The following is a 115,343-nucleotide window of genomic DNA, read 5'->3' as shown; positions in this document are numbered from 1 at the left end:
GGGAATTATGTTTTTTTGCTGTGCCGCGATTTTAATCCCAGTGCTTGGCGTCGCAGCTGTGGCTAAATCAAAGGGTCTAGCGAATTTAGTCGAGCGCGTAGATCCTGTGTTTGCGCTGATTTTCACAGTCGCATTGTATCTGACTATCGGACCGCTTTTTGCGATACCGCGTGCTGCAAATATGCCATTTGATATCGTCGTGCGCGAAAATGTCGCCGAAACATCGGTGCAAATGTGGCTTTTGATATATTCGGCTGCGTATTTTGCGCTAAATTTTGTTTTATGCTTAAATCCATCAAAACTCGTCGATTTGCTCGGACGCTACCTTACGCCTGTGCTTTTGATTTTGATTTTAGGGCTTTTCGTATCGTCGTTTTTGACCCCTATGGGCGAATTTGTCGCTCCAAACGAAGCGTATAGAGATCACGCAGTCGCAAGTGGTTTCGTCGATGGATACCAGACTATGGACGCTTTGGCTTCACTAGCCTTTGGTATCATTATCGCAAATGCGATGAGAGCGCGCGGTGTTAGTGATGAAGGGCATATCGTCGTATCCATGATAAAAGCAGGTATGTTTGCGGGCGCGCTTTTAGCCGTGATTTATCTGATGATTTCATATCTTGGTGCGAGTGCGGCTAGCCTTTTCCCTGATGTAACAAACGGCGCACAATACCTTAGCAAAATCAGCCACTATCTTTTTGGCAGTGTCGGTACAGCCTTGCTAGGGCTTGCATTTTTCCTAGCCTGCCTTACTACGACTTTGGGTTTGATTAGCTCATGTAGCCAGTATTTTGAAAATTTGGTCAAAGGCAAAATTCCATACAAAGCGTGGGTTGTGATACTTTGCCTCGTATCATTTGGCGTGGCAAATTTCGGACTTACAACGATTATTAGCGCAAGTATCCCTGTGCTAATCGCGATTTATCCAGCTGCGATTATGCTTATAATTTTATCGCTAATCGATCCGCTAATCGATACAAGCAAGTTAGTTTATAGGGCTTGCGTGTATGCGAGCTTCGCTGTGGGTATCGTAAATGGACTAGATGTTTTGAAAATCAAAATTCCAGGTATCACTAACTGGGTTAGTAGCTTTCCATTTTATGATGCTATGCTTGGCTGGATTGTGCCTAGCGTAGTAGCTTTTGTGATTAGTTTTTTGATACATATCCTTACGAAAAAATCATTTTAACCAAATTTAGGCTTGCGCGCGTTCGCAAGCCTTTTAAATTTTGCCTTAAATTTAATCAAAATTCTTACAAAAATATAAAATTTAATCAAATTCTTTAAAAAATTCTTAGAATTTAATCTAAAAAATAATAAAATACCCAGTCATTTCATAATTAGGATTGAACATGGAGAAATTAAACGGTTCGCAGATGATTATCGAGGCGCTTCATCAAGAGGGCGTTGAGGTAGTATTTGGATATCCTGGTGGCGCTGCGCTAAACATATATGATGAAACATATAAACAAACATATTTCAAACATATCCTGGTGCGCCACGAACAAGCTGCGACTATGGCGGCTGACGGATATGCGCGTGCTAGTGGCAAAGTAGGCGTAGCTATCGTAACAAGCGGTCCTGGTTTTACAAATGCAATCACAGGCCTTGCCACTGCGTATGCAGATTCTATCCCAATCGTGCTAATTAGCGGACAGGTTGCTGGTTCGCTTATCGGAACTGACGCATTTCAAGAGATTGATGCGGTTGGAATTTCAAGACCATGTGTCAAACACAATTTCCTAGTAAAAACCGTTGAAGAGCTTCCAATGGTGCTAAAACAAGCATTTTATATCGCGCGCTCTGGCAGACCGGGCCCTGTGCATATCGATGTGCCAAAAGATGTTACGGCTAAACTTGGCGAGTTTATCTATCCAGACGAGATAAAAATGCAAACATATCGCCCGACTTACAAAGGCAACGCAAAACAGATAAAAAAAGTAGCAGAGCTAATAATGGCGGCCAAACGACCGATAATTTATATTGGCGGTGGCGTGATTTTAAGCGAGGCTAGCGAGGAAGTAAGACAGCTAGCGCATATCACACAAATCCCAGTAGTAGAAACCCTAATGGCACTTGGCGCGATGAGAAGCGATGATGAGTTAAATTTAGGCTTAGTGGGAATGCATGGAAGCTACGCAGCCAATATGGCGCTTAGCGAAACTGACCTTATAATCTGCCTTGGAGCGAGATTTGACGATAGAGTAACTGGAAAACTCGAAGAATTTGCCAAAAACGCAAAAATTATCCATGTCGATATCGACCCAAGCTCGATTTCAAAAATCGTAAATGCGCATTTCCCAATCGTAGGCGATGTAAAATCAGTCCTAGCAGAGCTAAATCCTAGATTAAAGGACGAAGCAGAGCCTGCAAGCTACGCCAAATGGCGCGAACAAATCAAAATTTATAAAGAAATTCACCCGCTAAAATACACAGATAGCGATGAGGTTTTAAAACCACAATGGGTAGTGGAAAAAACTGGCGAGATCGCAAGCGATGATGCAATTATCGTCACAGATGTCGGACAGCATCAAATGTGGGTAGCGCAGTTTTATCCATTTAAGCGCCCTCGCACGCTTCTTACAAGCGGTGGGCTTGGCACTATGGGATATGGCTTGCCTGCTGCAATGGGAGCGAAAGCCTTTGCTGGCGAGAAAAGGCAGGTTATAAATTTCACAGGAGATGGCTCAATTTTGATGAATATCCAAGAGCTAATGACGCTTAGCGAAAATAATCTTGGTGTCGTAAATATCATACTTAATAACAACTTTTTGGGTATGGTTAGACAGTGGCAAAGTATGTTTTATGGTGCGAGATTTTCATCGACAGATCTTAGCAAACAGCCAGATTTCGTAAAACTCGTAGAGAGCTTTGGCGGGCTTGGATTTAGCGTTAGCACAAAAGCTGAGTTTGAAAGCGCGCTAAAAACTGCGCTTGAAAGCAATAAGGTTTGCTTTATCGAGGTTAAGGTCGATCGCTTCGAAAATGTTTTCCCAATGGTGCCAGCAGGTGGCGCGCTATATAATATGATATTTGAATAGGATTTGATTATGAATAGTATAAAAAGAATTATTTCAGTCATAGTTTTGGACGAACACGGCGTGCTTTCTCGTATTTCTGGGCTTTTTGCAGGGCGCGGATATAATATCAACTCCCTAACCGTCGCACCTATCCCAAATACAAATTTATCTAGGCTTACGATTGTAACCTTGGGCGATGAGCGCATTATCGAGCAGATAACCAAGCAACTTCACAAGCTAATCCCGATTTATAAAGTAATCGAGGAGGCAAATTTTGTCGAAAAAGAGATGGTTTTAATAAAAATCGCATTAAACGAAAATTTAGCCGGACTTGACGCTTTGCTAAAAGCGTATAACGGCTCTATCGCAAACAGCGACGAAAACCATATCGTGCTTATGGCGTGCGATGACGCTGATAGAATCGAGAGTTTTTTAAAGACCGTGAAAAAATACAACCCAATCGATATCGTCAGAAGCGGTAGCGTCGCACTTGATATGTAGGAGAATATATGAAACTTTCTGAGATTGTTAAAATTTTAAGGATGGATTTTGCTAGTTTGGGAATCGAAGATGCCGAAATCGCAGCGATAAATTCATTGCAAAATGCAAGTGGGAGCGAGCTTAGCTACTGCGATAGCGAAAAAAATGAAAAATTTATCGCCGATAGTAAGGCGTGCGCGATTTTGGTAAAAAAGGGCGTAGAGGTTCCAAAAAACATAATCAAAGTCGAGTGTGTCAATCCGCACCTAGCCTTTGCTATACTGAGCAAATATTTCGCAAAACCGCTTATTAGGGAGCCTCGCCCAAGCGCGATTGCTAAAAGTGCGCAAATCGCAAAGGGCATTTATATCGGCTCAAATACCCAAATCGGCGAGAGAGTTGTAATCTGCGCTGGTGCGTATATCGGCGATGATGTCGTTATCGGCGATGATTGTGTGATACACCCAGGGGTCGTGATTTACAACGACACGATTATAGGGGCTCGCTGCCATATCCTAGCAAACGCAGTTATCGGCTCGGACGGCTTTGGCTATGCGCACAGAAGCGACGGCACGCATGTTAAAATTTATCACAATGGAAATGTTGTGCTCGAAGATGAGGTCGAAATCGGCGCAAATACCACGATAGATAGGGCGGTTTTTGGCTCTACGATAATTTCATCTTGCACCAAAATCGACAATCTAGTCCAAATCGGACACAACTGCGAGCTAGGTCAAAACTGCCTAATCGTCTCACAAGTGGGACTTGCAGGATCAACTATACTTGGTAGAAATGTCGTCCTAGGCGGTCAAGCAGGCAGTGGCGGACATGTCAGAGTAGGGGATTTCGTCCAAGTCGCAGCCAGAGGCGGGATTAGCAAAGACCTGCCAGCTGGTAAAAATTTCGCCGGCCACCCGATAATGGAGCTAAAAGAGTGGTTTAAACTCCAAGCCAAGATTGCGCGATTTTTCAAAGATAAATAAGGATTAAAAATGACGCTAGAAGAGTTAAATGATACAATCGCTAGAATTTTGCTAGAAAGCCCCGAGCTTAGGGATTGTGAAGTGGAAGTCGTGGGCGAGAAAAAACACGAAATTTTCGCAATATATGTCGATGAAAACGCCAGAAAAATAGTCGTAGAAATCTAAATTTAGCCCAAAAATGGGCTAAATTTCACTTCAAATTTTTTATTAATTCCTCAATTTCTCTGCTTTGTCCTAGTCTATACAGCGCAAAATCATATTTTATCGGATCGTGCGGGTCGAACTCGCGCAGTTTTACGCTAAGAGCGCTAACAGCGCGAAAATCATAAACCTTTCTATCTATTAAGCCCAAGGCTAGTGAAACCTTGTGCGTGTGTGTATCGAGCGGTATGAGTAGTTTGGACGGACTTATGCGCGAAAACAGCCCCAAATCTATATCGCTTTTGCGCACCATCCAACGCAAAAACAGATTGTAGCGTTTATACGGCGAGGTCGGTTTAGTGGTGAAATTTTTGCCGAAGAAAAACTCATATCCAGCCGAGCGATACTCTGAAAGCTCGTAAATTTGGGCTATGAGCGCATTTATGCCGTTTATGATTTCGCCATTTTTCATACCATTTAAAATGATTTTTTCTATATCGCACTCGCAAAGCCTGCGAAGCGCGAGAAAAATCTCCGCCACATCACTCTGGCTTTGAAAGCGGTATTTTTTGCCTTGTAAAGCTGATTTTATCGTCTTTTCATCGCTTCCAAGCAAATCAAAATTTAGCGAATTTAAAAATTTCACTATCTGCCCTGCGTTGCCATAGGCAAAAAGTGCGCAAATTAGCGCGATTACGGGTGCGTGCGGAGTGTGAGCGAGAGGTTTTAGCACTTGCAGTGGATCTGGGGCGCTAAAAAGATTTTCATCAGTATTACTACGCGCCGAATAATACTCCAAAAGCGCCTTCATTTCGACACTGCTGAGGTTTTTTGAAATTTTATTTTGCATAGTAAGATAGCGTTGTAGCGCCAAATTTTTTGGATTTTAAAAGGCTAAATTTGGCGATATTTGCCTCAAATTTCACCTCACTTGCGTGCTCGATTATCACAAATTTCACCCTCTCGCACTCGCAAATTTCGCAGATTAAGCCCACTACGCGCTCGTAAATTCCAGCAAAACCCTCTCTGATATCAAATGGCGGATCAAGGTAGATAAAAATTTTTTCGTTGTCTAAATTCGCCAAAATTTGTGGCAAAAGCGCGAAACAATCGCCGTTTAGGGCATTTTTTTCCACGCCAAAAAGGGCGAAGTTGCGCCTTGTGATTTCGTAAGCTTTGCGATCTTTTTCGATAGCAAAAACCTCTTTTGCGCCGTTGCTAAGGGCTTCGAGCGCCATGCCGCCGCTTCCGCCAAAGCCCTCGATGAAGCAGCTGCCTTCTAATTCATACCTAAATGAGTCGAAAAACGAGCCCTTTACGATTGATTTCGTGCTGCGCGTAGTGCCTAGGCTTGGGAGTTCCAAGCTTTTTCCTTTGTAAATTCCGCTTGAAATTTTGCCTCTAAATTTCGCCACTTTGTTTCCTTAAAATTTCTAAAATTCGCGCCTTAAATTCATCAAATACTGCGCCGATTTGCGCTTCTAAATCCAAATTTTGCGAAAACTCAAATTTATTATAGCTAGCTTGCACGATCTCGCTCGCGCTAAAATTTTTAAGCGCCAAAACAAGCTGTTCTTTGCCAAACGGCAATTCTAAATCGCCGTTTTTGGCGATGATAAAGAGGGGTTTGGCACTTGCTCTGGCAGTGTCTGTCACGACAAAATCGGCTTCGCCTAAATTTTGCACGACAAAATTTGCCAAAAACATTTCGAGGCTTTTTTGCATAATCTCGCATTCACAATCGATAAAAATTCTCATTAAAATCCTTTTAAAAACTCGATAAATTTGAACTTTTCGCCAAATTCGTGGCGCAGGTGGTTAAACTGGGCTAGGGCGTTTTGATAGCCGTTTTGACCCAAATTTTGCGCAAATTGCTCCAAAATTTGTGTCGCGCCAAATTCGATTAAGGCTTTTTCAAAACTCATAAATCTGCCAATTTTCGCGCCAGTATTCTCAAAAGCGCGCGTTAAAATTTCAAAATCTACATTGTAAGTAATGTCGCTTACCCCGTAAAATTCGGCTAAATTTTGAATTTCAAAAAAATTATAGACTTGGTGATTTTTGTAAATTCTAAGCGAAATTTCCCCGCTCGCGCCCATTTTGCCGTAATCAAATGCCAAAAAGGCGAATTTTTGCGCATTAATGCTACTGGCAAATTCCTCGTATCCAAGCGGAATTTCTGCGCCCCCAGCGCTAAATTTTAAAATTTCATTATCGCAAATTTCGCGCCAAATTTGTTTAAAATCCTCGATATAAAGCATTTTGCCATCTTTTACGACCTCGCATTTGAAGGTGTCAAAAAGCTCGTTTGCGATAAAAATCGCTTCGCTAAATTTCGCTTCTTTTAGCGAAGCGAAATGTTTTAGCGTGATTTCATCGCCAAATTTTTTAGCGAAATTTTCGCTTTGGATTTGGCGCAGCCTCTGGTGTGGCTCGATGATGACAAACTCAAATTTCGCCAAAGAATTTGGGTCGAAAGTAAAAAGCGCTTGCGCTATATCAGCGAGCAAAAACCCCTCATTTGCGCCGATTTCGACGAGTGAAATTTTGCCGGCAAAATTCGCACTAAGGCGCAAAATTTCGCGCCCTAAGCAAATCCCAAAAAAGCTTCCCACGCTAACAGCGGTGTAAAAATCGCCCTCTTTGCCGATTTTAACGCCATTTGCGTAGTAGCTATCATTTAGCCACGCCTCGAAAAAATCGCTAAATTTCAATCTTGAAGCTCTTCAAGAGTCTTGCGCAAAATTTCAAATCCTGCTTTTATCTCTTTTTTCTTTATGTTTAATGGCGGTAAAAATCTTAGCGTTTTGCTACCTGATTTTAGCACCAAAAGTCCGTTTCTTAGGCACTCGGCAAAAAGTATGCTTAGATTTGTGCTGTCCTTTAAAACCAAGCCTTGCATTAGTCCAAGCCCTGTGTGAGATTCGAAGAAATTTGGGAAATCCTTGACGATTTTTTCTAAATTTTCTACAAATTCATCGGTAGTTTTTTTGAGCTCGCCACTTTCGTAAAGGTATTCGAGCTCGCGCAAAACGGCGTTTGCGGTCGATGTGGCTAGGTGGTTGCCGCCAAATGTGCTTCCATGCTCGCCAGGGGCAAAGATATTTTCCCTAGCCACGCACGCACCGATTGGCACGCCACCTGCTAGCCCTTTGGCAAAGGTGATAATGTCAGGCTCGATACCATAAATCTTGCTTGCGACAAACTCGCCCGAGCGATAGACGCCACATTGGACCTCGTCGGTGATTAGAAGTAGGTTTTTTTCTTTTAAAATTTTGGCTAGTTTTTGGACTGATTTTTTATCCAGCGGGCAAATTCCGCCCTCACCCTGGATTAGTTCTATCATTACAGCGACTGTTTTATCGCTGATATTTGCGATGATTTCATCGATTCCGTCGTAAAATTTAAACCCCTCAATGTATGGAGCGAAAATTTCAGGGTGAAATTTATCCTGTCCTGTGGCACTCAAAGTAGCCATTGTGCGCCCATGGAAGGAATTTTTTAGAGTTAAAATTTCATATTTTTTGCTCTCAAATTTAGTCGCGCCGTATTTGCGCGCCATTTTTATGGCTGCTTCGTTCGCTTCTGCCCCAGAGTTGCAAAACACAGCGTATGTTTGATAGCCCAAAAGATTGCTGATTTTCTTGGCTAGCACCTCTTGTGGCAGGACTCTATAAATGTTCGAGCTATGGATTATCATCGCGCTTTGCGTGTTTATGGCCTCTATCACCACAGGGCTTGCATGCCCTAGGCTACACACCCCAATTCCAGCGGCGAAATCAATGTATTTCTCGCCGTTGCTATCCCATAGCTTCGCGCCTTTACCCCTAGTAAAAGCGACATCGACCCTAGAAAAATTACTCATTAAATACTTCATTTGTTATACTCCACTTTTGGCAAATGCCAACCCCTATAATACGCAAACATTCTAACTACAATCCCAGCGAAAAATAGTGCCAAAATCGTGTAAATATTCGCCAAGTCAAGCCAGTCTAAGATAAAATAAACCAGCCCGACACCCATACTTATCGTCCCATAAAGCCCCGTGCGCAAAAACCACGGCACCTCGTTTAATAGCACATCGCGCAAAATTCCGCCCCCAACGCCATTAAAAAAGGCGATAAGTATTGCCCCAAAAACATTTAATCCATACTCGATCGAAACCATAGCCCCGACAATCGAGAAGCAAATCACATCGATTGCGTCGGAGAAAATAAATATAAATCTGCCTTGCAGTTTTTTGGTCTGGGCTGCGAAAATATGCGAGGCGATAAGCACCGCAATGACGATGATTACTGGCATATAGTGCGTGAAGGAATACAGTGGTCTGCCCACCGTGATATCGCGCACAATCCCGCCACCAAGGGCGGTCAAAAACGCAGCCAAAAAAATCCCCAGCCAGTCGCAATCCCTTTTAACCGCGAATAAAAATCCGCTCAAAGAGGCCGAGGCAATGCCGATGTATTCGATATATAAAATGATATTATGCTGTGTCATTGGCGTGGATAAATTCTAAAATTTAGTGAAATTTGGGCTAAAATTTGCATTAAATTTCGCCCTTGTTTTGGAAAAACCACAAAAATGCCGCCACTAACCCAGAGGCTCGCACGATTTTTTCGTCATACATAAATTTTTTAGCTTCATCTAACGGCAAAAAATACAGCTCGATATTCTCGCCATCGACCCCGCCACCTGCGCCTTTTTTCATACTCTCATCAATCTCGCCGTAAAATAAAATTTGGCGATTTGCGCCAAAACCAAGCGCGCTGTAAAAGCTCGTGATAAACTCTAAATTTTTAAGCTCATATCCGGTTTCTTCGTAAATTTCCTCGATTGCGGTTTGTTCCTCGCTAATGCCTTTGTCTAAAATCCCAGCGCACAGCTCGTAGGTAAAGCCCTTTTCATCGCAGTTTATTAAATTTTCGTCTTGGTAAAACCACACGCTTGGGCGAAACTGCTTAACGAGCAAAAATGCCTTTTTTTCGCTGTGATATAGCAGGATTGAGACGCTATCATGCACCTTGACGCAGTCCCATGCGCGCATCTCGCCGTTTAATTCGAAATTTAGCCTAAATGGCTTAATGAAATTAGAGTGTTCGAGTTTTGAAATTTTAAAATTTTTTATATCAATATCCATGTCGCAAGTCCTAAAAAGCTAAAAAATCCCACTATATCAGTAACCGTGGTCAGCAAAACCGAGCTTCCCACAGCTGGATCAATTCCAAAACGGCGCAAGGCAATCGGAATAATCGCGCCAAAAAATCCAGCCAAGGTTAAATTTATCACCATTGACATCGCAATCACGACGCCAAGAAGCTTCATGCCAAACCATACCCACGCCACAACTCCCATTGCCACGGCAAAAATCGAGCCATTTACTAGCGAAATGGTAACTTCGCGCGTGATTACCGAGCGGATATCGCGCGCCTCGATTTCGCCGAGGGCTAGGCGACGCACCGTAACGGTGAGAGCCTGTGTGCCTGTGTTGCCACCCATGGAGGCCACGATTGGCATAAGCACGGCAAGGGCGACGAGCTGCTCGATTGTAGCGTCAAAAAGTCCGATGATAATCGAGCTGATAATCGCCGTGCATAAATTCACGCCCAGCCACGATGCACGCGCCTTTCCAGCTGAAAATGCAGTATCTTCCTCCTCAGCCTCATCATCGACACCGGCAAGGTTGTAAATTTGCTCTGTGGCGCGCTCTTGAATCAAATCATGCACATCATCGGCTGTGATTCGCCCAATCAGCACGCCGTTTGCGTCCAAAACAGGGATTACATTTAGGTCAAATTCCTCGAAATCCTTGATGACATCTTCGATTTTATCGGTATCAGTGGCGAAATGCACCTTTGCGTCTGCGTTAAATTTTTGCGAAATTTCTTTTAGCGTGAGCGAAAAATCGTATAAAATCAAATCCGAGGTCGAAAACGCGCTTAGCATGTGCCCCTTATCATCTAAAACAAAGAGCTGAAAAACATTTTCGATATCGCCGTTTTGGCGCATTACCCTTAGCATATCGACAGCTTCGCCTAGGGTTTGGTTTTCGCGTGCGCTAAAAACCTCGGTTTGCATATACGCGCCAGCTTCGTCATCGTCGTATTTGTTAATCGTCAAAATATCGTGGCGATCGTCCTCATCAAGCCCGTAAAAAAGCTCCTTTGCCTTATCCTCGTCGATTTCTTCGATACTTTGGAGTAGTTCGGCTTGATCATCACTTTCTAGCTCCTCGATAGCTTCGACGATTTTTTCGCTAGGAAGGGTTTCGATGATGTCTTCGAGCATGTGATCTGGCATTTCAAGCGCAGCGTCAGCGAGATCCTCGGGGTCGAGTTTTTCTAGGAATTCGACATATTTTTCCTCGTCATGTTTTTTAAGCGCCTTTAAGTGATCTGCAAGGTCCGCTGGGCTTAGCTCTTCTTCTATCGTATCGCCGATATGCGCCTCTAAAAGAGCCTCGGCCTCTTCGTAATCTGTCAAAAATTCTTTATCTTTTGCTTCCATTTTTGCCTCTAATTTATGCTAACTAAATTTTCATAAGGTTCAAATTTCGCTGGGTTTTTCGAGCCGTCTTTAACCGCGTCAAATTTAGCGTTCATATCCTTTACCAACGCCTTAAATCTGCGCTCTTCCTCGCTTACGAAATTTGATTTTGTGATTTTTATGGTTTTTAGGGGATCGACTGGCTGGTTGTTGCGATACAGACCCAAATGCAAATGCGGTCCCGAGCTTAGCCCAGTAGAGCCTACATAGGCGATTAATTGGCCTTGTTTTACGCTCATACCGACTTTTAGCCCTTTGGCAAATCCGCTTAAATGCGCATACAGCGTAACCAAACCTCCGCCGTGGTTGATTTCGACGGTGTTTCCATAGCCGTTTTTGCGCCCTACGAAGGTTACTTTGCCATTGCCTGCGGCATTTACTTTTGTCCCTTTTGGCGCAGCATAATCCACGCCTAGGTGCGCGCGGTATCGTTTAAGCACCGGGTGGAAGCGTTTGGGTGTAAAACGAGATGAAATTCTAGTATAAACAAGAGGTGTAGTTAAAACGAAATGCTCGACTTTTTTGCCGGTTTCGTTGTAGTATTTGTCCTCGAAATAATAAAGCGATTTTGGCTTTTTGGCTTCTTCAATTGTGCCGGCTAGGATTTTAACCCCGCCAAATGGGCGTCCAAGGCGAGTTTTTTGCTCGTATAAAATCGTAAGGCGATCGCCTTTTTGCAGTTTTTTGAAATTTACCTCGTTTTTAAAAACGCTCGAAAATTCGTTTGCTAGCGCGATATTTCCAGTAGCCTTTAAGATATCGTTTGAGGGCGATGAAGTAATCTCAATGCTTAAAGCATAAGAGTGCTGCTCATAAACAATCGGCGTGTAGATAAATTTGTAAATTCCCTTTTTGTCGCGGTAAATTTGGATTTGAAGTTCGTCGTTTATGGGGATTAGGACTTGGACGATTTTGCCAAGCGGGTCTTTTAGCATCATGCACTCGACATCTGCGCGCACTTCGGCGGCTAATTCTTGGTCCTCTTTGTCTAAATCATAATATGTCGAGAGCGGAATAGAGAAATTTTCCATAAATTGTAGCAAGCTCACGCCTGAGGGCCATTTAAATTTTTCCACACTCGAAGAACTGGCAAATGAAAGGCTAAAAAGTAAAAAAATCAGTGCAAAAATTCTCATCATAAACCGCTTTAAAATTGAAATTAAAACCTCAATTCTAGCCAAATTTGGTTTATATTTGGCAAATATCCCTTGCCGTTTGTTGTAAATTCTTATGTATAATTGGCGAAAATTTTATTTTAGGAGTTAAATTTGAAACGAATTTTACTTGCTTTGGGGCTATTTTTATCATCTGTTTTTGGGGCTGAGTTTTACATGCCACCTTACGAAACGCTGATTTTTGATGTGCAAAATGGCGAAGCCGTAATCGCTGATAATCCCGCTATCATGGTAGGAAGCGCTGGGATTGTAATGCATGATTTCGGCAACGGCGAAAACGCTATCATCGCGCGCGCAGTAGTCAGCGAAAAATCCGGCGCAAAGGCAAAAATCAGATTTGAAGTCTTTGGTATGTTGGAGCAAAAAGCCCTGCCACTACCAAAAATTTTGCCAGCCAATGGCGATAAGGTGATTTTAAATTACCTTTATGACCGCGCCCTAATCGTGGCTCCAAATGCCGAAATTTACGCACAAATCGTGCAGGCTTTCCCAAATATCGAGTTTATTCACCCTGACCTTGGCGGAGCGTATTTGAGGCTAAATTCCAAACCAAACCCGAGCCGTGATGATTTCCGCAAAATTTGCGCGAAAAACAGCACTGGGTTAATTTTTATCGCAATGAACGAAAAAAGCGTATTCGCAGACTGCGGCAGCTTCAAACCACTTCGCACTTATGAAAGTGGCAAGGTCGCTTACTACACGCTTCCGTTTTATTCACGCGTAGGGGATATCAAAACCGTGTTTTGGGATTTTACAAATGGTCCGATTAGCGACTACGACAGACACTACTCATATCTTTTGGGCTTAGATGATGAATAATTCTGATATAGAATTTTTTACAAATTTACTAGGCGAGCAAAACGCCTATTTCGACGAAGCGCATAAAATCGCCTACTGCTACGACGCGACTAGAAGGCGTTTTAAGCCAGACGCTGTGCTTTTCCCGCGTGATGAGAGCGATGTGAGCGAGATTTTAAAATACTGTAACGCTCACAATCTGCCAATTATCCCGCGCGGGGCTGGAAGTGGCTTTACGGGCGGTGCGTTAGCGCAAGATGGCGGGATAATTCTAGGCTTTGAAAAGCACATGAATAAAATTTTAGAGATTGATTTGCAAAATTTAGTCGCCGTCGTTCAGCCCGGCGTGATAAACAAAGATTTGCAAAATGCAGTCGCAAAAATGGGGCTGTTTTACCCGCCAGATCCTGCGAGTGAGGCATACAGCACGCTTGGTGGCAATGTCGCTGAAAACTCAGGCGGTATGAGAGCGGCGAAATACGGCATTACCAAAGACTATGTCATGGCTCTACGCGCTGTGCTTCCTAGTGGCGAAATCATACGCGCTGGCAAACGCACGATAAAAGATGTCGCAGGGTATAATATCGCTGGAATTTTAATCGCTAGTGAGGGCTCTCTTGCCGTGATTACCGAAATCACGCTAAAACTCATCGCAATGCCAAAATTTAAAAAGACCGCAATGGGAATTTTCCCAAGTGTCAAAAACGCAATGGACGCCGTGTATAAGACAATGGCAAGTGGCGTAACGCCCGTGGCAATGGAGTTTTTGGACAATCTGTGTATAAAGGCTGTCGAGCAGAAATTTCACAAAGGCTTGCCAACAAGCGCTGGTGCGATACTAATCTGCGATGTCGATGGCAATATCGAAGATAGCCTAGAAGCCGATTTGCGCGTGATAAAAGATAGTTTTATGGCAAATGGTGCTAGCGAATTTCGCGTAGCAAAGGACGAGCGAGAGAGTGCGGATATTTGGTTTGCGCGCAGAAACTGCTCGCAATCAATCACTTGCTACGGCTCTTTGAAGCTAAACGAAGATATCACCGTGCCACGCTCGAATTTACCTGCGCTTTTGGATAAAATCGCTGAAATTTCGGCTAAATACGGGCTTGTGACGCCTTGTTTTGGACACACTGGCGATGGCAATGTCCATACAAATGTCATGGCTGATAAAAGCAATGTCGAAGAGGTCAAAAAGGCTCACCTAGCTATCGAGGAGATTTTCGCAGCGACTGTGGAGCTTGGTGGCACGCTTAGTGGGGAGCACGGGATTGGCATTTCGAAGGCTCCGTATATGAAAATGGCATTTAACGAGGCTGAAATGGAGCTTTTCCGCGCGATTAAAAAGGCTTTTGATCCAAACAATATCCTAAATCCAAACAAAATGGGGCTGTAAAATTTAGCTTATTTGTGGTGGGCAAGTATGCCCACCCTACGATACTTAGCGAGTTCAAATTTGATTGTAGAATTTGAGAATTTGGGGGTATGGAAGCGTTTAGCGTGGTAGAAAAACCAAAAATTATGGCGATGAATAAATTTATTAATTTATTTAGTTTTATCATCGCTACTGCCTTTATTGTTGTTTTTAAATTTTATATTTTTCAAATTTAATTTATTTTTTGGTTTATCAAATTTAACTTTTTCGCCTTTTGGATTTTTGGGTTTTTTGCGTTGTGGTTCGTTTGGAGTAAATTTCTCAGGTCGCAAAGCATAGATTATTACAGCAAAAGTAGAAATCCAGCTAAAAATGCAAAGATAAATTAAATAGCCGTCTGATTTATAGATTGTAAATTTTATAAGAAAAAAGCAAACAGCAAAACACAAAGCAAGAAAAGCAATATCTATTTTTAAAATTCTAGAATTATCACATTTTTTATACATTAAAATAGATTGTTTAATAATTTTGGCACTAAAAAATATTATAGGCATTCCGATAACATATAAAACAATCCAAGAAATTGCTGGATATTGAATGGCAAGGTAAATTACAAAATCTACAATTCTATATTGAAATTCTCGCCAAAAAGCATTACTAAATTCACTCATTATTTTTACCAATAGTATTATTTTTTATTGTATTGCCAAGTTCGTAATTTGCCCCTTGAAAAATACCATGCCTAACAACACTCCCAGCACCGTAGGGTGGGTATCCTTGCCTACTAAATTTTACATTTTTATCAAATTTTATCATTATTTCAAATTCGGCGCAGTATTTCTAGCTTGCGGAGCGAAATTTGGCTAAATTTCAAATTTCACTCTTCGTTAGGGGCGAAATTTTCGAAAATTTCTCTATGCAAAATTTCCTCCAAAATCACCGTCGCATACGAGCCTTTTGGCAGATAAAAGCTAAATCCAAACTGCGCCTTTTCCTCGTCGTAGCTGTGCGAGATATCCTCTATATAGCTCCACGCATAGCGATACGAGCCGTTTGTTTGCGCCAAATGCGCCTCAGCCTCGGCGAAAATCTCGCTCTCAAATCTATTTGCCACGCCACTTGCGCGCAGTTTTTGCGCCCCAGCGATGAGCCCAGCACTCGTGATATCGCGGCGCACAAACCGCTCTACCTCCGCGCCTAAATCCTCGCAGGTAAAAAACGCCCCGTGCGGGAAATGCCCCAAAATCTCGCCGGGAAGTAGCTTGTAAAATTGCGCCTGAGTGGCGATAGATTTGGCAAGGTCTTTGTCAAATCCGTAAATTTTGGCAAACTCGCTCACACTAAATTCGCTAGCAAATTTTGAAATTTCGACCCTTTTGGCTAGCCAAGCGTTAAATAGCTCGCTTTGATACGCGCTGATTAGGAAGTCGCGCATTTTAGGATTTTTAATGCGCTTTTCGCCACGCAGTATCGCTAGACCCGTCTTAGCATTGTCGCCAAATTTACCAAAGCGCTGAAAGCCAAAATAGTTCGCAAATCCCTGCGCGCTGAGTGTTTCAAGAGCTTCACGCAGTTTTAAAGCGTCAGTTGGCAAGACCTTTTTTAGGCGGATAAAAAAATTATTTCCCTTTAAATGTCCGATTTTTAGCTTGTTTTTGTGGCGATTAAGGCTTAAAATTTTGATTTTTTCGTGCGAAAAACTCTCTAAATTTTGCGCGAATTTGAAAGGAAATGTAACAAACTGGCTAGTTAAGCCCTCTTTGTCTTTAAGCCCTGCATAGCCGAAATCGCGCATCTTAACGCCTAAATGTTCGCTTAAAATCTGCAAGGCTTCCCAGGTGGTAAGGTCCTTTTTTTGCAGATGTATCATCGCATGCTCGCCATCGCCGCTAGGCTCATACAATGGGACTTCGCGCACGACGAAATCGGCAGAGTTTTTGCTAAAATGCGCGTTTATGGGCGCGTGGTTTAAGGTATATAAAAATTTCATATTAATTTCACTTTTTGGCTAAAATAAAAGCGATTATTATATAAAATTGCGCCTAAAAATCTAATTATTAGCCAAATTTTAGTAGAATTTTGGGCGCAAAAAGGAGCAGTTATGTTGGAGATCAGGCTTTTCAGATTTGACCCTAAAATCGATGTTTTAAGCTATTTTAAGCCATATATTTTTGAGCGCGAAAATTTCGCTAGCGTGGGTGAGCTTTTGGGCGAGATAAAAGCGGGCGATCCGTATTTTAGCTATGAGGGCGTGAGTTTTGTCAAAATAAATGGCGTGGTCGCAAGCGTGGAAGAGCCATTTGGTGGGATTCTGGCGCGCTTTGGCAGGATTTTATACATTGCGCCACTTAGCCAGAAAGAGGCGCGAAAGGATTTGGAGTGCGGATTTGAGAGTTTTTACTCTAAATTTCAGAGTTTTTCTGCTATCGCTAATGGCGATACTTTCGAGTTTTACAAGGAATTAGCGCCATATTTTTACAGCTCAAATTTAAGGAAGTTTAGCGAGGTTTTTTTGGGGAACAGCGCCTTTGTTTTCGCAAATTTTCTGCTCGAAAATTTTCCAGAAAAAAAGGGCGAAATTTTGGATTTTATCCGCCCGCAGCTCGTCTATTTCACGCCGTGTAATGCCCTAAATTTGGACTATGATTGCGATTTGATTTATGATAGGCTTTGCGAGCTTTGTGGGATTGATCCAGCGCGCGTGGATAAAATTTATAGCGCACAAAGTCTAGCTGAGATAGACGCAAACACTGCCCCGCACCGCTATAATGGCTTTAAAATCGCTGTTTGGGGCGATGAGGGCGCGCGGGATTTGGTGCGCAGATTTGGCGGAGATGTCGTGAGATTTGAGCGCGAAAACGAGGCGTTAAGGGCTGAAATTTACGGCGTCGAAAAGGAGTGTGCGCTAAGGGTGGCTGGGGAAATTCTCTTTGACGCGTTTGATAGCGGGGCTGATTTTTTGCTGGTAAATTCCAAAAAAGCACTTGGCTTTATTGATGGTAAAAGTGCCGAAATCTGCGCACTAATGGGGCGCGAGCTAATTGATTTTTACCTGCTTAGCACGGACGAGTTTATCGCCCTTGCCCAGGGCGAAAAACCAAAAACTTTGGCGTCGCATAAACTAAAAGTCGCGTTGGTGTAGAGCGGTTTGTGAATATGAAATTTCAAATGATATTTGGCGGAATAATATTATTAATTCTTGGAATATTTTCATCGCTTGGTTTTAAAACTCATACAAAAATGAGTGGTTGGAGTGAGCCGTCTGATGAACTATCTGCATTTTATTTGGTTACTGGTTTTCTTTTTATATGTTTGGGTATTTTTTACAAATCAAAACGACAATTTAACAACAAAAATTTTAATTTTATTTCGCCAAAAACCAAAAAACAACCCAAAAAACCAAAAGGCGAAAAAGTCAAATTTGATAAACCAAAAAATAAGTTAAATTTGAAAAATGTAAAATTTAAAAATCAAAAAGGTGGTATTGATGAAATGGATTAAATTTAAGGCGCAAATTCGCGCCTTAAATTTCGCCTATGAAACGACCTTGATCTCGATATCCTCGCCGTTGGCGTCGATTAGGATTGCATTTCCTTCTTTTAGCTCGTCGTTTAAAATCATATCGGCGATCTTATCCTCGACCAAATCATAAAGTGCGCGTCTTAGCGGTCTGGCGCCGTATTCTGCGTCAAATCCAGCCCCGGCAATGAGCTTTTTGGCATTTTCGCTTAGAGTTGCGCTGATACCGCGCTCTTCGAGCAAATGCGCTAGCTCTTTAAACATAATCCCCACGATATCGATGAGATTGTCCTCGCTAAGGGCGTTGAAAATCACAATGTCATCGAGCCTGTTGATAAATTCAGGTCTGAAATAGTTTTTCAGCTCGTCTTTTACGGCGTTTTCGCGCTCATTTTCGCCCAGACTCATAATCTTATCCGAGCCGATATTGCTCGTAAGGATTATAATGGTGTTTTTAAAATCCACGACCACGCCTTTATTATCGGTCGCGCGCCCATCATCTAAAATTCCAAGTAGGATATTAAAGACATCTTTGTGTGCTTTTTCGATTTCGTCGAAAAGTAGCACGCTATATGGACGGCGGCGCACAGCCTCACTTAGCTGACCACCCTCATCGTATCCTACATATCCAGGAGGCGCACCAAGCAAGCGTGAGACGCTGTGTTTTTCCATATATTCGCTCATATCAAATCTAATCATCGCTCGCTCATCGTCGAATAAAAATTTCGCTAGCGTTTTGGCGCTCTCTGTTTTGCCCACGCCAGTAGGCCCTAAAAACAAAAAGCTTCCAATCGGGCGATTTGCGCTAGCAAGGCCAGCCTTGTTTCGCTTCACAGCGCGCGCTATGGCGTGAAGCGCGGCGTCTTGACCCACGACGCTTTGTTTTAGGTGAGATTCGATATTTAGGTATTTTTCGCGCTCTGATGAGAGCATTTTGCTGACACTAATTCCTGTCCATTTGCTAAGGATTCCTGCGACCATTTCCTCATCGACGCGGTTTTTTAGCAAAACTCCGCTTTCCTTCATATCCTCCCACTTGGCTTCTAACTCTTTGACTTTGGCGTTTGCGGCTGGGATTTTGCCGTATTCGATCTCAGCAGCCTTGCTTAAATCCCCTTTGCTTCTAGCGTTTGCGGCTTCGATTTTTAGGCTATCTATTGATTTTTTGGCTTCGCTTATGCCGTTAAATACAGCCTTTTCGTTTTCAAATTTAGCCAAAAGCGAATTTTTGGTTTCGTTTAAATTCTCAATCTCTTTGTCGATTTGATTTAGCCTTTTGTCGTTTTTGGCGTCGTTTTCCATTTTTAGGGCTTCTTTTTCGACTTGAAGGGTTAGGATTTCCCTTTTTGCCTTGGCTAGTTCGTAAGGCTCGCTTTCGATTTGCATTTTTAGCTCAGCGGCGGCCTCGTCGATCAAATCAATCGCCTTATCAGGCAAAAATCTATCGCTGATATAGCGGTGGCTAAGCTTGGTGGCAGCGACTAGCGCGCTATCTGTGATTGTAACATTGTGATGAACCTCTAATCGCTCTTTTATGCCACGAAGTATCGCCGTAGCCTCGCTCACGGTCGGTTCAGCCACGATGACAGGCTGGAAACGGCGTTGCAAGGCGGCGTCTTTTTCAAAATATTTGCGGTATTCTTTGAGCGTAGTCGCGCCGATAGTGTGTAGCTCGCCTCGCGCCAAAGCGGGTTTTAGGATATTTGCAGCGTCCATACTGCCTTCACTTGCCCCAGCTCCCACGATAGTGTGAATTTCATCGATGAAAAGTATCACATCGCCAGCTTTTTTAACCTCGTCGATGACGGCTTTTAAGCGGTCTTCGAACTCGCCTCTGTATTTCGCGCCGGCAATGAGCGCGCTCATATCAAGCGCCATTACGCGTTTATTTTGCAGGCTAAGCGGGACATCTTTTTGCGCGATTAACTGCGCCAAACCCTCGACAATGGCGGTTTTACCCACACCTGGTTCGCCAAGAAGTATTGGGTTGTTTTTCGTTTTGCGGATTAGTATTTGCATCATGCGAGTGATAACTTCATCGCGCCCGATAATGGGATCTAACTCGCCATTTATCGCTTTTTGGGTCAAATTTAGCGCAAATTTGCTAAGCGCTTCTAGGGTGTCATCGCCTGTTTTGGTGGTGATATTTTTGCCCGCTCTTAGCATTTCTAGCTCTTTTTTTATCTCGCTAAGATCGGCAAATTTAGCCAAAATTTCTTTTAGCGGAGATTTGTCTAAATTCGCCACTAACCAAGTATCAATAGCGATAAATTTATCCCCAAGGCTTGTCATTAGGCCTTTTGCGCTCTCTAATGAATTTACTACTTCGCGCGAAATTTTGATATTATCGCGCGTAACATTTGAGCTAGTTGGCAGGGTTTGTAGCGCGCTTTTTATCTCTAACTCAACCGCGCTTTTGCTGATGTCAAATTTGTTAAAAATTTGATTTAGCACAGAGCTTGAATCCACGCACAATGCCCACAAAATGTGCAAATTCGCAACCTCGCCATTTTTGGAGTGGATAGCTAGGGAGAGCGAACTTTCGAGTAGTGAGTGCATTTTGTCAGTTAAAATTTCAAGTGTTTCGTTCATAAAAACTCCTTAAAGTTGATTTTGTCTGTATTATATATATTTAGTCTAATAATGTCAAGGTTTTTTAGTAAATAAATTTAATCTTTCAAATTTTTCGCTCTGAATTTTAAAATTTTATCGCTAAAAATGGCTTAAATTTAACTAATATTTAGCGAAATTTTTATAGAATTCCGCCTATTTCAAATTAAGGACAAATTTTTGCAACAAAAACATCTCTTTTTTGGCTTTGGTTTTGTATTTTCACTACTTTTTGGTCTGTTTTTTGTAGGAAATTTGGAGGCGAAAGAGGCAAATTCGACCAAAAAACCTGACAGCGAAAAAACAAGGCTTGAAGCGCTGGCAAAGCTTACTAAAACCCTAGCAATCGTGGAAAATAATTATGTCGAGCAGATGAGTTTTTCGGAGCTTGTGGATAAGACGATTTCGGGATTAATGGGAAATTTAGACGCCCATTCTAGCTTTATGGATCAAAAAGCTTACAATGATACTAAGGTACAAACTCAGGGCGAATTCGGCGGTTTGGGCATTCAGGTCGGTATGAAAGACGGCGCACTAACGATAATTTCGCCGATTGAGGGCACACCGGCTGATAAAAAAGGGCTTAAAGCAAATGATGTGATTTTGCGAATCGACGGAAATGCGACACTTGGGATTACAATCGATGAAGCTGTAAGCAAAATGCGTGGCAAACCAAAAACCAAAATCACGCTCACAATCGTTCGCAAAGGCGAGAGTAAGCCCTTTGATGTGGAGATTGTGCGCGATATAATCAAGGTCGAGTCTGCGTATTCGAAAATGATAGATGATGAGAAAATTTTGTATTTGCGTGTAACAAATTTCGACCAGCATGTCACCGCTGACACGGCTAAATTTATAAAAGAACACCCTGAGGCAAAGGGGATAATCCTTGATTTGCGAAACAATCCTGGCGGACTTTTGGAGCAGGCAATTGGACTTGTGAATTTATTCGTGGATAAGGGCTTAATCGTATCGCAAAAAGGTCGCAACAAAGCCGATACCGAGGAGCATAACGCAGATCCTAAGAAAAAGGTAACCGACCTGCCACTCGTCGTGCTAGTAAATGGCGGAAGTGCGAGTGCAAGCGAGATCGTAAGCGGGTCGTTGCAGGATCTAAAACGCGCTGTAATCGTGGGCGAGAATACTTTCGGCAAGGGTAGCGTGCAAGTGATTTTGCCTATCGAAAACAAAGAAGCCTTGCGACTAACAATCGCGCGGTATTACCTTTCTAGTGGTCGCACAATCCAAGCTGTGGGCGTTACGCCTGATTTGATTGTAGCAGCTGGCAAGGTGCCTCAAAAGAGCGAAAATGAATTTTCAGTCAAAGAAGCCGACCTGAAAAAACACCTAGAAAGCGAGCTTGCAAAGGTCGAAGAGCCGAAAAAAGAAGAAGAAAAAAAAGAGAAAAAAGATGAGAAGAATTTCATCTCAAAAGAGCAGATTAACGACGATATTCAGCTAAAAACCGCAATTGATGCGATTAAAATTTTAAGACTAAGCAAAGGAGAGTAGCATGGCAAGCAAAAAAGAGCTTATTTACGAGGGCAAAGGCAAAAAAATGTGGTCAGTCGAGGGCAATGATGATTTGCTAATTAGCGAATTCAAAGATTCCCTAACTGCATTTAACGGCGTGAAAAAGGCAGAAGAGGCTGGAAAAGGTGCGCTTAATTGCAAAATTTCAACTCAAATTTTTCATTTATTAGAGAAAAACGGCATCAAAACTGCGCTAGTTGAGACGCTAAATGAAACCGAGCAATTAGTCAAAAAATGCAAAATTTTCCCACTTGAAATCATCGCGCGAAATGTCGCTACTGGCTCACTTACAAAACGCCTTGGTATCAAAGAGGGCACGATTTTGCCATTTACTTTGGTCGAGTTTTGCTACAAAGACGATGATTTGGGCGATCCGATCCTAAACGACGAACACGCCATAATCCTAGGTGCGGTAAAAGATCAAGCCGAGCTTGACGAGCTTAAAGTAATCGCAAAGAAAATAAATGAAATTTTGGTTAAATTTTTCGATGAGAGAAATTTGCGCCTAATCGACTTTAAAATCGAACTTGGCAAAGATAGCAAAGGCGAAATTTTGCTAGCTGATGAGATTAGCCCTGATAGCTGCCGTTTTTGGGATAAGGATACGAACCAAAAACTAGACAAAGATGTATTCCGCCAAGGGCTCGGTGATGTAAAAGTCGCTTATGAGGAAGTTTTAAAAAGAATTTTAGGATAAAAAATGAAAGTAATCGTAAATGTAAAATTGAAAAATGGCGTTTTAGATCCGCAAGGCAAGGCCGTCAAACACGCCCTAACTTCGCTTGGTTTTAGCGGTGTAAATTCTGTAAGCGTGGCTAAACAAATCGAGCTTGACATGCAAGGCGAGAACAAAGAGGCGATTTATAAAAATGTAGAGCAAATGTGCGAGGACCTGCTAGCCAACACCGTTATCGAAGATTACGAGATTGTGCTATGAAGGTAGCGGTTATCAATTTCCCAGGCACGAACTGCGAACGCGACACAAAATATGCTTTTGAGCGTCTTGGTTGCGATGTAGAAGTGATTTGGCATAAGGATACTACGCTAAATGCCGATTTGGTCGTGCTTCCTGGCGGTTTTAGCCATGGTGATTATCTAAGAACGGCTGCGATTGCGAAATTTAGCCCTATCATGGAGGCTGTGCGCGCTCACGCCAAAAAGGGCGGGTATTTGCTCGGTATTTGCAATGGATTTCAAATGCTTTTGGAGCTCAAACTCTTAGAGGGCGCGATGAACCGCAACATAAATTTGAGCTTTATCTCTAAATATCACTATCTAAAAGTCATTAGTAATGACAATAAATTTCTTGCTTGTTGCAAAAATGGCGAGCTTTTAAATATCCCTATCGCGCACGGCGAGGGAAATTACTATGTGGATAGCGAAAATTTGAAAAAAATGTATGATAATGACCAAATTTTGCTTAAATACTGCGACGAAAATGGCAATGATTTAAACCCAAATGGCTCGGTTGATAGCATAGCTGGAATTTGCGATAAAAGCAAAAAAATCTTTGGTCTCATGCCACACCCTGAGCGCGCTATCGAGGAAATTCTCGGTGGAACGGACGGCGAAAAAATGCTAAAAGGGCTAGTTTGTTAAGAATAGTTTTAGCCCTTTTTGGTATTTGCGCACTTAGCCTAGCTGCGCCAGAAGTTAGCATAGATTCGCTCGATGATTTGAGCAAATACGCTCCGAAAAAATCGGAGCAAACCAGTTCTACTGAGGGCGCACAGCGTGATAACTCTCGCGTAATGATGAAAATGAATAAAAACGAGGTTATGAATAAAAACCTTAGCCTTGATGATTTAAGGGCGCTTGCGCCGACAAATGAGGTGGATTTGGATATTTCAGATGAGAAAATCTACGAGGATATCAAACCCAAAGAACTCACTCTCAAAGTCGATGGAGCGCCTAAAAAAGCCTATTATAATGAAATTTTTAGGATAAATTTCAGCGTGTATTTAGGTCAAAAAGTAACCGTTACGCCAAAACTAGCGATCGATCGCACGGAGAATTTAATCTGGCTAAACGAGGATAATCTCTCGTGGATACAGGGCGATGAGATGTTTGAAACGACGCTGTATTTTAGCGCAAACGGCGAGGGTGCGAAGATAAATGACATTATTCTAACCTTAGAGCGAAATGGCGAATTTTTTGAAAAAAGCTCGATTAAACCGCGCAATCCTGAGTTTATCAAGCTAGAAAAAAGGGAAAATTTCGTCCATATTTCAGCCGATGATTTGAAACTGAAAAACTACAAAACCGCCAAATTTGACGATAATTCAAATTTACTCACCCTAGATTTAAGCGTGCGAAACGGCGCGCTTGCCTCATTTAGCGTGGATAATCCCTCTATCATAAAACAAGGCGTGGATTCTGTGCGTGGCGGATACGCTAGCCAGAGTGGGTATTATTTCGCTGTAATTGATAAAAATGTGAAAAATTTCGATTTTAGTTATTTTAATCTGCAAACGAAAAAATTCGAAAATTTCGGTATTGAGCTAAATCCACAGGCCGAGGATCTTAGCACGCAAATCGGGCTCAATCCGAAAGAATCAAAATTTGAAGCTTACAAACAAATCGCCATTTACACCCTCGCAGCGGTGCTTTTGGTGATGTTTTTGCTCAGCAAAAATATCACTCCGCTGATTTTTGCGGTGATTATTTTGGCGCTAAATTTGTATTATCAAAACCCTTATGGAAACGGCAAAATAGCCAAAAATACCGCCGTGCATATCCTGCCGATACCGACATCTACGGTGTTTTATGTCACCAAAGAGCCTCAAAAGGTCGAAATTTTGGGCGAAAACAAGGGATTTTATAAAATCATGCTAAGTGGTAGCAAAATCGGCTGGATCAAAAAGGACGAAATTGTCAAGGATTAAGGCGCTTTTTTACTCGTTTTGGTTCATCACTACGGTAATGGTCGTAATCGTGCTGATGTGGGCGAAAAACAGCTCGCACCGCACATTTCGCCGTATGTGGGGCAGATGGCAAAGATACGCTGTGGGTTATGATATCGAAATCATCGGCTCGCCAGACCCGCAAGTGGGGCTTTTTATCGCAAATCATCAAAGCATTATGGATATCGTGGTCTTGGAAGAAACGCACCCCGCAAACATCTGCTGGATAGCCAAAAAAGAGATTGGCGAACTGCCGATAATCGGCAAAATTTTAACCCTGCCAAAGATGATTGCCGTCGATCGCAAAAACCCTCGCGAGCTCGTGCGAATCGTGCATGAAGTAGATGATCGTATAAAAAATGGCCGCGCTATCGTGATGTTTCCAGAAGGCACCAGACATCGTGGCACGAAAATGCTCAAATTTCAAAACGGCGCAAAAATGATAGCAAACAAACTAGGCCTTAAAGTCCAGCCTATCGTGCTTATCGGCACTGGGGCGATTGCGGATTCTAAGGAATTTCGTGTGCGAAGCGGACATGTGAAAATCATCTACCTAGACCCTGTCGATACGAGTGATAACGCATGGCTAGAAAATACCCGCACCAAAATGCAAGCCATCATCGACGAGCACGAAAATTCAGAGCAAAATTCAGAGCAAAATTCGGCTAGTAATAGTAGCGAGCAGTGTTAAATTTGTCTAAATTTGGGGAAATTTTGAAAATTTTAATTCTGTTTTTTTCATTTTTACTTTTTGGCTGTGCTAGTGAAAACACCCTCTCTCTCATCGCTGTTGGGGACAATCTAATCCACTCCAAGCTAATCGAGGGCGCGCATGATAAAACCGCCAAAAGCCACGATTTTAAGCCGTATTATCGCTTTATCAAAGATGAAATCAAAGACAAAGATATCAAAATCATAAACCAAGAAACAATCCTAATCGAAGATAAAAAAAAGCTCTCAGGCTACCCAAATTTCGGCTCTCCGCTCGAAGTAGGCGAGGCCGTGAGGGACGCTGGGTTTAATCTAATCGCCCATGCTACAAACCATGCGCTCGATAAGGGCGAAGAAGGCATACTAGATAGCGCGAAATTTTGGTCTGGCTTCGAGGATATCGCGTATATCGGTATTTCGCCAGATCAAAATAGCAGTAAAATCGTTAAAATTTTGAAAAAAAACAATGTTAGCGTCGCGTTTTTGAACTACACTTATGGGCTAAACGGCCACACAATGCCAAAAGGCAAAGGGTATTTGGTGGATTTGCTAAGCGACGAGGAAAAAATTTTAAGCGACTTAGAACTTGCGAAAAAACACGCCGATTTTGTGGTGGTTTTGCCACATTGGGGTGTGGAATACACACACAAACCAACCGCCACGCAGAAAAAGCAGGCGCAGTTTTTGGCAAACTCTGGCGCAGATCTCATCATCGGCACACACCCGCATGTAATCCAGCCATTAGAACTCATCACCACAGATGATAACAGAAGTGTGCCGTGCTTTTATTCGCTAGGGAATTTTATCTCTAATCAAGACGAAAGTGCGCGCATGCTAGGCGCCATGGCTGATATCGTAATCGAAAAAGAGGGCAACGCGACAAAGATAAAAAGTCTGCGCGCAGTCCCGCTAATCACGCATATTAGCCCATACTCGCACGATTTTTCGGTGCATTTGCTCGCTCGCTACCCAGATATGCTAGCGATGACGCACAGGCTTAGGCGTGTTGGGGACTTTAAAACCGAAAATCTTAAAACGCTTTGGAACAGCGTTTTTCCTGAGTTTGAAATTAAATAAATTTGATTAAAAGGGGAGAGTGTGGAATTTGAAATTTGGCAAATTTTGATTTTAGTTGCCGCGGCGTTTGCTGGTGGATTTATCGACGCGATCGCAGGCGGAGGCGGGCTGATATGCCTGCCTGCACTGCTTGCAGTGGGTATCCCGCCACACCTCGCCCTTGGTACAAACAAGCTTCAAGGCACATTTGGCACATTTTCTGCGACGCTAAATTTCACGCTCAAAGGACTCGTCGATCCGCGCAAAATCGCCCTAGCGATACTTTGCACGCTCATTGGCGCATTTATTGGCACGCGTGTGGTGCTTTTAATCGACGCGAAATTTCTAAACTACATTATCCCGGTTTTGCTTTTAGCACTTTTTATCTACACTGTGCTAAGCCCAAATTTAGGCGAGAGCGAGCGCGCAGCAAAGATGAGCAAAAATTTATTTTATGTTTTGTTTGGTCTGCTTTTGGGATTTTATGACGGATTTTTCGGACCTGGGGCTGGATCGTTCTGGACTTTTGCGCTAGTTGGCGTGCTAGGACTTCACATGAAAACTGCCGTCGCGCAGACAAAAATTTTAAATTTCGTCTCAAATATCGTATCACTAGGCGTTTTTATCATCGGCGGACAGGTGCTGTGGATGATAGGTATCATCATGGGTTGCGCGCAGATAGTAGGCGGCTGGATGGGGTCAAATTTGGTCGTGAAAAAGGATGTGAAATTCGTGCGCACGATACTGCTTTTCGTTGTTGCATGCACGATTTTAAAGCTACTTTATGGGCTGATTTTTGGCTAAAATTTGGTAGTTTTATAAAAAAACTTAAATTTATTGGCTCATAAGTTAAAAGTGGCTAGAATTTTTTAATTTTTTTTTGAAAGGAAGCTGTATGAAGGTAATTTCGACAAAAAAAGCCCCAGGTGCCATTGGGCCGTATTCACAAGCAATCGTCGCAAATGGATTTGTTTTCACTTCTGGTCAGATTGCGCTCACGCCAGATGGCGAGTTCGCTGGCGGCGATGTGAGAGCGCAAACTACGCAGGTTATGGCTAATTTAAAAGCGATTTTGAAAAAGGCTGGAAGCGACTTTGACCACGCGATTAAAACCACGATTTTTTTGGCTGATATGGGCGATTTCGCGGCGGTAAATGAGGTGTATGGCGAGTATTTCAAAGACACTAAACCAGCCCGCTCAACCGTTCAGGTCGCAAAACTCCCAAAAGACGCTCTTGTAGAAATCGAAGTCATCGCAAGTGTGAAATAATTCACAAAATTTTACTAAAAATTTTACAAATCATAGGAAAAAATTCCTATGATTTTTTAAATTTAGCCCAAAATTTGGGCGCGAAACTAAAAATCTCACTCGCTTCTGGCGTCGCTGATTTCATATCCGAAATTTATCGTTTTTGTCTCGCCGTTATTTAGCCTGAATTTCCAGCTTGCTCGGCCCTCAGTGTCGATATTATCAGCTTTTGTGCCACTTTTATCAGTGATTTTGACTTTCTCGTCCGCGCTTAGTGGCATTTTAGCGAGTAGTTCGATATCCCAAGCCCTTGCGCTGGTGTTTTTCACCTCGTAATTCCAGCTAGAAATCGTGGTTTTTTTGGTGCCAAAAAAGTTTTCTTTGGTGTTTTTCTCATCGATTTTTTTGGTGACTTTGATTAGGCGATTTTGTCCTAAAAACACGCTAGTATCCACACCCGCAGGTATTTCCTCGCGCCAGTCCTGGCCTGCATTTACTCTGTCGATTTCGATTGTCGTAAGGGCGTGGTTGAGTGGTTTTTCAAGCTTTGTTTTGGCCTGCAAAAACGCTAAATTTTGGCTGTATGCGTCGATAAAAATGCTAAATTTCGCCTCTAAAATTTGCTTGTCAAAGTCGATTTTCGCGCTCTCATTTGGCGCAATGCTTAAATTTTCAATCGTGTATGAGTTCGATAGTGTGAGCTGGGCGTTTGTCGCCTGCACGGTGTGGTTGCTCATCGCAGCCCTTGGCGCGGCACTTAGCATGGCTTTTTGCATATACACGCCATCTGCTTCGTATGTTTGCCCACCGATATATTGCGCCTGAAACGGCCTTGGGGCGAGCAGGGCAGAATATGCATATGGATAAATCGTCACACTAAGCGCGTCAAGAGCCGAATTTAGCGGGTTTTTCACGCGGATTGATTGCGTGATAGTAAGCTTTTGCTTCTCTGTATCGGCGCTGATTTTCGCGCTCGCTCCCTCGTTTAAAAACACCGCGTATCGCAACGCAACGCTCTTTGGCGCGCACGCAAAGCTTAAATTCGCATGCCTCATTTGCGCGCTAGGTGTGCGTGCGATTTGCTCGTTTAGCGCGCTCTCATCGGCTTGAAGCTTAGCTATATTTTCAAAATCTCTTAGCGTGCCCATGTAAAATTCATCCGCATTTCCGCTGCCAGAACTAGCCAAACTTTTGCTAAATTCAATCTTAGCCTGGATTGCCTTTTTTTGCGCTACTACCTTTGCAAGGGCTTCTTCTAGGCGTTTTCTCTCATCGCTTTTTATCTCATAAATCCCGCTGTCCCCTAGGTTTTCTAGCTCGCACTCGCTTTTGATTTCAAGCAGACCTAAATCGAGCGTGGCGGGGATTTCTACGCTAAATTTCGCAGAGTCCGGGCTAAAAGTTTGGGTCAAAAAACTATCGTTTTGATAAATTTCGATGAAATTTTGCTTTGGTTTTTCTAGCTCGTTTGCGCCACAGAGCGCGCACGATACGATTAGTGGCAGGGTTAGGCTTTTCATTGCATCTCCTTAAAAATTTTCAAAATATTAGTAATTTAAAGTAAATGGTAGTTTAAAAGTGTAAAATGAAAGCTTTATAAAATTTTTAGGGGTGAAATATGCTAGAAGCGCAAGACTGGGAGTTTTTGAAGGGAAATTTTTGCGATAAATTTGATTTTGAGGGCGATGATTTGGGCTTGATTTACAAAAACGCGTATAAAAAGCGCCTAAGAGCGGGGCAGATAATCTATGCTAGCGAGGATTGTTTGGGCTATGTTTTGCTTCGTAGCGGGCTTTTGCGCGCATTTATCGGCACTGGGGGCAAGGAGCTGACCGTTTTTAGCATACAAAACGGCGAGAGCTGTATGATCTGCGATACTTGCAAATTCGCCCTTGCCCAAAACCGCCTTAGCGTCGAGGCTAGAAGCGAGTGTGAGCTTATCGTAATCCCGCCAAGCATTTTCAAAATCCTAAAAGAACGCTACCCTGCTGTGCTAAATTTCGCCCTAGAAATCGTAGCCAAACGCTTTTCGCAAGTCATAATGGCAAGCGAGCAGGCGATTTTCGCGCCACTTAGCGAGCGCATAATGGGCTTTTTGCGCGAAAATTTGGGCGCGAACGGCGAAGTGTGCGCGACGCACGAAGATATAGCCAATCATATCGGAAGTGCCAGAGAGGCGGTATCGCGCGTGCTAAAAGAGATGGAAAAATCAGGCAAAATCGCCCTTAGCAGGGGCAAGGTCGTGGTGATTGAGATTTGAAATTTTTAAATTTTGCGTTTTGTTTAAATTTTGGTTTGCAAAATACTGCGCCGAAATTTTTTGAAATTTTAAAATTTTTAGAATTTGGCTAAATTTTAAAATTTAGCCAAATTTTGCGTTAAAACAGCCCCTTTAAAATCCCCTTGACAGCCTCTTTTGCCTTGTCTTCACGGCTTTTTTCTTTGGCGTTGTTTTGCGTGTCAGTGTTTTGCCCTGATTTAGACCCCTTATCGCCTAAGAGTTTGTCGATACCTTTGCTGATTTCTTTGTTTAATTTTTCCTTCAAATACGCAGAATCGACGCTATATTTTGGGTTTTGCGTAGTGCCGGTGATTTGGACGCTAATATCCGTTTTTTCGATATTTGCCTTAACTGGGATATTGATTTGCTTGCTTTGGGTGTCAAATTTGCCCCCGCTCACATTTAGCTTGCTTTTTTGCGCGCTCATATTTGTGTTAAAAGTGATTAAATTTTGCACGATTGTGCCGTCCAAGGTTACATTATTATAAACTTCGCCGGCTAAATCGCGACCTAAAATTTTGCTTACGACGCCCATAAAATCGCTACTTTTGAGGCGTCCTTGATTTATGAGGGAGTTGAATTTGCCCTTTTTGGCCTTTGTGTTGTAGCTAAAATCCATGTCCCCAATGCCGTCGTAAATGTGGCGCACACCAAGCATATCGGTCAGGTCTTTGACTGCGAATTTCGTGAGTTTGACGCTGACATCATCGTTTATCATTTTGCCGTTCATCGCCCCGCCAAGGATATTTGACGCAAACGAAACGGCGAAATTTTTAGGCTTGTAATCAATTTTGCCGTTTCCATTAAATTTGCCAAACAGCTCAATGCCAGTTAGAAACTTCATCTTGCTTAAATTTGGCACATTTACGCCATAATCGGCGTTTAGAGTGCTAGTTTTGAGATTATAAGTGCCAGTTATTTTGTCGAAATTCGCCAAATCTGAGCCGAGTTTGGCGGTAAAATTCGCAAGCGAGTTTTTGATATTTGCACCCAAATTTAGGCTAAATTTCGTATCGCTTGGGAAAGATTTGCCACTAAGTTTGTCAAGGTATTTTTTATAAAGCACGCCATTAGCGATATTTGCGCTAAGTTCGCCGTTTATTCCAGAATCTAGATTTAGCTTGGCTTCGCCGTTTATCGCGCCATTTCCGATAGCTTCCATGCCCAAAAACGAGGTTATAACTGCCAAATTTAGCGATTTTGCGCGCACGCTTAGCGCGCTAAGGTTGCCACTAGCTATCAAATTTCCGCCAAGCGCGTCGAGATTTAGGGCTAGGTTAGCTAGTTTGCCCGATTTTAGCGTGATATCAGCCACGCCCTTGCCAGAGCCTGAAAATTTCTGCCCTGTGATGTGAGAGAGTTTGGCAAAGTCGCTAATAGCGAAATTTACGCTTGCTTTGCCGTCTTTGCTAGGCGCATTATACGCGCCATTTATCACGGCTTTAAGGCCATTTTTAAAGGCGTTTATGTTTGTGTTTTTTAGCGTGAAATCCTTAAAATCGCTGATTAGCTCGCCACTAGCGAGTAAATCGCCAGAGGTTTCGTAGTTTATGATTTTGGCTAAATTTTTAAGCTCAGGCACGCTTAGGGTAAAATCGCTTTGAAGGGTGCGTTTTTGCATATCAAAAACGCTATTTTTCGCGCTTAAATTTGCTAAATTTGAGCTGATTTCGCTCGTAGCTTTGGCGATACCCTCGCTCACGCTGATATCGGAGTTTAGCGCGATTTTAACGCCACTTGGGATAGTTATGTTTAAATCTTTTAGCGCCTTTTCATTTAACAATAAATTTTGCGATTTTATGGTTGCACTGCCCTCTGGTGCGCCGTTTGTGGCGATGATATTGGAGTTAATGGCGACATTTCCGCTGGCGTAAAGTGGCTGACCTGCCACGGCTAAAATTTTGGCGACATTTAAATTTGGCGCTACGATTTGCAGGTCTGTGGGCATGAAATCTGTGAGATTAGCTAGGAATTTCACATCGCTATCAAACGCCCGTCCTGCGCCGTTTGCGCTGATTTTTTGCATATTTCCTAGCACGCGACCATTTAGCGAAACCGCCTCGCCGTCAAGTGCTACGCCAAAGCTTTTTAGATCTTTTGCGTTTAGCTCGTAGTTTGTGTCGAAGCTTTTGGAAAAAATGTCGTATTTGCCCACCAAATGCGCCGAAATTTCGCCATTAATTAGCGCCGTAATGTCGAAATCGTCGCAGTTAAGGTCGAATTTATCTAGCTTAATATCAAAGCCTGTTTTTTGCGAGAGGTAACGCTCGATATGTGGCTTAGTGATAGAGTTGCCAAAATCGCTCCAAAGTAGCGCGAAAACCCCGCCGAAAATCAATCCGATAAAAACCAAAATTCCTATGATATATTTCATAATTTTCCCTTTAAAATTTTTCTTCGATTTTATCGCATTAGATTAAAATTTTATGCCAAAAATTTTGATAAAATAGGGCAAAATTTACTAAATTTCAAGGATTTTTCATGCTACCGCTAAAACAAGTGGAAAATAAAAAAAATAAAAGATTAAATCAAATTTTTGAATTCATCAAATCTCGCCCCGCAAAAACGCAAGAATTAGCCCAAATTTTCGGTGTCAATGCAAAGACGATAGGTAGAGATATGGAGATTTTAAAGGGTTATGGCGTGGTAAAAGAGGGGTGGAGCTGGAAATACGACCCTAGCGCGCAAATGCTGGATTTAAGCGACGAGGAGAGGCTTGTGCTAAGCCTGATAGCAAGTCTGTGCGAAAACATATCCTCTGACTTTTATTTCAAAAATAGCGAGCTGATTTCTGGGCTACTTGGGGGCATGGACGAGCAGATTTTGGCGTTTTTTGGCAACGAAAAGCTGGATAAAAAATCAATAGAAAAATTTAGCCTTGTCCAAAAAGCGATAAAAAACAAAAATATCATTAAATGCACTTACGGCAAGCATGAATTCAAAGCAAAACCCCTAAAAATCGCGTTTTTGGAAGGGTTTTGGTATTTGTTTGTGTTCGACTGCGGCGAAGGGGATAGGTTTAAGAAATTTCACTTCAAAGATATCGAAAATATAAAAATCACGCCCGAGGTTTTCAAAACATCCGCACAGGTGCAAAAGCGCATAAAACAGGCGCGCTCGGTGTGGTTCGAGTTAGAAGACAAGTATAGGGCGAGGCTGTGGATAGATGAAGTGATCGCGAAGTATTTTAGGCGCAAGCCATATATCAACTGCGATTTTACAAAGGAGTGCGAGGACGGCTCGATCGAGATTGAGTTTGGGTTTAGCAATCCTATGGAGGTCAAACCGCTGATTTATCGGTTTTTACCACATATCAAGGTTGTCGAACCAGCCTGGCTAAATGATGAGATAAAGGTGGAAATCGCGGGGTATCTAGGCGAGATAAGCTAGTCTTGCAAACTTTGCTTATCGTGCGATTTACAAATAATTAGCTTCAAGCCTATCGTTTATGCCATCTAGTCTGTGCTCTAAATCGATTATTGTATTTTCTAAAACCGCTATTTTCTCTTCTAAATTTGATATTTTTTTCTCCAAATTTCGCTCGTTGTCTTGCATATCGATTATTGTGTCTTTTACAAATTCTATATCGTTTTTTAAATCCGATACTCTTTCTTTTAAACTATCATCGTAGTATGGCGAATAATCAGTAATTTTTCTATCGCCAACTTTGAAATCTTTGATTATTTGTATAGCTTCTTCTTCGTCCTTGACACTAAATGTGCCAAAATGAGCACCTGCCGGTCTGAAAAGTCCAAAACTAATCTTGTTGTCTTGCGTATCGACAAGGCAAGCCATTCCGCGGCTATCATTAACAAACGCATTTGAGCCTTGTTTTCTTTTTAAAGCACCGATTTCTAGCGGGAATTTGTCTAAATTTAGCATATTTTCTATCCTTTCTTTTAAATTTCGATTGGATTTTACTCAAAATTTCAGACACTTTTGTGTCAAATTTAGCCACGAAAATTTTTAAATTTGACAAATTTTCGGTGATTTTATCACTATGCGTGCGCTCCTAAAATGCTATAATCGCGCCAAATTCGTAAAATTTAGAAAAAAAGGAGAGAATATGCAAAGCATAAAAAGCCGTATGATTCGCATAGTAATCGGCGCGATAATCATGGTAGTCGGGGCGTTTTATCACAGCTGGTGGGGCGCAGTGGGACTAATCCCGTTTGTCGTGGGTGTGAGTGGATTTTGCCCTGCGTGCTATTTTTTGAATCGTTGCAAACTGCCACAAAAATAAAATTTAAAAGTAGGGCAAGCTTGCCCTACAAATTAATTCGAAGTATTTGAATCGCTTGAAGTGTTGTTGATATAGGCGTTTGTGCTGATTTTGTTCCACTCGCGGCCGATTTTTAAAAACGCTCTTTGGCTATCCAAAATCTCTTTGAAAAGCGGATCTTTCGCGCTTTCTTCATCTAAAATTTCATTTGTCGCGCTTCTTAGCTTCTCGACTACATCGGCTGGGAAATTGCGGACTTGCACATTTGGAAACTGCGCTTTAAGCTCTGCCCAAATTTTAGAATTCTCGTAAAAGCCCTTGTTTTGGAAGTTTTCGCCAGCCATACGAGCTGCTGCTTCGATGATAGCTTGCAAATCAGCAGGAAGTTTCTCAAAAGCCTTTAAATTTACCAAAATTTGGCAATCCCCAGCTGGTTCTTGCCAGCCTGTGTAGTAGTAGTTCGCCACTTTGTGGAAGCCAAGAGGCATATCATACACCGGGCTTACCCACTCCACAGCGTCGATTGTGCCCATTTCTAGCGCCATAAATAGCTCGCCAGTTGGGACAGTGTTTATTGTAGCGCCTAGTTTGCTCATTACCTCGCCACCAAAGCCAGGAATTCTAAATTTAATGCCTTGCAAATCGGCTAACGAGTTGATCTCTTTTTTAAACCAACCGCCCATTTGCATGCCGGTTGAGCCCATTAGAAATGTTTTCATGCCATACGCGCTAAACATTTTGTCATTTAGCTCTTTTCCGCCACCATAATAATACCAAGCGTGTTGCTCATCAGTAGTCATACCAAATGGCACGGCAGTCCATAGCATGGTCTTTGCGTCCTTGCCTTTGTAATAATACAGCGAAGTATAGCCTAAATCATACTGACCGCTTTTGACGAAATCAAAAACACCAAAGCTGGCTTTGTGTTTTGACGGAGTGTCGATACGAATCTCTAAGCGTCCGCCACTTAGCTCTTCGGCGTATTTTTTAAACTCATTAGCCGCGTCGCCAAGGACAGGCATAGTGCTCTCCCAGGTGCTAGCTAGGCGCAAGCGATATTTTTTCTCCGCTGCAAAAGCGTGGGTTGAAAAAAGCATTACAAATGCTAAAACTAAAAATTTTTTCATAAAAATCTCCCTTCAATAAATTTTTAAAATTTTAATTAAATAATTCAGGTTTGTTTGCGCGCAAAAACTCAACCACAGCGATTGGCTCGTCTGCACCCTGCGCGTCTGAGTTTTGCAAAACAGCGTCGATATTTTCGATATAGGCTTGCGCGGCGGCTTGGAGTTTGTCGCGCTTGACGCCAGCGTAGATTAGCATGGCTTCGAGTGTGATATTTAGCTCGTAGATTAAATCATCGTTGCTTAAATTTTCGTTTTCAGATTTCATTGTCTGCCTTTTGGGTTTTTAAATTTATAAGTTGTTCGATTTGGGACTTTATCGCTTCGTATGAATTCGCGTCCTTAAAGCCGATGAAAATCCCGCCACTAGCGTTCGCGTGTCCGCCACCGCCAAGTAAATTTTTCGCCATTGCGCTCACATCGACTTTGCCATTTGCACGGAAACTTAGCGTTTTTTTCGAGGTTACATCGATGAAAAAGTCCATATCGGGGTTGCGCGTCAAAAAGTCATTTCCGATGACACTGACATTGCCGATATTATAGGTTAAAATGCCCTTAAAGCCCTCGTATTGGATACTAAATCTCTCTTTTTGCGCGCCAAGAAGAGTTACGACATAATCTGAGATTAGGTTGCTTAGTGTGTCATTTCGCTCGGCGTTAAAAAAGCTTTTTTTGATAGCGTGAAGCGCGTCATCTAGGGCGATGTGAGGCTCATTTAAATTTTGAAATTCAAAAATTTTATTTAGCAAGAAATTTATATACTCTCTGCTTTGCTCTTCGAACATGATTTTGTTGATCTCTTTTGCATTTGAAACCATACCAAGGCAAACCTTGCCAAGCTCAAATTCGTTCTCATCTTTTAGCCAGATATCGACTGCATTTACGACTTTGACAAATTTCGCTAGCTCCTCGTCCTCGCCAAAAATCGCGCTGAAAAAATCATAGGTGATTTTGGTAGCGCAACGAGAATTATCCAGCAGATACCAAGGGTGCTTCTGCGCGCACTCTGCGCCACTTTGGTGATGATCGAGCAAGAAAATTTTGGCGTTTTTTTGCGCTAATTGTGTTTGAAATTTCTCACACTGAGCGGGGAGTAAATTTAGATCAGTTATCAAAACAAGTGATTTTGCATTTGGGTTAGTTTGCAAATTTTCATCGATTTTGCCCAAAATTTGGTCAAATTTTTCGACGATTTCTTTGCCATAATTTGCGTTAAAAAATTCCACGCCACTAAGGTAGTGCGCGACTACTAGCTGGGCAGAGTATCCGTCTAAATCGGTGTGGCTTAGGTGGTAAATTTTCATTAACGCTCTTTTTTGATAATGTCTTGCAAGGTAACATTTTGCATATACTCATCGACTTTGTCTTGAAGCTCGTTAAACATGAGATTTACGCGACACAAAGCCCGTCCGTTTGGGCAGCCTTTGGTGCCTTCTTGTGTGCAATCAAAAATCGAAGCTTTGCGTTTTTCGGCACTTGTGATGATTTCAAGCAGGGTGATTTCGCTAGGTTTTTTGGCTAGGCTAAATCCGCCTTTGGCGCCTTTAAATGAGTTTAAAAGCTTGCTTCTAGCTAGGCTTTGCAAAATTTTGGCTAAAAAACTGCGTGAAATTTGAAGTTTTTCAGATATCGTATCGACATCCACAGACTCGCTATTTTGATTTTGAGCTATGCAAATCATCGCAAGTAGGGCGTATTCTGACGCTTTTGTAAAGAGCATTTTCTCTCCTTTTTTGATAAATCCGACTATTTTACCCAAAAAAAGCAAAAATTTAGGTAAATTTAGTATAATTACCACTTATTTTATTTCACCGATCAGGAGGTCATTATGGCTTTAGACACGGCTCAAAAAGCACAAATAGTTGCGAAATTCGCTAGAAAAGAGAAAGATACAGGTTCAGCAGAGGTGCAAATCGCGCTACTTTCTGCAAAAATTGCATATCTTACAGATCATATCAAAGCAAATCCAAAAGATTTCTCATCTCGCCTTGGACTACTTAAAATCGTAGGCCAAAGAAAAAGAATGATGAAATATCTAAAAAACAAAGATTACGCTACATATTCAAAACTAGTTGCAGAACTTGGTTTAAGAGATAAATAATTTCAGTTTTTATTTTGTCTTAAAGCGCGTCTAGCCCCGCTAGATGCGCTTTTTTTATAATTAAAAATTTAAAATTTTTAAGTGATAATCATCAATTTATAACGCACAAAACACAGCGATATTCAAATTTTAAAAGCCTATACCTAAAATTTAGTAATCTTATGCGAAAAATTTTCGTGTGCTGTGCTTTGTATGGGACATACAAGTTGAAATTTTTTATTATAAAAAAAATTAAACATCGCAAAGATAAATTTTGCATTATAAAATTTTATAAATTCGGTGATAAAAATTTTTCAGTTTTGACGACTTTATTTGTTATATTTACTCGTAGTAAAAAACAATAAAAATTTTCATAAATTTCCCCAAAAATTCCCAAATTTTACCCCATTTTAAGTGGGGGGGGGTAAAATATTAACTTTATTTTTTTATAAAAGGCGGAAAATGATTGATAGCGTGGTTGCAAGCGAGCTGTTTATAAACGAGGATATTTTGACATTTTGGGCAGGCAGAAACAAAGAAATCTGCGATATGTGCGTGGCAAACGAAAATTTCGATCGTATCAAACGCTACAATATTTCGCTATCAAATCTCAAAGTCGATACTTTTAGAGCCGGGCATGTGCTTTTTGGCGATGTGGGCGATATATTTTTGAAATTCAGTGCGGGACGCATTAGGTTTTACGGCGACAAGGCTCCGAGGCTGTATCAGGGCGTGTGCCATACCAAAACAAGAATCGGGCGAAAAGATGTGGAGTTTCACTTCGTCTATGCCTCGGCTTACGACGCTAGCGACAATCTCATCGAGGTTTTGCACATCGCAAACGACAAAGAGACTATGTTTTGCCTCGTCGATATCATGCTAAATGGCCAAGATTTCAGCGTCGATGAATACCATGCGCCGACTAAAATCGACCTTGACGCTGACCACACTAGAAGGGTTGCGAGCGTAGATGTGCGAAATCAGCAGTGGAACATAAACACCGCCAAAACAGCCGAAAAAGCCAAAGACGAAAATTTAGATAGTGAGCTTATGAAACGCTCTAAATTCGAGGTTGCAGGGCAGATTTCGACCCTGCTAGAAAAGCACAAAGAGACGCTGAAAAATATCACAAATAGAAGTGGCGAGAATTTTTACGATTTGTATGCGAAATTTGGCGTTTATGACGATTTTTTGAAAATCGAGAGCTACAAAAGTGCGCTTGGCGATATCCAAACAATCCTAAATAAAATTTATAAAATCAAATTTGACAGGCTTTTGGACTGAAATTTGGGTCAAATTTGGCTTTTTGTTTGAAATTTGCGTGAAATTTTACGATAAATTTTACGATAAATTTTATGATAAATTTTGCGCAAAATTTCAAGTAAAATTTGTGCTTGAATTTTTGATTTTTTTTTGTCATTGTGAGCGGGCGACAGCGAAAAATTTGCCTGATTTGTCATTGCGAGCTTTCCTAGAAAGCGAAGCAATCCAGTAAAATTTAGAGAGAATTTTAAAATTATAAAAATTGATTTAAATTTCCCTGGATTGCTTCGGCGATACTCGCCTCGCAATGACAAATCAGAGGTCGCTGAATTTTGATTGCAATGCCACACGCACCCTTAAAATAGCTTCTTGTGGCAAAAAAACAATAAAAATTTCCAAATTTCGCGCTCAAATTCTTTGTAAATTCCCCAAATTTTACTCAATTTTAAAAGGGGGGGGTGTAAAATATAAGCTTTATTTTGTTAAAAATTTAAGGAATCATGGTGAAAATGTCTTTTAATATCACAAGTGGTTTTAGCTTTGAAAAATTTATAATGACACCTAGTCAAGAATTTATTATAAATTATTTTAAAAATCAGTTTTTATTAGAAATAGAAAATCCTATAAATTTATTATCAAGTCCATATTTTAGAGATTTTATGCGAAAAGCTTTTGATAATAATTTACAATATTTTATGGTTTATTGCAGAGAAATTCCACTTGAATTTATAAAAGAAATTTTTTCCGAACTAAAAGGAAAAAACGGAGTAGAATTTGATAAAAAATTCGATTCTTTGCGAGCCGAATTATATGCTATGGATTATTTCATTAAAGCTGGTTTTGAGCTTATAAAAAGAGATAAACGAGAAAATGGCGATTGTGATATCTTTGTGCAAAAAGATAAGAAAAAATACAACATAGAAGTTAAAGCAAAAGAGAGCGATGATGTGAAATTGCGTAGATTAAGCGATATTTATAATGGATATTCTTGTTTCCGTCAATATTCGTTTTTACGCGGCGAGCTTTTAAATCTAAAATTTTTATACGAAAATCCATATAAATGTTGGGATAACATAAAAGATGAAGTTAGATTATCGTTAAATGAGCTGAAAAAAAGTGGCAAATTTGAAGGCATATTTATAAAAGCTATATTTGATAAAGTAGAAAGAAAAGAAAAATATCGAGATGATAAAGTTTGGGATGAGTGTGTAAGCGACTGTTGTATGGCAGAATGGAACGAAAACAATAAGGAATTTATTAAAAATAAAATCAGGGATTTGTTTATTGGTGGCGATAAAGGCAATGAAAAACACATAACAAAATTAATAAAAAAATCAAAAAATTTTGAAAACTACATAGGGTTTTTATACTGGGTTTTGCCGTATAAAATTTACCCTGATTTTGGGGTGATAAAAGAAGCATTTTGTGAAATAATTGCGGAGTTAAATATAGATTTTGATTTATATGTGTGTTTAAATCATGATAGATTTGAGAAAAATTTCATTTTTAAAGCGAGTTCAAATAATGTGGTTTGATGATAATAAAAAATATAATGTTGTAAAAAAATATCGAAATGGTTATTCGCTGGTTACTCTAAATGGTAAATATGGTGTCGTTGATTATAGTGGGAGCATAAAAATTCCTTGTATTTATGACCGTATTTATCAGCCAGAATTTGAAATTATTTATGAAGTCATCAAAGATAATAAACGTGGCGTGGTTAATGAAAAGGGCAAAGAGATAATTCCTTGTATTTATGATAAATTATATGCTATGACCTCATATACCGATGACCTTGATAAAAAGTTAAAAGAGGAGCTGAAAAAGGAGTTAGATGAGAAGTTGGAAAAGTGGTTTATTCCTTATGAGGTGGTTAAAGATTATAAACATGGTGTGATATGCTTAATTGAGATAGAAAAAGGTTCTTATTATATTACTAAGGAAATAATTCCTTGTATTTATGATGACATCACCACAATTAGATTATCTTTGCGATGTAATGAGCAGTATTGTAAGGAAGATGAATATTTTAAAGTTATAAAAAATGAAAAATATGGTTTAATGGACAAATATGGTAAGGAAATAATTCCTTGTGCAATGTTAGATTATTATGATGTTATAGATATTTTTGATGATAAAATTTACAAAGTTAAAAAAAATGATAAATATGTTTTAATAGATAAAACTGGCAAAGAAATAATCTCTTGTGATTGGAGAGATTGTTGGATTTATAAATTTAGTGATGAATATTATATAATTAACAAAGGCTATAATAAATATGGTTTAATAGACGCAACTTTATTTAATGAAATAATTCCTTGTATTTATGAAATAGAATTGGGCGATAAGAATTTATCTTTTTGGCATCAAAATATCGATGATGGTGAAAATAAAATATTACTTTTTGATTTTGATAAAAACAAAACACCTGCTGTTTCCTTGGATATTTTTAACGACGATAACTGTGCGATATTAAAAATTATAGGTGCGAGAAAAGCAATAATTGCTAAAAATGGTAATTTTACGATGGTAGAAGGCCATATAGAAAAATTTGGATTTTTTTATATAGCACGGTATTATCATATTAGAGAACATAAGACTAAGTCTCGCGACTGGACCAGCGAAACAATACGTCTTTGGGTTGTTAGAAATGGAGTATGTGTTAAAGAAATAAATAGGGAATACAAATATTCCAAAGTAGGAGATAATATTGTAGTAATTGACCGAAGTGTTTTTTTTAGTAATGGAATACAAATGGATAATGTTGATATAAAATGGCTTAGAGATGAACATTATTTAATTTGTGACGAAAAAAGAAAAATCGGCATAATTGATAAAAATGCAGAAATTATTATTCCAATAATTTATGAAAAAATTGAAATTTTTGATGATGAATACTATGTGGCTAGCAAGTATTTAGATAGAACTTATAAGTGTGTTTTGATAGATAAAACTGGCAATGAGATAATCTCTTGTGATTGCAACTGGATTTATGAATACAACGATGAATATTATAAGATTGAAAACAATAAAAAATTTGGCTTGATTAATAAAAATGGCAAAGAAATAATTGATTGCATTTATGATGATATTGAAACATTTAGTAACGAGTGTTATAAAATTAAAAAAGGCAATAAATACGGGATTATAGATAAAACCGGCAAAGAGTTAATACTTTGTGATGAAATAGGAAGTGTAGAAAGCGGAGGATTTGCCAAAGCTACAAAAAATGAAAAAGTAGGCTTTATAGATGAAAGTGGTAATGGATTTTTTACATTTCTTATCGATAGAAATAAGACTTATATGAAAGATGATCGGATATGGATAAGAAAAAATAATGATATTTTTTACGCAAAAAATAATAAAGCTATATGGAGATATGCAAATAGTAACGAAAACGGTATTTTTCTTGTAGAAAGATTTGACAAAGAAATAAAAAAATTTGTTGATATCAATGGAAATATTTTTATCGATGATTTAGTGGTCTTTAATGAGAATTCTAAATTTGGTATCAAAGACCTAAATACTGGCGAAGTTATCGTAAAAGCGGTTTTTCGTGTCAAACCAAAGATAATTAAATTTATAGCCAATAATATTATACAAATCAATGTAAATGACATAGAAATGCTAGTCGATAACGAAGGTAATATATTAAAGGTGTTGCAGAAATGAATATGGGGATTTCTGTTTATTAAGTCGGAATTTGAAAAATTTCCAAAATTTATTTAAATTTCACTGGATTGCTTCGGCGATACTCGCCTCGCAATGACAGCAAATTTAGCGTAAGTAATTTCAGGCTCACAGATTGCTTCGTCGCTTTGCTCGCAATGACAAATCAAAAAATTTTCAAAATTTCACGCTCAAATTCCGCAAATTTCACGCCAAATTTCACTCGCCAGAGAAATCCTCTGCTACCATTGCGGCTAGGCGGAGTTTTTCATTATCGAAATGCGTGTAAATGCGCGAGGTATTCAGGCTTGCATGCCCTAGGGCTTCTTGGACTAGCACCAAATCTTTTTCGCGCTTGTAAAGCATGGTCGCAAAGGTGTGGCGTAGCATGTGCGCGCCGTTTTTTTTCTTGCGAATTCCTACGCTTAAAAGCAGTTTTTCTACGATTCTGCTGATATAAGCCTGCGTGAGCGCCGAGCCTTTTTTGTTGGTAAAGACATAATCATCTTTGTTTGCAAAATTCGTTTCCAATGCGTCCAAATCGCCCTGGATAAGGCGCTTTTTTATCATTACGACGCGGTATTTATTTCCCTTGCCTCGTATCCGCAATACATACAAATCTCCGTCCTCGCTGATATCCTTGCGGCGCAGGTTTATCGCCTCTCCGACGCGGATTCCTGTGTAGATAATCACCTTTAAAATCAATCTATTTCTATGGGTAAATTTCTTAAAATCCGCGTTATTTATCGCGCCGATAAATTTTGAAATTTCATCTTCGCTTAAAAACTCAGGCAGTTTCACGCCACGATTTCCGCTCACGCCACCCCAGCTTTTAAGCTCTATTCCGTAGTTGTGCGAGGCGCCATTAGTTTCGTTTTGGCGGTCGATGAAGCCAAAAAAGTTTATCACGGCGATTCGGTAGTTTTTTTTGCTCGCATCGCTAAGCCCTCCCGTGATAGAGGCCAAAACCTCGCTTAAAAGCTCTTCGTCGATATTTTTCATGCTTTCTAGCTCATAGGATAAAAGCGCGTTATAGAGCTTAAAAAGCGGGTTGAAATATGTATTAATGCCCGTTAGTCCCGCGTTTCTAGCGTCTTTGGCTAGGGTTGAGAGAACTTCGATATTTGGGACATTTTTGGCTAGTGCCATTATGGTTTTGCTAAACAGCTCCTCGTTTTTAAGCTCTTTGTTTGAAAGCGAGCTTAGCTTATACCTGACGAATTTAGCCATCCAAAAAAGTAGCGAAGAGGCGAAATTTTCTTTGGCGTCTAGGGGTTGTTTCATTTCTCGTCCTTAAATATCACAAACGGCAACATTAGTGTGTTTTTGATGAGATTATATGGGGTTTTTAAAACATCTGTGGTGACGGCTGTGGAGTAGGTCGGCTTGCTCATAGTGCCTCGAATTTCGATGATAGTCGAGATTGTCTTATCCTCGCCCAAAATTATTTGATTTAAAAGCGGGATTTTCGAGATTATCGAGCTTGCGTCTTTGAGATATTTTAGCTCTAAATCAATATTTAGCGCGCCTGATTTTAGATTTACTTCGCCGTTTCCTGCGATATCTGCGCTCGTGCCCTCAAACTGCATTGCGTTTAGATAAATTTTATCCTCGCTACGGCGGAAGTAAATTTTGCCGTTTTTCACGCTAAATCCGCGGTCATTAAAATCCGGCGTTTTAAAAGCCAGAAGCGAAGGGACGGAGTTTAGGAAGCTAAGGAGTTTTTGATAGACGATATAATCTTTCAAAAATGTATTTTCGACCAAAATCTCCCCTCGATAGTTTCTCGGATCGATTCCGCTGGCTTTGAGCGTGAAATTTCCGCTATCGAAGCTTTGCGAGCCGATGATTTGATTCAGTTCCCTGCCACTGATATTTTGTGCGAAAATTTGAAATAGGCTTTTTTTGAAAATTAGCTTAAAATCGCCTTGCTTGAATTTCGCATTTAGGCTCATATCCTTGCCAGAAAGCGAGCCTGAATACGACACCAAGTCGATAGTTTTGTTCATATCAGTTAAAATCACAGATGAATTTGTGCCAGAAAAGTTAAATTTCGAGCGCGCAGAATTCGAACCTGAGTTAAATTCACTGGTTTGGACGCTAGTATTTATCATGATATCGAGGTCTTTGAGCGTGATATTTGTGCCAGCCTTGCCACTACTAAAACTTAGTTTGCCATTGCCCGTAGCGCCATTTAGCGAGTTTCCTGCGACCTTTAAATTTAGGCTATCGCTATTGTAATACCTGCCATTTTTTTCTATCAAACCAAAGTCAAATTTCAAATTTTTGCTAGTGATTGTGAAATTTGAAAAATCAGCCGTGCTAATGTGCGCATCACCGCCCGTGATTCCGATAGTTTTGAGGGTTTTGGAAAAATTTATTAGATCTTTTATCTGGGCCACATTTATGTCGATTTTATCGCCAAATCTCATATCCGCACCTAAAAACTGCGAGTGCAAAATCGGCGCAACCCCGCTAAAATCGAGCGTGAGATTGTCTTTGACATTTGAGAATTTTAAAATTTCATTATCCCCAGCCGTGATATTAAAGCTTTTTATCTCTCCGCTAAATTTAGCCTTTCGCGTGGTAAAATCGATAGTCCCGTCAGCCGTGGCGTTGAAAATTTCATTGCTTAGATTTGAGTTTTTGATATCAAGCTTTTTCTCCGTGATATGCACGCTAGCGTGGCTGCTTTTAAATTTCGCTTTTGAAATCATAATTTCGCCGTTTTTTAGGCTCACATTTGCATCTACGATTGCATTTTCTTTTACAGGGTTTATGTCGATTAGCACTCGTGCGTCGATTTGCTCGGCCTTGCTGACATACACTGGCTCATTTATGCCATAAAACGCCAAAATATCAATCAAATCCTTGCCGATATTTTCTTTGGTGCGTAAATCAAGCGCGACAATCGGCTCTCCGCTAAAAATTTGCTTGATTTTCACCCCAGAGCCATCAAGGCTAATGCCATTAAAGGTCGGATTGCCGATAGCTATATCTAGCGTGCCGTTTTCTAGCGTGATATCAGCACAATCAGCCAAAACTGGCGAAACTGTGCTAGCGAAGCTCACATTTAAATCCTGCGCGCTGGCTCTTGCGAAAATGCGCTTCTCATCGGCGTGGGGATCATCTAAATCAATGGCGATTTTTAGGGTGTCGATGTAGTATTTCTGCGCTACGACCAGCCCATAAATCCACTCTTTGGCGTGAGGATTGAGGCCTGTGAGCACGCCAAGCTCGTCCATAAAGCGTTTTAGGCTCGTGGCGTGGGCGTTTGAAATCTCTAAATTTAAATTTGAGCCTATATTTAGCGCAGAAATTTCGCCTGAGATTTCATGCGAAGCAAATGTGCCGTTAAAATCATAAATGCTAGATTTGAAATTTGCGCTAGCCTCGCCTTTAAGCGTGGCATTGAAGTCTTTGAGCGAGATTTCATTTACGCTTACTTTTAGTCCGTTGCTAAGCTGGCTAAGGCCTGCGTTTATGCGAAAATAGCGAGTGTCGATAAAAAATATATCATTGTGGTATAAAACCTCGATTTTATCCTCGCCAATGCGCAAATTTTGGATATTAATTTCCTCGAAAAATTTCATCGCAAGGGTAAATTTCTTGCTATATTCGATGAGTTTTTCGTTTTTTTCCCTAAGCTCGGCTGGGGTTTTTGGCGTAGGATTTGCGTCTGAGAGCTCTTTTTTGTTGATTTGCAGATCTTTTACGCGCAAGATTAGATTGTTTTCAAGCTTTAAAAAAAATCCCTCGATTTTGACGAATTTATTCTCAAATTTATCGATTTTTACCCCTGTTTTTATAAAGATAATTCCACTCATAAAAAGTAAAAGCAAAATGGTAAAAAATCCGTAGATTATCTTTCGTATCACACGCTCTCCAAACTTTTGGCTAAATAAATTTGTGCGTATAATATAAAATTTAGGCAAAATTTGGGCTTATTTTCGTATAATTTCGCAAAATTTGATTAAGGAAAATTATGCAATCTTTGGGCAGGCTTATCCGTTTTTTATCTTTTGTAGTTGAAATTTTACTAATTTTCGTAGCAGTTATTTTCTGGGATTTTCACCAAAGCGCGCAAAACCCAAAAATCGTCGCAGTAGGGCAAGGAAGCGCGGTAAAAATTTTATCATCGCTGGGGACTGGGGCGAGATTTGGCAAGACTCACGCTAGACTTCTCTCGCTTTATGGTGGCGCAAAAACCGGTGAATTGGAGCTTAGCGCGGAAAATTTACCAAAATATAGATTTTTATACGAGCTAGCTCACGCAAAGCCTGTGATGAACGAAATCAAGCTAATTCCTGGCGAGACCACGATAGTATTTTTGCAAAATTTAGCCAAATCCCGTGCGTTAAGTTTTGAAATTTTAGAGAGCGAATACAACGCAACTGCGCCGTTTTATGAGGGATTTTTGGTGCCTGAAACCTATAAAATTAATAAAAACGAAAACGAAAAAAATATCATTAAAATTTTAAGCGCGAGTGCGAATAAATTTCACGCCGAATTTAGAGAAAAACACTGCGCCGATTGCAACGATACAGCCTATAAAGAGGCGCTAATCAAGGCTTCGATTATCCAAAAAGAGGCCGCAAACGCTGATGAAATGCCAATCGTAGCCTCAGTGATTGAAAACCGCCTAAAAATCGGCATGCGACTTCAAATGGACGGCACGCTAAATTACGGGCCCTATTCGCACACTAGGGTTACGCCAGCGCGTATCCGCACCGATACTAGCCATTACAACACATACTTAAATGACGGCCTGCCACACGAGCCTGTGTGTGTGGTCTCGCCAAACGCGATAAAAGCGGTCTTTGCGCCAGCAAGCACTGAATTTTTATATTTCATGCGAAATAAAAAAACAGGCTTGCATGATTTTGCTAAATCGCAGGCCGAGCACGAGCGCAATGTCAGAGCCGCACGAAATGCAAAATAACAAAAAGGAGAGATTATGGCGATTTACTACACTTACACGGACGAATCCCCAGCCATAGCCACACACTCGCTACTACCGATAATCGAAGCGTTTTTACGCTCGGAAAATATCGAGGTGAAAATGGCTGATATTTCGCTTGCTAGCAGGGTTTTGGCGAATTTTAGCGAGTATCTAAGCGAGGAGCAAAAAACTAGCGATGATTTGGCGTTTTTGGCAAATTTGACCAAAAATAGTGACGCAAATATCATAAAACTACCAAATATTTCAGCCTCGCTTCCACAGCTTAAAGCCTGCATTAGCGAGCTTCAAGCGGGGGGTTATGCTTTGCCAAACTACCCTGATAACGCACAAAGCGACGAGGAAAAATCTATCAAAGCCCGCTATGCAAAGGTGCTAGGAAGCGCGGTAAATCCAGTCCTTCGTGAGGGCAACTCAGACAGACGCGCCGCAAAAAGCGTCAAAGACTACGCTAGGGCAAATCCTGTGTGGAGTGCCCAGTGGAGCGGGAGCGAGCAAACCTGCGTGGCGAGCATGAGCGGGGGCGATTTTTACGCTTCTGAGAAATCGAAAATTTTCGCTAATGGTGCAAATTTAAGCATAAATTTCATTTGCGCTAGTGGAGAGAAAACCTGCCTAAAAACCCTGAAAATCGAAGCTGGCGAGGTCGTAGATAGCGCGTTTATGAGCGTGAGCGAGCTTGATAATTTTATCGCTGTTAGCGCGCAAAAAGCCAAAGAAAGCGGGCTTGTGTATAGCGCGCATTTGAAGGCTACGATGATGAAGGTAAGCGATCCTGTGATTTTCGGACGATTTGTGAGCGTGCTATTTGGGGGAGTTTTCGCTGAATTTGAAGACGAGTTTAAAAGTCTTGGCATAAATGCAAACGACGGGCTAAAAGCGGTTTTTGAGAAAATAAAAAATTCGCCAAATTTCGCCCAAATAAAGGCTAAATTTGACGAAGCGTTTGCAAATTTGCCCGAAATTTATCATATCGACGAAAATACGACAAATTTCGATATGCCAAATTTGGTAATAATAGACGCCTCAATGCCTGCGATGATACGAAACGGCGGGAAGCTACGCACCAAAGGCGGGCAAATGCGCGAAGCAATGGCGGCTATCCCTGATAGAAGCTACGCTAAAATTTATGAGGCGATGATTGAGGATTTGAGGGCACATGGGTTTTTGGACCCTGCTAAAATCGGAGCCGTGGCAAATGTGGGATTAATGGCGCAAAAAGCCGAAGAATACGGCTCGCACGATAAGACCTTTATCATGGAAAATGACGGGCGTATCGAGGTTGAGAACGAAAATGGCGAAGTGGTTTTTGCGTATGATTTGCAAAAAGGCGATATTTTTCGCATGACGCAAACCAAAGAAAAAGCGATTAAAAACTGGGTAAATTTGGCGTTTTCGCGCGCTAAAATCAGTGGCGAGAAGCTGATTTTTTGGCTAGATGAGGCTAGGGCGCACGATAGAAATATAAAAGAAATTTTGTTAAACGAAATCGCTCAAAATGCCGAATTTAAGGGCGCAAATTTTGAAATTTTAGATCCGTATGAAGCTGTAATCAAGACAAACGAGATTATTCGAAGCGGGCAAAATGTCATAAGCGCGACGGGAAATATTTTGCGCGATTATTTGACCGATTTATACCCGATTTTGGAGCTTGGAAGTAGCGCGAAAATGCTCTCAATCGTGCCACTTTTGGAGGGTGGAGCGATGTTTGAGACGGGTGCTGGTGGGACTGCGCCGGATTTGGTGGCTATGATGAGGGAACAAAATCACCTTAGTTGGGATAGTTTGGGCGAGTTTATGGCGCTGTGTGAGGCACTGGAATTTGTAGCGCAAAAAGAGCAAAACAAAAAAGCAAAAACCCTAGCAAATACGCTAAATGAGGCTATTTTTAGGTATTTAAATGAAGCAAAATCCCCAAGCCGCGAAGTAGGGCAAAATGATATTCGCGCAAGCCACTATTTTTTGGCTAAATTTTGGGCGGAAGAATTGGCAAAATTCGAGCCAAAATTCGAGCAAATTTATGCAAAATTTAGCGAAAACGAGGCGGAAATTTTAGATGAATTAAACGCGGGGCAGGGCAAAGGCGTGGATTTTGGCGGATATTTTATGCTAGAATTTGACAAAATGCAAAAAATCATGCGCCCAAGCAAAATTTTAAACAAAATCATAGAGGAAATTTAATGAAAATAGCAATAATCGGAGCTGGAAATATCGGCGCAAATGTCGCAAACAATGTGATTGTAAATGAAAATTTAGCCAAATCTATCAGCGAAATCGCGCTTGTGGATATCGCAGAAAATATCGCGCGTGGTAAGGCGCTGGATTTGGCGCATTTAGCGAGCCTTTGCGAGTGCGATGTGAAAGTGCGCGCTGGAAGCGAGCCGGAGCTTTTAGAGGGCGCAGATATCGTCGTAATCACGGCTGGGCTTACGCGAAAAGCGGGGCAAAGCAGGGAAGATTTGCTTAAATCAAATGCCAAAATCGTGAGCGAGTGCGCGAGGAACACAGCTAAATTCGCCCCTAATGCGATAATCATCATCGTAACAAATCCGCTTGATTTAATGGTTTTGTGCGCGCAAAAAGCAAGCAATTTTGCACCTAGTCGCGTTATCGGCATGGCTGGCGAGCTAGATAGCGCGAGGCTGAAATTTGAGATTGCGAAATTTAGCAGGGATAAAATTTCGGCTCTAAATGCCCCAGTGGTAGGCACTCACAACGATGAAATGGTGATTTTAAAGGACGAGATAAACGCTAAAATTTCAGCCACTGATTTAAACACTGCCTCGCAAAATACCCTAAATAGTGGCAAAAGCGTCGTTAGCCTGCTTGGCACTTCGGCGTATTTTGCCCCTGCTGGCGGTATCGTAAAAATCATAAAAAGCATAATCGCAGATGATAACAAAACCCTAATTTGCTCTGTGGTAGATGAAAATGGCGTGCCATTTGGCAGGTTTGTGAGTATCGGCAAAAACGGCGCAACACCCCTAGAATTCGAGTATCCGTTGGAATTTAAGAAAAAATACAACAAAATGGGGCAAAGCATAAGAGAACTTGAATTTTAAATTCGCGGCAAATTTGCAAAAACGCAAATTTGCCTAAATTTCAAAACGCCCTAACTATCATTTTGCGATACTCGCTAAGCTTCTTTTCATCGCTGTTTTGCATAAATTCTTTAATGTAAGCTAGCAAATTTTCCTTTTCGCGCGGAATTTCGCATTTGACATGAAAGAGATTTGAGCCGTGCTCGTTCATAAAAATCGTATCATTATCCAAGCAACGGATAAATTCGTAAATCTCTTCTAGCTTTTCCATTTCGCTCGATTGCGTGTAAAGCCCCTTTTGCATAGCGCGGTAAAGTGGCGTGCCGGGCACCACGGTGAGCATTGAGGTATTTATCATGCTAGGGTGCAAGCCAGAGTAGAGTTTGGCGGTGAGTCTGGCGTTAGCTAGTCCGTAGTCGTGCCCGCCAGCGCCGTTTAGGAAATTTACGACATATTTAAATCCCGCAGCGTCAAGCTTTTCTAAAACCTCCCTTGCTTGTGCGCTCGTGTAGCCTTTGTTTGTTTTTTTGAGCACGATATCATCGCCGGATTCGACGCCGATGTATGGGTTGGCAAACCCTGCGGCGGCTAAATTTCGAATCTGCTCGGCGCTTTTGTCGTGGAAATTATCGATTCTAGCGTATCCGCCGATACTTTCCACGCTTGGGACATATTTGTGAAGCAATTCGGCGACTCTCATTAGCGTATCGTAACTAGCCGCAAAGCCGTCTGCGCCTTGCAAAAATATCCGTTTTGGTGCGCCAAAAACGCTTGGGATTTCTTTGATATCAGCTTCGATTTCACTTAGGGGCGAAGTTTGAAATTTTTGATCCTTAAAATATGTGCAAAACAGGCAGTGGTTGTGTGAGCAACCAATCGTAGTCTGCAAATACCCGTCTGCGCTCTCGTATGGTGGGCGGGTTATTCCACTTGCAAAATTCATTTTCTCTCCTTTATAAACTTCCGCTAATCGACACTCTGTTTAAATTTTTCTCGCCGATAGTTTTGATTGCAAAGTCGAGTTTGCTTAGCATTTTTTCTTTGTGAGTGTTAAGCATGCCGTCAATTCTCACGCTATCAAACGGGTGCAATGCCCAAAAATATGTGCCTTCAAGCTCCAAATTTGCGATAAACTCGCGCTCTTCTTCTAAAATTTCCTTTTCGCTAGCTGGGATAAATTCGCCGTTTAAAATTTGCTCATTTAGCCTCGTATCTTTAAACGCGCTCATTGTGTTTAGTAAAATTTTACTTGGTTTGATTTCGTTTTCTAACCTCGCCATTGCCCGTGCAGACTCGCTTGCCATGCCATGCCCAGCCGTGCCAAGCATAAGCAAATCACAATGTGAAATGCCGATTTTATTTAGCCTTAGGCACTGAGTTTTGCTATCATCTGCGTCGTAACCTTTGCCTAAATTTCGCATTACGGCGTTAAGACCGCTTTCTATGCCGATGTATAAATCATCTACGCCAGCCTCTTTTAGCGCGATTAATTCCTCGTCGCTTTTGGCGGCGATGTTATCGATCCTAGCATACATTGTGATAGTTTTGATATTTGGCAAATATTTTTTGATTAGCTCGATTCGTGCTAAAAGTTTTTTCGTTCCTAGCGCAAATGGATCGCCACCTACTAGGTAAATGCGCGTCGCTTCCCTCGCGTATGAGCCGTGAAATTTGACGATTTCGGCTAAAAATTCCTCGACCTGCGCAAGGCTTAGCATACGAAATTTCACATTTGCATACATATTGCAATACGAGCAAGAGTTGTGCGAGCAACCCTCTGTAATGGGGAGCAAAAGGGTGTTTGCCTCCACTGGTGGGCGGTAGATTGTGCCGTTGTAGTTCATTTTTTCTCCTTATTTTTAAAATTCGATATTTTTATGATTTTCGAAATGTAAATTTAAAAAAAGTAAAATTTGAAAATTTATAAAATTTGGGTTACAACTCTTTGATTATATAGCTAGCTAGCTCTTTTATCGCCTCTTCGTTTCTGCGATAATATGTCCATTTGCCGTGTCTTTCGCAGAGCAAAAGCCCAGCTCTTTGGAGCATATCGAGGTAGTTTGACACAGTAGAGGGCGACAGACCTGCCTTTTCTTGGATACTGCTGACGCACACGCCACCTTTTAGATCGACTACTTCGCCAAGCGAACTACCTTGTGGCGGGAAATTCGCGTCTGGGTTTTTGAGCCAGTTAAGGATATTTAGTCTAGTTTCGTTGTTTAGTGCTTTGCAAATTTCAATTACATCAATTTTCATTTTTTACCTTTTTTAAAATCGCGAGATTTTATCATACATTTCGATAATTGTCAATATATCAAAATATCTCAAATTTTAAAATTTTATTCTTCTGGGTTGATTTCGACTATTTTATTTAGGACATATTGTTCTAAATCTCGTTTGGCGATATCGTTTTTAAGGGCTTCGTTGTAGATTTTTTCGACAGGTTTGGAGTATTTTTCGTATGGAAAATACAAAAAGTGATTTGCCCAAGCTTTTTGGATTAAATTTTTAGTGATTTCCTTGCGTCCCCATGCCTTAAAGCAGTCAAATCCGATAAAGACAGCAGAGGTCAGCAAAATAGTAAAAAGTATGGAAAAGTGAAAGTCGATTTTGGTAAAAAGCAGGTGAGTAATGCCTATGGCAAACATCACGAAAACAAAGGCAAATGTCCCAAAAATCGCATACGAGCGACCATAATTAAATCTGAAATTTAGCTTAGCGGGATCTACTAGCATACCGTCGTTAAACTCAGCGTTTGCCTCCAATAAATCGCGGAAAAGCACAGGTTTATCCGAGATATGAAACATAATATTTAAAATTTTGTCTTTGCAGTTTTTATTCATCTTTTTTCCTTGTCAAATTTGGCGCCATTATATCTGAATTTTAATTTTTATAAGATAAAATCACCTTTTAAATTTAAGGAGAGCGTAATGTTTGAGATAGCTAATATGAATAACGATGATTTTGTCTATATCAATGGTGAAATCGTGCGCGCCAAAGACGCTGCGATAAGCCCATTTGACCGCGGTTTCATGCTAGGGGACGGCATTTATGAGGCTGCACCTGTGGTAAATGGCAAAATTTGCGATAAAGCCGATTTCTGGGAGAGATTTGAAAATTCTGTCGCACAAATCGAGCTTAAAATCCCATATACTCACGAAGAATACGAGGCGTTTTTAAACGAAGTCATCGCCAAAAACGCTGTCAAAGAGGGCGTGGTTTATACGCAAATCACTCGTGGTGCGGCGTTTAGAGACTTCGACTATACTAATACGAAGCCGACCGTGTTTGCTTATGCTTTTTCGAAAGTGATTTTCGATAATCCCCTTGGCACCAAAGGTATCGAAATCGTAAGCCTGCCTGAGATTCGCTGGCATAGACGCGATATCAAATCAATCTCGCTTCTAGCGCAGTGTATCTCAAAGCACCTAGCGCACAAGGCTGGGGCTTTCGAGTGCTTTTTGGTAGAAGACGGCTTGGTGACTGAGTGTTCGAGTTCGAGCGCGTTTATCATAAAAGACGGCGTTTTGATTACCAGGCCGCTATCGCACGACATTTTGCCGGGCATTAGACGCAAGGTGATTTTGGGCTTTGCGGGCGAGCTTGGGCTAAAAGTCGAGCAAAGGGCGTTTAGTATGGAGGAAGTCTATGGTGCGGACGAGGTTTTTATCAGCGCAGCTTCTTTGATGGCGATCCCTGTCATCAAAGCCGACGGCAAGCCGATAAATGGCGGCAAAATCGGCAAATTTACCCCGCTAATTCGCGAGCGCTACGCCAAACACCTAAAAGAACAAGCTGGGCTTTTATAATTTTGCTTTGAAATTTTGCTCGAATTTGCTCTGAATTCGGGCAAAATTTGGAAAATTTAATCAAATTTTTAAAATTCAAAATTTTAAAATTTCGCTTCGCAACCCAGAAATACTGCGCCTGGAATTTTGCTTTTTGATTTTGTTTGATTTTGCGTTAAATTTGTGGCAAAATTTGATTATAAATTTTAAAAAATTTTATTAATTTTCAAATTTACATACGCTTTTTATCTTATCATTTATAGCTTCTGAAATTGTGTTATCAATGGTAATATTTATTTTTTTTAATTTTTCTCTATTTTCTAAAAACCAATTTCTACTTACAATGTAATCATATAAATATCTGTTTTTAGTCTTATCACAAAAATTTTCTATTTCTAAATGCCTATTTGTAGATATTTGCCAATATAAAATTTGCTGTGCTAATTCCTGCAATCTCCTATTTATAGAGTATTCGGCAGATTCTGTGGCGTTAGTTTTTATATAAAATTTTTGATAATTTTTAAAATAAAAACTATCCATATATTTTATGTAATCATATAACTTAATAAGTCGTTCGTGTTTCTCGGTGTCTTTAAACATTTCTGCTGTATCTAAAAATGTTAAATCTGTTTTGTAATCATTTGAATTATTGGTAGAATTTTTTGTATCTGTTTTTTCTTGGTTTGGTAAATTGTAAAATATCATTTTTTTGTCAAAATAATTTTTTGGATTTTTAGCCCAATATGCAGAGAAATTTGACACAAAAGCCATAGATAAATTATTAAAAGCCGAATATCTAATCTCTTGAAATTCTTTGTCTTTGGCTTCATATTTAACCAAATTTTCTATACTTTGCCAAGCTTTTTCATTAAATTCCATAACTTCGCTAAAAGAATATTTTCCATTGCCATACAAAATTACATTTTTTGTAGAATTAATAATTAAAAGTCTAAATCTAAATACATACCAATCCAAATATTTCTCGGCATCATCGTCTGGCAAATTTGCTTTCCATTTTTCTACAAAATAATCTTGTGCCTTTAAAATAGGCTTCATTATAAAGCTTTTTTCATCAATAAACGGGAGTTTTGTAAGATAATTTCCATAAACTAACATAAAATTTGCAGGTATTAGCCACTCTTTGGCTTTTGGATATGGTTGGTCTTTATACAGCCAAGTATTTCTTTGCGATATATACATACCGATATGACCGATAATCAAAGCAATTAAAACAATAGCCAATATTTTTTTAAATTTGCTAGATTTTTTATTATGGAGTTTCGGTTCGTTTTGATTTTCCGAATTTTCTTTTAACTTTTCCAAATTTAATCCTTTTTATAAAATTCTTTTGCAAATTCATTTTAGGTCGTATCGTTTAGACACGATACGAAATTCCGTTTTTAAATTCACAAATTTAAACTCAAATTTGATAGTTTGAATTTAAAATTATAAACAAGTCCCAAGTCTTGTAGGGTGGGTATCCTTGCCGCCATAAAGATTAAAAACAATAAATCTAATGCAAAATTTCACAAAATTTGATTATAAATTTTAAAAAATTCATTTTCTTCGTAAAATTTCACCACGGCTTTGTCGATTTTGACTATGCGCGAAAGGTAGGCGTAAAGACCTTCTTTGCGCGTGTAGAGGATTTTTAAGCCATTTAGGCTCGTGGCGCGTGAGAGCGCGACATAGAGTTGGCCGTTGGCAAAAATCCTATCGATATCGCAGGCTAGGTTTTCGATACTCATGCCTTGGGATTTGTGGATTGTGATCGCGTAGGCGAGTTTTAGCGGGAATTGATAATACCGCGCGATTAAAAAATCGCTCGCCTCGTCCTCGTCCGCTCTAATCTCGCTGTAATCATACCCCGCGCGCTCGACTCGCACGAAGGCGCCTGATTTTTTGCGCACTACGATAGATTCGATTTCGCCAAAGCCGTTTAGCTCGATATTTTCTACCACGCCACTTTCGCCGTTGTAAAACTCGCCTGATTTATTCATCGTAAAAAGCACTTTTGCGCCGACTTTTAGGCGCAGGGATTGGCTTAAATTTAGCGAATTTAGCCATTTTGAAATTTTATTATCATCGTAAGAGTTTTCGTGGATTTCGCACAGCCCCTCGCATAGATACAGCCTCGAATCTAGCGCGGCTAGCCTAGCTTCGTTTATCGCATCAACCTCGGCATTTCGCCCAGAGATTATGGTCGCATTATCGTCTAAACTCTCACGCGGAGTGATTAAATTCTCCAAAAATTTTGCTAAATTTTCGCTAATTTTGCCAAGCCTGATTTGCGATAAAATTTCATACAAACTCTCATCGTCCGTGCGCTTAGAACCTAGCATTTCTATGTAGAAAAACTTCATTTGCTCCCATGCGTGCGTGCCAAAGGCATACTCGCTCATACGCAAAAGTGAGCCTTGTTTGCTAGCACTTAGCTCGTCTTTTTTGACGACTGGCGGGAGCTGATAAAAATCGCCCGTTACTAGCAAATGGCCACTAAATTTGGACTTTACGAGGCGGTATTCGATCATCTCAAAGACATCGGCGCCGACCATTGAAATCTCATCAAGCACGATTAAATCAGTAATTGCGAGAATTTTGTTGAGTTCAGTTATTTTGGCTTTTTGCGAGCGGTCTAATTTTTTGAGCTCTTTAAAATTTTTACTAATGCCAAATTTAAAAAAACTATGCAAGGTTACACCGCCGATTTCTACGGCACTAATGCCGGTTGAGCCTAGCACGATGACGATTTTGCCGTGAGTGCGAAACTCTTCGATGACGCCTTTGACGACATAGCTTTTGCCTACACCGCCACCGCCTGTGATAAATACATTTTGTGATTTGAGCTTTTGTGATACGAAATTAATCAAATTTTATCCTGTTTTTTGGCAAAATTATAGCCAAAAATTTTTAAAGGTAGCAGTTTTGAGAAGGCAAATTTTAATATTTATAACATTTATGTGGATTTTGGCTGGTTGTGCCTCGCACACGCCACAAAAATCCAAATTTATCCCTGAAAATCCAGAGGTTTTGGCATTGGAATTTGAGCAAAGTGCGGAAATTTTGCCGCCTGTGAGCGCCGAAAGTAGGGCAAGTGGGGAGAATTTTAAGGAAAGGTATTTTCGTGTTTGGGACGCTGAAAAAATCACCGCTAGCCCAAAGGACGCATTTTGGGGGCTAAACTACGCTAAGGGCAGGCATTTTGATTTGCAAGGAAATATCTACCCACAAGCCGTGTATGATGCCATGCACGAAAATGCGAACAAAAAAGCCCTTGGTAGCGTAAATACCCCAGCAATCACCATAAAAAACACGCTTTTGCGAAATATCCCAAGCGATATGCCGATTTTCGGCGATCCTAGCGAGCCGGGCGAGGGCGAGCCTTTTGATTATGCGGCAAATTCGGCTCTTGGCGTGGGATACCCGCTTTTTATCTCGCATTTTAGCAAAGACGGCGTCTGGGCGTTCGTGCAAAATGACGGCGTGTGGGGCTGGGTGAAGGCTAGCGATATCCAAGAAATGGGGATAAACGGCGCTAGCGCGTATAAAAATTCGAAATTTATAGCGATTTTGCAGGATAATGCGCCGATTTTTGACGAGAATAGGCGCGAAATTTTTAGAGCGCGCACGGGGACGATTTTGCCGTATGATTTCGCTGGTGGTGGGCTATATGGTGGCAAGATGATTAGCAAAGAGGGCGTAAGAGCGTATTTTGTGGAGGATAAATTTGCCAGAATTTGGCCAGCTGAGCTAAATAGCGAAAACGCAAGACTAATCAGCGCAAGCTTGATAGGGCAAAAATATGGCTGGGGCGGATACAAACTACTGCGCGATTGCTCGCTACTGACAAAGGATTTTTTGGCAAATTTTGGGCTTTGGCTCCCAAGGAATTCAAAGGCGCAATCAAAGCGCGGAAGGACATTTTCGCTAGCAAATTTGAGTGCGAGCGAGAAGCTAAATTTGATCAAAACACACGCCAAACCTTATGCGAGCGTGATTTATATGCCAGGGCATGTAATGCTCTATGTAGGCGAGATAGAGGGCGCACCAGCCGTGCTTCACAATGTCTGGGGGCTAAGGCGTATGAATAAAGAGCGCGCGGTGATTGGCAAAACGGCGATTACCTCGCTAAGCATAGGCGAGGATAGGGCTGATATCGCAGAAGATAGATTGCTAATCTCGCGTATTAGCGCATTTAGCGTGCTTAGCGAAGATGAGGGGCTAAGCATACGAGAACTTTTTGGACTAGAAAAATGAGATCGAAACTTTACAACGACAATCTTTTAATCGAAGCCCAAACCCATATTGATAGACTTCATCTAAATATCGCGTGGGAGCGGTTTTGTGAATTTTACAAAAAGGCTGGCGCGATACGCAAAAACGATGAGTATTTGCTAGGGCTTTTTGGGGCGTGTTTGGGATATCTGCCTGATGAGGGTATGAAATTTATGGACTATGGCGCGCATATCATAGATGAGGGCAAGGTCATAGGGATAATCGAAATTTTAAACGAAGCAAACCCTGATAAAAATTTGGTTATTCCAAGGGCGTTTGCTAGGCTTGGCGAGCACGAGGAGGCTAGATATCTCATCATCACGGATAAAAAAATTTTGAGATTTTACCTAGATTACGAAGCGCAGTGGCAGAGCTTTTATTTTGAAGATTTGGATTTTTTGGAATTTTGCAAATTTTACGCACTGCTAAATTACAACGCCCTAAAATCCGGTATCCCAGTGACGATGAGGGAGCGCACGGCGTATCGCGAACAAGACATTTCTAGCAAACTTTACCGAAATTTTAAAATTTTTCGTATGTCGCTTTTCGAGGATATGTGTATCCAAAACGAGAGCTTAAATCATCTTTTGCTAAGCGAGGCGTTAAATAAGCTTTGCGATAGGATAATTTTCGCGATTTATGCTTCGCATAACGAGCTTTTGCCAAGTGGAGCGCTAGAAAGCGTGCAAACATACGACGAGCTTAAAAGCCTTTTTGCACTTATTCACACGGGGGACGATGAGCGTGGCGTGGTGAAATTTAATGGCGATTTGTTTGCGCCTGATTTGCTTTTAGATAATCTTAAAATTAGCGATTTGGCATTGGAGTTAAATTTGATTTCCAAATACGATTACAAACTCGATGTTACGCCAGATATGCTCTCATACATACTATCGCAAATTTACAATTTCGAAGAAATTTTTCAAAAGAACTGAATTTTAAAATTTAAAATTTCTTGCAGAATAAATTCTGCAAGAAATTAGTATTAGATTAAGGCAGGAGCTACTAAGAAGCCTAACGCTACTGATAGCGCGACCATGATAGTTCCTGGGATGAAGAAGCTGTGATTGAATACATATTTTCCAACTCTTGTTGTGCCTGTATCGTCCATAGCGATAGCACCCAAAGTCGTAGGATATGTAGGTAATACGAAAAGACCTGATACAGCAGCAAAAGAAGCAACCAAAACCCAAACTTGTCCAGCTGTTTCTGGGCTAGTCATACCAAGTGCTAATGCAACTGCTGGCATCATAACTTTTGTAGTTGCAGCTTGTGAATATAGCAAGCAGCTTAGGAAATATAAAACGATAGCTAGAACAAATGGATAGTTGCTAACGATATTTTTCGCTACATCTTTGAAAAGATCGATGTGACCATTAACAAATGTAGTTCCAAGCCATGCGATACCTACGACGCAGATACAAGCGCTCATACCGCTTTGGAAAGTGTTTGCTTGTAATAGTTTGCCTGTATCGACTTTGCATAAAACTGTGATAAAAAAGCCGATTGTAAGCATAAAGCTAATAATAGCAGCGTCGCGAGATAGGATTGGTTTTTCGACCAAACCAACGCTTTTTGAGATAGCAAGAGCGTAAGCAACGACAATCAAAACACCGATAGCAAAAATTGCAACTGAGCGTTTTGCAAATGGTTTTGGCTCAGCGTATTCTGTAACTTTAACCTCTGAAACTAAACCTTTTGCTAGTCTTTCTTGATAGATTGGATCTGATGAAAGGTCTAGTTTGAAAAATGTATTTACAAGAACCGCTGTAATAATCATAGCAACAAATGTTGTTGAAATACAAATGAAAAGTAGTTTTGGATAGCTTACACCTAGTGGCTCAACAACACCTGTCATAGCTACGAACGCAGCTGAAATAGGTGAAGCTGTAATAGCGACTTGGCTTGATACAACTGAAAGCGCTAGTGGTGCGCTTGGTTTGATGTTTTGACCCTTAGCAACTTCTACGATAACTGGAATCATAGAAAACGCAGTGTGACCAGTACCAGCTAGGATTGTTAGCATATAAGTAACAGCCGGAGCTAGGATATTGATTTGTTTTGGGTGTTTGCGCAAAATTCTAGACGCAATCTGAACCAAATAATCCAAACCACCTGCAACTTGCATAGCAGCAATCGCTGAAATAACTGATGCGATGATCAAAATAACATCTACTGGAATATCTTTGAATTCCACCTTCATACCGATAATCGCCATAACGACGATACCTAAACCGCCGGCGTATCCGACGCCCATGCCGCCTAAGCGAACGCCTAGGTAAATACCAGCTAGCAATACGGCTAGTTGGACAAATAGCATAATATCCATGCAAGACTCCTTTGAAAATTCACACTCTAAATTTAGGGTAGGTCAAAATTTGACCTACCACGATAAAATTTATTTACCTGTTTTTTTCATGCCAGGATTTAGCATGTTTTTAGGATCTAAAATTTTATCGATTTCTTCTTTTGTTAAATAACCGCGCTCTAAGCAGATATCGCCGACTGCTTTACCAGTTTGGAGAGCCTCTTTTGCGATACTTGCTGATTTTTCATAACCTAAAATTGGGTTAAATGCAGTTACGATACCGACTGAGTTTAGCACTGATTTTAAGCAAGCTTCTGGATTTGCAGTTAGTTTTTTGATAGCTTTGTCGCTTAGTGTTTTAACTGCGTTTTCCAAGATTACGATTGAGTTGAATAGATTATAAGCAATGCCTGGTTCGAAAGCGTTTAGTTCGAAATCGCCTCTTTCAGAGCATAGCATGATAGATACATCATTGCCGATGACTTCGTAGCATGCCTCGCCTACAACTTCGCAAATTACAGGATTTACCTTACCTGGCATGATTGAGCTACCTGGTTGCATTTGTGGTAGGTTGATTTCGCCTAGACCGCATCTTGGGCCTGAATTCATTAGGCGTAAGTCGTTGATGATTTTGCTGATTCTTACAGCAGCTGTTTTTAGTGCGCCAGATACATGCACGAAATCGCCTGTATCTTGTGTAGCTGCGATGAAATCCTCAGCTGGTTTGAACTCAACGCCAGTGATTTGGCTTAGGTGTTTTTCTACTACAAATTTATAATCTGGGTGGCAGTTGATACCTGTGCCGATCGCAGTTGCGCCCATATTTAAAAAGCTCATTGACTCTCTTGCAGCTTTGATTTTTGCTATATCGCTTTTAATGTAGCTTGCAAAAGCGTGGAAGGTGTTGCCAAGTGTAGTTGGGACAGCGTCTTCAAGCTCTGTTCTACCCATTTTGATGATATCTTTGAAAGCCTCAGCTTTTTTCTCTAATTCGCCTTTTAGCTCTTCCATAGCAGCTAGCAAATCTGTAAGTTTAGCGTAAGCTGCGACTTTGATTGAGCTAGGGTATGTATCGTTTGTGCTTTGGCCTAGGTTTGTGTGATCGTTTGGATGAATGAATTGATATTCGCCTTTGGCATGACCTTGAATTTCAAGAGCGACATTTGTCAAAACCTCATTGACATTCATATTTGTGCTAGTTCCTGCGCCACCTTGGATCATATCTACTACGAATTGATCTGCGAATTCGCCTGCGATAACCTTGTCGCAAGCTGCTACAAGTGCATCAGCAATCTCTGGTTTTAAAACGCCCAATTCTTTGTTTGAAAGTGCTGCTGCTTTTTTGATTTGTGCAAATGCTTTTACAAAAAATGGATAATCGCCAAGTTTGCGACCTGTCATTTTGAAGTTGTCCAAAGCTCTGAAAGTCTGAACGCCATAGTATTTGTCGTTAGGAATTTCAAGCTCACCTATAAAATCGTGTTCTTTTCTAGTTTCCATCACTAGTCCTTTCTGAAAGAATTTGTGTGATTGTATAACCAAATACCTAAAAACAATCTTAAATTTTCGTTAAAATGTTACTTTAAATTCAAAATTTTATAATTATTCGTTTTATTTTAAGATTTTATTAAATTTGGCGATTTTTTCGCTTGATATGAAGTATGTAAATTACAGAAAGAAGTAGGACAAATCCCAATAAAAGAAGCGTGATTATATGCAATTTTTCCTTAATTAATTCTTGATTTTCGCCGATAAAATATCCAAGTAGCATTAAAATCAACACCCAAATCCCAGCACCAAGTGCTGTAAATGTGCAAAATCGCGCTAAATTCATCTTTGCAAGACCTGCCGGCAGGCTGATGTATTGGCGGATACCTGGGATTAGTCTGCAATTAAATGTAGAAATTTCGCCGTGTTTGTTGAAAAATGCTTCAAATTTGGCGAATTTTTCGTTTGTTACGCCGATAAATTTGCCAAATTTATCGATAAATTTGCGCCCGAAAAAATAGCACAAATAGTAGTTAAACACAGCCCCAGCCACGCTCCCAGCTAACCCGCATGCAAATGCTATGGCAAAGCTCATTTCGCCCTTGCTAGCGAGGTATCCTGCTGGAATCATCACGACTTCGCTTGGAAATGGGAAAAAACTGCTTTCTAAAAACATCATCGCAAAAATGCCGAAATATCCCCATGCTGCGACGAATTCTACGATAAAATTTACGATTGATGTAAGCACGAATTTCCCTTAAATTTGAAATTTAGAATTTGCGCGAAACTTAAATTTTATTAAATTTCGCGCATTAAATTAAAATTTTTATTTTGCGTATTCTACTGTCTGTTTGCTAAATAGCTCGTTTGCGATATCATCGATTTTTTTGTTTAGTTTGCTTGGCGCAATTTGAGCTTTTATCATCTCTTTTACTTTGTCGAATTCCACAGGAGCAGCCTCTTTTAAATCCTCTTTGTAGATGACATGATAGCCAAATTGAGTTTTCACAGGAGTTTTGCTAATCTCGCCTTTATTTAGCGCCCACGCAGCCTCTTCGAACTCGCTTACCATCATACCTTTGCCAAATGAGCCCAAATCGCCGCCGTTTTCTTTGGCGCTTGGATCTGTTGAAATTTCTTTGGCAAGTTTGTTAAATTCGGCTTTTAATTTGTCTTTGCTGACTTTTTCTAGCTTAGCGATAGCGTCTTTTGCCTCTTTTTCATCTTTTAGCAAAATGTGGCTAGCTACGACGCTTTCTGGTTGCATGAAGCTGTCTTTGTTGTCATCATAGATTTTTTTGGCCTCTTCGTCGGTTACTTTGACATCTTTTGTTTGCTCTTGTTGCCACAAAGCAAAGGCGATTTCATCTTTTGCAAGTTCGACTTGTTTTTTGTATTCTTCGCCATTTACGATACCGCTTTTTTTGGCCTCGGCAATCATAAGTTTAAATTTAATCATTTGATCGATTAGTTGTTTTTTGTCCTCATCGCTTGGGGTAGCGTGTGGGTTTTGAGCGAAAACTGGTGCGATATCCTCGTCTGTAACCGTGATATCTGTGCCTTTGACACTAGCTAGCACGCCAGCATTTAGCGAAAGCGCCATAGCGGCGACGAAACTGATTGATAAGAATTTTTTCATTTTTTTCCTTTTTTGAAAATTTTTGCGCGCATTATAAAAAAAGATTGTAAATATATGCGTAATATGATAAAAAATGCGAAATTTAGCCTACGAATTCGTAGGCTAAATTTGGATTAAAACGACGGAACAATCGCGCCTTTGTATTTTTCCTCGATAAATTTTTTCACACTTTCGCTTTGAAGTGCGCTATCAAGAGCTTTGATTTTTGGTAGGTTTTCATTGCCTTCTTTGACGACGACGATGTTTGTGTATGGGTTGCCGACTGCTTTTTCGATGAAAAGCGAGTCTTTAACTGGGTTTAAATCCGCGTTGAAAGCGAAATTTGAGTTGATTACAGCGATATCGACATCATCAAGTGTGCGAGGCAAATTTGGACCTTCAAGCTCTAAAATTTGGATATTTTTAGGATTTTTGGTTACATCTAGGGCTGTGCGGAGCTCTACATCTTTATTAACCTCGATTAACCCTGCATCCGCAAGCACATCAAGTGCGCGAGATTCGTTTGTAGGGTCGTTTGGCACAGCTACTTTGGCGCCGTCTTTTAGGTCTTTTAGATCTGTGATTTTTTTGCTATAAATTCCCATCGGTTCTAAATGCACGCCAACTGTTGTTTTGAGTTTTGTGCCATTTTTGGCGTTAAATTCCACTAAATATGGCTCGTGTTGGAAATAGTTCGCATCCACGCTGCCGTCATCTGTGGCTAAATTTGGAGTAACATAGTCGTTGAAAACTTTGACTTCGAGCTCGTATCCAGCGGCTTTTAGCTCTGGTGCGATATGCTCTAAAATTTCAGCATGTGGCACAGGAGTAGCTGCGACAACTAATTTTTCTGCCAAGGCAAAACTTACAACGCTTGCACTAAGAAGTGTAGTTAGAAATAATTTTTTCATTTCTTTCCTTTGATGAGAATTTAAAAAGGGCGATTTTATCATAAAATTTGGGCGCAAAACACAACAATTATTAAATTTATATGTAAATTTGTATTTGAAATTTCACTTCTAAATAATAATTTTTATTAAGTAGAGTTTAATGAGCTTTTGGTTATCATAAATTTTGAATTTTTGATAAAGGAGAGAGTATGAGACAATACGAAACATACAAATGCGACAAATGTGGCTGTGAAGTCGAAGTGCAAAAAGTAGGTGAGGGCGCAGTTTTGACATGCTGTGGAGAGCCGATGAAATGTATCACTGAGGATTTGACGCAGGTGAATTTGATGAAGGCGTTTGCTGGCGAATCACAAGCTAGAAACAAATACGATCTTTACGGCGATTTAGCCAAAGAAGCTGGTTTTCACGCTATCGCGCGCCACTTTTACGAAGCGGCTGAAAATGAAAAATGGCACGCAAGAGCCGAGCTAAAAGCTCACCACGCAGCAGCTGGGATTCCACTAGATAAAATGGATAAAAACCTAATCGACGCCGCGGCTGGCGAGAGATACGAGCATGAGAGCATGTATCCTGCGTTTGCTCAAATCGCGACAGAAGAGGGTAAAAAAGAGGTCGCAAGGCTATTTAACGCTATCGGCAAGGTCGAAGTCGAGCATGAGCGCGAATACAACGAGCTTCAAAAAATCTTGCTTGAAGAGGGATTTTTCGAGAGTTTTGATGAGGAAGTTTGGGTTTGCGAAGTTTGCGGTCATGTCCATCGTGGCAAAAAAGCCCCAGGTGCATGCCCACTATGCAAGGCTCCAAAAGAGTATTTCAAAAAACAAAGACTAGTTTAACCCCTAAAATTCTGACGCTTCTTTGGCGTCAGAATTACCAAATTTTACTCAAAATTTCACTATAATTCGCCCTAAATTTTACAAAAGGAAATTTATGCAAAAACTGCTTTTTTGTGCGATTTTTGGTGCAGTATTAGCGCAGGCAAACTTCCTTGATGAGGACATTAGGCTCTGCGATGAGGGTAGGGCTAGCAGTTGCGATTTTCTTATCAACTACTACAAAAGCGCCGAGCAAGAAAAGCACCGCAAAGCTTATGAAATCATCGCCAAACTATGTCTAAATGGCGATGATAGCAAGTGTGAAATCATCCGCTCTGAGGAATTTTTTGGCGGTGATCGCAAGCGTTATGCCGAAATTTTGGAGAAAAGTTGCGATGATAAAAACATCAAAAGTTGCCTGTTTTTATTAGAGGATTATCCGATGTGGTCGGACCCCGCACCAAGGGTGCAAAGCGTGTATGATAGGCTGTGCAAATTCGGTGCGCTGCAAGATTGCGATAAACAAAACCTCGATTTTAGCGATGTTAGGGACTTGCGCAAAGCTCACGATATCGCAAGAGCTGCAAGAAAGCTAGAAACGCTTCCAAAAGAGCTGAAAAAATCTGCCCAAAACAAGCTTGACGCCGCAAAATTTGATGATATGATTGGGGCTGAAAATTTCGCTAGCGAGGAAAATTTGGCGCGAGTAAAGCAAAAATGCAAGGAGAAAAACAGCTCTTATTGCGCACTTTTGGGCTATTTTTATGAGGTGCGCGCCAAGGCTAGCACTGATAGCGATGATGATTTTTACGAGTTTAACGACGCTTCGATGAAATTCTACAAAAAAGCCTGCGAGTATGGGGAGTGGAACGATTGGGATACGGGGCATTATTGCAGGGGATACGGCGGGGCTATATTTTATCGCCGTATGCGTGCAGGAGAGTGAAAGCTAGGCAAAATTCGGCGAAATTTTGATTTTGCCAAATTTTGTTTTTTAAATTTTGCAAAATTCTAAAATTCCGCTTATGCAACTTTAAAATACTGTGCCGAAATTTTGCTTTTTATTTTGAAAGGAAAATTTTGCTTTCAACTCTCATTGCGAGGCGATGAAATCTCCGTGGTAATCTAGGGAATACCAAAAATTTTAAAATATAAAATTTAATTAGAATTTCAAATTTTTGATTATTAAGCCAAAATTTGCATTTTAAATTTCAAAATTCTTTGGAATTTTACTAGATTGCTTCGTCGCTTTGCTCATCGCAATGACATTTTGGGCGAAATTTCGGCACAGTATCAGAGATTGCACTCAGCGAATTTTGCATAAAATTTCAGACGCAGTATCTGCAAAAAAACAAAATTTGCCAAATTTTACTCTCTTGTAAAAACTCTGATATTATCCGCAAATCCGCTATCTTGCACTATTTTAAGATTTTCATTTAGTTTGGATACGACCAAATCGTGGTGAGATTGCACGACATAGCGAGCCTCTTGCGGGCAGAGTTTTTTCCAAATTTCATAGCGTTCGTTGCAAGATTTCCAGCTAAGCTCGCCGTCGCAAGTTTGGATTAAAACTTCCGTTTTGTAACCTGCGGTTTTGAATTTTTTAAGCGTGTAAATTGGTGTATCAGCTGTGCGAAAAGTCCCCTCAATAGCGATATTATAGCGTTCTACGATTGCTTTATTTATGATTATTTCTGTAAGTTTTGCGCAAAACTCGGCTGTTCGTTCTGCCATTTTTTGGCTATCAAGGGCGCAAATTTGGGCGTAGTAGGGGTGGTATTTGCGAAACTCATCGCCGTTTATGACAACGCCATTTTCGCCTAGCTCGTTAAGGGCTAGGCGGAGCATATTTGCCTTACCAGCTCCTGGCTGACCGCCTAAAACATAGGCTTTTGGGGCTTCGTTGCCAGCTTTTGCGAGTGGATTTTTATCCAAAATCACCTCAGCCCATACATTTTGGCTCGCTCTTTGGGCGAAAAATTCGGCGTTTTCGTTGATTTTGGCTATGTCGCAGAGCAAATTTTGGCTAATTTCTTTATCTTTATAGGCTTGCAAAGTCGCAAAATTCGTGGTTGTGCCGCCGTCTATGGATTTTATGAGCCTTGCAAGATTTGGCATTTGAGTTGCGATATTTCTAAGCACATTTTTTATCTCATCATCGCTCATATCGTATTTTGAAAGAAACATTGTGCGAGCGACTTTTTCATCTGCGTAAAATTTGTGATAATCAAAGTTTTTATCTTGCGTAGGTCTGATTAAAATATCGAATTTAGCGAATTTCTCTTCTAATTCGTCAAAGAAGTTTTGCAAATTTTGCCCGTAAATTTCTCGCAATTTTTCTGCAAAAAATTCCAAAAACAAGCCGTGAGTATTAAATGAAACTTCCCGCCCCATTAGCTTCATATCGTATTCTTCGCGGATTTGCTCGATTTTTTCAGCCGTTTTTTCAAAATCAATGCTTTCATGTTCGCTCATTAAAATTTGATGATAAATTTCGCCCATTTTTTTGCTATCACTTCTCATTTTCTCGTCCCTATCTGCGGGGAATAAATGCCCAACACAAGCGTATTCGAGTAAAACATCTCTTTGCATTAACGAAGCCATTTTTTAATCCTTTAAGTTTTGATAAATGCGATTTTATCGCTATTTGGTAAAATTTTGAGCTTGAAGCTCTTTGATTTTTTCTATCTCTTTTGGCGAGTAACCTGCCTTTAAACGGGCGTTTTCGTTTATCGCGCGAGTGGTTTTAAAGGCCTTTGGGTAGTGGCGCATAACGATTTCGAAAAAACACTCCGAACTAACTCCCAGCCTAGCGCACTCGAATTTAAACCACTTATCGCCTTTGCTCACATGCGAAACTTCCTCGCGCAAAATCATCTCCAAAAGCGGTCGCAATGGCCTTTTATCCGGCATTTCATCAATGTGCGAAAGCAGATAAAAGTTCGCATCTAGCCCGCCAGCCTCCAAGTGCCTAGGCACCACTGCCATGCGCTCAATTAGCGAGTGCTGAGTTTTTTTCAGCGCCTCAAATAGCCCGTCATGCACGCTAAAATCGCCGTAAGAAAAACCCGTTTTTTCTAGCTCGGCATTTACGAGCGAAAAGTGCCTCACCTCATCTTCTGCCACTTCTAGCCAATCAGCGTAAAATTCGCGTGGCAGTCCCGCGAAACGATAACACGCATCGAGCGCTAAATCAATCGCGCTGTATTCGATATGCGCCACAGAGTGCAGAAATAGGGCGTTTTTATCGACATTTTGCTTTTTTAAATTTTTGTTTTGGATTTTTATATCTTTGACCTGCGAAATTTGGGCGAATTTCGCATAGCTAGGATTTTCGAGCGGTTTTGGCTCAAAATTTGGCTCAAATTCTACTTCGTTTTTGCAAAATTTTGCGTAAAATTTTGCAAATTTTTCTATTTTTTGGCTAGGACTGCCAGCGTTTAAAATTTCCCAAATTTCTGTGTGAAAACTCATTTTAACCCCTAAATTTACGCCATACCAGCTTCGACTAAAAAACAGCTTGGTTGATAGTTTATTTTGCGAATTTTATCAAATTTCGCGTAGCTTAGATAGAGCTCATTTCGCGCCCTAGTCACCGCTACATAAAATAGTCGTCGCTCCTCATCTAGGCTGCCACCCATGCCCATTAGCTTCAAATTCGGAAAGCGGTTTTGCGCCAAATCCACCAAAAACACGCTATCAAACTCCAAACCCTTGCTAGCATGCACGCTTAGCAGATTTACGCCCTCGCCCTCGCTCATTTCCTTTGCGCCAAGTGTGATGAAGTTATAAAAACTCCCCGCATCCTTGTATTTGCTCGCAATCCCGCCTAAAATCGCTACTTTGTTGTAAATTTTCTCATTTTCGTTCGTTTTGCGATCAAGATCGATTTTGCCGTTTTTGAGCGTGGCTCTGTGAGTGGCGATATTACCTGCGATTATGGCAAAAAGCTTGGAAGTTTTTATCAAATTCACTAGCTCGCCAGCGCCGAAATTCGGGCTAAATTTGCTAAATAGCGTGTAAAGCTCGTGCAAAATCACAGCCGCGCTCTCGTTTAGTTTGTTGTATTTTAGCACCGGATTTTTGGCGAAATTTTCGCTAAATCCAAGCGTGCTAAACCGCTCCAAACTCGCCTGCAAATCCATATCGTCAAAAAGTCCTAGCTGATAATTTCGCTTTTTTTGCTCGTAAATTTTCGCACTCATATCAGGGCGCAAAAAGCCATCTTTGATATTTCCGCCACCAAGCGTGATTAGCGCATCGAAAATTTCCTTGCTAGTGGCATTTCCCACGCCTTTGGCATACTCTAAAATCCCAAGAAATGCCATCATATCCTTTGGGTTTATCAGCGCGCCGAAAATATCCATAAACGCCTTTATTTCGCGACTTTCGAAAAAGCTCGTGCTGCCTTTGCGTTTCGCGCCGATTCCTAGCTCTTTGAGTGCGACTTCGATCCCGTCAGCCGAAGAGTTGTTGCGAAAAATCACCGCAAAACTCTCAGGCGCGCGCCCGCTTTGCTTGATTTGCTGTGCGATATGGCCGTATTGCGACATAATCTCATCATAAACATGCAGTTTTGGCGCGCTAAATTTGCCTGTGCGCCCCACGACTAGCTTTTTGTCATACAGGCGTGGATTGTTTGAAATGACCTTGTTTGCAAGGGCTAAAATTTGGCTAGATGAGCGGTAATTTATGTTTAGCGTGTAAATTTTCGCGTCGCTAAAACGGGTGCCAAAAGAGCCGATTATATCGATATTCGCGCCGTTAAAGGCGTAAATACTCTGATCGAAATCGCCCACGCAAAAAAGGCTTTTTGTCCTAAATGCGTCGATTAGTGAGCCTTGAAGTGAGTTTGTGTCTTGATACTCATCGACTAAAATTTCATCATAGTATAGTGGCGCGCCCTTGCGCAGTTCGTGGCGCATTTTAAGCAGTATGTCGTTAAAATCGGCGTAGTTAAAGCGGGCTTTTTCTTCCTCAAATTCACGCAAAATATCCTCGTAAATTTCGCTGAATTCAGCCTGATCTTCGAAATTTCTAGCAAACCACGAGCCAAAACTCTCGCCTGTTTGTTTGTTTTGAAAGAGCGAGTATATGTCGTATAAATACGCACCGCCATACGGCCTAGTATCGCTGATATGGTAAAATTTGCGATTTTCTACGATACTTTTTAAAAGCGTTTTTAACTCGCTTGGCTGTTTTAAAATCACACCCTTGCCAAGCTCGCGCAAAAGTGCGTAAGATACCGCGTGGAAGGTGCCTGCGGTGATTTTGGCGGTGATTTTTTTGTCAAAATAGCGATTTAGCCTCGCAATCATTTCGCTAGCTGCCTTGTTTGTGAAGGTTAGAAGCAAAATTTTGCTTGGATTTACGCCAAGGTGCAGTAAATGCGCAATGCGCGCTACAATGGTGCTAGTCTTGCCTGTGCCTGCGCTTGCGATTACGAGATTGTGGCCAAAGGGCGCAGTCGCGGCGGAGTATTGTTCTTGGTTTAAATTTGATATTGCGTTCAAAATTTTCCTTTAAAATCGTGGATTATAGCCTAAATTTATTATAAAAAAATTAGCCCTGTGCCTAAAATTTGGCGCAAATTTGGGCGCTAAATTTAACCAAAATTTGCAAAATTTAAAATTTAACCAAAATTTGCAAAATTTAAAATTTAACCAAAATTTGCGAATTTTAAAATTTAGCCCAAATTTAGCGCGCGAAATTTAGCCCAAACTCACGCGCCCATTTCTTTTAGTTTTTTTATCCGTGATTGCAGGCTAGGGTGCGTGGCGAAAAGCCCAGAAAATGCGGGCAAGAAAAACATGTGCGCGCAGGCTCTGGCGTTTGTGTTTTTGATATGAAAATTTGCGAAATTTCTTAGTGGATTTGCGCGAAAATTTCGCATTTCATCTGTGTTTATGCTACCCCTTTGGCGCGTTTTTGAGGAAAAATACCTGTTTAAATTCGGCTTTTCTTCATCTTTTGGAGCTTTAAAATCCTTTTTGCCGATTCCGTCGTGATAGGCTTTATTGAATTTTTGTATCATAAAAAGCTTATCAAGCGCCTTTTTGATCCCCAAAGGATTGCGCGTGTATTTGGCTGCGCTAGCGTCTGCTAAAAACTCTTTTTGCCTAGAAATCGCGCTTTGGATAAGCTCGGCAAAAACCTTACCCAAAAGCCCAAGTAGCCAAAATATTACGCCTACAAGTATGACTATGGCGATCCCGCTTCCTTTGGAGTTTCTGCTACTTCTACCCCTGCCAAATGCCCTTAAAATCTCATATCCTATGAAGCTAAGTGTGCCAAGTGCGCCAATGACGCTAATTAGCCTGATATTTAGCTCGATATCATCGTGAAATGCGTGCGAAAACTCATGCGCGATTACCCCTTGCATTTCGTCGCGGTTAAATGTCCTCATCGCCCCAGCCGTGACAAAAATCGCGATTTTTTCGCTATCTTTGCCAAAATTCTCCCCGCTTGCCATGGCATTTACGCCATTTTCGTTTTTCATAATAAAAACCCGTGGCATGCCCACACGCGAGGCAATCGCCATTTCTTCGATTATGTTAAGCAGAATTTTTTCGGAATTTTTGGCAGTGTGGGGGTGAATTTCTGTGGCGTCAAGCCCTCTTGCTAGGCTAGAAATGTCTGCCGTCTCAAAATAGCGTTTTTTGATATAGCTAAATACAATCACGCAGACTAAAAGCGCGGATAAAAGTAGTGGCAGGGCGTAATCCGCGCCCTCGCCAAGGGAAAAATTTTTGTAATTTAAAAAATCAAAAAATAGCGCGTATGAGAGCCAAAAAACCTGCACCAAAACGCTTGCAAAGACGAAATTTAGCCACGCAACCTTGCTTTTGGCTAGTTTTTGGTGTTCGTTTATGCTGTGAGATAGCGAGGCTGTTTTGCCAAGGAAAATGCGCGTTATGGCAAACAAAACCGCGCTACACGCCAAAACGCATAGATAATACCCGGCCTTTGGCGTATAAAAAATCTCATTTGCGCTTAAAAAATGGCAAAATTTTTCAGGTAGGTAAAAAATCGCTAAATTTAGCGCAGACAACGCCTCCACAAAATTTCTCGCTTAAAACTCGATTTTTGGGGCTTTTTGGATATTTTCCTCTTTGAATTCAAGCAGGGCTAAATCTTTGTGAAATTTAGGGAAAAATCCGACTAAAATATTGTTTGGAAAGCTTTGTTTGTAGGTGTTAAAGTCCGTAACCGCGTCATTGTAAGACTGCCTAGCAAAGCCGATTTTATTCTCAGTAGAGGTGATTTCCTCGCTTAGATGTAGCATATTTTCGCTAGCTTTTAGCTCAGGATAGGCTTCGACCTGGATATTTAGCCCATTTAGCGCGCTTTTTAGCTCATTTTCTGCGCTTGCTAAATTTCGCATATCGCTATCATTTAAGCCGTTTTGTTTGATACTTTCTAGTGCGCTAGTTGCGCGGTTTCTGGCATTTACGATATTTTCTAGGGTCCCTCTTTCATGCGCCATGTATTTTTTGACAACTTCGATTAAATTTGGGATTAGATCATATCTGCGTTTTAGCTGGACATCGATTTGCGCAAAGGCGTTTTTGGCTTCGTTTAAAAGTGCGACAAGTTTGTTGTAAATACCAATGAGAAAAATTCCGACAAGAATTAAAATAGCTAAAATTACTAGCAAAATACTCATTTTTTATCCTTTTGTTAAATTTGGCTAAATTTCACGCTAAATTTGGAATTTAGCGTGAAATTTGATTATTTGTTTGCTGCGATTTGCGTAACCAAATCGTAGGTTACTGGGATTTTTTTGTATTGCGGCAAAGATGTAGAAAGCCCGTCGATAATCGCGCCAAAATCGTTAAACAAATAGCTTGCAAGAGCTGCTGGGACGGGGTTGATTTCGTTTAGATAGATTTCGTTATTAAACACGAAAAAGTCGCATCTGATGATCGAGCCCTCAAATCCGCTGTTGTAAATTTTAGCAAACGCATCTTTCATCTTATCTGCGATTGAAATGCCCACGGTTTGCTCTGTCACTGTGTTTGGTTGGGTAGTGTCGATGTATTTGCGACCAAAGTCTAGGAAGTCTTTTTTCACGGCTTGACTGATTTTTGAAAATACAATCTCATTGCCTATTTTGCAGCCTGCTAGGCTGTATTCTTTGACATCTTTGACGAAAGGCTCGACGATGACCTCTCTATCTAGGCTAAACACCTTATCTATGATTTTATCGAGCTCCATATCGCTATTTACGATACTAGCGCCGATACTGCTACCTAGGTGGGCTGGTTTTATGATGACAGGGTAGTTAAAAGACGGCAAACTCGTGCGCTTTAAAACCGCGTAATTAATCGCCTTAACCCCTGCATTTTTGGCTAAATTTTTGGTTAAAATTTTATTATGGCTTACCGCACTTGCCTCCAATCTAGGGCCGATTTGTGGAATTTCGTAAAATTCTAAAAGTGAAGCTAGCTTGCCGTCGCAACCATCACCGCCGTGGATTGTGTTGATACACACATCGATTTCTAATCTGTTTTTTGAAAACATACCGCTTGTGTAAAATCCGCCATAAGAGAGGGTTAGCTCTTTGACCTTGCTGCCATAAGAAGTTTGAGATGAAAAACCGCCCTCAGCAGCGTCTGTGTTGGCAGAATGAGATCTAGCAAAATTTCTAGCAAAGTAGCTTGCTACCATATTTCCCTCTTCGATTTCGAAAAATCTGCGGTTAGCGTCGCAGTAGATAAAGACTAAATTTTTGCCTTTTAGTGCGTTTTTTACAGCGATTGCTGTGAGGATACTGACATCGTGCTCGTAGCTTTGTCCGCCAAAAATGATACCATATTTCATAATAACTCCTTTGGACTCTTTAAAGTGTAATTTAACTCTCGATTTTATAAAATTTATGCTTTATATTCTCTTTTTGTGTGAAAAATTTGAGTAAATTTATAAATTTTATAGATATAATATTTTTATGAAATTTATGGGCTTTGTGAAATTTAGCGCATTTTTGGGCGCTTTTTTGTTTGTGTTGTTTTTGATTTTGGATTTTTTATTTCCCCTAAATTTGGCTGGATTAAATAAAGAAAAGTCGTTAGTTTTGTATTCGAGCGAGGGGGAAATTTTAAATATGCAAATTAGCAGTGATGAGATTTGGAGGTTTTACGCCAGCAGCGATGAAATCCCGCAGCGTCTAAAACAGAGCGTAGTGCATTTCGAGGACAGGTATTTTTACTATCATTTTGGTGTAAATCCATTTTCGATAGCACGGGCATTTACGCATAATATTTCGCAAAATTTTACGCATAAAAATGCAAATATAGCCAGAGTAGGTGCAAGCACCATTACAATGCAGGTTGCGCGTATGATGAACCCCAAAGAGCGCAGTTACAAAAACAAATTTATCGAAATTTTTAACGCCTTTCAACTCGAATTTCACTACACCAAAGATGAAATTTTGACAATGTATTTCAATCTAGCCCCTTATGGTGGCAATATCGAGGGTGTGGCGAGTGCTAGCTATTTTTATTTTGGCAAAAGCCTAGGTGAGCTTAGCAACGCTCAAATCGCGCTTCTTGCGGTGGTGCCAAAAAACCCGAACAAAAACCGCCTAGACCGCGCGAATTTGGATTTAAATTCGCTAAAAAACAGGCTTATTTCTAGTCTTTATAAGGCAGGAATTTTATCGCTTAGCGAATTTGAACGAGCTAGTAGCGAGAAATTCACCCCCACAAGGCACCCTGCGCCAAATTTCGCCCCACACTATGCAATGCGCGCCTTTAAAAATGCGAAAAATTTGGGCGTGGTAGGGCGCGCTGGCGCGAGTGAGGCTGTGGGTGCGCGTATGGGCGAAACAGCGAGCAAAACAGCTGGCGTGGCAGAGGGTGTGAGCGAAACAGCTACCGAAACAGCTACCAAAACAAAACGCGCGCGCGCAACTTCTGTGGGGGCAAGTTCTGTGGCGGCAGGTTCTGTGGGGGCAAGTCAAAGCGCGCACTTGGCGCAAAATGGCGCGATAAAGCCCGCAAACACAGACAATCACGCCGTTCGCGCAGGCGAAACAAAGCACTCGGCACAAAACGGCGCAATCTGGCAAAACAAAGCAGAGCGCATAGCGCAAAACGACGCAAATTTAATCCACTCAAATTTAAACAAAACCTATCAACTCACCCTTGAAAATTTCCTTAAATCAAGGATAAATGACCTAGCCAAATTTGGCGTCAAAAACGGCTCGGCTATCTTAATCGACAACGAAAAAATGGCGGTTGTGGCATACGCAGGCTCGCACGATTTTGGCGGATTTTTGGGGCAAAATGACGGCATAGTCTGGGCGAAAAATGTAGGCTCCACGCTAAAACCATTTATCTACGCAAGAGCCCTTGAAGAGGGGCTTATCACGCCACGCCGTGAGCTAATCGACGCTCCGATTAGCTTCAAAAACTACTCCCCACGCAATTACAATCTAGGCTTTATGGGGGTTATTAGCGCAAATGACGCACTCGGATATAGCCTAAATATCCCGGCTTTGAAGCTTTTACTATCCCTTGGCGATGACGGGCTTTATGAGCTTTTGCTTCGTGCAAATCTCGCGCCGTATTCCAAAGAGCATTATGGGCTTGGGCTCGGGCTTGGCGGAATTAGCATAAATTTGCTAAATCTCACTCATCTTTACAGCGTTTTTGCAAACTCTGGCGAGCTAAAACCGCTAGAACTAGCAGGGGCAAAAATTGGTCAGAGCGCGCAGATACTAAGCCCGCAAAGTGCGTATATCATCACGCAAATGCTAAAAAACGCCCCACGAAGCTATCTTGGCTCTGTGTGGCAAAATACCAAAAACATGCCAGCTCTGATGTTTAAAACCGGCACGAGTGCCGATGGGCGCGACCTTTATACGATTGGCGTAACGCCAAAATTTAGCCTTGGGGTTTGGTTTGGCAATTTTAACGGCGAAAAAACGAGCGATATAAGTGGCGGGCTTAGTGCTGCGCGCGTGGTTTTTGATATGTTTTCTTACCTTTCAAACGCAGGCGCGATAAATGCCGAATTTGCTCGTCCTAGTGGCGTGAGCGAAAGGGAAATTTGCGCTGATTTTTTCGTAGAAAAAGAGTGTAAAAAAATGGTGCGAGATTTGGTGATAGAGGGTGTAACTTTGCGCGATGAGTGCGAATTTTACCGCCCTAGCGAGCTTTTTTATCTTTTGCAAAACGGCATAATCGACGCAAACATGACCAAAAACGGCAGGTGCAAGGATAAATTTGCTAGCATTGCACCCGCCCTTAGCGATATAGATGGCAAAATTTACGAAGTGGGCGATAGTGGAGAGATAAATCTTAGCGCCTCTTGCACTGCTGTTTTTGGCGAAGAAATCTTTATCAGCGTAAATAATAGCCCATACGAGGCGAAAAAAAATGGCGAGAATTTTATGCTAAATTTGAGCCCGGGCGAATATGAGCTTTCGTGTTTGGACGAAAACGCGAATTTTAGCGTGGCGAAATTTAGGGTAAAAAATAGATAAAATAAAAAATAAAAAATTACCAAAATATAAAAATTTCACAATATAATTACGCGAAATTCTTAGGGGAAAATCATGGAAAAAATTTTAATCAAATTTGGGCTTTGTAGCGCACTTTGCGCTGGGTGGCTCTTTGGCGTGGAAACACAGATTAATGATGAGAGCTTGGTTTTTAGTGGTGCAAAAATCGCGCCTTTTGGCATAAGCGAGGAGCAAATCGCAAAATGTGCGCCAGGGATTACTGGCGTATATGAGTATAAAAATAGCGACGAAATAGAGTTTTATCCAAAGACTAAGCTAAATGCTAGCACTCGCTATAACTGCGAGATTGGCGGGGAGAAATTTAGCTTTACGACGGCTGAGTTTAGCGCGAGCGAGCTTAAAATACTGCGCCCGGGACTTGCAAAGATTAGCTTTAACGATAGCGTGAGCGAGGAGGGGGCAAAGGCTGGAATTCGCGTGTATTCGTTGCAAAATTTAGCCAAAAACGATATTAGCTTTACCATTAGTGCGCAAAATGATAGAAGTTTTTTGATTTCTTATGATGCTAAGCACCCAAATATCGTCATAGAAGCAGGCTTAGTAAAATCAAAAAACGGCGTAGTTTTGGCTGCCCCAAAAATCCTAAAAGCAGATGAGGAACCATTTAACGATAGCATAAATGCGTCAAACCTAGACGATGTCAAAATCCGCGAAATTAGCTTTAATGACGGCTCGTTTGGAGCGAGGCTGTATTTCCCGCACTATGTCGATGACGCGAATTTAGCCAAATTTATCCGCGTTAATGGCGTGGGTAAATTTAGCCTTGGCGAGGCTAGATACAGATACTACGAAGATGAGCAAAAATACCCGCAAATCAGTGATAAATACTACTATCATGTAGATATCAAAAGCGCTGAGTTTGCGCCAAATAAAAGCTATGAATTGCGCCTTTTAAAGGGCTTTGGCGATGATTCTAGAATAGTTAGAGATGAAATAAAGCTAAATTTCAAAACTGGTGATAGGAAGCCTTTCGTGCAGTTTAGCGATATGAAAAAATTCGTCCCTAAAAACGCAAATATCGCGATAAAAAGCTCGAATTTAAATGAAATTAGCATTAGCGTTTCAAAAATCAGCGATGAGAATTTTAGATATTTTCTAAATTTCGAAAGCAATTATCCGCACTCGTTAGCTAGCGAGGTTGTGAATAAAAAATTTGACATTGGCGGGGCGAAAAACGAGATTAGCGAGCATAAAATCGCTATGGATTTTAAGGGCTTTGAGGACGGCGTGTATGTGGTAAATGCGCGTTACAAAGAGGGCGCTATAATGCGAACTATCACGCGCACAGCCTATATCAGCGATATTTCAGCCCAGGTTAGCATGGCGGATAGTGGCGCGCTAATCTATACTTCGCGCCTAAGTGATGCGAAGGCTTTGTCGCACGCTATTGTTAAAATTTACAATGACAAAAACGAGCTGATTTTAGAAAAACGCACGAATAGTGACGGGATTTTGCTTGTAAATGACACTAAATTTTTGGATAAAAATCCTAAATCTATCGAGATTACAGACGGCAAAGAGCGCGGATTTGTGATATTTGACGAGGCTGTTTCTAGCACGGAAGCAACTAAAAGCGACGCGCGAGCAATGGTGTATTTCGCTAGCGAGCTAGTAAGCCCAAATGAGGCACTAATCGGCTCTGTGGTGCTCAAAAAGAGCGATTTTACGCCGATTAAAAACACTCCGATAAAATACAAAATCACAGATCCTTATGGCGTGAATATCATCACTCGCGCCCTAAAAACAGACTCTTATGGCGCACTAAATTTCAAAGAGAATTTGGGCGAAAAAAGCGGAAGTTATACCTTTGAGCTGATTTACGAGGATAAAATCATCGAAACCAAGAAATTTAGCGTCGAAAATTTCATACCAAACCGCGTGAAAAACGAAATTTTAACGAGCAAAGATGAAATTTACAAAGATGAGTTAATAATCGCAAATTTGATTTCAAACTACCTTGTGGGCGCACCAGCTGCGAGCTTAGCTGGCAAACTCGAAGTGAAATCTTACGAAAAAGAGCTTAAAATCAGCGGTTTTGAAGGATACGGCTTCACAAATGCAAGACTTAAAAAAGATGGCACATTGGAGGTAAAAAGCGAGGAATTTAGGCTAGATAATAACGGCAAAAAAGATCTCGTAATCGCTCCAAAGGCGCAGAGCGTATCAAATGCGGCAAATTTGATGATGAATTTTAGCGTCCAAGACGGGGGCAAAAATGTCAGCGCATATAAAATGCTAAGCTACTATCCATACGACAAAATTCTAGGAATTCGCGCTAGCAAGGACTTCATAAGCAGTGGTGAGGAGGTAAAATTCGACCTTGCATTGCTAGATAGCCTTAGCAAAAAAGAGCAAAAAGGCAAGGTGGATTTAGAAATTTATCGCCAAGATTTCACTTACATTTACGACGGCGAGAGATATGTCGAGCAAGAGAGCTTTTCGCTTGTGGATAGCGTTAGCGCGCAGGGCTTACAGGTAGGGTATAAATTCGAAAATGGCGGTTCGTATATCGTAGTGGCGAACGACTACGCAAGCGGGGCAAGTGCGAGCGTGAGAGTCGATGTGAGCGGATATGGATACTATGGCAGGCTAAATGCCAAAGATGTCAATACTGCCCGTATAAATTTAGAAAAATCAAAGCTCAAACCCGGCGAAATGATTAAAGGCGTGATTACTTCGCCTATCGAAAACGGCGTGCTAAATGTGGCTTTGATAGGAGAGGGCATCTATGATTATAAAATCACGCAAATTCGCGGAAACAGCGCAAGTTTCGAGCTAAGAGTGCCAGAGAATTTCACTGGCGGACACATTAGCGCTAGCATTTCACGCTCTGCCTCGGGCGCTGCTATGCCGCTTCGCACTTACGCTAATGTAGCTGTAAGCCTCGATGTGAGCGAGAAAAAACTCCCTCTTAGCCTGCAAAGCAAGTCTGAGTATAAAAACGGCGAAAAAGCTATAATCGTGGCAAAATCTGCGCCAAATTCTAAAATAACGCTTTACGCTGTGGATTTAGGGATACTAGACGCGATAAATCAAAAAGAGCTAAATGCGTTTTTATATTTTGATAAGCCGATATATTTCAGGCACCGATATTTCGATATTTTCGATGATTTGAGTGTGTATAGCGCAAACGGCAAAGAACTAAGCTTTGGTGGCGATGAAATGCTAAAAAGCGCGAAGCGAAATTTAAGCCCAGTGCAAAACAAAAAAGATAAAAAATTTGTCAAAATGTATGAGGGTATCGCAAACGGCGCAGGCGAGGCTAGATTCGAGGTAGATTTGCCAAAACACTTTAACTCTATGATTCGCCTAAGCGCGCTAGCCCTTGATGATGAAGAAAAAATCGGCTGGGCAAATTCTCAAATCAGCGTCAAAGATGATATCGTCATCAAACCGGCCGATCTTACATACATGGTCAAAGGCGATGATATAAATATCCCACTAACGCTCATAAATACGACAAATTCGCCAAAATCGCTAAATTTAAAGGCGAGTTTTAACGACGCAGTTCAAATTTCGCTTAGTGATGCAAATATCACGCTAGGCGCGCTAGAAGCAAAGAATTTGAAATTTAGAGCAAATGCGTTAGAGCTTGGCGAGGGCGTGGTGAGCTTGGAAGCGAGCGAAGAAAATGGGGCGAAATTTGAGTATGAGTTGAAATTTGATGTCATTTCGCAGTTTCCGCGCTCGAAATTTAGCGCCAGTGCTTATAGCGACGCGCCGATGAATTTTAGTCTGCCAGCTTCGTATAAAGATGTCTTTACATACATAGGCACTAGACCTAGCACTTATACGGTGGCAAGGGAGTTGGAGCGATATCCGTATGGTTGCACAGAGCAACTAAGCTCAAAAATTTTAGCCTATGATTTCTTCTTTAAACGCGACCACGACGAGGCGATGAAGGGGGCTGTTTTAGAGCATGCTACGAAAATTTTATCAAGGCTTAAAAATAATGGCGAATTTGGGTATTGGAGCGCGCATGGCGAGACGAACGCATTTGCGTCGCTGTATGCTAGCGATGTGCTTTTGGATATGGACGCGAAATACAAAATCCTAACCCCAAAACAAAAAGAGCTGATTTTAAGGGCGCTAAAATCGTCGTATTCTAGCGAGCCTAGCTTGCGATTGTATGCGGATTTCGTGCTAGATAGGGTTGGCGCATTAAGCGATGATGAGCTAAATTTCATCTATGATAAAAAACTCTACGAAGCTAGCCCGCTAGCGACATTTTCTATGCTTGCGATTTTGCAAAAACACAAAATGAGCGCGGAATTTAGTAAAATTTATAGTTCAAATTATAAATTTGATTATGCTAATAAAGATGCTAGTAAAATTTTTGCTAGCGAGGTTAGGGACGCTGGATTTGCTCTGTATGCCCTAGGAAGCGTCGGTATAAAAGATAGTGTCTTAGATACTTTGGCGCAAAATTTAAGCCAAAATTTACAAGACATTTATAGCACGCAAGAAAGAGCATTTGTGCTAAGGGCGCTGGAAGCGTATTTTGGCGAAGATGATAAGGGCGTGGGCGCAGATATCGTCGCAAACGGACTTACACAAAGTATCCAAACTCCGTCAAATTCAGTAATTACGCTAAATTCTAACGACAGAGAGATCAAAATTTCGCCAAAAAATGGCGAGAAAATTTTTGCTAATTTGCTTAGCTTTGGTTACGAGCCAGTAGCACTTAAACATAGCCCACTTAGTATAAACAACCACACAGGAAATCTACACGGAATCAAACAGCTAGAAATCGTGCGTGAATTTGTCGATGAGGCTGGTAATGCGGTTTCGCTTGATAATCTAAAAGTAGGGCAGAGAATTTATTCTAAGATAAATTTCCGCTCAAATTTTTACATTAGAAATTTTGTGATTGATGAGGCGGCAAGCACCTGCTTTGAGATCGTCAATGAGCGCATAAATCCGGGATTTATAAGGCCTGAGAATTTGCAGGATAAAACTAGCTTTGAGCATAAAGAGATAATGTTTGATAGGGTGCTAAGCTTCCCGGTTGGTGGGGCGTATTACAAAGATACGAAAAACGGCAATGACTATACCGGCGTATTTTACACACCGCTTAATGTAGTGTATTCTGGTATGTGTGCCTTGCCGGCTGTGAGTATCACCGATATGCAAAACGAAAGCGTAATGGATTATGATTTACCAGTGCTAAATTTCAAAATAAAATAAATCTAACCTTAAATTTTAACTTACTTGTAGAAAATTTAACTACAAGTAAGTTCTTCCTTAACAAATTTTAAACAAAAAAACTATATAATTACGGATTAACGCTATAAGCGTAAAGGAGAACATAATGATTGATTTAGCAAAAGTAGCCGATAGGCTAGAACAAGTCGCTAAACTACCCAAGATAAAAGAGGGCGATAGTATCACTAAACGCCTTGCTGAGCGCGGTTTTTCACGCCGTGATTTTATGAAATGGGCAGGCGCAATGACTGCGGCGATTGGGTTACCTAGCGTATTTGCACCACAAGTTGCACGGGCGGCAGAACTCGCCGATCGCTTACCTGTGATCTGGCTTCACATGGCAGAATGCACAGGTTGTAGCGAAAGCTTACTTAGAATTGATACTCCAACTATCGATTCGTTGATTTTCGACTATATTAGTTTAGAATATCACGAGACGATTATGGCTGCTGCTGGCTGGCAAGCAGAGGAAAATTTAGATGGAGCTATCGAAAAATATAAGGGGCAGTATATTTTAATGGTAGAAGGTGGAATTCCAAGCGGAAGTAGCGAATATTTCCTTACAGTAGGACCTGCCGGTAAGACAGGTGCCGAGCATTGCAGACATGCTGCTGCTGGCGCAGCTGCGATTTTTGCTATTGGAACATGTTCGAGTTTCGGTGGTATCCAAGCAGCAAGACCAAACCCAACAAACGCTGTTGCGTTAAGCAAATTAACTAAAAAACAAGTAATCAATGTCCCTGGCTGTCCGCCAAGCGAGAAAAATATCGTAGGAAATGTCCTTCACTACATACTATTTGGCACACTTCCAGCACTTGATGTTTATAATCGTCCAAAATGGGCTTACGGACTTAGAATTCACGATTTGTGCGAAAGACGCGGTCACTTCGACGCAGGTGAGTTCGTAGAGCAATTCGGCGATCAAGGCGCAAAAGACGGATATTGTTTATATAAAGTAGGTTGCAAAGGCCCATATACATTTAATAACTGCTCACGCGAGAGATTTAACGCTCACACTAGCTGGCCAATCCAAGCAGGTCATGGCTGTATCGGCTGCTCTGAGCCTGATTTTTGGGATCACATGGGACCATTTGAGGAGCCATTGGCAGATAGATTATACAATACCGTATTTAGCGGAGCAGGTGCTGATGCGACAGCCGATAAAATCGGTATAGGAATTTTGGCTGTTACAGGTGTAGCTATCACAGTTCATGCAGCCATTGCATCATTTAAAAAGAATAAGGGAGAGTAGAAATGTCACAAAGATTAGTAATAGATCCGATAACTCGTATTGAAGGACACTTACGCATAGAAGTAGTTGTCGATGATAACGGAGTTGTAACGGATGCGTATTCTGGCTCTACTTTATGGCGTGGATTAGAGACTATCGTTAAGGGTCGCGATCCTAGGGATATCGGCTTTTTTATGCAAAGAATTTGCGGTGTTTGCACATTTTCTCACTATAATGCTGGAATTTCAGCTGTTGAAAATGCTCTTGGCATAACTCCGCCACTAAATGCGATTTTAACCAGAACGCTAATGAACACTGCGCTATTTATGCACGATCACCCAGTGCATTTTTATCAACTACACGGACTTGACTGGGTCGATATCGTAAGCGCACTAAGCGCAGATCCACACGCTGCTAGCCAAGAGGCTTTCAGATATACAGATTTGCCTTATGCTTGCGGTGAGGATCAGCTAAAAGCAGTTCAACAAAGAGTAAAAGCTTTCGTTGAAAAAGGCGCACTTGGACCATTTGCAAACGCATATTTCGGACATAGCACATACAAGCTAACCCCTGAGCAAAATTTGATTGCGCTTAGCCACTATTTAGAGTGTTTGCGTATCCAAAGAACAGCTGCGCAAATGATGGCGATTTTCGGTGGCAAACAACCACACCCACAAACCCTAACAGTCGGTGGCGTAACATGCGTAATGGATATTCTAAGCCCAGCAAGACTTGGTGAGTATATGGTCAAATTCCAAGAAGTAGCTGATTTCATCAACCGCGCATATTATCCAGACTTGCTTATGGCTGGTGGTGCTTATGCTAATGAAGCAAGTGTCTTAAATGATGTCGGTGTCGCAAATCTATGGACACACCAAACTTTCCAATATTCACGCAATGATTTCTTATTCCAAAGCGGTGTGATTTTAGACGGCGATATTAGCAAGGTTCATGAGCTAGATGAGAGCAAGATTACAGAAGAAGCTACTCACTCATGGTATAAAAATGACAAACCGCTTCACCCTTATGACGGCGAACAAGAACCAAACTACACAGGATTTAAGGTAGAGCAAACTCTAAATGCCAAAGGTGAAATGGAAGATACAAAAGTCCTAAATACCGAGGGTAAATATACTTGGATAAAAGCTCCTAGATATGATGGCAAATCGCTTCAAGTTGGACCACTATCAAATATCGTTGTAAATTACGCAAAAGGTAATGAATTTGTCACAAAAGTAGTAGATAAATTCTTAGCCGATACAGGTCTTCCACTAGAAGCAGTATTCTCTACTCTTGGTAGAACAGCATGCCGTATGATCGAGGCAAAAGTCGTAGCTGATAATGGACTATTAGCATTTAATAACCTAATCGCTAATATCAAATCAGGCGACACTGAGACTTGCGCTAAATACACAATCGATAAAAAGAAATCATATAAAGGTAGATATATCGGACATGTTCCGCGCGGTAGCCTAAGCCACTGGTGCAGAATCGAAAATGGAGTAATCCAAAACTGGCAAGCAGTCGTTCCTAGCACATGGAACGCTAGTCCAAAAGACGCCCAGGGCAATATGGCATCTTATGAGTCATGCTTAATTGGTCTTAAAATTGCAGATTTAACGCAACCACTTGAAATTATCCGCAAAATCCACTCTTATGATCCGTGCATTGCGTGCGCTGTTCATGTTATGGATACCAAAGGCAACGAGCTTAGCTCATATAAAGTAAATCCAAATATCAAGGATTAACCATGAAAAAAAGAGAAGCCGAGTATGAATTTTCGATAGGATTGCGCCTTACCCACTGGATACGCGCTATCGCTATCGTCATACTTGTAATTACTGGATTTTATTTGGCTTATGTTTTCATAGCCCCAGAGATTAGCTCTGAGCCAAATTTATTCTTGCAAGCTAAAATTCGCTTCGTGCATTTAGTGGCAGGTTTCGTGCTAATGGCGGCTATGCTTTACAAATCATATCTGTTTTTGTTCGATAAACACAGCAGAAAAGAGCTAGTTAGTATCAAGGATTTTATTAATCCTAGGGTTTGGATCGAGCAGATCAAATTTTACCTATTTTTAGGCGAACACCCACATTTGCACGGCGTTTATAATCCTTTGCAATTCATTGCGTATTTGGCATTTTACATCATTTTAGCCTTGATTTGTATCACTGGCCTTGTGCTTCATGTGCATATGTATCATGGCGGACTTGGCGGTATGATTTATGATCTAATGCGCCCAATCGAGGCTATGATGGGTGGTCTAAGTGAGGTTCGCACTATCCACCATTTATCGATGAATTTCCTTATTTTATTTATCCCTGTGCATGTTTATATGGCTGTTTTCAACGCTGTAAAAGGACAAGACGGAGCTATGGACGCTATCATTAGCGGCTATAAGTTCAAGGTTCAAAAATGAAATTAGGTGTTATCGGTATAGGTAACATTATGTACTCCGACGAAGGTGTCGGAGTACATTTTATGCACGCACTGCAACAAAACTACAAATTCACCCCAAACTCACCTGATGATAGTATCGAATTCATCGATGGAGGCACGCTGGCTGCGCTTTTAATGCATATTTTGGTCGAATTTGATGAAATTTTGCTGATTGATTGTATCGACGCAGACGAGGGCAGTATCGGCGATGTGTATTTCTTCGACTATGAGGCTATGCCAAAAAGCGTGAAATGGAGCGGTTCGGCTCACGAGGTGGAGATGCTAGAAACCTTGCAAATGCTAGATCTTTGTGGCGATAGACCACGCACGCAAATCCTAGCCGTAGTGCCAATGCGCATAGAGCCGATGAGTTTTAGCGTGAGCGATGAGGTGCTAAAATCTAGCGAGATTATGGAGCGCACGGCGATAGATTTTATCGCTTCTCGCGGTTTTTCGTGCGAAAAAATTGGGAATTTAAGCGTGCGCGATATCGCTGAAAATTTTGATTCTAAGGGCAAAAATTGATAATTTCTTTTAAATTTGATTATTTGAATAACAACGGCTTAATCGCCTATTTTTTGGATTTTTATGCGCGCAAGGCTGGGCTGAAATACGCCCTAAATTTAGGCAAAAATTTAATCACACTCTATGTCGAAGCAGATGAAAAAGAGCTACTCGAATTCAGCGATAAATTTATGGCGCTTATCCCAAATTCTGCGTTTTTGGCAAAATCGAGCGTGGAGGTGGTATCTGGCGAAGGGGATTTGAAGGAAGTTTGCGCCAGAAGCGACGAGATTAAATTTTTGCCTAAATTTTCGAATTTTACCCCAAGCCAAATTCACGAATTTTTGCAAAGTGGCGAATTTATAGAAAATGAATTTGGGGTTTTAAGCGGTGTTAGCGTCTTTGACGGCGAGAGTTTCGTCGCTGCAAATAAGCAAAATTTTGGCAAGTTAATCGAGTATGCTTACCGCATTTTGCGCCATAATCAAATTTTGCAAATTTCGCTAAATGGCGAGAAATTCAGCCTTAGCGCGGATTTAAATTTCGAAAATTCAGACTTTATGGTCGCCACTGGCCTAAAATCGTTTAATAAAATTTTCATCACCGATGACAAGCAAAAAATCGCCCTTGCGACATATGAAAAGCCGATTTTACGCCTCAAAACAAACAGCGTTTTTCGCAACTCTTTCTCAAAATCGCCTAAATTTTTCGATGTGAAAATGTGTAGCGATCTCTTTTCGTTCGCGCTTTTTAAACGGCTCGAAGATGATGAAATCTACTATGTCGGCGCAAAAGGCGCGCAGGGTAATAAAAATAAATTTTTAAATTTATGCGTGATTGAGGATAGATTTCTTATCACAAAAAACTCTGAATTTATGAGCGAGGCTGAAAAAACGCTTCTTGCTTCTGGCGATGAGATTACGCATTTTGGGCTTATTTGCAAGGAAAAAGAGATTTTTGATTCGCGCGTGATGAGGGTGTTTGTATCGAAAGATTGCGCCGATGAGATTGCGATTTACGAAGCCAAATCCAAGCGCAAACTCCTAAATTTCGCTATGCCTGCGAATTTAGACGCTCTTTTTGATGAAACTAAAAGCGACGAGACAGGCGCAAAACTTTTGGCAAATTTTAGCGCAAAATTTAGCCTAGATTATGCGCGCGCAAATGCCGATTTTAGCGCAATCAAACCTAGTTTTTATGGCTATTTTGAACTGCTTTCTCGCGTGATTTTTGGCAAAGACGCGCAGTATTTGTTGGAGTGTGCTGGGGAGTTTTTGGGCGAAAAGGGCATGAAGCTAGACTTCGAGCTTAAAGAAAACGGCGATTTTAACTTCGCTAAAACGCTTCGTTCAGCGATGAGCTACAAGCTAGCAGGGGTCGATGACAAGGTTTTAAGCTACGGCGTAATCGACACGCTGGCTAGATTTATCGGCGATTTGGCTGACGCAAACGAGGCATTATACGATTCTGGCGTGCTTAGTGGTTCGCTCTTTGCCGAGCGCAGGTTCGCAAACATCGCCACACTCGTGCTTGGCAAATCTCGCCTTGATTTCTCGGCATATTTGGGTTTGCAAGGCTGTGAGCGTTAAAATTGAGATTGCAGGAGCTGTGCAGGGCGTGGGCTTTCGCCCGTTTATCTACCGCATTTGCACCGATCTAGGCATAAAAGGCGAGGTTTATAACGACGGCGAGGGCGTGAAAATCCACGCAAACGCCACGAGCGAGCAAATATTACGGCTTAAAGAGCGCATTTATGGCGAGCTTCCGCCACTTGCGCGGATTGATAAATTTGAAATTTTTGAAATCGCGCCTAAAATTTATAATGATTTTAAAATCACGCACTCGCAAGAAACGCAAAAATTTAACCCAATTTTGCCTGATTTTGCCATTTGTGATGATTGCAGGTGTGAATTTTACGACCCGCAAAACAAACGCTACCGCTACCCATTTATCAACTGCACGAACTGCGGACCGCGCCTTAGTATCATTAAAAAGCTCCCTTATGACCGCGCAAATACGACAATGGCGCAGTTTAAAATGTGCGAATTTTGCGGTGGCGAATACACTGACCCGCTAAATCGCCGTTACCACGCCGAGCCGATTGCTTGCGCGGAGTGCGGACCCAAGCTCTTTTTGAAAAACAAAAATGGCGAAATTTTGGGTATTGGCGAAAATGCGGTTAAAATGCTTTGTGAAATTTTATCTCGTGGCGAGATAGTCGCTGTAAAGGGGCTTGGCGGATTTCATATAATGTGCGACGCGACAAACGAAGACGCCGTAGCGACCTTACGAATTCGCAAAAATCGCCCTGATAAGCCATTTGCCGTGATGTGTAAAGATGAGAAAATGGCTGAAAAATTTGCCCGGTTTTGCCAGAGCGAAAAAGAGCTTTTAAACTCGCAAATTAAGCCGATAGTTTTGGTTAAAAAATCAAAAAATCCGCAAAATTTAGCTCTTGCTGGGGCGGTTGCGCCAAATTTAGGCAAGGTTGGCATTTTTCTAGCTAACACTGGCATTCATTTGCTACTTTTTGAGTATTTTAATCGCCCCTTAATCGCTACAAGCGCGAATATCAGTGGCGAGCCGATAATTTACGATGAGGCGAGTTTGCGCCAAAAATTGGGCGGTGTGATTGATTTTTATTTGGATAATGACAGAGAGATTATCACGCCAAGCGACGATAGCGTGGGCTTTGTGGTGCAAAATCAGACGCAGAGTATCGCAGAAATCACGGAGCAAAATTCGCAAAATATTATGCAAAATTTTACGCAATATTTACGCACTTCGCGTGGGCTAAATCCGCAAATTTTCAAAAGCAAATTTACTCATAAAGGCTCGTTTCTAGCCCTTGGCGCGGAGCTAAAAAATCAGTTTGCAATATATAAAGACGGGCAAATTTTTATTTCCCCATATATCGGCGATTTGAAAAATATCGCCACAAATGCTCGATTTTTCGCGCTTTTGGATATTTTTATCAAAACTTATGATTTGAAATTTGACGCTGTTATAGGCGACATGCACCCGAATTTTTTGCATACGAAACATTTTGAAAATTTGGGCTTTGAAGTGGTGAAATTTCAGCACCATTTCGCGCATTTGGTTGCGAATTTGGCGGATAATGATTTGCTTGGAAGTGGTAAAAAATACCTTGGATTTAGTTTTGACGGCACGGGTTATGGCGAAGATGGCACGATTTGGGGTGGCGAAGTGCTGGAATTTGACGAATTTGGCTACAAAAGGGTTTTGCATTTCGATGAATTTGCGCTAATCGGTGGCGAGAGTTCGATCAAAAATATCTATAAACTCGCAATTTCGCTGATTTTTAAATTCGGCATTGAAAGCGAGGCGAGTGAGTTTTTAGCCAAATTTAGCCAAAATGAAATTTCAAATTTGAAAAAGGTAGCTTCAAATTCGCCACAAACTAGCTCGCTAGGGCGAATTTTTGACGCATTTGCAAGCGTGATTTGCGACCAAAGAAGCGTTAGTTTCGACGGCCAAAGCGGTATGAGTTTGGAAAATCTTTTTGATGAGAGCAAAATCACGAGTGAGAGCGAAAAACGATATAAATTTGAGATAATAAACGGCAAAATTAGCGTCAAAAACGCCTTTTTAAGTGCGCTAAAAGATGAGCCAGCCGCGGCTGCGTCAAATTTCATAAACGCACTCGCTAAAATAATGCTTCAAATCGCAAAAGAGCGAAATTTGCAGGTCGTGCTAAGTGGCGGGGTTTTTCAAAATGCCACGCTCTTGGATTTGGTAGTGCGAAATTTTAGCGAGGCTGGCGTGAAATTTCACCTACACAAAACCACTCCGAGTAACGATAGTGGCGTGGCTCTCGGGCAACTCATGGCCTATATCGCTTGCCTGAAATAATCAATAAATTTTATCAACTAACTTAAAATTTTAAAATTTTACGCTAAAATCGCAGGGAATTTTTAATCAAACAAGGCAAAAATGATGAAAATTTTAAAATTTTTACTATGTTTTGCGCTGTTTTTAGGCGCAGATGAAATAAATTTAAAGGGCGAAAGCGTGCAGAGCAAAAATCAAAATTTAAAAGAAATTTATTTAGCGGGTGGCTGTTTTTGGGGTATGGAAGGGTATTTTAGGCGAGTAAAGGGCGTCGCGAGCAGCGAGGTTGGCTACGCAAACGGCAATAGCGAAAAAACGGATTATTATTCGCTTAAAAAAACAGACCACGCCGAAACGCTAAAAATCAAATTTGATGAAAATGTCGTGGCATTTGCCGAGATTTTGGAGCATTTTTTTAGAGTGATTGACCCGACAAGTGTCGATAAACAAGGTAACGATGTCGGCAGGCAGTATCGCACGGGGATCTACTATACCAACGAGAGCGACAAGGAATTTTTGCAAAATTTCATCGCCTTAAAACAAAAAAAATATAAGGAAAAAATCGCCGTCGAGGTCGCACCACTACGCAATTACGCGCGCGCAGAAGAGTATCACCAAAACTACCTTGGCAAAAACCCAAATGGATATTGTCATATCGACCTAAATTTGGCGAGCAAACCGCTTTATGACGAGAGTAGGTTCGCGCTCCCTAGCCCAGAAGAGATGAAGGAAAATCTAACGCCGTTGCAGTTTAGCGTGACGCAAGAAAAGGCGACGGAGCGCCCATACACGAGCGAATTTGATAAACTCGACGCAAAGGGCATTTATATCGATGTCGTTACAAAAAAACCGCTTTTTAGCTCCACGGATAAATTCGACGCAGGGTGCGGGTGGCCGAGCTTTTCTAAGCCGATTACTACCGACGCGTTGGATTATGCGCGCGATACGAGCCACGGCATGGTGCGCACGGAGGTTAGCTCGCGGCTTGGCGGGGCGCATTTAGGGCATGTTTTTGAGGACGGTATCAAAGAAAAGGGCGGTTTGCGCTACTGCATAAACGGCGCCTCACTCGAATTTATCCCGCTCGAAAAAATGAGCGAGCGCGGATACGCTGAGTTTATCCCGTATGTGAAATAGTGAAATTCTGCTGTCTGCAAGCTCGGATACTGCGCGCGAAATTTAGCCTTTAAAATTTCGCTTCGCAAATTTGAAATACTGTGCCGAAATTTGGCCGTTAAGTGTCATTGCAAAATTTCGTAGGGCGGGGATCCTTGCCCGCAATTAAATACTATTGCAAAAATTTTACAAATTTTGCGTTTGGTAGTTTAAATTCGTAGATTGCTTCGTCGCTTTGCTCCTCGCAATGACAGCGATTTTATGTTTTGGTAATTCTAGCTCGTAGATTTCCACGCTCGTTTCACTCGCTCGCAATGACAAATTAAGCAAATTTTGCCTCTAAGTGTCATTGCGAGGAAATGTGAAGTGCTGATAAAGCAATTTGGTGAAATTTTTAATTTGCTTTTAAGTGTCATTGCGAGCGCGTAGCGCGTGGCAATCTACAAAGTTTGAATAAAAGTCGGGTAAATGGCAAAATTTCGCCAAATTTTGAATTTCGCTAAATTTTGCCATTTTAACGGTCGGTAGCTTTGACTTTGTAGATTGCCACGGCGATTTCATCGCCTCGCAATGACACTTAAAGGCGGAATTTTGCAGAATTTCAAAAAGCAAAATTTCGGGCGCAGTATTTCAAATTTGCGAAGCAAAATTTAAAAAGCAAAATTTTGCAAATTAAAATTTCGCTACGAGCGGTGGAATTTTAAAATTCCTTGATTTTATCCTCGTTTTTAATTGCAAATTTTAGCATCGTTATCCCCTCACAAGCCTTTTTAATCCCACCGTCGCACGCCTTGTTTGCGTATTCTAGTGCCTTTGTGAAGTTGCGCTTAATGCCGTCGCCCTTGCCGTAGATATACAGCGCGCCCGCGCACGACGAGGCCTCGCCAAGCTCGCACCCCTTTTCTAGGAAGGTTACGGCTTGTGCGGAGCTTTTTTCCGCGCCCTCGCCTTTGAAATACATCTGCCCTAGCGCATTGCAACTTTTAGCGAAATTGTTATCGCAAGAGAGTTTGAAAAACTCCAAAGCCTTGGCGAAATTTTTGTTTTTGGCGTGCAAAATTCCAGCATTTTCGCAGCCGCCAACAAAGCCGTTTTCGCACGATTTGCTAAGGAAAAATTCAGCCTTAGCGTTATCGCCTTTTTGCATATACAGCGTGCCAAGATTTGCGCATGATTTGTAGAAATCCGCTTCACAAGCCGTGCTTAGCAAATCCTCGGCTTGTTTATATTCTTTGTTTAGCAAGTGTCTATTTCCCATTAAATTTATTTTGTTGCAATCATCCTCACGACCAAATTTGCAACCCATTTTAGGCACTATATCGCTTCCGATAAAGCCAAGCACGAAGCCAATACTGGCGATTAAAATAACTAAAAATACAAAAATCTTTTTCATCTGTGCTAGCCATTAATCATCAAATCTTTTTAGAAGTGAGCCGTAGCTTTCGATTCGGCGATCGCGCAAGAACGGCCACCACCTGCGCACATTTTCGCACCTTTGCATATCAATCTCCACGACCTCGCAAAGCTCGCTTTCGCTACCTGCGCGAAATAGCTCTTCGCCCTGCGCTCCAAAAACAAAGCTATTGCCCCAAAATTTAATCCCCTCTGCGCTCTCATCGCATGTCATCGCAGGCGCAGTATTTCCCAAAACTACATTTGGCGAAATTTCGCTAAGCTTTGCACCCTCAAAGCCCACACGATTTACAGCGATCACAGGCAGTGAGTTTGCCACGCTATGGCCTCTTTGCACGGCGACCCACGCTTCTAACTGTCGCTTTCGCTCTGAGCTTTCATCGCCCATAAACCAGCCAATCGCAGTCGGATAGATTAGCACCTGCGCCCCACGAAGCGCCATTGCGCGCGCAGCCTCAGGATACCACTGATCCCAGCACACCAGCACGCCCAGCCTTCCCACGCTCGTATCAATCGGCTCAAAGCCCATATCACCGGGCGTGAAATAGAATTTTTCATAAAAATTCGGATCGTCTGGGATATGCATTTTGCGGTATTTGCCAAGCACTTTGCCGTCGCGCTCGAAAACCACAGCCGTGTTGTGATACAGCCCAGCACTCCTGCGCTCAAAAAGTGAAGCCACAAGCACTACGCCAAATTCTTTGGCGACACTGCCCCAAAATTTCACATCGTCTTCAAAATTTGTCGCATAGTCGAAATTCTCAGTGTTTTCACGCTGACAAAAATAGTGAGTTTGGTGGAGTTCTTGAAGCACGATTAAATTCGCCCCTTTTTGCGCCGCCTTTGCGATAAGCTCTTTGGTGCGCGCTATCGTGGCTGATTTGGTGCCGTAAAATTTGTGTGAGATTAAACCGACTTTTAAATTTTTCATTTTTTGCCTTTAAATTTTAAATTTTATCGCTAAATTTATTCATACACGAGCAGTGAAGCGAGCCGTTTTGACGGATAAAAACCCGCGCATCTACGCCAACGACCTTGCGCCCTGGGCAAGCCAAAGCAAGGCGAGAGAGCGCGATTTCGTCGTTTTTATCGCCATAAGTAGGCACGATAAGTCCTCCATTTACAAATACGAAATTCGCATAAGTCGCCCCCAAACGCCTATTTTCATAAAAAATCGGCGCTGGAAGCGGAAGCTCGATGACCTCGAATCCATGCGCTAAAACCTGCTCTTTTAGCGAGCGCAGGGCAGGGTAGTGTATATCGCTAGAATCATCGCATGAAGCCACGGCGACGAGATTTTCGCCCACAAATCTAGCCAGCGTGTCGATATGGCAGTCTGTATCATCGCCCTGAATAAATCCGCCTTTAAGCCAGATTATTTTTTTTAGCCCAAAAATTTCGCCTAGCTTTTGCTCTAAAATTTCTTTGCTAAGGGCATTTCGGTTGTCATTTAGCAAGCACTCCTCGGTCGTCATTAGCACGCCAGCGCCGTTAAATTCGACACTTCCGCCCTCTAAAATCAAATCGACATCGCGCAGCGCTTTGCCCCAAATTTCATAAAGCGTGGAATTTAGCGCGTTGTCCTTTTCGCTCGCAAATTTCCCGCCCCATGCGTTAAATGTAAAATTTAGCGCCTCTACCTTGCCCTCATTTTCGACATCAATCGCGCCATAATCGCGTATCCAAGTGTCATTTGTAGGGATTTGCACGAAATTAACGGCGAATTTTTCGTCTATTTCGCCACACACTTTGTCGAATACTGCCCGTTTTGGTGCGATAGCTATGAGCGGTTGAAACTGCGCCACAGCGCGGATAAAGTGCGTATAAGCGCTACTAATCTCGCCAAGATACGGCGCCCAGTCGCTGTCCTCGTGAGGTAGTGAAACTAAAAGTGCGTTTTGATTTTCCCACTCTGCAAATGCTCTCATTTTCTCTCCAAAATTAAATTTGCGTTGAATTTTATGTAAAATTTAGCGTAAAATTTTACGCTAAATTTGTTAAAATTTTAAAAATTCCTCTTTGAAAATGCCTTTTAAATTTTCGTAAGGCACGATGATTTCGGGCTCGCCCATAGCATACGGCGCGATGAAATACGGCGCGAAGACAAACGCCACGCCCTCTTTGGCGAAGTAAAATTCGCTTTTAAAAACGATATCTTCTGGCAGATTATCCACCCAAAATGTCTTGATAAACTCCGTAATATCGCGCTCTTGGCAGGCTTTGTCGCAGTTTGGCTGCGAGGCTATGATATCTGCGCGAAGCATATCCTTGTAACCCTTGAAAATCTCCTTGTATAGGGGTTCCACGCTAACCGCGCCGATTAGGACATTTGTAATGTCGATTTTTTTGTCAGCGACTAAATCGTAGATGATATAACTCGTGTGCTCCATGCCGTGTGCTCCGCCAGAATACGAGTATGAAAACTGCTTGATTTGGGCTAGGTTGCCGATTTGCGAGACGAAGCTTTGCTCGGCGCTAAATTCGCTATGAAAGTCCAAATCGCCATTTTGAGCCATTTCTTTATCGGCTTGGGCTTTGGATTGTTCTACTAAACTTGTGGCGTATTTTTTCGCGTCCAAGCTTTTTAGCAAAAGCGCGCATCTCTCGTCGATACTCTCACCCTCACAAATCCCAAACAGGCGGTTTTTTAGCAAAATGTCTAAATTTTCGTTGCCGGTTTGAACTAGGGTGTAGCTGTGCGCATCGTCTGAATACAGCTCCTGGGACTGAGGGTTAATCTGCGCGTAAGAAAACAGCGCAAACAGCGCAATTGTGGCAAGTTTTTTCATTTTTTTCCTTTAAATAAATAATCCATCGCGAATTTCACCGCCAGAAGCGATTAAATTTTCGCGGTTTTTGGTCGCTAAATTTGCTATTTTATTTTGTTTATCAATCTTAACCAAATCCGCGATTTTTTTCCTAAAATTCGCCATGTTTCGATCTAGCTCTTTTTTTCTAGCCATAGAAATATCTACAAATTCTCTGTCTTTTTCGATACCTATAAATTTACGCCCAAGCAAATTCGCGGCAATTCCTGTCGTAGAACTTCCGCTAAATGGGTCGCAAATGAGCGAATTTTCATCACTTGCCATTAAAATCAGTCGCACCAAAAGAGACATTGGCTTTTGTGTCGGGTGTTTGCCGTTAGTCTTTTCCCACGGAGCGATTGCGTTAAATCGCCAAACATCTTTCATTTGCTTATCGTCATTTAAAAATTTCATCAAATCGTAGTTGAAAATGTGTTTGTGTTTTTCGCTTTTTCTAGCCCAAATAATCTGCTCTGTGGAGTGCGTGAGATAGCGACAGCTAAAATTCGGCGGTGGATTTGTTTTTTCCCAAGTTATGATATTTAGAATTTTATAGCCCAAATTTTGCAAAGTCCTGCCAATTGAGAAAATATTGTGATAAGTTCCGCTAATCATCACACTTCCGTTATCTGTGAGTTTTTCTTTGGCGATTTTTAGCCAATTATAGTTAAATTCGTCAATTTCAGTATAGCCAAATGATTTATCCCACTCGCCTTTATTTACACTAACGATTTTTCCACTTTGGATACTTAGTCCGTCATTTGACAAAAAATACGGCGGATCGGCAAAAATCAAATCAAATTTTTCTTTCAAATTTGGCAAAATTTCAAATGTATCGCCGTGATATAATTTAAAATCTTTCATGTTACAGGCAAACCTAATTTTTGTAATGGAATATAGTTAAAATAATACTGGCAATTAACGCTTATGATATAATCTAGCGTATCCCTATATTCAGGCTTTTTAAACCAATCACTAAGCAGATAAATATATTCCACTTCCATATTTAAATGCGACATAAGTTTTTGGTATTGTTTCTTTTTAAAATCGCAAGTTTGGAGTTTTTCATCTACGCTACCTGCGACTTGTTGAAATTTACACTCTATAACGAAAAATGTATTGTTTAAAACTACATATAAGCTATCGTCTGGTAATAATTGTTTAGATATTATATTTTTCCAATCAACTTTTTGTTCATCTAAAAATCTGTAAAGTGCATCTTTCTTGAAAATTTGAGCGATTAATTTATTATCAAAAAATACATTATACCGTTTGGTTCTATATTTAGGCTCGTTTATCTCTATGACACTATAACCATTTTGTTCTGAAAGAAAAGTTGCTAAATCGGTTTTACCTTCAAAACGAGCACCAGTTTGTGTATTTGCTCCACCAATACCACCTTTAATCATTTTATATCCTTAATTTATTTTTAAATTTAACCCAACTTCTCTTTAATCAAATCAAAAATTTTATCCACGCTAACGCTTTGTTTTTCTAGGTTTTTGCGCTCGATAAACTCTACTTCGCCGTTAGCCAAGCCTTTGCCGACTAGCAGGGCGTATGGAAAGCCCATAAGCTCGTAATCGTTCATTTTAACGCCAAATCGCTCATTTCTATCATCAAGCAAGGCGTTAATGCCTAAATTTCGGCATTTCTCGTAAAGTTCGGTCGCGAAATTGACGATATTTTCATCTTTTGCATTTGAAATGATGATTTCTAGCGCAAAAGGCGATAGCTCTTTGCTCCACACGCAACCCTTCTCATCGTGGCTAGACTCGACTGCGACTGCGACTAGACGGCTCACGCCGATACCATAGCAACCCATGAAAAATGGCTGTGTTTTGCCGTTTTCGTCTAAAAATTTCGCCCCCATAGGGTCTGAATATCTCTGTCCTAGCTGGAAAATGTGTCCTACTTCAATGCCCTTTGTGACGCGCAGTTCGCCACCACAGCACGGGCATTTATCCCCGGCTTTGACCTCGGTTAAGTCTTTGAAGCGAGTTTTGTTAAAATTCGTAACCGCGCAACCGATTAAATGGTAGTTTTCTTCGTTTGCCCCAGCTATCATTTCGCGCTCATTTTCAAGCTCGGCGTCTATGTAAAAATCAATATCCCTTGGCAGTCCAAATGGCCCACAAAACCCTGGCACAAGCCCGGCTTCGCGCACTTCGCTCTCATCTGCGTCGATTAGTTCTAGCGCGCCACAAGCGTTTTGCGCCTTTGTCTCTTGCAAATCATCGTCGCCTCGCACGAAGAAAACCACGATTTTTGCGCTATCTTCGTAGATTGCCTTTTTCATTACAGCTTTGATTGTAAAAAATTTATCCACTTTGAAAAATTCAGCCACGCTCTCGATTGTTTTAGTCCCTGGCGTGTGAAATTTCATCATACCCTCGGTTTCTGGCGCTTCGCAAGGGGCTGTGCGTTTGGCGCGGTGTGCTGCTTCGATATTAGCAGCATAAGAGCAGTTAGCGCAGACCAAAATATCGTCCTCGCCGTTATCTGCTAGCACCATAAATTCCTTGCTTCCGCTTCCGCCGATTGCGCCACTATCGGCTTCTACGGCACGGAAATTTAGTCCAAGACGGGTGAAAATTTTGGTGTAAGTTTGCTCCATGAGATCAAATTCGCGCTTCAAATCAGCCTCGTTTGCGTGGAAGCTATATCCGTCTTTCATCGTAAATTCTCTACCGCGCAAAAGTCCAAAGCGAGGTCTAGCTTCATCTCTAAATTTGGTGTTTATTTGGTAGATATGAAGCGGGAGTTGCTTGTAGCTGGTGATTTTGTTCGCCACCATTAGCACGGCACTTTCTTCGTTTGTCGGGCTTAGGACAAAGTCATTTTCTTTGCGGTCTTTTAGGCGCAAAAGCTCTTTGCCGTATTTGTTATACCTGCCACTTGCTTTCCACGCATCAGCTGGTGTAACCACGCTAAATGCGACTTCTTGTGCGCCTGCGTTATTCATCTCTTCGCGCACGATTTGCGTGATTTTGTTTAAAACCATTTTTCCTAACGGCATGAAATTATAAAGTCCGCTGCCTAGCTGCTCGATAAATCCTGCTCTAAGCAAGAATATATGGCTTGGCAAAATGGCGTCTTTTGGTGCTTCTTTAAATGTCGGTGCAAAAAGTTTGCTAAATTTCATTTTTATTCTCCATTGTTTTGCTATTTTCGTAGTCTAAAAATTTTTCGTAATTTTCTTTAAGGGCGAAAATTTCATTTAACGAATTTGTCGCGAAATCAATCTCGTCCTTGCTCTTTAAATTTTTCAAATTTGTCGTTGGTGTGTGCAAAAATGATTTGAAAACTTGGTGAATTAGCTTTCTGGCCTCTTCTTTGTCGCTGTTTTTTAAATAGCCCTTTTTGATAGCTTTTTCTAGCTCGATTTCGGCTATATCCCTGGCTTTGGCGCGTAGGGCCTTGATGAGTGGGGTGGCTGCTTTGGCGTTTTGGCTATCGAAAAACTCGCTGGTTTGCGCCCCGATGATTGCATAGGCGTTGTGAGCTTGCTCCTCGCGCAAAATTAGGTTGTTTTTGACGATTTCTTCCAAATCATCGACGCTATATACGACGATATCCTCGCTTTGGCTTAGCTCTATGTCGCGCGGGACGGCGATATCGAAAAAGTAGCGTTTGAAATTTTTAGCTTCAATGATTTCATCGGTAATTATAGGCGTAGCGGAGCTTGTCGCGCTGAAAAATAGTCTATTGATATTGACATATTTTTTTAGGTTTTCAAGGCTATCGAATTTCACGCCTTCCCCTAGGCTTTTGGCTAAATTTTCGGCGTTTTTTAAATTTCGGTTTAAAATTGTAATCTTCGCGCCACTTGCGAGCAGGTGTTTGCACGCTAGTTCGCTCATTTCGCCAGCCCCGCACACTATGGCTTCCTCGCCTTGAAGCGAGCCTAATTTTTCCTTTGCCATGGATACTGCCACGCTTGAAACAGATACTGGGTTTTTGGAAATTTCGGTTTTTGTGCGCACGCTAGCGGCGCATTTTAGCGAAGCGTCGATTGCACTTTTGATATCCTCGCCTGTGTTGTTGTTTTCAAGCGCAAATTTATACGCATCTTTTAGCTGGCCAACGATTTGCGTTTCGCCGACAACTAGGCTATCGAGCGAGCTTGCGACCGAAAAAAGATGATGAATCGCGCCATCGTCATCGTATAAATCAGCCCTGGTTTCTAGCTCGTCTAGCCCCACGCCACTGACGCGAGATAGCGCAAGTAGGGTAAATTTCGACGCAGCCTCATAATCGCTTACACTAGCGAAAATTTCCACGCGGTTACAGGTATTTAGCACCATGCACTCTTTGATACTCGCGTTCGAGCACAAAAGTCGTAAAATTTCTTTTTTTCGCACATCGTTTGTGAAAGATAGCTTTTCACGCACTGTAATGTCTGTGTTTTTGTGAGTAAAACTCACACTCATATAAGCCATTAAAACTCCCTATTTATCATATTTTCAGCGATTTGTATAAGCTTTTCGTTTTTGAAATCTTTTATCGCTTCTATTGCGCTAGTGCCCAAAAATTTCGCTTCATTTATGCAACGATCTATTATTTTATGCTCGCTAAATTTTGCCCTAAGCCACGAAATTTCGTCCTCGTTTAGCTCTTTTTTGAAAAGCGATTTTAGTCTTTCTTTATCATTTTCGTTCAAATTCTCGTATAGATAAATATACGCTAGCGTAGTTTTTCCCTCTTTGAAATCCCCTAAATTCGGCTTTCCTAACACTTCGCTTGATTGCGTGATATCCAAAATATCGTCGATTATTTGAAAGGCAAGGCCTAAATTTTTGCCATATTCGCCAAATTTTTCTACCTCCGAGCCCTCGCCAAATTTCAAATACGCCGCACTTCTTGCCACTTCCTCGATGAAAACGGCGGTTTTGTAATAAATCATTTGGGTGTATTTTTGGGCGTCAGAGTTGAAATTTTGCGACATTTTTACATCCATCATTTCGCCGATTGCGAGTTTGGTGACAGCCGAGCTTAGCGAAGTAGCGATGAAAGCGGGAAATTTGCAAAGCTCGCTGTAAGCTTTGGAGTAGAGTATGTCGCCAAGCATAACGGCGTTTTTAGAGCCCTGGGTTGCGTTGATTGAGGGCTTGCCGCGGCGCATTACGCTTTCGTCGATGACATCATCATGCAGCAGGCTAGCAGCCTGAATAAGCTCGGTAATAGCGCATAGTCTTAGGCTCTCTTCGCTCTCTCCGGCGATATTTAAAAGCAGTTTTGAGCGCAGTTTTTTGCCTGAACTAAGAGTCAAAAACATTTCGCTAGCCACGCTGTATCCGCAACTAGCGATGAAATTTTGCATAATTTGATCGATTTTGTCCATTATTTCTTTCTTTTTTGATAAAAAATTTAGCGATTATAGCAAAATTAAATTTAATCCAAGCTAGAATTTATCGATAATCTCCCACGCTTGCTCTGGCGTTTTTGCGTTTTTTACGCCCGCACTGAACTCGCCCATGCCCCAGCTTACTTGCAGATACTGGATATTTGCCCTTTTGGCGGCGAATTCGTCCTTTTTGCTATCGCCTAAAAAAATAGCTTTTTTAAATTTGCTATTTTTCAAAACTTCTAAAATCATAGCGGGATCTGGTTTGTGCGGTATGTGCTCGCTCTCGCCCACGATAAAGTCAAAAAACTCGCTTAGCCCTGTAAATTCGGCTATGCTAGCAAGGCTAGCTTGTGGGGCATTCGAGGCTAGGGCGACGAAAAAGCCAGCATTTTTGCATTTTTTTAGCAAATCCAAAATTCCAGGATAGGGCAGGGCGAATTTGCGGTAATTCCCCATATACACAGCCATAAATTCAGCCCCTAGCTCCGCGCTCACGCTCGCCCTGCCATACAGCGCGATAAAGGGGTTTTGCGCGGGATCGTTTATCACGCTCATTATGTAATCATGCTCCAAAGGTGCGAGGTCAAGGCGGTTTCTAGTGAAATTTATACTCTCGCAAATGGCCTTTTTGCTATCAAGTAGCGTGCCGTCCATATCAAAGATTATCGTTTTCATGCGCCTCGCCTTGCAAAAATTTTCTAATATCGCTCTCCCATTTTGGCGCGGCGGTAACAGCACTTTCGGTGTAGCATTTATCGAAAAATTTATCAATTCGCGAGGCGTCAAGGTTGTTTAAAACGCTGATTTTAAAATATCTTGTATAGCCTGCTACATCGAGCACTTCCCCGCTCGTGCCGATACAGACGAACATTTCGCACTCTTGCAGTGCCTCGTATAAATCGGCGTAGTGCGGGGCTTGCTCGCCAAACATAACGATATTGTGGCGCATTTTAGGGCTTTTACATTTTTCGCAAATTTGCCCTGCAATTGGCGCGTAGCCGATATTTTGGACATGTCCGCACGCCTCACAGCGAATTTCTGGCAAAAATCCGTGCAAATGAATTACACCCTCGCACCCAGCGCGTTCTAGCAAATCATCGACATTTTGGGTTTGCACGACGATTTTTTCTCCAAATTCTTTTTTTAATTTTGCGATTGTGTAATGGGCTAAATTTGGCTCGCAACCCGCTAATTGCGCCCTGCGCTCATCGTAAAATTTAAGCACCTTCGCTCTATCTTTTAAAAACCCAGGCACCGAGCAAACCTCTGCCACGCTGTATTGCTCCCAAAGTCCGCCACTCTCCCTAAATGTGCGAAGCCCGCTAGCTGCACTCAGTCCAGCCCCGCTTAAAATCAATACTTTTTTCATTTTTTTTCCTTAATACTCATCGCTAAATTTGCCCTTGTGCTTCTCTTTTTTGTAAGTTTTTGAATTTTTGAGTTTTTCTAGCAAATTTGCCTCTTTTATCAACTCGTCTTTGCTCTTGTGCGCTAGGACCGATTTGACGAAGTTTTCGAGCGATTTCGTGTAGGGCTGGTCTAAATAAACAGCTTCTACTTTTTTTAAAACTTCGTAGTTTTTTATCACGCGAATTTTAAATAAATTCTCGTCAAAATCATCTCGTTTTAAAATCGAAATTGCCGATTTTGCGAAGCGCTCTAAGGCGCGGATGTATTTGATACGATCGCTTTTTTCATTTATTTGGCTCAAATTTAATCCTTTTAAATTCAAAAGTGCGATTATACCAAATTTAGCTTTATTTTTTATTTTACATATTTTTCCTATATATTATTAAAACTATATTTTTTTCAAAACACTTTAAATAGGGAATTTATAAAATATATTTTCTCTATTGACTTGTTTGTAAATAAGTGTTATAATCTCTTTAAAATTTAAGGAGGAGAGATGGCAGAATTTAACTTCGAAACACTAGCAACTCACGCAGGATACAGCTCGAAAGAGGGCTGTGGTGCAATGGCTGTGCCGATTTATCTAACCACGGCGTTTGACTTTGGCACGAGCGAGGAGGCGGCAGCTAGATTTGCATTGCAAAGCCTTGGCCCCATTTATACGCGTTTAAATAACCCAACGGTCGATATTTTCGAGGCGCGCATTGCAGCCCTTGAAGGTGGCGTGGCGGCGATTGGCACAGCTAGCGGTCAAGCCGCTTCGTTTTATGCGGTCGCAAATGTCGCAAGTGCGGGCGATAATATCATCATGGCGCAAAAAGTCTATGGCGGAACTTCGAATTTAATGCTTCATACGCTTAAAAAATTTGGCATTGAGACGCGTATGTTCGACGCAGACAGCGCGGACGATTTAGAAAGCTTGATTGATGAGAAAACAAAGGCGATTTTCTTCGAAACGCTTTCAAATCCGCAAGTGGCAATCCCAAATTTTTATAAAATCATCGAAATCGCCGATAAATACGGCATTATCAGCATTGTGGATAACACAGTCGCCACGCCAGTGCTGTTTAATCCTATCAAAAAAGGCGCCGATATCGTCGTGCATAGCGCGAGCAAGTATATCAGCGGTCAAGGGCTAACAATCGCAGGCGCTGTCGTAAGCGGGGCTAGCACAAACAAAAAAATCGTAGGAAATCCAAGATATGCTGATTTCAACGAGCCAAACGAGAGCTATCATGGGCTAGTTTATACAAATTTGGTAGAAAATTTCGACATTTTCACGCTTCGAATTCGCCTTGGCTTGCTTCGCGATATCGGTGCGACGATGAGCCCATTTAGCGCGTGGCAGTTGATTCAGGGGCTTGAAACCCTAAGCGTGAGGGTCAAAGAACACTCTCGCAAAACGCAAAAAATCGCTGAATTTTTAGAATCTCACCCAGCGATAAAAAGCGTAAATTACCCAGGACTAAAAAGCTCGCCACTAAATAAATTTGTGAGCGAAAATTTCACTGAGGGGCTATGTAGCGGGCTTTTGTGTTTTGATGCTGGAAGCAGAAAGGTAGCTGATGATATCATGCGAGAAGTGAAAATTTTCGCCGTTGTCGTAAATATCGGCGATAGCAAATCCGTCATCACTCACCCAGCTAGCTCAACTCACTCGCAATCAAGCGACGAGGAATTGCTTAGTGCGGGCATTACTCCGGGGCTAATTAGGCTTAGCGTGGGGCTAGAAGACACTGACGATTTGATTGGTGATCTTAAAAACGCAATTGAAAAAGCAACGAAATAAGGGGAATATATGGCACTTTTATCTACAAAAGGCGTGTATGGCTTAATGGCGATTTTAGAAATCGCCAAAGCTAGCGAAATTTCGCCGATTAGCATTAGCGAAATTTCAGATAGAATTTTGGTTTCAAAAAACTATTTGGAGCAGATTTTAAACGGCCTTAGAGGCGGTGGATTGATCGAGAGTATAAAGGGCAAAAACGGCGGATATTATCTCTCGCGCGATATCGAGGATATCACATTTGCCGATGTTTTCAAGGCTATGGAAAAGGACTTTAAACTTACAAATTTGAAGCTATTAAACCCAAATTTAGAGTTTTTTTTCAAAGAGTATGATGAAAAACTGCTAGAAATTTTCAACAAATCAATTAGCAAATTTGAAGAATACAAGGAAGAAAGCACTAAATTTTTGGATTTTAGTATTTGATTTGAGGCTGTGCGCAGTTTCACAACGATAAAAAAAAGGAAAAAAATGAAAATAGCAAATGATGTAACAGATCTAATCGGCAATACTCCGTTAGTTAGGATTAATACCTTTTCAAAAAACGCGACAATACTTGCAAAAGCTGAGTTTCTAAACCCAAGTCACTCGGTCAAAGATCGTATCGCGTGGAATATCATCAAGGTCGCCTTCGTGCAAAATCTCATCAACAAAGACACAATCCTAATCGAGCCAACTAGCGGAAATACGGGCGTAGGACTAGCCATGGTAGCTGCGAAAATGGGGCTAAAACTAATCCTAACAATGCCAAGTTCGATGAGTATCGAAAGACAAAAGCTAATCGCGGCTTTTGGCGCGAAAATCGTGCTTACAGATCCGCAATTTGGCATGAAGGGTGCCGTGGATAAGGCAAACGAACTAGCCGAGGAAAACCCAAATTCCTTTATCCCAAGCCAGTTTGACAATCCAGCCAACCCACAAGCCCACTACGAGAGCACTGGCCCTGAGATTTGGCGCGATACAGACGGCAAAGTCGATATCCTAGTCGCTGGATTTGGCACGGGAGGCACGCTAAGCGGGACAGCGAAATATCTCAAAGAGCAAAACCCTGATTTAAAGGTAATCGCGGTCGAGCCTGATTCGTCGCCACTAGCTAGTAGAGGGTGCGCTGGAAGCCACAAAATACAAGGAATCGGCGCAAATTTCATACCGAAAAACCTAAATTTAGACATAATCGATGAGTATATCGCGGTCGCAAATGGCGCAGCTTTCGAGACTGCAAAGACTTTGGCGCAAAAAGAGGGCTTGCTAGTGGGCATTTCAAGTGGCGCAAATGTCTATGCGGCAAACATCGTTGCCAATCGCTTCGAAAATCGTGGCAAAATCATCGTAACCACGCTAAACGACACCGGCGAGAGATACCTTTCTACCGATTTATTCAAATAAAATTTAATCTCAAATTTGCGAATTTTGTAATTCGCAAATTTGCTTTTTACTACGAAAATTCCAAACGCTAAATTTGTTGTCATTGCGAGGAGCGAAGCGACGAAGCAATCTACGAGTTTAAAATTCCAAACGCTAAATTTGCAAAATTCATAAAATTTTAATAAATTCCGCCAAAATACTGCGCCGAAATTTTAAATTCGTAGATTGCTTCGAATTTGCCATGCAAATTCTCGCAATGACACTAGCGAGCAAATTTGTTTAATTTGTCATTGCGAGCGAGTGTAACGAGCGTGGCAATCTACGAATTAAAAATTCCAAACGCTAAATTTGCGAAATTGAAATTCCATAAATTTACACATTATTATCAAAATTTGCGCTAGAATTTGGCTAAATTTCATAAAAAAGGAAAGTTATGAAAAAGTTTTTTGTTTTTTTATTTTTGTGTGCTTCTTTGTGGGGCAAAATCAACATAAACGACGCGACTAGATACGAGCTAATGACCATTGGCGGGCTTGATGCGGGCAGGGCGGACATGCTCATAAATTACCGCAAATCGCGCGAAATCACAGATGAAAATCAGCTAAAAAACATAACCGGTTTTGGCGGTTATGATACGACTAGGCTCGCGCAAAATTTTGATTTGCAAGCCCTGCCAAAGCCAGAGCCTGTCCCAGAACCTAAAAAAGAGAGTGAACAAAACATAATCATAATCCAACCAGAAAAAAAGGTCTATGTAAATCACCCGCCAAGATACCGCTACGAACAGAATTTCGGCAATGGAATTACAATTGTGGAAGAGGGCAATATTTATCGCCCAAGACCACTGCCGCCACGCTACGAGGAGCACCGCAGGCGCCACTTTGGCGCGCATGAGCAAAACAGAGTCGCCAAACCTGCGCCTGTGCCACAGCACCTCACCACACAAAGAGCTAAGAGCTCCCAAAATAACTGCGTCATGCGAAATGGAATTTGCATAAGTGGCGAAGTGCGCGCCAGAGGCGTTTGGAGATAGGCTATCTGGCTTAAATTTTAAAATCATCGGAATTAAAAAGAGTTTGAATTTCTTTTTTTAATTCTAGGTCGCCAAAGTTTTCTTTTACCACTTCGCTTAAATTTGGCGTGTTTTTGCCTAAATTTGCTTTTATGGTTTTGTCGTTTCGCTCGATTTTCGCCATAGTGTCGCGCTGTAATTTTTCTCTCGTGCTAGAAAATGCGTAAGGCTTGCCACTATGCTTGCAAAAGCCAGGCTCCGCGACATTTAAAAGCCGTTTGGTGGTGGGTTTAAAGCCATAGGCGTCTAGCTCGCTATTTGAAAGTTATTTTATGGATTTCAAGTCATTTAAATTTTAATTTTTTAGATTGCAATAAATTTGCAAAACACAAATTTCCGGGGCAGTGTTTGCAAAAATAAAGGCGAAATTTAGCTATTTTCTCGCCATGAAAACAGCGAAATTTGCCCATTTAAAGATAATTTCCACGCTGGTAAATCCGGCATTAAGCGCGAGCGTTTTGTTCTCGCTCTCGGTGTATGGGATTAGCACATTTTCGAGCGCTTTGCGCTTTTGGGCGATTTCGAACTTCGAATAGCCTTGATTTTCTTTGTAATTTTCGTAAATTTCAATCATATTTTTACTAAGCGTTTTATCCTCATAAACGAGCTTTTCAGCGAAAATCAAAACCCCGTTTTTGCCCAAATTTTCATAAATTTTGCGCATAAATTCCGCCCGTTTTATCGGGCGAATAAACTGCAAAGTGTAGTTTAAAATCACGGCGTCAAAGCCCTTAAAATCGCACTCTAAGATATCTTCGCACGAAAATTTTATCTGCGCGCCAAAAGCAGCGGTTTTTGCCGCGGCGATTTCTAGCATTGCTTCGGAGTTATCCACGCCAAAAAGCGCCAAATCAGGGCGCATTTGATACAAGCTAAGCAAAATCCCAGCCGTCGAGCAGCCAAGGTCTATGGCTTTGGCACCATGAGCCAAAATCCGTGCCAAAAGCTCGCAAATAAGCTCGGAGCTTTGCTTATAAAACGGCACCGAGCGCGCGATCATATCGTCAAAGACGCTAGCGACGCTTTTGTCGAACTCAAACTGCTTTTTTATCGGCGTTTTGAAAATTTCATCTTTCATATTTGTTTCCTAAAATATCCCTAGCAAGGGTGATGTCGCTTGAAATTTGCGCTTTTAATTCGCCCAAATTTGCAAATTTTTTGTTTTCGCGGATAAATTTGATAAATTTCACGCTCGCACGCTTTGGCGTGAAATTTGCGCCAAACTCCCCTAAAATATGCGTTTCTATGGCGAAATTGCTATCCGTGCTGACCCTGTGCCCTATAAAAGATACGCTTTTGTAAATTTTGTTTTTTACCCTGCACAGCGTGGCATAAACGCCAAATTTTGGCATATAAAACTCGCTAGCATCTAGATTTAGCGTCGCAAACAGCTCCTTTGCGCCAAGCCCTTGACCGCTGATGACTTTGCCAGAGATTTCATACTCCCTCCCCAAAAACTTCGCCGCCTTCTCGCACTCACCAGCGTTTAAAAACTCCTTTATCAGCCTCGTATGCACGCCCACGCCGTCGATTTTATACTCGTCGATTATGAGCGTTTCACCGGCGAAATTCGCGCGCAAAAATTCTGCGTCGCTGGCTCTATTTTTGCCAAATTTAAAATCATTTCCGACTACGATTTTTTCTAAATTTGGAAAATTTGCGTTTAAAAGTGCGATAAATTCGGCTCCGCTTAAATTTTTCACCTTAGCTAAATCGCAGTAAAAAATCTCTTTTTCGCAAATTTGGCTAATTAGGCTAGGTGGCGTGAGTTTGGGCGCAGTATCGGCGATGACTATGATTATGCCACCATGCTCGCCAAGAGCGTCAAATAGCTTTTGATGAGCCCTGTGAAATCCGTCGAAATTGCCGATAGCAAGGGCTTTAATCTCGCTTTTTTTCGCTCCATTTAAATTTAGAAATTTCTCGTTTTCGCCAAATTTGGCTAGGATTGAAATTTCGCTAGGCTCACTCATTTTTGCTTCGTCCATACGATTTTTTGGGTGTCATAGCCACTTTCTTTGGCTTTGTTTAGGTAGATATTTTTGATGAGTTCGGGCATGGTTTTGGTGCGCGAAAGCATATAAAGCTCGCCTGTGTTTTCGCCAAAAACGAGCGCGTAGCTGTAATCCACATCGGTTTGAGCGACGCTAAATTTGGCATTTTTTATCATACCTTTGCGAACTAAATTTCCCTCGGATTTTTTGCCTACAAAGGCTAGTTCTTCGCTAGATAATTTGATTTTTCCGCTTTGGCTTTGGGCTGATTTTAGCATATTTATCGAGCCGTTTTTATCGACAAAAATCTCATAAGCTGTGTTTTCTAACTCGCCTGTAAAGCCCTTGATATGGGCTATCTCATACCAGCCGCCGCAAAATTTAGCTATGTCAAAATCCCGCGTGATAGGCGCGTTTGGCGAAATGCTTTTGGCACACGCCCCTAGGAAAAATATAGTTAAAGTTAAAATTAAAATTTGCTTAAATTTCATCTATTCTCCTTTTTTATAATGATAGAAAAACTCCTGATTTCCTTCTTTGCCTTTGATTTGACAAGGGAGTTTTTGTATCATTATAAGCCCCATTTTAGCGCAGTTTAACTCAAATTTCGCCATTGCTTGTTCGACTAGCTTTTCATTTTTTATGACACCTTTTTTATCTCGTTTTGCACCCACGCCGACCTCGAATTGCGGTTTGAAAAGCAAGATTATATCGCGCGAAGCAAGGCACAAAATGCTAGGCAAAATTTTCTCAATCCCGATAAAGCTCACATCGCAGGTGATTAGCTCAAAACTCGTTTGACTCTCAAACTCCCTGATATCGGTGTTTTCGCGCACGATTACACGCGGATCGTGGCGCAAGCTATCATCTAGCTGTGCGCTTCCCACATCGAGGGCTACGACCTCGCTTGCGCCGTATTTTAGCAAAATTTGCACAAATCCGCCCGTCGATGAGCCGATATCTAGGGCGCGCACGCCAGTGATATCAAGCGCGCACTCATCTAAAAATCCCTTTAATTTCAGCGCGCCACGGCTTACGAAAATCTCGTCTGTCGCGCTAATCTCGCCACTTTCTATTTCGGCTGATACCTTGCCTAAAATTTCGCCATTTAGCAAAATTTTGCCCTCTTTAATGAGATTTTGGGCTTTGTTTCGACTGATTTTTAGAGCCTGGGCCACGAAACTATCAAATCTCACGCGCCATTTCCTCAAACTCATCTTCGCTTAGCGTGCGCACGCCAAGGGCATTTGCCTTATCTAGCTTGCTTCCAGCCTCGCTTCCATAAATCACAAAATCGGTTTTGGCTGATACTGAGCCAGAAACCTTTGCGCCCATTTGCAAAAGGCGGTTTTTGATCTCGTCTCTGGGACGCGACATGGTGCCAGTAAGCACGATAGTCTTGCCTGTAAAGGCGGTTTGCGTGGTTTTGCTCTTAGAAATTTGTGGATTTATGATTGTGATTAAATTACGAATTTTTTCTCTGTTTTCGGCGCAAAATTCGCAAAAACTCTTCGCCATAGCCTCTCCAAAATTTTCTAAATTTAGCACCTCTTCATAGCTAGCGTCTAGCCATTTCTCGCCAAAACTCTCGGCGATTTTGCGCGCTGCGACCTCGCCTATATGCTCGATACCAAGCCCGCTGATGAAGCGATAAAGCTGTGCGCCCTTGCTCGAATTTATAGCGTTTAAGAGATTTGAAATTTTTTTATCTTTAAAGCCTTCAAGCCCCGCAAAATCAGCTTCGCTAAGCGCGTAAATATCGGCGATTTCGTTAATTTTGCCAAGGCTATGAAGCAAGCTAATCGTAGCCTCGCTTAGCCCTTCGATATTCATACATTTTTTCGAGCAAAAATAGATCAAAGCCCCTACAATCCGTGCTTTGCAACTCAAATTTTGACATTTTATCAAAGCACCCTCATCTAGCAGGCCACCGCCACATACAGGACATGCACTAGGGCGAGTTATGGGCGTTTGCGAGCCGTCTCTGCGCCCAGCAAAGACGCTTGTGATTTTTGGGATTACATCGCCGCTTCGTATAATTCCCACAAAATCGTTTTTCATCAGCCCCAAGCGCTCGATTTCATCGAAATTATGAAGCGTAGCGTTGCTGACATTTGCCCCGTCGATATTGACGCTTTCGACCACCGCCACAGGGGTGATTGCGCCCGTTCTGCCTACTTGCAAAACAATGTCTTTTAGCCTTGTAACCTTTTCGATAGCTGGGAATTTATACGCTACCATGAAACGCGGAAATTTCACGGTGTATCCCAGCAAATCGCACTTTGCGACATCATTTATGCGAAGCACCATGCCATCAAGCATCAAATCTTTTTTCTCGCGCAGGGCGTGCAAATCCTCGTAAGCCTTGCGGATTTCATTTGCACTCGCGCAAATTCGCCTAAAATCGTCCCTCTTAAAGCCAAGACTTCGCACGAACTCCATAATCTCGCTATGTCGCGTGAAATTTAATTTATTTTCGCCCACGCCCCAAGGTATGAATTGAAGTTTTCGCCTTGCTACGACCGCGCTATCTAGCTGGCGAAGGCTTCCAGCTGCGGCGTTGCGCGGGTTTGAAAACAGCGCTTCGCCATTTTGCGCGCGTTCGTCGTTTAGAGCGTCAAAATCGCTTTTAGCAATCAAAACTTCGCCACGAATTTCGATTTTTTCGTTATATGGGATTTGAAGTGGGATAGATTTTATCGCTCTTGCATTGGCGGTTACATTTTCGCCGATTTTGCCGTCCCCGCGCGTGGCAGCCGAGATTAAAATGCCGTCTTCGTATGTGAGATTTAGGCTTGCTCCGTCAAATTTCGGCTCGACATAAAATTCTAAATTTGCCTTTTCTCCACGCCCAAGCCACGCCAAAAGCTCGCCGTCGTTAAAAATATCCTCCATAGACCACATTTGCGCGCCGTGAGAAAGCTTTTCGAAGCCCTCGCTAAGCTCGCCACCGATACGCAAAGTAGGGGAATATGGCAAAATTTGCTCTGGGTGGGCGCGCTCGAAGATTTCGACCTTGCTATATAGCGCGTCGTATTCTTCGTCGCTAGCGATTGGATTATCCTGCGTGTAATACGCTCTCGCCCATAAATTCAGGGTTTGGACAGCATTTTTGTATTCGTTAAAATCCATTTTATTTCCCAAAAATTTTCAGCGCTTTTTCATAATCTTCTTGCGTGTCGATTCCGACGCTGTTTGTAGCAATTTGCAACATTGCGATTTTTTTGCCAGCACTTAGGGCGCGAAGTTGCTCTAATTTCTCGGTATTTTCTAGCACGCTAGGCGGTAGGGCGCAAAACTCGCGCAGGGTTTTTGCGCTATACGCATAAATGCCAATATGCCCCAAATAGTCCTTAAATTCGGCTCTTGGATAAGGTATTGGCGCGCGTGAAAAATAAATCGCAAAGCCGTGGTTGTCCAAAATCACCTTGACTAAATTTGGATCTTGCGCGCTTTTTTCGTCGATTTTTTTGTAGCAACTAGCCATAAATGCGCCGTTTTTTATCGCGCTAGTGGCAAATTCTTTAAATTTAATTAAATTTTGTGTCTCAAAAAACGGCTCGTCGGCTTGAACATTGATTAAAATTTCATCGTCGCTTAAATTTGCGTTTTTCACAGCTTCGTTTATTCTATCTGTGCCACTTTGGTGGTTTTCATCTGTCATAACGGCGCAAAATCCGTAATCCTTAGCGATTTGCAGGATTTGCTCATCATCTACCGCGATTAGCACGCTATCTACTTTGGCGGCGTTTTGCGCTGTTTTGATAAACATCGGCACACCGGCAAATTCGCATAAAATTTTGTTTTTAAACCTAGTTGAGGCTAGGCGGGCAGGTATTATAATCATAGTTTTATCCAATCAATAATCGTGTTTTTAATCTCGTTTTGCTCGATTATGCTCGTGTGAATTTCAGGGCTGGCAAAAAGGCGTGAAATTTGCGCTGGAATATCGCTTTGAAACTCTTTCGAAAGCGCGATCATATCGGCCTTTTCATCTTCGCACGGGCGAGATTTTATCGCTTTTATCATTGACGGGGTAAATTTTATCCATTTCGCCGTAGAAACGATGAGAGTTGGCGTATCGCCACCTAAAAGCTTGAAGCAATTTGCAGTGTGTGGGTCGATTAAAACTCCATTTTGACTAACATCTTTGATATATTTTGCACACTCGCTATCGTCTGAGAAATCCGCTTGGAAGATATTTTGCAAAGCTTCCAACTCATCTTTATTTAGCTTGTAAAATTTTTGTTTATCAAGATTTTGCATAAGCTCTTTTGTGCGTTTATCGCCGAATAAATCAGCCAGCACACGCTCGACATTTGAACTAATCAAAATGTCCATTGCAGGGCTAATCGTGCTAATTAGCTTTCTACCACGCAAATCGTAAATTCCAGTTTTGATTAGATCAGTTAGGATATTGTTTGCGTTGGAGGCGATTTTGATTTTGCCGATATTTGCCCCCATTTTTTTGGCGAAATACGCACCAAGAGCGTTGCCGAAATTTCCGCTTGGCACGATTACATCAAATTTATCGTGCGCGCTAAATTTTGGATTTTTGCTAAATTGCACGCTAGCGTAAATGTAGTAGATGATTTGAAACAAAATTCTGCCGAAATTTACAGAATTTGCCGCACTTAGGCAAAGATTATTAGCCCTTAGTTCGTTTTTAAAATCATCATCGCTAAGTAGCGATTTTAACGCTCTTTGCGCGTCGTCAAAATTCCCTTTAATGCCTAGAATTTTTAAATTTTTGGCTGATTGTTTTACCATTTGTTGGCGCTGAATTTCACTCGTTCCACCAGCTGGATAGAGGCAGACAACCTTGATATTTGGGTCGTTTGCAAATGTTTCAAGCGTGGCTGGGCCAGTATCGCCACTAGTAGCGCAGATTATGAGGTATTTTTCGCCTCTTTGCGCCGCTAACTCGCCAAGAAGCGCGCCAAAAGGTTGAAGCGCCATATCCTTAAACGCAAGTGTCGGGCCGTGATAAAGCTCCAAAATATAGGTGTTATCGTTAAATTTAGAAATTTCAAGTGGCAGGGCAGGGTTTTCGAAACTATCATATCTAGCAAGAGCGGTTTTGAAAACCTCTGGCGAAATGTCGAAATCTAGGGCTTTTATAAGCTTTAAAGCGATTTGTTTGTAGCTAAGCTCTTTGCACTCGCTCCAAAATTCAGGCGTAAGTTTTGGCAACTCGCGCGGTGTATAAAGTCCGCCAAATGCAGCACTTGGGCTTAGTAGTGCGTCGCTAAGTGTGGCGCTGGCGCTAAAATCTCGTGTGGAAACTAATTTCATAAATTCTCCTTATCTAATCAAACTTCCGATACCAGTATCAGTGAAAAGCTCTAATAAAAGTGAGTGTGGGATTTTGCCATTTATTATGTGAGCGGCCTTGGTGCCTGTGTTTATGCACTCCAAACAAGCATCGATTTTAGGTATCATACCGCCACTAATCGTGCCGTCTTTTTTCAAAGCCCAGATCGAATTTTCATCGAGTTTGCTAATGAGTTTGCCCTCTTTATCTAGCACGCCGTCGATGTCGCTTAGAAAAATCACTTTGTCGGCTTTTAGGTAGCTAGCGATTTTGCTAGCGCAAAGATCTGCGTTTATGTTAAAGCTGATATTTTCGTCATTTTCGCCCCCGGCAAGTGGCGCGATGACTGGCAGATAATCGCGATCTAGCAAATCATAAATGACTTTTGTATTTACATCTGTGATTTCGCCTACGAAGCCGTATTTTTCGCGGTCTAAAAATTTCGCCCTCAAAAGTCCGCCGTCCTTGCCACTAATGCCTATGGCAGGGGCTCCGTTTTGGTTAAGAAGCGCGGTGATTTCTTTATTTACAAGTCCGCTTAGCACCATTTCGGTTACTTCGATAGCCTCTTTGCTTGTTACGCGCAAACCATCGCAAAATTCGCTTTTGATATCCAGTAAATCGAGGGTTTGGTTGATTTTTTTGCCACCGCCATGCACGACGATGACCTTGATACCAACCATGTGCAAAAGCGTGATATCACGAGCGAAATTTAGCTTTAAAACCTCGTCGGTTTGGGCTGCGCCGCCGTATTTGATGACGAAAATTTTATCGCGAAATTTGCGGATATAAGGTAGGGCTGAGATGATAATTTCTGCGATTTGACTTGATTTTATCATTGTTTTCTCCAAATTTAGTGGTTTAGTTTGCTAGTAATGTAGGCTTTGATTTGGTTTTTGAAATTTTCGCTAAGCGTGGTTTTAAGCTCGATTACGCTGATATTTAGCCCGAAATTTTCGAGCTTGACGAAATCTTTGGCGGTGCAAATGATATGCGTGGCGCTAGATTTATTAAGTAAATTT

At 41.4% G+C, this 115,343-nt stretch carries 109 protein-coding genes (2 of these 109 cut by a window edge); 47 read left to right on the top strand and 62 right to left on the bottom strand.

The window, feature by feature from the left end:
• From brnQ to OFO07_RS02625, 5 genes are all read left to right on the top strand, one after another.
• On the top strand, positions 1-1,189 hold the 3' portion of the coding sequence (brnQ, locus tag OFO07_RS02645) for a branched-chain amino acid transport system II carrier protein (RefSeq protein ID WP_270870840.1). The gene continues 128 nt to the left of window position 1, outside the view; 1,189 of the gene's 1,317 nt are visible here — the last part of the coding sequence; its start codon lies beyond the left edge, outside the window; its stop codon occupies positions 1,187-1,189.
• Between the two features lie 163 nt (positions 1,190-1,352).
• Positions 1,353-3,041, top strand: a complete 1,689-nt coding sequence (locus OFO07_RS02640) for an acetolactate synthase large subunit (protein WP_270870839.1) — start codon at positions 1,353-1,355, stop codon at positions 3,039-3,041.
• A gap of 9 nt (positions 3,042-3,050) precedes the next feature.
• The gene (gene ilvN / locus OFO07_RS02635; protein ID WP_270859039.1) at positions 3,051-3,521 is read left to right on the top strand and encodes an acetolactate synthase small subunit; all 471 of its coding nucleotides are present in this window, start codon (positions 3,051-3,053) and stop codon (positions 3,519-3,521) included.
• A gap of 8 nt (positions 3,522-3,529) precedes the next feature.
• Complete coding sequence (gene lpxD, locus OFO07_RS02630) at positions 3,530-4,483, top strand: UDP-3-O-(3-hydroxymyristoyl)glucosamine N-acyltransferase (RefSeq protein WP_270866171.1); 954 nt, start codon at positions 3,530-3,532, stop codon at positions 4,481-4,483.
• A 9-nt stretch (positions 4,484-4,492) separates the two neighbouring features.
• Positions 4,493-4,648 carry a hypothetical protein gene (locus OFO07_RS02625; protein WP_270870838.1) on the top strand — a complete coding sequence of 52 codons (156 nt, stop codon included), beginning with the start codon at positions 4,493-4,495 and terminating at the stop codon, positions 4,646-4,648.
• 25 nt (positions 4,649-4,673) lie between these two features.
• On the opposite strand, the gene OFO07_RS02620 is transcribed toward OFO07_RS02625, so the two are convergent.
• Genes OFO07_RS02620 through OFO07_RS02580 form a run of 9 tightly spaced genes read right to left on the bottom strand, consistent with a single transcriptional unit; the run spans position 4,674 to position 12,306 of the window.
• Positions 4,674-5,474 (bottom strand): TIGR02757 family protein, encoded by an 801-nt coding sequence (locus tag OFO07_RS02620; protein WP_442868061.1) that lies wholly within the window; start codon positions 5,472-5,474, stop codon positions 4,674-4,676.
• Complete coding sequence (gene rsmD, locus OFO07_RS02615; protein ID WP_270869616.1) at positions 5,464-6,039, bottom strand: 16S rRNA (guanine(966)-N(2))-methyltransferase RsmD; 576 nt, start codon at positions 6,037-6,039, stop codon at positions 5,464-5,466. Before rsmD ends, OFO07_RS02620 begins: the two co-directional genes overlap by 11 nt.
• Positions 6,026-6,382, bottom strand: a complete 357-nt coding sequence (locus OFO07_RS02610) for a hypothetical protein (RefSeq protein ID WP_270861839.1) — start codon at positions 6,380-6,382, stop codon at positions 6,026-6,028. The genes rsmD and OFO07_RS02610 overlap by 14 nt, the downstream gene beginning before the upstream one ends.
• Entirely contained in the window at positions 6,382-7,338 is a 957-nt protein-coding gene (locus tag OFO07_RS02605; protein WP_270861838.1) for an SAM-dependent methyltransferase, read from the bottom strand. Before OFO07_RS02605 ends, OFO07_RS02610 begins: the two co-directional genes overlap by 1 nt.
• Complete coding sequence (locus OFO07_RS02600) at positions 7,335-8,501, bottom strand: aspartate aminotransferase family protein (RefSeq protein ID WP_270870837.1); 1,167 nt, start codon at positions 8,499-8,501, stop codon at positions 7,335-7,337. Before OFO07_RS02600 ends, OFO07_RS02605 begins: the two co-directional genes overlap by 4 nt.
• On the bottom strand, positions 8,498-9,121 hold the full coding sequence (locus tag OFO07_RS02595; protein ID WP_270859031.1) for a trimeric intracellular cation channel family protein: 624 nt from the start codon (positions 9,119-9,121) through the stop codon (positions 8,498-8,500). Before OFO07_RS02595 ends, OFO07_RS02600 begins: the two co-directional genes overlap by 4 nt.
• A gap of 49 nt (positions 9,122-9,170) precedes the next feature.
• Positions 9,171-9,761 (bottom strand): NUDIX domain-containing protein, encoded by a 591-nt coding sequence (locus OFO07_RS02590; RefSeq protein WP_270866175.1) that lies wholly within the window; start codon positions 9,759-9,761, stop codon positions 9,171-9,173.
• The gene (gene mgtE / locus OFO07_RS02585; RefSeq protein WP_270859029.1) at positions 9,746-11,128 is read right to left on the bottom strand and encodes a magnesium transporter; all 1,383 of its coding nucleotides are present in this window, start codon (positions 11,126-11,128) and stop codon (positions 9,746-9,748) included. Before mgtE ends, OFO07_RS02590 begins: the two co-directional genes overlap by 16 nt.
• Positions 11,129-11,136: 8 nt before the next feature.
• A complete protein-coding gene (locus OFO07_RS02580) occupies positions 11,137-12,306 on the bottom strand; it encodes a peptidoglycan DD-metalloendopeptidase family protein (protein ID WP_270870836.1) in 1,170 nt (389 codons plus the stop codon).
• 129 nt (positions 12,307-12,435) lie between these two features.
• On the opposite strand from OFO07_RS02580, the gene OFO07_RS02575 reads away from it, so the two are divergent.
• Together OFO07_RS02575 and OFO07_RS02570 are read left to right on the top strand one after the other, a co-directional pair.
• A complete protein-coding gene (locus tag OFO07_RS02575) occupies positions 12,436-13,161 on the top strand; it encodes a plasminogen-binding N-terminal domain-containing protein (RefSeq protein WP_270859027.1) in 726 nt (241 codons plus the stop codon).
• Positions 13,154-14,533, top strand: a complete 1,380-nt coding sequence (locus OFO07_RS02570) for an FAD-linked oxidase C-terminal domain-containing protein (protein WP_270859026.1) — start codon at positions 13,154-13,156, stop codon at positions 14,531-14,533. Before OFO07_RS02575 ends, OFO07_RS02570 begins: the two co-directional genes overlap by 8 nt.
• A gap of 149 nt (positions 14,534-14,682) precedes the next feature.
• On the opposite strand, the gene OFO07_RS02565 is transcribed toward OFO07_RS02570, so the two are convergent.
• The 3 genes from OFO07_RS02565 to truD form a co-directional block, all read right to left on the bottom strand.
• Positions 14,683-15,183, bottom strand: a complete 501-nt coding sequence (locus OFO07_RS02565; RefSeq protein WP_270870835.1) for a hypothetical protein — start codon at positions 15,181-15,183, stop codon at positions 14,683-14,685.
• Positions 15,176-15,328, bottom strand: a complete 153-nt coding sequence (locus tag OFO07_RS02560) for a hypothetical protein (RefSeq protein ID WP_270870834.1) — start codon at positions 15,326-15,328, stop codon at positions 15,176-15,178. Before OFO07_RS02560 ends, OFO07_RS02565 begins: the two co-directional genes overlap by 8 nt.
• 61 nt (positions 15,329-15,389) lie before the next feature.
• Complete coding sequence (gene truD, locus OFO07_RS02555) at positions 15,390-16,502, bottom strand: tRNA pseudouridine(13) synthase TruD (RefSeq protein WP_270870833.1); 1,113 nt, start codon at positions 16,500-16,502, stop codon at positions 15,390-15,392.
• A gap of 111 nt (positions 16,503-16,613) precedes the next feature.
• On the opposite strand from truD, the gene OFO07_RS02550 reads away from it, so the two are divergent.
• Both OFO07_RS02550 and OFO07_RS02545 read left to right on the top strand, forming a co-directional pair.
• On the top strand, positions 16,614-17,654 hold the full coding sequence (locus tag OFO07_RS02550; RefSeq protein WP_270870832.1) for a hypothetical protein: 1,041 nt from the start codon (positions 16,614-16,616) through the stop codon (positions 17,652-17,654).
• A 14-nt stretch (positions 17,655-17,668) separates the two neighbouring features.
• A complete protein-coding gene (locus tag OFO07_RS02545) occupies positions 17,669-18,013 on the top strand; it encodes a hypothetical protein (protein ID WP_270870831.1) in 345 nt (114 codons plus the stop codon).
• A 33-nt stretch (positions 18,014-18,046) separates the two neighbouring features.
• Here the strand turns inward: OFO07_RS02545 and OFO07_RS02540 are convergent, their stop codons facing one another.
• On the bottom strand, positions 18,047-20,623 hold the full coding sequence (locus tag OFO07_RS02540) for an ATP-dependent Clp protease ATP-binding subunit (RefSeq protein ID WP_270859020.1): 2,577 nt from the start codon (positions 20,621-20,623) through the stop codon (positions 18,047-18,049).
• Positions 20,624-20,806: 183 nt separating this feature from the next.
• Here OFO07_RS02540 and OFO07_RS02535 point away from each other — a divergent pair, with 183 nt between their 5' ends.
• The 9 genes from OFO07_RS02535 to OFO07_RS02495 all read left to right on the top strand — a co-directional run bounded on the left by OFO07_RS02535 (position 20,807) and on the right by OFO07_RS02495 (position 28,114).
• Positions 20,807-22,153: a S41 family peptidase gene (locus OFO07_RS02535; RefSeq protein ID WP_442867877.1), complete on the top strand. Its 1,347-nt coding sequence runs from the start codon at positions 20,807-20,809 to the stop codon at positions 22,151-22,153.
• A gap of 1 nt (position 22,154) precedes the next feature.
• On the top strand, positions 22,155-22,871 hold the full coding sequence (gene purC / locus OFO07_RS02530) for a phosphoribosylaminoimidazolesuccinocarboxamide synthase (RefSeq protein ID WP_270859019.1): 717 nt from the start codon (positions 22,155-22,157) through the stop codon (positions 22,869-22,871).
• 3 nt (positions 22,872-22,874) lie between these two features.
• On the top strand, positions 22,875-23,111 hold the full coding sequence (gene purS, locus OFO07_RS02525; RefSeq protein WP_270859018.1) for a phosphoribosylformylglycinamidine synthase subunit PurS: 237 nt from the start codon (positions 22,875-22,877) through the stop codon (positions 23,109-23,111).
• On the top strand, positions 23,108-23,773 hold the full coding sequence (purQ, locus tag OFO07_RS02520) for a phosphoribosylformylglycinamidine synthase I (RefSeq protein WP_270870830.1): 666 nt from the start codon (positions 23,108-23,110) through the stop codon (positions 23,771-23,773). Before purS ends, purQ begins: the two co-directional genes overlap by 4 nt.
• The gene (locus tag OFO07_RS02515; RefSeq protein ID WP_270870829.1) at positions 23,767-25,059 is read left to right on the top strand and encodes a hypothetical protein; all 1,293 of its coding nucleotides are present in this window, start codon (positions 23,767-23,769) and stop codon (positions 25,057-25,059) included. The genes purQ and OFO07_RS02515 overlap by 7 nt, the downstream gene beginning before the upstream one ends.
• The gene (locus OFO07_RS02510) at positions 25,046-25,768 is read left to right on the top strand and encodes a lysophospholipid acyltransferase family protein (protein WP_270870828.1); all 723 of its coding nucleotides are present in this window, start codon (positions 25,046-25,048) and stop codon (positions 25,766-25,768) included. The genes OFO07_RS02515 and OFO07_RS02510 overlap by 14 nt, the downstream gene beginning before the upstream one ends.
• Positions 25,769-25,791: 23 nt before the next feature.
• Entirely contained in the window at positions 25,792-26,865 is a 1,074-nt protein-coding gene (locus OFO07_RS02505) for a CapA family protein (RefSeq protein WP_270870827.1), read from the top strand.
• Between the two features lie 21 nt (positions 26,866-26,886).
• On the top strand, positions 26,887-27,648 hold the full coding sequence (locus tag OFO07_RS02500) for a TSUP family transporter (protein WP_270870826.1): 762 nt from the start codon (positions 26,887-26,889) through the stop codon (positions 27,646-27,648).
• 91 nt (positions 27,649-27,739) lie between these two features.
• On the top strand, positions 27,740-28,114 hold the full coding sequence (locus OFO07_RS02495; RefSeq protein ID WP_270859012.1) for a RidA family protein: 375 nt from the start codon (positions 27,740-27,742) through the stop codon (positions 28,112-28,114).
• A gap of 95 nt (positions 28,115-28,209) precedes the next feature.
• Here the strand turns inward: OFO07_RS02495 and OFO07_RS02490 are convergent, their stop codons facing one another.
• On the bottom strand, positions 28,210-29,613 hold the full coding sequence (locus tag OFO07_RS02490; RefSeq protein WP_270870825.1) for a DUF4139 domain-containing protein: 1,404 nt from the start codon (positions 29,611-29,613) through the stop codon (positions 28,210-28,212).
• 98 nt (positions 29,614-29,711) lie between these two features.
• On the opposite strand from OFO07_RS02490, the gene OFO07_RS02485 reads away from it, so the two are divergent.
• Positions 29,712-30,353: a Crp/Fnr family transcriptional regulator gene (locus OFO07_RS02485; protein WP_270864916.1), complete on the top strand. Its 642-nt coding sequence runs from the start codon at positions 29,712-29,714 to the stop codon at positions 30,351-30,353.
• Between the two features lie 118 nt (positions 30,354-30,471).
• On the opposite strand, the gene OFO07_RS02480 is transcribed toward OFO07_RS02485, so the two are convergent.
• Positions 30,472-32,748, bottom strand: coding sequence for a hypothetical protein (locus OFO07_RS02480; protein WP_270870824.1), 2,277 nt, complete (start codon positions 32,746-32,748; stop codon positions 30,472-30,474).
• A gap of 125 nt (positions 32,749-32,873) precedes the next feature.
• On the opposite strand from OFO07_RS02480, the gene OFO07_RS02475 reads away from it, so the two are divergent.
• Positions 32,874-33,764 carry a helix-turn-helix transcriptional regulator gene (locus OFO07_RS02475; protein WP_270870823.1) on the top strand — a complete coding sequence of 297 codons (891 nt, stop codon included), beginning with the start codon at positions 32,874-32,876 and terminating at the stop codon, positions 33,762-33,764.
• A 27-nt stretch (positions 33,765-33,791) separates the two neighbouring features.
• Here OFO07_RS02475 and OFO07_RS02470 read toward each other — a convergent pair whose 3' ends face one another.
• The gene (locus OFO07_RS02470; protein WP_270870822.1) at positions 33,792-34,256 is read right to left on the bottom strand and encodes a hypothetical protein; all 465 of its coding nucleotides are present in this window, start codon (positions 34,254-34,256) and stop codon (positions 33,792-33,794) included.
• A gap of 184 nt (positions 34,257-34,440) precedes the next feature.
• On the opposite strand from OFO07_RS02470, the gene OFO07_RS02465 reads away from it, so the two are divergent.
• Complete coding sequence (locus tag OFO07_RS02465) at positions 34,441-34,617, top strand: YgaP family membrane protein (protein ID WP_270870821.1); 177 nt, start codon at positions 34,441-34,443, stop codon at positions 34,615-34,617.
• A gap of 32 nt (positions 34,618-34,649) precedes the next feature.
• On the opposite strand, the gene OFO07_RS02460 is transcribed toward OFO07_RS02465, so the two are convergent.
• Genes OFO07_RS02460 through OFO07_RS02445 form a run of 4 tightly spaced genes read right to left on the bottom strand, consistent with a single transcriptional unit; the run spans position 34,650 to position 37,440 of the window.
• A complete protein-coding gene (locus OFO07_RS02460; protein ID WP_270868269.1) occupies positions 34,650-35,723 on the bottom strand; it encodes a TRAP transporter substrate-binding protein in 1,074 nt (357 codons plus the stop codon).
• A gap of 31 nt (positions 35,724-35,754) precedes the next feature.
• Positions 35,755-35,988 (bottom strand): hypothetical protein, encoded by a 234-nt coding sequence (locus OFO07_RS02455; RefSeq protein WP_270870820.1) that lies wholly within the window; start codon positions 35,986-35,988, stop codon positions 35,755-35,757.
• Positions 35,978-37,024, bottom strand: coding sequence for a DHH family phosphoesterase (locus OFO07_RS02450; protein ID WP_270870819.1), 1,047 nt, complete (start codon positions 37,022-37,024; stop codon positions 35,978-35,980). The genes OFO07_RS02455 and OFO07_RS02450 overlap by 11 nt, the downstream gene beginning before the upstream one ends.
• Positions 37,024-37,440, bottom strand: a complete 417-nt coding sequence (locus tag OFO07_RS02445) for an Rrf2 family transcriptional regulator (protein ID WP_270858996.1) — start codon at positions 37,438-37,440, stop codon at positions 37,024-37,026. Before OFO07_RS02445 ends, OFO07_RS02450 begins: the two co-directional genes overlap by 1 nt.
• A 108-nt stretch (positions 37,441-37,548) precedes the next feature.
• Between OFO07_RS02445 and rpsO the strand changes: the two genes are divergently transcribed.
• The 5 genes from rpsO to OFO07_RS02420 all read left to right on the top strand — a co-directional run bounded on the left by rpsO (position 37,549) and on the right by OFO07_RS02420 (position 42,735).
• The gene (gene rpsO, locus OFO07_RS02440) at positions 37,549-37,821 is read left to right on the top strand and encodes a 30S ribosomal protein S15 (RefSeq protein WP_270858995.1); all 273 of its coding nucleotides are present in this window, start codon (positions 37,549-37,551) and stop codon (positions 37,819-37,821) included.
• Between the two features lie 441 nt (positions 37,822-38,262).
• The gene (locus tag OFO07_RS02435) at positions 38,263-39,084 is read left to right on the top strand and encodes a hypothetical protein (RefSeq protein WP_270870818.1); all 822 of its coding nucleotides are present in this window, start codon (positions 38,263-38,265) and stop codon (positions 39,082-39,084) included.
• A gap of 22 nt (positions 39,085-39,106) precedes the next feature.
• Positions 39,107-39,295: a hypothetical protein gene (locus tag OFO07_RS02430; RefSeq protein ID WP_270870817.1), complete on the top strand. Its 189-nt coding sequence runs from the start codon at positions 39,107-39,109 to the stop codon at positions 39,293-39,295.
• A 277-nt stretch (positions 39,296-39,572) separates the two neighbouring features.
• The gene (locus OFO07_RS02425; protein ID WP_270870816.1) at positions 39,573-40,598 is read left to right on the top strand and encodes a hypothetical protein; all 1,026 of its coding nucleotides are present in this window, start codon (positions 39,573-39,575) and stop codon (positions 40,596-40,598) included.
• Positions 40,588-42,735 (top strand): WG repeat-containing protein, encoded by a 2,148-nt coding sequence (locus OFO07_RS02420; protein ID WP_270870815.1) that lies wholly within the window; start codon positions 40,588-40,590, stop codon positions 42,733-42,735. The genes OFO07_RS02425 and OFO07_RS02420 overlap by 11 nt, the downstream gene beginning before the upstream one ends.
• 216 nt (positions 42,736-42,951) lie before the next feature.
• Here OFO07_RS02420 and OFO07_RS02415 read toward each other — a convergent pair whose 3' ends face one another.
• On the bottom strand, positions 42,952-44,016 hold the full coding sequence (locus OFO07_RS02415; protein ID WP_270870814.1) for a tyrosine-type recombinase/integrase: 1,065 nt from the start codon (positions 44,014-44,016) through the stop codon (positions 42,952-42,954).
• Positions 44,013-46,610, bottom strand: a complete 2,598-nt coding sequence (locus OFO07_RS02410; protein ID WP_270870813.1) for a YhdP family protein — start codon at positions 46,608-46,610, stop codon at positions 44,013-44,015. Before OFO07_RS02410 ends, OFO07_RS02415 begins: the two co-directional genes overlap by 4 nt.
• Positions 46,611-46,717: 107 nt before the next feature.
• On the opposite strand from OFO07_RS02410, the gene mltG reads away from it, so the two are divergent.
• Genes mltG through OFO07_RS02395 form a run of 3 tightly spaced genes read left to right on the top strand, consistent with a single transcriptional unit; the run spans position 46,718 to position 50,754 of the window.
• Positions 46,718-47,674, top strand: a complete 957-nt coding sequence (gene mltG, locus OFO07_RS02405) for an endolytic transglycosylase MltG (protein WP_270870812.1) — start codon at positions 46,718-46,720, stop codon at positions 47,672-47,674.
• A 15-nt stretch (positions 47,675-47,689) separates the two neighbouring features.
• Positions 47,690-49,873: an NADP-dependent isocitrate dehydrogenase gene (locus tag OFO07_RS02400; RefSeq protein ID WP_270870811.1), complete on the top strand. Its 2,184-nt coding sequence runs from the start codon at positions 47,690-47,692 to the stop codon at positions 49,871-49,873.
• The gene (locus OFO07_RS02395) at positions 49,873-50,754 is read left to right on the top strand and encodes a lactate/malate family dehydrogenase (RefSeq protein ID WP_270870810.1); all 882 of its coding nucleotides are present in this window, start codon (positions 49,873-49,875) and stop codon (positions 50,752-50,754) included. Before OFO07_RS02400 ends, OFO07_RS02395 begins: the two co-directional genes overlap by 1 nt.
• A 40-nt stretch (positions 50,755-50,794) precedes the next feature.
• Here the strand turns inward: OFO07_RS02395 and OFO07_RS02390 are convergent, their stop codons facing one another.
• From OFO07_RS02390 to OFO07_RS02375, 4 genes are all read right to left on the bottom strand, one after another.
• A complete protein-coding gene (locus tag OFO07_RS02390) occupies positions 50,795-51,676 on the bottom strand; it encodes a radical SAM protein (protein WP_270870809.1) in 882 nt (293 codons plus the stop codon).
• Between the two features lie 10 nt (positions 51,677-51,686).
• The gene (locus OFO07_RS02385) at positions 51,687-52,577 is read right to left on the bottom strand and encodes a radical SAM protein (protein WP_270870808.1); all 891 of its coding nucleotides are present in this window, start codon (positions 52,575-52,577) and stop codon (positions 51,687-51,689) included.
• Between the two features lie 91 nt (positions 52,578-52,668).
• Positions 52,669-52,989, bottom strand: a complete 321-nt coding sequence (locus OFO07_RS02380) for an ArsR/SmtB family transcription factor (protein ID WP_270858981.1) — start codon at positions 52,987-52,989, stop codon at positions 52,669-52,671.
• Positions 52,990-53,072: 83 nt separating this feature from the next.
• Entirely contained in the window at positions 53,073-53,576 is a 504-nt protein-coding gene (locus OFO07_RS02375) for a hypothetical protein (protein ID WP_270858980.1), read from the bottom strand.
• 87 nt (positions 53,577-53,663) lie between these two features.
• On the opposite strand from OFO07_RS02375, the gene OFO07_RS02370 reads away from it, so the two are divergent.
• Positions 53,664-54,542, top strand: a complete 879-nt coding sequence (locus OFO07_RS02370; RefSeq protein WP_270870807.1) for an aminotransferase class IV — start codon at positions 53,664-53,666, stop codon at positions 54,540-54,542.
• A gap of 198 nt (positions 54,543-54,740) precedes the next feature.
• Here OFO07_RS02370 and OFO07_RS02365 read toward each other — a convergent pair whose 3' ends face one another.
• Both OFO07_RS02365 and OFO07_RS02360 read right to left on the bottom strand, forming a co-directional pair.
• Positions 54,741-55,844 carry a hypothetical protein gene (locus OFO07_RS02365; RefSeq protein ID WP_270870806.1) on the bottom strand — a complete coding sequence of 368 codons (1,104 nt, stop codon included), beginning with the start codon at positions 55,842-55,844 and terminating at the stop codon, positions 54,741-54,743.
• A gap of 203 nt (positions 55,845-56,047) precedes the next feature.
• Positions 56,048-57,391: an ATP-dependent DNA helicase gene (locus tag OFO07_RS02360; protein WP_270870805.1), complete on the bottom strand. Its 1,344-nt coding sequence runs from the start codon at positions 57,389-57,391 to the stop codon at positions 56,048-56,050.
• A gap of 55 nt (positions 57,392-57,446) precedes the next feature.
• On the opposite strand from OFO07_RS02360, the gene OFO07_RS02355 reads away from it, so the two are divergent.
• Together OFO07_RS02355 and OFO07_RS02350 are read left to right on the top strand one after the other, a co-directional pair.
• Positions 57,447-58,778, top strand: a complete 1,332-nt coding sequence (locus OFO07_RS02355) for an SH3 domain-containing C40 family peptidase (RefSeq protein WP_270870804.1) — start codon at positions 57,447-57,449, stop codon at positions 58,776-58,778.
• Positions 58,775-59,731 carry a hypothetical protein gene (locus OFO07_RS02350; RefSeq protein WP_270870803.1) on the top strand — a complete coding sequence of 319 codons (957 nt, stop codon included), beginning with the start codon at positions 58,775-58,777 and terminating at the stop codon, positions 59,729-59,731. Before OFO07_RS02355 ends, OFO07_RS02350 begins: the two co-directional genes overlap by 4 nt.
• 50 nt (positions 59,732-59,781) lie before the next feature.
• Here OFO07_RS02350 and OFO07_RS02345 read toward each other — a convergent pair whose 3' ends face one another.
• The 5 genes from OFO07_RS02345 to OFO07_RS02325 all read right to left on the bottom strand — a co-directional run bounded on the left by OFO07_RS02345 (position 59,782) and on the right by OFO07_RS02325 (position 65,121).
• Complete coding sequence (locus OFO07_RS02345) at positions 59,782-61,125, bottom strand: anaerobic C4-dicarboxylate transporter (protein ID WP_270861796.1); 1,344 nt, start codon at positions 61,123-61,125, stop codon at positions 59,782-59,784.
• A gap of 69 nt (positions 61,126-61,194) precedes the next feature.
• Positions 61,195-62,604 (bottom strand): aspartate ammonia-lyase, encoded by a 1,410-nt coding sequence (locus OFO07_RS02340; protein ID WP_270858973.1) that lies wholly within the window; start codon positions 62,602-62,604, stop codon positions 61,195-61,197.
• Positions 62,605-62,731: 127 nt separating this feature from the next.
• The gene (locus OFO07_RS02335) at positions 62,732-63,340 is read right to left on the bottom strand and encodes a DedA family protein (protein WP_270870802.1); all 609 of its coding nucleotides are present in this window, start codon (positions 63,338-63,340) and stop codon (positions 62,732-62,734) included.
• A gap of 78 nt (positions 63,341-63,418) precedes the next feature.
• Positions 63,419-64,231 (bottom strand): peptidylprolyl isomerase, encoded by an 813-nt coding sequence (locus tag OFO07_RS02330; protein ID WP_270866433.1) that lies wholly within the window; start codon positions 64,229-64,231, stop codon positions 63,419-63,421.
• A gap of 113 nt (positions 64,232-64,344) precedes the next feature.
• Positions 64,345-65,121, bottom strand: coding sequence for a MetQ/NlpA family ABC transporter substrate-binding protein (locus tag OFO07_RS02325; protein WP_270866432.1), 777 nt, complete (start codon positions 65,119-65,121; stop codon positions 64,345-64,347).
• 188 nt (positions 65,122-65,309) lie between these two features.
• Here OFO07_RS02325 and OFO07_RS02320 point away from each other — a divergent pair, with 188 nt between their 5' ends.
• Both OFO07_RS02320 and OFO07_RS02315 read left to right on the top strand, forming a co-directional pair.
• Positions 65,310-65,957: a ferritin family protein gene (locus OFO07_RS02320; protein ID WP_270858969.1), complete on the top strand. Its 648-nt coding sequence runs from the start codon at positions 65,310-65,312 to the stop codon at positions 65,955-65,957.
• Between the two features lie 94 nt (positions 65,958-66,051).
• On the top strand, positions 66,052-66,882 hold the full coding sequence (locus tag OFO07_RS02315; protein ID WP_270870801.1) for a hypothetical protein: 831 nt from the start codon (positions 66,052-66,054) through the stop codon (positions 66,880-66,882).
• A 422-nt stretch (positions 66,883-67,304) separates the two neighbouring features.
• Here the strand turns inward: OFO07_RS02315 and OFO07_RS02310 are convergent, their stop codons facing one another.
• From OFO07_RS02310 to OFO07_RS02285, 6 genes are all read right to left on the bottom strand, one after another.
• Positions 67,305-68,540, bottom strand: a complete 1,236-nt coding sequence (locus tag OFO07_RS02310; protein ID WP_270870800.1) for a zeta toxin family protein — start codon at positions 68,538-68,540, stop codon at positions 67,305-67,307.
• Positions 68,541-68,579: 39 nt separating this feature from the next.
• A complete protein-coding gene (locus tag OFO07_RS02305) occupies positions 68,580-69,410 on the bottom strand; it encodes a ferritin-like domain-containing protein (protein ID WP_270870799.1) in 831 nt (276 codons plus the stop codon).
• Between the two features lie 14 nt (positions 69,411-69,424).
• Entirely contained in the window at positions 69,425-71,440 is a 2,016-nt protein-coding gene (locus tag OFO07_RS02300; RefSeq protein ID WP_270870849.1) for an ATP-dependent helicase, read from the bottom strand.
• A gap of 218 nt (positions 71,441-71,658) precedes the next feature.
• A complete protein-coding gene (locus tag OFO07_RS02295) occupies positions 71,659-72,996 on the bottom strand; it encodes a M48 family metalloprotease (RefSeq protein ID WP_270870798.1) in 1,338 nt (445 codons plus the stop codon).
• A 12-nt stretch (positions 72,997-73,008) separates the two neighbouring features.
• Positions 73,009-73,602 (bottom strand): LemA family protein, encoded by a 594-nt coding sequence (locus OFO07_RS02290; protein WP_270870797.1) that lies wholly within the window; start codon positions 73,600-73,602, stop codon positions 73,009-73,011.
• A gap of 65 nt (positions 73,603-73,667) precedes the next feature.
• Positions 73,668-74,759: a D-alanine--D-alanine ligase gene (locus OFO07_RS02285; protein WP_270864429.1), complete on the bottom strand. Its 1,092-nt coding sequence runs from the start codon at positions 74,757-74,759 to the stop codon at positions 73,668-73,670.
• Between the two features lie 124 nt (positions 74,760-74,883).
• Here OFO07_RS02285 and OFO07_RS02280 point away from each other — a divergent pair, with 124 nt between their 5' ends.
• The 9 genes from OFO07_RS02280 (at position 74,884) to msrB (ending at position 91,831) form a co-directional block, all read left to right on the top strand.
• A complete protein-coding gene (locus OFO07_RS02280) occupies positions 74,884-77,424 on the top strand; it encodes a transglycosylase domain-containing protein (RefSeq protein ID WP_270870796.1) in 2,541 nt (846 codons plus the stop codon).
• Between the two features lie 72 nt (positions 77,425-77,496).
• Positions 77,497-82,650, top strand: a complete 5,154-nt coding sequence (locus OFO07_RS02275; protein ID WP_270870795.1) for an alpha-2-macroglobulin family protein — start codon at positions 77,497-77,499, stop codon at positions 82,648-82,650.
• 124 nt (positions 82,651-82,774) lie between these two features.
• Entirely contained in the window at positions 82,775-83,920 is a 1,146-nt protein-coding gene (locus tag OFO07_RS02270) for a hydrogenase small subunit (RefSeq protein ID WP_270858960.1), read from the top strand.
• 2 nt (positions 83,921-83,922) lie between these two features.
• A complete protein-coding gene (locus tag OFO07_RS02265; protein WP_270870794.1) occupies positions 83,923-85,647 on the top strand; it encodes a nickel-dependent hydrogenase large subunit in 1,725 nt (574 codons plus the stop codon).
• Positions 85,648-85,649: 2 nt separating this feature from the next.
• Positions 85,650-86,318 (top strand): Ni/Fe-hydrogenase, b-type cytochrome subunit, encoded by a 669-nt coding sequence (cybH, locus tag OFO07_RS02260; RefSeq protein WP_270861780.1) that lies wholly within the window; start codon positions 85,650-85,652, stop codon positions 86,316-86,318.
• Complete coding sequence (locus OFO07_RS02255) at positions 86,315-86,863, top strand: HyaD/HybD family hydrogenase maturation endopeptidase (RefSeq protein ID WP_270870793.1); 549 nt, start codon at positions 86,315-86,317, stop codon at positions 86,861-86,863. Before cybH ends, OFO07_RS02255 begins: the two co-directional genes overlap by 4 nt.
• The gene (locus tag OFO07_RS02250; RefSeq protein WP_270870792.1) at positions 86,860-88,431 is read left to right on the top strand and encodes a hypothetical protein; all 1,572 of its coding nucleotides are present in this window, start codon (positions 86,860-86,862) and stop codon (positions 88,429-88,431) included. Before OFO07_RS02255 ends, OFO07_RS02250 begins: the two co-directional genes overlap by 4 nt.
• Entirely contained in the window at positions 88,421-90,715 is a 2,295-nt protein-coding gene (gene hypF / locus OFO07_RS02245) for a carbamoyltransferase HypF (RefSeq protein WP_270870791.1), read from the top strand. Before OFO07_RS02250 ends, hypF begins: the two co-directional genes overlap by 11 nt.
• Before the next feature lie 84 nt (positions 90,716-90,799).
• The gene (gene msrB / locus OFO07_RS02240) at positions 90,800-91,831 is read left to right on the top strand and encodes a peptide-methionine (R)-S-oxide reductase MsrB (protein WP_270870848.1); all 1,032 of its coding nucleotides are present in this window, start codon (positions 90,800-90,802) and stop codon (positions 91,829-91,831) included.
• A 165-nt stretch (positions 91,832-91,996) separates the two neighbouring features.
• Here msrB and OFO07_RS02235 read toward each other — a convergent pair whose 3' ends face one another.
• From OFO07_RS02235 to OFO07_RS02175, 13 genes are all read right to left on the bottom strand, one after another.
• Positions 91,997-92,125 (bottom strand): hypothetical protein, encoded by a 129-nt coding sequence (locus tag OFO07_RS02235; protein ID WP_270870790.1) that lies wholly within the window; start codon positions 92,123-92,125, stop codon positions 91,997-91,999.
• Positions 92,126-92,510: 385 nt separating this feature from the next.
• The gene (locus tag OFO07_RS02230) at positions 92,511-93,203 is read right to left on the bottom strand and encodes a tetratricopeptide repeat protein (protein ID WP_270870789.1); all 693 of its coding nucleotides are present in this window, start codon (positions 93,201-93,203) and stop codon (positions 92,511-92,513) included.
• A gap of 12 nt (positions 93,204-93,215) precedes the next feature.
• The gene (locus OFO07_RS02225) at positions 93,216-94,154 is read right to left on the bottom strand and encodes a carbon-nitrogen hydrolase (protein WP_270870788.1); all 939 of its coding nucleotides are present in this window, start codon (positions 94,152-94,154) and stop codon (positions 93,216-93,218) included.
• Positions 94,155-94,170: 16 nt separating this feature from the next.
• Positions 94,171-95,151, bottom strand: coding sequence for an agmatine deiminase family protein (locus OFO07_RS02220; protein WP_270870787.1), 981 nt, complete (start codon positions 95,149-95,151; stop codon positions 94,171-94,173).
• 69 nt (positions 95,152-95,220) lie between these two features.
• Complete coding sequence (locus OFO07_RS02215) at positions 95,221-96,012, bottom strand: DUF3298 and DUF4163 domain-containing protein (protein ID WP_270868234.1); 792 nt, start codon at positions 96,010-96,012, stop codon at positions 95,221-95,223.
• Positions 96,013-96,021: 9 nt separating this feature from the next.
• Complete coding sequence (locus OFO07_RS02210) at positions 96,022-96,894, bottom strand: site-specific DNA-methyltransferase (protein ID WP_270870786.1); 873 nt, start codon at positions 96,892-96,894, stop codon at positions 96,022-96,024.
• Entirely contained in the window at positions 96,891-97,439 is a 549-nt protein-coding gene (locus OFO07_RS02205) for a PD-(D/E)XK nuclease superfamily protein (protein ID WP_270870785.1), read from the bottom strand. The genes OFO07_RS02210 and OFO07_RS02205 overlap by 4 nt, the downstream gene beginning before the upstream one ends.
• Positions 97,440-97,465: 26 nt before the next feature.
• Positions 97,466-99,175 carry a proline--tRNA ligase gene (locus tag OFO07_RS02200; RefSeq protein ID WP_270870784.1) on the bottom strand — a complete coding sequence of 570 codons (1,710 nt, stop codon included), beginning with the start codon at positions 99,173-99,175 and terminating at the stop codon, positions 97,466-97,468.
• Complete coding sequence (gene hemA / locus OFO07_RS02195) at positions 99,165-100,472, bottom strand: glutamyl-tRNA reductase (protein WP_270858945.1); 1,308 nt, start codon at positions 100,470-100,472, stop codon at positions 99,165-99,167. Before hemA ends, OFO07_RS02200 begins: the two co-directional genes overlap by 11 nt.
• The gene (locus tag OFO07_RS02190; protein ID WP_270870783.1) at positions 100,472-101,374 is read right to left on the bottom strand and encodes a polyprenyl synthetase family protein; all 903 of its coding nucleotides are present in this window, start codon (positions 101,372-101,374) and stop codon (positions 100,472-100,474) included. Before OFO07_RS02190 ends, hemA begins: the two co-directional genes overlap by 1 nt.
• 60 nt (positions 101,375-101,434) lie before the next feature.
• Positions 101,435-102,055: an HAD family hydrolase gene (locus OFO07_RS02185; RefSeq protein WP_270870782.1), complete on the bottom strand. Its 621-nt coding sequence runs from the start codon at positions 102,053-102,055 to the stop codon at positions 101,435-101,437.
• The gene (locus tag OFO07_RS02180) at positions 102,036-102,749 is read right to left on the bottom strand and encodes an SIR2 family NAD-dependent protein deacylase (RefSeq protein ID WP_270870781.1); all 714 of its coding nucleotides are present in this window, start codon (positions 102,747-102,749) and stop codon (positions 102,036-102,038) included. Before OFO07_RS02180 ends, OFO07_RS02185 begins: the two co-directional genes overlap by 20 nt.
• A 9-nt stretch (positions 102,750-102,758) precedes the next feature.
• On the bottom strand, positions 102,759-103,091 hold the full coding sequence (locus tag OFO07_RS02175; RefSeq protein WP_270864412.1) for a hypothetical protein: 333 nt from the start codon (positions 103,089-103,091) through the stop codon (positions 102,759-102,761).
• 195 nt (positions 103,092-103,286) lie between these two features.
• On the opposite strand from OFO07_RS02175, the gene OFO07_RS02170 reads away from it, so the two are divergent.
• From OFO07_RS02170 to OFO07_RS02155, 4 genes are all read left to right on the top strand, one after another.
• Positions 103,287-104,579 (top strand): O-acetylhomoserine aminocarboxypropyltransferase/cysteine synthase family protein, encoded by a 1,293-nt coding sequence (locus OFO07_RS02170; RefSeq protein WP_270870780.1) that lies wholly within the window; start codon positions 103,287-103,289, stop codon positions 104,577-104,579.
• A 9-nt stretch (positions 104,580-104,588) separates the two neighbouring features.
• On the top strand, positions 104,589-105,002 hold the full coding sequence (locus OFO07_RS02165) for an RrF2 family transcriptional regulator (protein ID WP_270858939.1): 414 nt from the start codon (positions 104,589-104,591) through the stop codon (positions 105,000-105,002).
• A 45-nt stretch (positions 105,003-105,047) separates the two neighbouring features.
• A complete protein-coding gene (cysK, locus tag OFO07_RS02160) occupies positions 105,048-105,962 on the top strand; it encodes a cysteine synthase A (protein WP_270861765.1) in 915 nt (304 codons plus the stop codon).
• A 412-nt stretch (positions 105,963-106,374) separates the two neighbouring features.
• Positions 106,375-106,974: a hypothetical protein gene (locus OFO07_RS02155; protein WP_270870779.1), complete on the top strand. Its 600-nt coding sequence runs from the start codon at positions 106,375-106,377 to the stop codon at positions 106,972-106,974.
• A gap of 10 nt (positions 106,975-106,984) precedes the next feature.
• On the opposite strand, the gene OFO07_RS02150 is transcribed toward OFO07_RS02155, so the two are convergent.
• The 10 genes from OFO07_RS02150 to OFO07_RS02105 form a co-directional block, all read right to left on the bottom strand.
• A complete protein-coding gene (locus tag OFO07_RS02150; RefSeq protein WP_270870778.1) occupies positions 106,985-107,137 on the bottom strand; it encodes a hypothetical protein in 153 nt (50 codons plus the stop codon).
• A gap of 249 nt (positions 107,138-107,386) precedes the next feature.
• On the bottom strand, positions 107,387-108,091 hold the full coding sequence (gene cmoA / locus OFO07_RS02145) for a carboxy-S-adenosyl-L-methionine synthase CmoA (protein WP_270870777.1): 705 nt from the start codon (positions 108,089-108,091) through the stop codon (positions 107,387-107,389).
• Positions 108,081-109,001 (bottom strand): bifunctional riboflavin kinase/FAD synthetase, encoded by a 921-nt coding sequence (locus OFO07_RS02140; RefSeq protein WP_270870776.1) that lies wholly within the window; start codon positions 108,999-109,001, stop codon positions 108,081-108,083. The genes cmoA and OFO07_RS02140 overlap by 11 nt, the downstream gene beginning before the upstream one ends.
• Positions 108,983-109,498 carry a lipocalin family protein gene (locus OFO07_RS02135; RefSeq protein WP_270858934.1) on the bottom strand — a complete coding sequence of 172 codons (516 nt, stop codon included), beginning with the start codon at positions 109,496-109,498 and terminating at the stop codon, positions 108,983-108,985. Before OFO07_RS02135 ends, OFO07_RS02140 begins: the two co-directional genes overlap by 19 nt.
• Positions 109,499-110,203, bottom strand: a complete 705-nt coding sequence (gene tlyA / locus OFO07_RS02130; protein ID WP_270870775.1) for a 23S rRNA (cytidine-2'-O)-methyltransferase TlyA — start codon at positions 110,201-110,203, stop codon at positions 109,499-109,501.
• The gene (ligA, locus tag OFO07_RS02125) at positions 110,193-112,139 is read right to left on the bottom strand and encodes an NAD-dependent DNA ligase LigA (RefSeq protein WP_270870774.1); all 1,947 of its coding nucleotides are present in this window, start codon (positions 112,137-112,139) and stop codon (positions 110,193-110,195) included. The genes tlyA and ligA overlap by 11 nt, the downstream gene beginning before the upstream one ends.
• 1 nt (position 112,140) lies before the next feature.
• Positions 112,141-112,854: a 3-deoxy-manno-octulosonate cytidylyltransferase gene (gene kdsB, locus OFO07_RS02120; RefSeq protein ID WP_270870773.1), complete on the bottom strand. Its 714-nt coding sequence runs from the start codon at positions 112,852-112,854 to the stop codon at positions 112,141-112,143.
• Entirely contained in the window at positions 112,851-114,302 is a 1,452-nt protein-coding gene (gene thrC, locus OFO07_RS02115) for a threonine synthase (protein ID WP_270870772.1), read from the bottom strand. The genes kdsB and thrC overlap by 4 nt, the downstream gene beginning before the upstream one ends.
• 9 nt (positions 114,303-114,311) lie before the next feature.
• Positions 114,312-115,160 carry an acetylglutamate kinase gene (gene argB / locus OFO07_RS02110; RefSeq protein ID WP_270869539.1) on the bottom strand — a complete coding sequence of 283 codons (849 nt, stop codon included), beginning with the start codon at positions 115,158-115,160 and terminating at the stop codon, positions 114,312-114,314.
• Between the two features lie 14 nt (positions 115,161-115,174).
• A protein-coding gene (locus tag OFO07_RS02105) for a tetraacyldisaccharide 4'-kinase (RefSeq protein WP_270870771.1) crosses the window boundary here: on the bottom strand, positions 115,175-115,343 show its end. The gene runs 773 nt beyond the window's last position; only the last 169 of its 942 coding nucleotides appear in the window; the start codon falls outside the window, past its right edge — the gene reads right to left on this strand; its stop codon occupies positions 115,175-115,177.

This window comes from Campylobacter sp. JMF_06 NA1 (genome assembly GCF_027737785.1).
GTDB lineage: Bacteria > Campylobacterota > Campylobacteria > Campylobacterales > Campylobacteraceae > Campylobacter_B.
Note: the sequence above shows the minus strand (reverse complement) of the source record. Positions and strands in the feature narration are given on the sequence as shown.

Coding starts and splice junctions, on each gene's coding strand:
- OFO07_RS02640 (WP_270870839.1), top strand. CDS start 1,353: ATGGAGAAATTAAACGGTTCGCAGATGATTATCGAGGCGCTTCATCAA.
- ilvN (WP_270859039.1), top strand. CDS start 3,051: ATGAATAGTATAAAAAGAATTATTTCAGTCATAGTTTTGGACGAACAC.
- lpxD (WP_270866171.1), top strand. CDS start 3,530: ATGAAACTTTCTGAGATTGTTAAAATTTTAAGGATGGATTTTGCTAGT.
- OFO07_RS02625 (WP_270870838.1), top strand. CDS start 4,493: ATGACGCTAGAAGAGTTAAATGATACAATCGCTAGAATTTTGCTAGAA.
- OFO07_RS02620 (WP_442868061.1), bottom strand. CDS start 5,474: ATGCAAAATAAAATTTCAAAAAACCTCAGCAGTGTCGAAATGAAGGCG.
- OFO07_RS02610 (WP_270861839.1), bottom strand. CDS start 6,382: ATGAGAATTTTTATCGATTGTGAATGCGAGATTATGCAAAAAAGCCTC.
- OFO07_RS02600 (WP_270870837.1), bottom strand. CDS start 8,501: ATGAAGTATTTAATGAGTAATTTTTCTAGGGTCGATGTCGCTTTTACT.
- OFO07_RS02595 (WP_270859031.1), bottom strand. CDS start 9,121: ATGACACAGCATAATATCATTTTATATATCGAATACATCGGCATTGCC.
- OFO07_RS02590 (WP_270866175.1), bottom strand. CDS start 9,761: ATGGATATTGATATAAAAAATTTTAAAATTTCAAAACTCGAACACTCT.
- mgtE (WP_270859029.1), bottom strand. CDS start 11,128: ATGGAAGCAAAAGATAAAGAATTTTTGACAGATTACGAAGAGGCCGAG.
- OFO07_RS02580 (WP_270870836.1), bottom strand. CDS start 12,306: ATGATGAGAATTTTTGCACTGATTTTTTTACTTTTTAGCCTTTCATTT.
- OFO07_RS02570 (WP_270859026.1), top strand. CDS start 13,154: ATGAATAATTCTGATATAGAATTTTTTACAAATTTACTAGGCGAGCAA.
- OFO07_RS02565 (WP_270870835.1), bottom strand. CDS start 15,183: ATGAGTGAATTTAGTAATGCTTTTTGGCGAGAATTTCAATATAGAATT.
- OFO07_RS02560 (WP_270870834.1), bottom strand. CDS start 15,328: ATGATAAAATTTGATAAAAATGTAAAATTTAGTAGGCAAGGATACCCA.
- truD (WP_270870833.1), bottom strand. CDS start 16,502: ATGAAATTTTTATATACCTTAAACCACGCGCCCATAAACGCGCATTTT.
- OFO07_RS02550 (WP_270870832.1), top strand. CDS start 16,614: ATGTTGGAGATCAGGCTTTTCAGATTTGACCCTAAAATCGATGTTTTA.
- OFO07_RS02545 (WP_270870831.1), top strand. CDS start 17,669: ATGAAATTTCAAATGATATTTGGCGGAATAATATTATTAATTCTTGGA.
- OFO07_RS02540 (WP_270859020.1), bottom strand. CDS start 20,623: ATGAACGAAACACTTGAAATTTTAACTGACAAAATGCACTCACTACTC.
- purC (WP_270859019.1), top strand. CDS start 22,155: ATGGCAAGCAAAAAAGAGCTTATTTACGAGGGCAAAGGCAAAAAAATG.
- purS (WP_270859018.1), top strand. CDS start 22,875: ATGAAAGTAATCGTAAATGTAAAATTGAAAAATGGCGTTTTAGATCCG.
- purQ (WP_270870830.1), top strand. CDS start 23,108: ATGAAGGTAGCGGTTATCAATTTCCCAGGCACGAACTGCGAACGCGAC.
- OFO07_RS02495 (WP_270859012.1), top strand. CDS start 27,740: ATGAAGGTAATTTCGACAAAAAAAGCCCCAGGTGCCATTGGGCCGTAT.
- OFO07_RS02490 (WP_270870825.1), bottom strand. CDS start 29,613: ATGAAAAGCCTAACCCTGCCACTAATCGTATCGTGCGCGCTCTGTGGC.
- OFO07_RS02485 (WP_270864916.1), top strand. CDS start 29,712: ATGCTAGAAGCGCAAGACTGGGAGTTTTTGAAGGGAAATTTTTGCGAT.
- OFO07_RS02480 (WP_270870824.1), bottom strand. CDS start 32,748: ATGAAATATATCATAGGAATTTTGGTTTTTATCGGATTGATTTTCGGC.
- OFO07_RS02470 (WP_270870822.1), bottom strand. CDS start 34,256: ATGCTAAATTTAGACAAATTCCCGCTAGAAATCGGTGCTTTAAAAAGA.
- OFO07_RS02465 (WP_270870821.1), top strand. CDS start 34,441: ATGCAAAGCATAAAAAGCCGTATGATTCGCATAGTAATCGGCGCGATA.
- OFO07_RS02460 (WP_270868269.1), bottom strand. CDS start 35,723: ATGAAAAAATTTTTAGTTTTAGCATTTGTAATGCTTTTTTCAACCCAC.
- OFO07_RS02455 (WP_270870820.1), bottom strand. CDS start 35,988: ATGAAATCTGAAAACGAAAATTTAAGCAACGATGATTTAATCTACGAG.
- OFO07_RS02450 (WP_270870819.1), bottom strand. CDS start 37,024: ATGAAAATTTACCACCTAAGCCACACCGATTTAGACGGATACTCTGCC.
- OFO07_RS02445 (WP_270858996.1), bottom strand. CDS start 37,440: ATGCTCTTTACAAAAGCGTCAGAATACGCCCTACTTGCGATGATTTGC.
- rpsO (WP_270858995.1), top strand. CDS start 37,549: ATGGCTTTAGACACGGCTCAAAAAGCACAAATAGTTGCGAAATTCGCT.
- OFO07_RS02435 (WP_270870818.1), top strand. CDS start 38,263: ATGATTGATAGCGTGGTTGCAAGCGAGCTGTTTATAAACGAGGATATT.
- OFO07_RS02425 (WP_270870816.1), top strand. CDS start 39,573: ATGTCTTTTAATATCACAAGTGGTTTTAGCTTTGAAAAATTTATAATG.
- OFO07_RS02420 (WP_270870815.1), top strand. CDS start 40,588: ATGTGGTTTGATGATAATAAAAAATATAATGTTGTAAAAAAATATCGA.
- OFO07_RS02415 (WP_270870814.1), bottom strand. CDS start 44,016: ATGAAACAACCCCTAGACGCCAAAGAAAATTTCGCCTCTTCGCTACTT.
- mltG (WP_270870812.1), top strand. CDS start 46,718: ATGCAATCTTTGGGCAGGCTTATCCGTTTTTTATCTTTTGTAGTTGAA.
- OFO07_RS02400 (WP_270870811.1), top strand. CDS start 47,690: ATGGCGATTTACTACACTTACACGGACGAATCCCCAGCCATAGCCACA.
- OFO07_RS02395 (WP_270870810.1), top strand. CDS start 49,873: ATGAAAATAGCAATAATCGGAGCTGGAAATATCGGCGCAAATGTCGCA.
- OFO07_RS02390 (WP_270870809.1), bottom strand. CDS start 51,676: ATGAATTTTGCAAGTGGAATAACCCGCCCACCATACGAGAGCGCAGAC.
- OFO07_RS02385 (WP_270870808.1), bottom strand. CDS start 52,577: ATGAACTACAACGGCACAATCTACCGCCCACCAGTGGAGGCAAACACC.
- OFO07_RS02380 (WP_270858981.1), bottom strand. CDS start 52,989: ATGAAAATTGATGTAATTGAAATTTGCAAAGCACTAAACAACGAAACT.
- OFO07_RS02375 (WP_270858980.1), bottom strand. CDS start 53,576: ATGAATAAAAACTGCAAAGACAAAATTTTAAATATTATGTTTCATATC.
- OFO07_RS02370 (WP_270870807.1), top strand. CDS start 53,664: ATGTTTGAGATAGCTAATATGAATAACGATGATTTTGTCTATATCAAT.
- OFO07_RS02350 (WP_270870803.1), top strand. CDS start 58,775: ATGAGATCGAAACTTTACAACGACAATCTTTTAATCGAAGCCCAAACC.
- OFO07_RS02345 (WP_270861796.1), bottom strand. CDS start 61,125: ATGGATATTATGCTATTTGTCCAACTAGCCGTATTGCTAGCTGGTATT.
- OFO07_RS02340 (WP_270858973.1), bottom strand. CDS start 62,604: ATGGAAACTAGAAAAGAACACGATTTTATAGGTGAGCTTGAAATTCCT.
- OFO07_RS02330 (WP_270866433.1), bottom strand. CDS start 64,231: ATGAAAAAATTCTTATCAATCAGTTTCGTCGCCGCTATGGCGCTTTCG.
- OFO07_RS02325 (WP_270866432.1), bottom strand. CDS start 65,121: ATGAAAAAATTATTTCTAACTACACTTCTTAGTGCAAGCGTTGTAAGT.
- OFO07_RS02320 (WP_270858969.1), top strand. CDS start 65,310: ATGAGACAATACGAAACATACAAATGCGACAAATGTGGCTGTGAAGTC.
- OFO07_RS02315 (WP_270870801.1), top strand. CDS start 66,052: ATGCAAAAACTGCTTTTTTGTGCGATTTTTGGTGCAGTATTAGCGCAG.
- OFO07_RS02310 (WP_270870800.1), bottom strand. CDS start 68,540: ATGGCTTCGTTAATGCAAAGAGATGTTTTACTCGAATACGCTTGTGTT.
- OFO07_RS02305 (WP_270870799.1), bottom strand. CDS start 69,410: ATGAGTTTTCACACAGAAATTTGGGAAATTTTAAACGCTGGCAGTCCT.
- OFO07_RS02290 (WP_270870797.1), bottom strand. CDS start 73,602: ATGAGTATTTTGCTAGTAATTTTAGCTATTTTAATTCTTGTCGGAATT.
- OFO07_RS02285 (WP_270864429.1), bottom strand. CDS start 74,759: ATGAAATATGGTATCATTTTTGGCGGACAAAGCTACGAGCACGATGTC.
- OFO07_RS02280 (WP_270870796.1), top strand. CDS start 74,884: ATGAAATTTATGGGCTTTGTGAAATTTAGCGCATTTTTGGGCGCTTTT.
- OFO07_RS02275 (WP_270870795.1), top strand. CDS start 77,497: ATGGAAAAAATTTTAATCAAATTTGGGCTTTGTAGCGCACTTTGCGCT.
- OFO07_RS02270 (WP_270858960.1), top strand. CDS start 82,775: ATGATTGATTTAGCAAAAGTAGCCGATAGGCTAGAACAAGTCGCTAAA.
- OFO07_RS02265 (WP_270870794.1), top strand. CDS start 83,923: ATGTCACAAAGATTAGTAATAGATCCGATAACTCGTATTGAAGGACAC.
- cybH (WP_270861780.1), top strand. CDS start 85,650: ATGAAAAAAAGAGAAGCCGAGTATGAATTTTCGATAGGATTGCGCCTT.
- OFO07_RS02255 (WP_270870793.1), top strand. CDS start 86,315: ATGAAATTAGGTGTTATCGGTATAGGTAACATTATGTACTCCGACGAA.
- msrB (WP_270870848.1), top strand. CDS start 90,800: ATGAAAATTTTAAAATTTTTACTATGTTTTGCGCTGTTTTTAGGCGCA.
- OFO07_RS02230 (WP_270870789.1), bottom strand. CDS start 93,203: ATGAAAAAGATTTTTGTATTTTTAGTTATTTTAATCGCCAGTATTGGC.
- OFO07_RS02225 (WP_270870788.1), bottom strand. CDS start 94,154: ATGAAAAATTTAAAAGTCGGTTTAATCTCACACAAATTTTACGGCACC.
- OFO07_RS02220 (WP_270870787.1), bottom strand. CDS start 95,151: ATGAGAGCATTTGCAGAGTGGGAAAATCAAAACGCACTTTTAGTTTCA.
- OFO07_RS02215 (WP_270868234.1), bottom strand. CDS start 96,012: ATGAAAAAACTTGCCACAATTGCGCTGTTTGCGCTGTTTTCTTACGCG.
- OFO07_RS02210 (WP_270870786.1), bottom strand. CDS start 96,894: ATGAAAGATTTTAAATTATATCACGGCGATACATTTGAAATTTTGCCA.
- OFO07_RS02205 (WP_270870785.1), bottom strand. CDS start 97,439: ATGATTAAAGGTGGTATTGGTGGAGCAAATACACAAACTGGTGCTCGT.
- OFO07_RS02200 (WP_270870784.1), bottom strand. CDS start 99,175: ATGAAATTTAGCAAACTTTTTGCACCGACATTTAAAGAAGCACCAAAA.
- hemA (WP_270858945.1), bottom strand. CDS start 100,472: ATGGCTTATATGAGTGTGAGTTTTACTCACAAAAACACAGACATTACA.
- OFO07_RS02190 (WP_270870783.1), bottom strand. CDS start 101,374: ATGGACAAAATCGATCAAATTATGCAAAATTTCATCGCTAGTTGCGGA.
- OFO07_RS02185 (WP_270870782.1), bottom strand. CDS start 102,055: ATGAAAACGATAATCTTTGATATGGACGGCACGCTACTTGATAGCAAA.
- OFO07_RS02180 (WP_270870781.1), bottom strand. CDS start 102,749: ATGAAAAAAGTATTGATTTTAAGCGGGGCTGGACTGAGTGCAGCTAGC.
- OFO07_RS02170 (WP_270870780.1), top strand. CDS start 103,287: ATGGCAGAATTTAACTTCGAAACACTAGCAACTCACGCAGGATACAGC.
- OFO07_RS02165 (WP_270858939.1), top strand. CDS start 104,589: ATGGCACTTTTATCTACAAAAGGCGTGTATGGCTTAATGGCGATTTTA.
- cysK (WP_270861765.1), top strand. CDS start 105,048: ATGAAAATAGCAAATGATGTAACAGATCTAATCGGCAATACTCCGTTA.
- OFO07_RS02155 (WP_270870779.1), top strand. CDS start 106,375: ATGAAAAAGTTTTTTGTTTTTTTATTTTTGTGTGCTTCTTTGTGGGGC.
- OFO07_RS02150 (WP_270870778.1), bottom strand. CDS start 107,137: ATGGCGAAAATCGAGCGAAACGACAAAACCATAAAAGCAAATTTAGGC.
- cmoA (WP_270870777.1), bottom strand. CDS start 108,091: ATGAAAGATGAAATTTTCAAAACGCCGATAAAAAAGCAGTTTGAGTTC.
- OFO07_RS02140 (WP_270870776.1), bottom strand. CDS start 109,001: ATGGACGAAGCAAAAATGAGTGAGCCTAGCGAAATTTCAATCCTAGCC.
- OFO07_RS02135 (WP_270858934.1), bottom strand. CDS start 109,498: ATGAAATTTAAGCAAATTTTAATTTTAACTTTAACTATATTTTTCCTA.
- ligA (WP_270870774.1), bottom strand. CDS start 112,139: ATGGATTTTAACGAATACAAAAATGCTGTCCAAACCCTGAATTTATGG.
- kdsB (WP_270870773.1), bottom strand. CDS start 112,854: ATGATTATAATACCTGCCCGCCTAGCCTCAACTAGGTTTAAAAACAAA.
- thrC (WP_270870772.1), bottom strand. CDS start 114,302: ATGAAATTAGTTTCCACACGAGATTTTAGCGCCAGCGCCACACTTAGC.
- argB (WP_270869539.1), bottom strand. CDS start 115,160: ATGATAAAATCAAGTCAAATCGCAGAAATTATCATCTCAGCCCTACCT.